This is a genomic window from Pectobacterium parmentieri (genome assembly GCF_001742145.1).
In the GTDB taxonomy this organism is placed as follows: Bacteria; Pseudomonadota; Gammaproteobacteria; order Enterobacterales; family Enterobacteriaceae; genus Pectobacterium; species Pectobacterium parmentieri.
Genome location: NZ_CP015749.1, coordinates 4149316 through 4264658, shown reverse-complemented (window position 1 = coordinate 4264658; position 115343 = coordinate 4149316). Strand labels below are relative to the sequence as shown.

The 115343-nt window shown below is 50.5% G+C and carries 96 protein-coding genes, 3 tRNA genes, 3 rRNA genes and 1 pseudogene (2 of these 103 only partly in view); 46 read left to right on the top strand and 57 right to left on the bottom strand.

The window, feature by feature from the left end; translation table 11 throughout:
- Together A8F97_RS19295 and xylF are read right to left on the bottom strand one after the other, a co-directional pair.
- Window positions 1-1148: the 5' portion of a xylose ABC transporter ATP-binding protein gene (locus A8F97_RS19295; protein WP_033072442.1), read on the bottom strand. The gene continues 394 nt to the left of window position 1, outside the view; 1148 of the gene's 1542 nt are visible here — the first part of the coding sequence; its start codon is at window positions 1146-1148; its stop codon lies off the left edge, out of view.
- A 120-nt stretch (window positions 1149-1268) separates the two neighbouring features.
- Window positions 1269-2264 carry a D-xylose ABC transporter substrate-binding protein gene (gene xylF / locus A8F97_RS19290; protein WP_025919762.1) on the bottom strand — a complete coding sequence of 332 codons (996 nt, stop codon included), beginning with the start codon at window positions 2262-2264 and terminating at the stop codon, window positions 1269-1271.
- A 352-nt stretch (window positions 2265-2616) separates the two neighbouring features.
- Here xylF and xylA point away from each other — a divergent pair, with 352 nt between their 5' ends.
- On the top strand, window positions 2617-3939 hold the full coding sequence (gene xylA, locus A8F97_RS19285; RefSeq protein WP_014702033.1) for a xylose isomerase: 1323 nt from the start codon (window positions 2617-2619) through the stop codon (window positions 3937-3939).
- A gap of 330 nt (window positions 3940-4269) precedes the next feature.
- Window positions 4270-5727 (top strand): xylulokinase, encoded by a 1458-nt coding sequence (gene xylB / locus A8F97_RS19280; protein ID WP_033072441.1) that lies wholly within the window; start codon window positions 4270-4272, stop codon window positions 5725-5727.
- Window positions 5728-5757: 30 nt separating this feature from the next.
- On the opposite strand, the gene A8F97_RS19275 is transcribed toward xylB, so the two are convergent.
- Both A8F97_RS19275 and exaC read right to left on the bottom strand, forming a co-directional pair.
- Window positions 5758-6750 carry an acyltransferase gene (locus tag A8F97_RS19275; RefSeq protein ID WP_033072440.1) on the bottom strand — a complete coding sequence of 331 codons (993 nt, stop codon included), beginning with the start codon at window positions 6748-6750 and terminating at the stop codon, window positions 5758-5760.
- A gap of 207 nt (window positions 6751-6957) precedes the next feature.
- Window positions 6958-8493, bottom strand: a complete 1536-nt coding sequence (gene exaC / locus A8F97_RS19270; RefSeq protein ID WP_014702036.1) for an acetaldehyde dehydrogenase ExaC — start codon at window positions 8491-8493, stop codon at window positions 6958-6960.
- Between the two features lie 412 nt (window positions 8494-8905).
- Here exaC and fdhD point away from each other — a divergent pair, with 412 nt between their 5' ends.
- The 3 genes from fdhD to A8F97_RS19255 all read left to right on the top strand — a co-directional run bounded on the left by fdhD (window position 8906) and on the right by A8F97_RS19255 (window position 12902).
- The gene (gene fdhD / locus A8F97_RS19265; RefSeq protein WP_033072439.1) at window positions 8906-9739 is read left to right on the top strand and encodes a formate dehydrogenase accessory sulfurtransferase FdhD; all 834 of its coding nucleotides are present in this window, start codon (window positions 8906-8908) and stop codon (window positions 9737-9739) included.
- 258 nt (window positions 9740-9997) lie between these two features.
- Complete coding sequence (gene sodA / locus A8F97_RS19260; protein ID WP_014702038.1) at window positions 9998-10624, top strand: superoxide dismutase [Mn]; 627 nt, start codon at window positions 9998-10000, stop codon at window positions 10622-10624.
- A 385-nt stretch (window positions 10625-11009) separates the two neighbouring features.
- Complete coding sequence (locus tag A8F97_RS19255; protein ID WP_025919764.1) at window positions 11010-12902, top strand: methyl-accepting chemotaxis protein; 1893 nt, start codon at window positions 11010-11012, stop codon at window positions 12900-12902.
- A 117-nt stretch (window positions 12903-13019) separates the two neighbouring features.
- Here the strand turns inward: A8F97_RS19255 and A8F97_RS19250 are convergent, their stop codons facing one another.
- From A8F97_RS19250 to A8F97_RS19215, 8 genes are all read right to left on the bottom strand, one after another.
- Window positions 13020-13382, bottom strand: coding sequence for a YibL family ribosome-associated protein (locus tag A8F97_RS19250; RefSeq protein WP_014702040.1), 363 nt, complete (start codon window positions 13380-13382; stop codon window positions 13020-13022).
- 161 nt (window positions 13383-13543) lie between these two features.
- The gene (locus tag A8F97_RS19245; protein WP_005968088.1) at window positions 13544-14107 is read right to left on the bottom strand and encodes an MltR family transcriptional regulator; all 564 of its coding nucleotides are present in this window, start codon (window positions 14105-14107) and stop codon (window positions 13544-13546) included.
- A gap of 117 nt (window positions 14108-14224) precedes the next feature.
- A complete protein-coding gene (locus tag A8F97_RS19240; protein WP_033072438.1) occupies window positions 14225-15373 on the bottom strand; it encodes a mannitol-1-phosphate 5-dehydrogenase in 1149 nt (382 codons plus the stop codon).
- A gap of 61 nt (window positions 15374-15434) precedes the next feature.
- On the bottom strand, window positions 15435-17330 hold the full coding sequence (locus A8F97_RS19235; RefSeq protein ID WP_033072437.1) for a PTS mannitol transporter subunit IICBA: 1896 nt from the start codon (window positions 17328-17330) through the stop codon (window positions 15435-15437).
- Between the two features lie 426 nt (window positions 17331-17756).
- Entirely contained in the window at window positions 17757-18461 is a 705-nt protein-coding gene (locus A8F97_RS19230) for a DUF3053 domain-containing protein (protein WP_162939046.1), read from the bottom strand.
- 325 nt (window positions 18462-18786) lie between these two features.
- A complete protein-coding gene (gene glyS, locus A8F97_RS19225; protein ID WP_033072436.1) occupies window positions 18787-20856 on the bottom strand; it encodes a glycine--tRNA ligase subunit beta in 2070 nt (689 codons plus the stop codon).
- A gap of 9 nt (window positions 20857-20865) precedes the next feature.
- Window positions 20866-21795, bottom strand: a complete 930-nt coding sequence (gene glyQ / locus A8F97_RS19220) for a glycine--tRNA ligase subunit alpha (protein ID WP_005968098.1) — start codon at window positions 21793-21795, stop codon at window positions 20866-20868.
- Between the two features lie 126 nt (window positions 21796-21921).
- The gene (locus A8F97_RS19215; RefSeq protein WP_014702045.1) at window positions 21922-22728 is read right to left on the bottom strand and encodes a sulfite exporter TauE/SafE family protein; all 807 of its coding nucleotides are present in this window, start codon (window positions 22726-22728) and stop codon (window positions 21922-21924) included.
- A gap of 259 nt (window positions 22729-22987) precedes the next feature.
- Between A8F97_RS19215 and A8F97_RS19210 the strand changes: the two genes are divergently transcribed.
- Window positions 22988-23551, top strand: coding sequence for a DNA-3-methyladenine glycosylase I (locus tag A8F97_RS19210; protein WP_014702046.1), 564 nt, complete (start codon window positions 22988-22990; stop codon window positions 23549-23551).
- Window positions 23548-23991 carry an N-acetyltransferase gene (locus tag A8F97_RS19205; RefSeq protein WP_014702047.1) on the top strand — a complete coding sequence of 148 codons (444 nt, stop codon included), beginning with the start codon at window positions 23548-23550 and terminating at the stop codon, window positions 23989-23991. Before A8F97_RS19210 ends, A8F97_RS19205 begins: the two co-directional genes overlap by 4 nt.
- A 55-nt stretch (window positions 23992-24046) precedes the next feature.
- Here A8F97_RS19205 and A8F97_RS19200 read toward each other — a convergent pair whose 3' ends face one another.
- On the bottom strand, window positions 24047-26008 hold the full coding sequence (locus A8F97_RS19200) for a methyl-accepting chemotaxis protein (protein ID WP_033072435.1): 1962 nt from the start codon (window positions 26006-26008) through the stop codon (window positions 24047-24049).
- Between the two features lie 363 nt (window positions 26009-26371).
- Between A8F97_RS19200 and ghrB the strand changes: the two genes are divergently transcribed.
- From ghrB to A8F97_RS19160, 8 genes are all read left to right on the top strand, one after another.
- A complete protein-coding gene (ghrB, locus tag A8F97_RS19195; protein WP_014702049.1) occupies window positions 26372-27334 on the top strand; it encodes a glyoxylate/hydroxypyruvate reductase GhrB in 963 nt (320 codons plus the stop codon).
- A gap of 306 nt (window positions 27335-27640) precedes the next feature.
- Window positions 27641-29278 (top strand): TIGR04028 family ABC transporter substrate-binding protein, encoded by a 1638-nt coding sequence (locus A8F97_RS19190; RefSeq protein ID WP_033072434.1) that lies wholly within the window; start codon window positions 27641-27643, stop codon window positions 29276-29278.
- A gap of 26 nt (window positions 29279-29304) precedes the next feature.
- Window positions 29305-30249: an ABC transporter permease gene (locus A8F97_RS19185; RefSeq protein WP_025919768.1), complete on the top strand. Its 945-nt coding sequence runs from the start codon at window positions 29305-29307 to the stop codon at window positions 30247-30249.
- Window positions 30246-31106, top strand: coding sequence for an ABC transporter permease (locus tag A8F97_RS19180; protein WP_033072433.1), 861 nt, complete (start codon window positions 30246-30248; stop codon window positions 31104-31106). The genes A8F97_RS19185 and A8F97_RS19180 overlap by 4 nt, the downstream gene beginning before the upstream one ends.
- On the top strand, window positions 31103-32800 hold the full coding sequence (locus A8F97_RS19175; RefSeq protein ID WP_033072432.1) for a dipeptide ABC transporter ATP-binding protein: 1698 nt from the start codon (window positions 31103-31105) through the stop codon (window positions 32798-32800). The genes A8F97_RS19180 and A8F97_RS19175 overlap by 4 nt, the downstream gene beginning before the upstream one ends.
- A 1-nt stretch (window position 32801) precedes the next feature.
- Window positions 32802-33836, top strand: a complete 1035-nt coding sequence (locus A8F97_RS19170) for a putative FMN-dependent luciferase-like monooxygenase (RefSeq protein WP_033072431.1) — start codon at window positions 32802-32804, stop codon at window positions 33834-33836.
- Window positions 33833-34966, top strand: a complete 1134-nt coding sequence (locus A8F97_RS19165) for an alkylhydroperoxidase domain protein (RefSeq protein WP_033072430.1) — start codon at window positions 33833-33835, stop codon at window positions 34964-34966. The genes A8F97_RS19170 and A8F97_RS19165 overlap by 4 nt, the downstream gene beginning before the upstream one ends.
- 405 nt (window positions 34967-35371) lie before the next feature.
- The gene (locus tag A8F97_RS19160) at window positions 35372-35809 is read left to right on the top strand and encodes an RICIN domain-containing protein (RefSeq protein WP_014702056.1); all 438 of its coding nucleotides are present in this window, start codon (window positions 35372-35374) and stop codon (window positions 35807-35809) included.
- Between the two features lie 250 nt (window positions 35810-36059).
- On the opposite strand, the gene A8F97_RS19155 is transcribed toward A8F97_RS19160, so the two are convergent.
- Window positions 36060-36569: a phenolic acid decarboxylase gene (locus tag A8F97_RS19155; RefSeq protein ID WP_014702057.1), complete on the bottom strand. Its 510-nt coding sequence runs from the start codon at window positions 36567-36569 to the stop codon at window positions 36060-36062.
- Between the two features lie 102 nt (window positions 36570-36671).
- On the opposite strand from A8F97_RS19155, the gene A8F97_RS19150 reads away from it, so the two are divergent.
- The gene (locus A8F97_RS19150; RefSeq protein ID WP_014702058.1) at window positions 36672-37544 is read left to right on the top strand and encodes a LysR family transcriptional regulator; all 873 of its coding nucleotides are present in this window, start codon (window positions 36672-36674) and stop codon (window positions 37542-37544) included.
- A gap of 44 nt (window positions 37545-37588) precedes the next feature.
- Here the strand turns inward: A8F97_RS19150 and A8F97_RS19145 are convergent, their stop codons facing one another.
- The 3 genes from A8F97_RS19145 to A8F97_RS19135 all read right to left on the bottom strand — a co-directional run bounded on the left by A8F97_RS19145 (window position 37589) and on the right by A8F97_RS19135 (window position 39817).
- Window positions 37589-38212 carry a LysE family translocator gene (locus A8F97_RS19145; RefSeq protein ID WP_033072429.1) on the bottom strand — a complete coding sequence of 208 codons (624 nt, stop codon included), beginning with the start codon at window positions 38210-38212 and terminating at the stop codon, window positions 37589-37591.
- A gap of 45 nt (window positions 38213-38257) precedes the next feature.
- On the bottom strand, window positions 38258-38797 hold the full coding sequence (locus A8F97_RS19140) for a CbrC family protein (protein WP_014702060.1): 540 nt from the start codon (window positions 38795-38797) through the stop codon (window positions 38258-38260).
- Between the two features lie 114 nt (window positions 38798-38911).
- Entirely contained in the window at window positions 38912-39817 is a 906-nt protein-coding gene (locus A8F97_RS19135) for a siderophore-interacting protein (RefSeq protein WP_033072523.1), read from the bottom strand.
- Between the two features lie 490 nt (window positions 39818-40307).
- Here A8F97_RS19135 and A8F97_RS19130 point away from each other — a divergent pair, with 490 nt between their 5' ends.
- Together A8F97_RS19130 and A8F97_RS19125 are read left to right on the top strand one after the other, a co-directional pair.
- Complete coding sequence (locus A8F97_RS19130; protein ID WP_014702062.1) at window positions 40308-40910, top strand: hypothetical protein; 603 nt, start codon at window positions 40308-40310, stop codon at window positions 40908-40910.
- 68 nt (window positions 40911-40978) lie between these two features.
- A complete protein-coding gene (locus tag A8F97_RS19125; RefSeq protein ID WP_014702063.1) occupies window positions 40979-41338 on the top strand; it encodes a hypothetical protein in 360 nt (119 codons plus the stop codon).
- A gap of 69 nt (window positions 41339-41407) precedes the next feature.
- Here A8F97_RS19125 and A8F97_RS19120 read toward each other — a convergent pair whose 3' ends face one another.
- The 3 genes from A8F97_RS19120 to A8F97_RS19110 all read right to left on the bottom strand — a co-directional run bounded on the left by A8F97_RS19120 (window position 41408) and on the right by A8F97_RS19110 (window position 44552).
- Window positions 41408-41797 carry a Mor transcription activator family protein gene (locus A8F97_RS19120; protein WP_014702064.1) on the bottom strand — a complete coding sequence of 130 codons (390 nt, stop codon included), beginning with the start codon at window positions 41795-41797 and terminating at the stop codon, window positions 41408-41410.
- A gap of 430 nt (window positions 41798-42227) precedes the next feature.
- Window positions 42228-43580: a glutathione-disulfide reductase gene (gorA, locus tag A8F97_RS19115; protein WP_014702065.1), complete on the bottom strand. Its 1353-nt coding sequence runs from the start codon at window positions 43578-43580 to the stop codon at window positions 42228-42230.
- 129 nt (window positions 43581-43709) lie between these two features.
- A complete protein-coding gene (locus A8F97_RS19110; protein WP_014702066.1) occupies window positions 43710-44552 on the bottom strand; it encodes a 23S rRNA (adenine(2030)-N(6))-methyltransferase RlmJ in 843 nt (280 codons plus the stop codon).
- Window positions 44553-44920: 368 nt separating this feature from the next.
- On the opposite strand from A8F97_RS19110, the gene A8F97_RS19105 reads away from it, so the two are divergent.
- Window positions 44921-45625: a DUF1266 domain-containing protein gene (locus tag A8F97_RS19105; RefSeq protein WP_014702067.1), complete on the top strand. Its 705-nt coding sequence runs from the start codon at window positions 44921-44923 to the stop codon at window positions 45623-45625.
- Window positions 45625-48354 (top strand): molecular chaperone DnaJ, encoded by a 2730-nt coding sequence (locus A8F97_RS19100; RefSeq protein ID WP_033072427.1) that lies wholly within the window; start codon window positions 45625-45627, stop codon window positions 48352-48354. The genes A8F97_RS19105 and A8F97_RS19100 overlap by 1 nt, the downstream gene beginning before the upstream one ends.
- A 48-nt stretch (window positions 48355-48402) precedes the next feature.
- Here A8F97_RS19100 and A8F97_RS19095 read toward each other — a convergent pair whose 3' ends face one another.
- A complete protein-coding gene (locus A8F97_RS19095; RefSeq protein ID WP_014702069.1) occupies window positions 48403-50094 on the bottom strand; it encodes a molecular chaperone HscC in 1692 nt (563 codons plus the stop codon).
- Between the two features lie 220 nt (window positions 50095-50314).
- Between A8F97_RS19095 and A8F97_RS19090 the strand changes: the two genes are divergently transcribed.
- The 6 genes from A8F97_RS19090 (at window position 50315) to A8F97_RS19065 (ending at window position 56679) form a co-directional block, all read left to right on the top strand.
- Complete coding sequence (locus A8F97_RS19090) at window positions 50315-50608, top strand: DUF2623 domain-containing protein (RefSeq protein WP_005968196.1); 294 nt, start codon at window positions 50315-50317, stop codon at window positions 50606-50608.
- A gap of 191 nt (window positions 50609-50799) precedes the next feature.
- Window positions 50800-51180 carry a hypothetical protein gene (locus A8F97_RS19085; RefSeq protein WP_033072426.1) on the top strand — a complete coding sequence of 127 codons (381 nt, stop codon included), beginning with the start codon at window positions 50800-50802 and terminating at the stop codon, window positions 51178-51180.
- Between the two features lie 15 nt (window positions 51181-51195).
- Window positions 51196-51585, top strand: coding sequence for a hypothetical protein (locus A8F97_RS19080; RefSeq protein WP_015731542.1), 390 nt, complete (start codon window positions 51196-51198; stop codon window positions 51583-51585).
- Between the two features lie 254 nt (window positions 51586-51839).
- Window positions 51840-53882, top strand: coding sequence for an oligopeptidase A (gene prlC / locus A8F97_RS19075; RefSeq protein WP_015731543.1), 2043 nt, complete (start codon window positions 51840-51842; stop codon window positions 53880-53882).
- Complete coding sequence (rsmJ, locus tag A8F97_RS19070) at window positions 53879-54625, top strand: 16S rRNA (guanine(1516)-N(2))-methyltransferase RsmJ (RefSeq protein WP_014702074.1); 747 nt, start codon at window positions 53879-53881, stop codon at window positions 54623-54625. Before prlC ends, rsmJ begins: the two co-directional genes overlap by 4 nt.
- Before the next feature lie 158 nt (window positions 54626-54783).
- The gene (locus tag A8F97_RS19065) at window positions 54784-56679 is read left to right on the top strand and encodes a bifunctional metallophosphatase/5'-nucleotidase (RefSeq protein WP_033072425.1); all 1896 of its coding nucleotides are present in this window, start codon (window positions 54784-54786) and stop codon (window positions 56677-56679) included.
- Between the two features lie 6 nt (window positions 56680-56685).
- Here the strand turns inward: A8F97_RS19065 and A8F97_RS19060 are convergent, their stop codons facing one another.
- The 3 genes from A8F97_RS19060 to uspA all read right to left on the bottom strand — a co-directional run bounded on the left by A8F97_RS19060 (window position 56686) and on the right by uspA (window position 60260).
- Window positions 56686-57999, bottom strand: a complete 1314-nt coding sequence (locus tag A8F97_RS19060) for an NAD(P)/FAD-dependent oxidoreductase (RefSeq protein WP_033072424.1) — start codon at window positions 57997-57999, stop codon at window positions 56686-56688.
- A 187-nt stretch (window positions 58000-58186) separates the two neighbouring features.
- Entirely contained in the window at window positions 58187-59530 is a 1344-nt protein-coding gene (gene gdhA, locus A8F97_RS19055; RefSeq protein ID WP_014702077.1) for an NADP-specific glutamate dehydrogenase, read from the bottom strand.
- 292 nt (window positions 59531-59822) lie between these two features.
- Entirely contained in the window at window positions 59823-60260 is a 438-nt protein-coding gene (gene uspA / locus A8F97_RS19050; RefSeq protein ID WP_005968210.1) for a universal stress protein UspA, read from the bottom strand.
- A gap of 555 nt (window positions 60261-60815) precedes the next feature.
- Between uspA and uspB the strand changes: the two genes are divergently transcribed.
- On the top strand, window positions 60816-61151 hold the full coding sequence (gene uspB, locus A8F97_RS19045) for a universal stress protein UspB (RefSeq protein ID WP_014702078.1): 336 nt from the start codon (window positions 60816-60818) through the stop codon (window positions 61149-61151).
- 91 nt (window positions 61152-61242) lie between these two features.
- Here the strand turns inward: uspB and pitA are convergent, their stop codons facing one another.
- On the bottom strand, window positions 61243-62748 hold the full coding sequence (gene pitA, locus A8F97_RS19040; protein ID WP_014702079.1) for an inorganic phosphate transporter PitA: 1506 nt from the start codon (window positions 62746-62748) through the stop codon (window positions 61243-61245).
- A gap of 268 nt (window positions 62749-63016) precedes the next feature.
- Between pitA and A8F97_RS19035 the strand changes: the two genes are divergently transcribed.
- Both A8F97_RS19035 and A8F97_RS19030 read left to right on the top strand, forming a co-directional pair.
- Window positions 63017-64216, top strand: a complete 1200-nt coding sequence (locus A8F97_RS19035; RefSeq protein ID WP_033072423.1) for a BaiN/RdsA family NAD(P)/FAD-dependent oxidoreductase — start codon at window positions 63017-63019, stop codon at window positions 64214-64216.
- Between the two features lie 92 nt (window positions 64217-64308).
- Complete coding sequence (locus A8F97_RS19030) at window positions 64309-65913, top strand: EAL domain-containing protein (RefSeq protein WP_014702081.1); 1605 nt, start codon at window positions 64309-64311, stop codon at window positions 65911-65913.
- A gap of 43 nt (window positions 65914-65956) precedes the next feature.
- On the opposite strand, the gene A8F97_RS19025 is transcribed toward A8F97_RS19030, so the two are convergent.
- The 4 genes from A8F97_RS19025 to ligB all read right to left on the bottom strand — a co-directional run bounded on the left by A8F97_RS19025 (window position 65957) and on the right by ligB (window position 70704).
- The gene (locus A8F97_RS19025; RefSeq protein WP_014702082.1) at window positions 65957-66505 is read right to left on the bottom strand and encodes an Ail/Lom family outer membrane beta-barrel protein; all 549 of its coding nucleotides are present in this window, start codon (window positions 66503-66505) and stop codon (window positions 65957-65959) included.
- 365 nt (window positions 66506-66870) lie between these two features.
- Window positions 66871-66947: transfer RNA gene (locus tag A8F97_RS19020), tRNA-Pro, on the bottom strand.
- Between the two features lie 131 nt (window positions 66948-67078).
- Window positions 67079-68758, bottom strand: a complete 1680-nt coding sequence (eptB, locus tag A8F97_RS19015) for a kdo(2)-lipid A phosphoethanolamine 7''-transferase (RefSeq protein ID WP_025919780.1) — start codon at window positions 68756-68758, stop codon at window positions 67079-67081.
- Between the two features lie 254 nt (window positions 68759-69012).
- On the bottom strand, window positions 69013-70704 hold the full coding sequence (gene ligB / locus A8F97_RS19010) for an NAD-dependent DNA ligase LigB (RefSeq protein WP_033072421.1): 1692 nt from the start codon (window positions 70702-70704) through the stop codon (window positions 69013-69015).
- 323 nt (window positions 70705-71027) lie between these two features.
- On the opposite strand from ligB, the gene gmk reads away from it, so the two are divergent.
- From gmk to A8F97_RS18975, 7 genes are all read left to right on the top strand, one after another.
- A complete protein-coding gene (gene gmk / locus A8F97_RS19005) occupies window positions 71028-71651 on the top strand; it encodes a guanylate kinase (protein ID WP_014702085.1) in 624 nt (207 codons plus the stop codon).
- Between the two features lie 53 nt (window positions 71652-71704).
- Window positions 71705-71980, top strand: a complete 276-nt coding sequence (gene rpoZ / locus A8F97_RS19000; protein WP_005968230.1) for a DNA-directed RNA polymerase subunit omega — start codon at window positions 71705-71707, stop codon at window positions 71978-71980.
- An 18-nt stretch (window positions 71981-71998) separates the two neighbouring features.
- The gene (gene spoT / locus A8F97_RS18995) at window positions 71999-74098 is read left to right on the top strand and encodes a bifunctional GTP diphosphokinase/guanosine-3',5'-bis pyrophosphate 3'-pyrophosphohydrolase (protein WP_005968232.1); all 2100 of its coding nucleotides are present in this window, start codon (window positions 71999-72001) and stop codon (window positions 74096-74098) included.
- Between the two features lie 5 nt (window positions 74099-74103).
- Window positions 74104-74796, top strand: a complete 693-nt coding sequence (gene trmH, locus A8F97_RS18990; protein ID WP_014702086.1) for a tRNA (guanosine(18)-2'-O)-methyltransferase TrmH — start codon at window positions 74104-74106, stop codon at window positions 74794-74796.
- Entirely contained in the window at window positions 74796-76877 is a 2082-nt protein-coding gene (recG, locus tag A8F97_RS18985) for an ATP-dependent DNA helicase RecG (RefSeq protein ID WP_015731550.1), read from the top strand. Before trmH ends, recG begins: the two co-directional genes overlap by 1 nt.
- 166 nt (window positions 76878-77043) lie before the next feature.
- Window positions 77044-78432, top strand: a complete 1389-nt coding sequence (locus tag A8F97_RS18980) for a nucleobase:cation symporter-2 family protein (RefSeq protein WP_033072420.1) — start codon at window positions 77044-77046, stop codon at window positions 78430-78432.
- A 157-nt stretch (window positions 78433-78589) separates the two neighbouring features.
- Entirely contained in the window at window positions 78590-80281 is a 1692-nt protein-coding gene (locus A8F97_RS18975; protein WP_033072419.1) for an AsmA family protein, read from the top strand.
- Between the two features lie 154 nt (window positions 80282-80435).
- Here the strand turns inward: A8F97_RS18975 and fabY are convergent, their stop codons facing one another.
- From fabY to typA, 4 genes are all read right to left on the bottom strand, one after another.
- Window positions 80436-81377, bottom strand: coding sequence for a fatty acid biosynthesis protein FabY (gene fabY, locus A8F97_RS18970; protein WP_014702090.1), 942 nt, complete (start codon window positions 81375-81377; stop codon window positions 80436-80438).
- 84 nt (window positions 81378-81461) lie between these two features.
- The gene (gene dtd / locus A8F97_RS18965; protein ID WP_033072418.1) at window positions 81462-81899 is read right to left on the bottom strand and encodes a D-aminoacyl-tRNA deacylase; all 438 of its coding nucleotides are present in this window, start codon (window positions 81897-81899) and stop codon (window positions 81462-81464) included.
- A 64-nt stretch (window positions 81900-81963) separates the two neighbouring features.
- Complete coding sequence (gene yihX / locus A8F97_RS18960) at window positions 81964-82575, bottom strand: glucose-1-phosphatase (protein ID WP_014702092.1); 612 nt, start codon at window positions 82573-82575, stop codon at window positions 81964-81966.
- 161 nt (window positions 82576-82736) lie between these two features.
- Entirely contained in the window at window positions 82737-84560 is a 1824-nt protein-coding gene (gene typA, locus A8F97_RS18955; RefSeq protein WP_014702093.1) for a ribosome-dependent GTPase TypA, read from the bottom strand.
- Window positions 84561-84929: 369 nt separating this feature from the next.
- Between typA and glnA the strand changes: the two genes are divergently transcribed.
- From glnA to A8F97_RS24245, 4 genes are all read left to right on the top strand, one after another.
- Complete coding sequence (glnA, locus tag A8F97_RS18950; RefSeq protein ID WP_014702094.1) at window positions 84930-86339, top strand: glutamate--ammonia ligase; 1410 nt, start codon at window positions 84930-84932, stop codon at window positions 86337-86339.
- Window positions 86340-86681: 342 nt separating this feature from the next.
- The gene (glnL, locus tag A8F97_RS18945) at window positions 86682-87731 is read left to right on the top strand and encodes a nitrogen regulation protein NR(II) (protein ID WP_005968247.1); all 1050 of its coding nucleotides are present in this window, start codon (window positions 86682-86684) and stop codon (window positions 87729-87731) included.
- Between the two features lie 8 nt (window positions 87732-87739).
- Window positions 87740-89152, top strand: a complete 1413-nt coding sequence (gene glnG, locus A8F97_RS18940) for a nitrogen regulation protein NR(I) (protein WP_005968248.1) — start codon at window positions 87740-87742, stop codon at window positions 89150-89152.
- A 143-nt stretch (window positions 89153-89295) separates the two neighbouring features.
- A complete protein-coding gene (locus tag A8F97_RS24245) occupies window positions 89296-89433 on the top strand; it encodes a YshB family small membrane protein (protein WP_014702095.1) in 138 nt (45 codons plus the stop codon).
- Between the two features lie 211 nt (window positions 89434-89644).
- Here the strand turns inward: A8F97_RS24245 and A8F97_RS18935 are convergent, their stop codons facing one another.
- The 5 genes from A8F97_RS18935 to A8F97_RS18920 are packed head-to-tail and all read right to left on the bottom strand — an operon-like array spanning window position 89645 to window position 91863.
- Window positions 89645-90277, bottom strand: a complete 633-nt coding sequence (locus A8F97_RS18935; protein WP_015731554.1) for a DsbA family protein — start codon at window positions 90275-90277, stop codon at window positions 89645-89647.
- Window positions 90270-90953 (bottom strand): hypothetical protein, encoded by a 684-nt coding sequence (locus A8F97_RS18930; RefSeq protein WP_015731555.1) that lies wholly within the window; start codon window positions 90951-90953, stop codon window positions 90270-90272. Before A8F97_RS18930 ends, A8F97_RS18935 begins: the two co-directional genes overlap by 8 nt.
- A 30-nt stretch (window positions 90954-90983) precedes the next feature.
- Window positions 90984-91277: a 2Fe-2S iron-sulfur cluster-binding protein gene (locus tag A8F97_RS23595; RefSeq protein ID WP_014702098.1), complete on the bottom strand. Its 294-nt coding sequence runs from the start codon at window positions 91275-91277 to the stop codon at window positions 90984-90986.
- Window positions 91274-91525, bottom strand: a complete 252-nt coding sequence (locus tag A8F97_RS18925; protein WP_015731556.1) for a hypothetical protein — start codon at window positions 91523-91525, stop codon at window positions 91274-91276. The genes A8F97_RS23595 and A8F97_RS18925 overlap by 4 nt, the downstream gene beginning before the upstream one ends.
- A gap of 29 nt (window positions 91526-91554) precedes the next feature.
- Window positions 91555-91863, bottom strand: coding sequence for a hypothetical protein (locus A8F97_RS18920; RefSeq protein WP_127087984.1), 309 nt, complete (start codon window positions 91861-91863; stop codon window positions 91555-91557).
- Window positions 91864-92138: 275 nt separating this feature from the next.
- Here A8F97_RS18920 and A8F97_RS25355 point away from each other — a divergent pair, with 275 nt between their 5' ends.
- Window positions 92139-92354, top strand: coding sequence for a transposase (locus tag A8F97_RS25355; protein ID WP_050512699.1), 216 nt, complete (start codon window positions 92139-92141; stop codon window positions 92352-92354).
- 22 nt (window positions 92355-92376) lie between these two features.
- A pseudogene (locus tag A8F97_RS25350) lies at window positions 92377-92577 on the top strand (integrase core domain-containing protein); the annotation flags it as partial.
- On the opposite strand, the gene hemN reads toward A8F97_RS25350, so the two are convergent.
- Window positions 92574-93947 carry an oxygen-independent coproporphyrinogen III oxidase gene (hemN, locus tag A8F97_RS18905; RefSeq protein WP_014702103.1) on the bottom strand — a complete coding sequence of 458 codons (1374 nt, stop codon included), beginning with the start codon at window positions 93945-93947 and terminating at the stop codon, window positions 92574-92576. The pseudogene A8F97_RS25350 and the gene hemN overlap by 4 nt on opposite strands.
- Before the next feature lie 313 nt (window positions 93948-94260).
- Entirely contained in the window at window positions 94261-94818 is a 558-nt protein-coding gene (yihI, locus tag A8F97_RS18900) for a Der GTPase-activating protein YihI (protein ID WP_014702104.1), read from the bottom strand.
- 203 nt (window positions 94819-95021) lie between these two features.
- Between yihI and yihA the strand changes: the two genes are divergently transcribed.
- Entirely contained in the window at window positions 95022-95657 is a 636-nt protein-coding gene (gene yihA / locus A8F97_RS18895; protein WP_082218662.1) for a ribosome biogenesis GTP-binding protein YihA/YsxC, read from the top strand.
- Window positions 95658-95861: 204 nt separating this feature from the next.
- Here yihA and spfP read toward each other — a convergent pair whose 3' ends face one another.
- From spfP to A8F97_RS18875, 5 genes are all read right to left on the bottom strand, one after another.
- Window positions 95862-95909 carry a small protein SpfP gene (spfP, locus tag A8F97_RS25345; RefSeq protein WP_071892919.1) on the bottom strand — a complete coding sequence of 16 codons (48 nt, stop codon included), beginning with the start codon at window positions 95907-95909 and terminating at the stop codon, window positions 95862-95864.
- 162 nt (window positions 95910-96071) lie between these two features.
- A complete protein-coding gene (gene polA, locus A8F97_RS18890) occupies window positions 96072-98861 on the bottom strand; it encodes a DNA polymerase I (protein WP_033072414.1) in 2790 nt (929 codons plus the stop codon).
- Window positions 98862-99237: 376 nt separating this feature from the next.
- Complete coding sequence (dsbA, locus tag A8F97_RS18885; RefSeq protein WP_014702107.1) at window positions 99238-99861, bottom strand: thiol:disulfide interchange protein DsbA; 624 nt, start codon at window positions 99859-99861, stop codon at window positions 99238-99240.
- 24 nt (window positions 99862-99885) lie between these two features.
- A complete protein-coding gene (locus tag A8F97_RS18880; RefSeq protein WP_033072413.1) occupies window positions 99886-100872 on the bottom strand; it encodes a serine/threonine protein kinase in 987 nt (328 codons plus the stop codon).
- Between the two features lie 78 nt (window positions 100873-100950).
- Window positions 100951-101220, bottom strand: a complete 270-nt coding sequence (locus tag A8F97_RS18875) for a YihD family protein (RefSeq protein ID WP_014702109.1) — start codon at window positions 101218-101220, stop codon at window positions 100951-100953.
- 213 nt (window positions 101221-101433) lie between these two features.
- On the opposite strand from A8F97_RS18875, the gene mobA reads away from it, so the two are divergent.
- Window positions 101434-102012: a molybdenum cofactor guanylyltransferase MobA gene (gene mobA / locus A8F97_RS18870; protein ID WP_033072412.1), complete on the top strand. Its 579-nt coding sequence runs from the start codon at window positions 101434-101436 to the stop codon at window positions 102010-102012.
- A complete protein-coding gene (gene mobB / locus A8F97_RS18865) occupies window positions 102002-102523 on the top strand; it encodes a molybdopterin-guanine dinucleotide biosynthesis protein MobB (RefSeq protein ID WP_014702111.1) in 522 nt (173 codons plus the stop codon). The genes mobA and mobB overlap by 11 nt, the downstream gene beginning before the upstream one ends.
- Window positions 102524-102629: 106 nt before the next feature.
- Here the strand turns inward: mobB and rrf are convergent.
- From rrf to A8F97_RS18805, 12 genes are all read right to left on the bottom strand, one after another.
- Window positions 102630-102745: ribosomal RNA gene (gene rrf / locus A8F97_RS18860) — 5S ribosomal RNA — on the bottom strand.
- 139 nt (window positions 102746-102884) lie between these two features.
- Window positions 102885-105792: ribosomal RNA gene (locus tag A8F97_RS18855) — 23S ribosomal RNA — on the bottom strand.
- A gap of 222 nt (window positions 105793-106014) precedes the next feature.
- A tRNA-Ala gene (locus A8F97_RS18850) sits at window positions 106015-106090 on the bottom strand.
- Window positions 106091-106132: 42 nt separating this feature from the next.
- Window positions 106133-106209, bottom strand: a tRNA-Ile gene (locus A8F97_RS18845).
- A 73-nt stretch (window positions 106210-106282) separates the two neighbouring features.
- Window positions 106283-107825 (bottom strand): 16S ribosomal RNA (locus tag A8F97_RS18840).
- The 16S, 23S and 5S rRNA genes sit together here with 2 tRNA genes alongside, the layout of an rRNA operon.
- Window positions 107826-108252: 427 nt before the next feature.
- Window positions 108253-109248, bottom strand: coding sequence for a ribose operon transcriptional repressor RbsR (gene rbsR / locus A8F97_RS18835; RefSeq protein WP_014702112.1), 996 nt, complete (start codon window positions 109246-109248; stop codon window positions 108253-108255).
- Window positions 109249-109251: 3 nt separating this feature from the next.
- Window positions 109252-110178, bottom strand: a complete 927-nt coding sequence (gene rbsK, locus A8F97_RS18830; protein WP_014702113.1) for a ribokinase — start codon at window positions 110176-110178, stop codon at window positions 109252-109254.
- A gap of 203 nt (window positions 110179-110381) precedes the next feature.
- The gene (gene rbsB / locus A8F97_RS18825) at window positions 110382-111269 is read right to left on the bottom strand and encodes a ribose ABC transporter substrate-binding protein RbsB (RefSeq protein WP_005976509.1); all 888 of its coding nucleotides are present in this window, start codon (window positions 111267-111269) and stop codon (window positions 110382-110384) included.
- Between the two features lie 25 nt (window positions 111270-111294).
- Window positions 111295-112263, bottom strand: a complete 969-nt coding sequence (gene rbsC / locus A8F97_RS18820) for a ribose ABC transporter permease (protein ID WP_005976511.1) — start codon at window positions 112261-112263, stop codon at window positions 111295-111297.
- A gap of 7 nt (window positions 112264-112270) precedes the next feature.
- Window positions 112271-113776, bottom strand: coding sequence for a ribose ABC transporter ATP-binding protein RbsA (gene rbsA / locus A8F97_RS18815; RefSeq protein ID WP_014702114.1), 1506 nt, complete (start codon window positions 113774-113776; stop codon window positions 112271-112273).
- A 7-nt stretch (window positions 113777-113783) separates the two neighbouring features.
- Window positions 113784-114203, bottom strand: coding sequence for a D-ribose pyranase (gene rbsD, locus A8F97_RS18810; RefSeq protein ID WP_015731562.1), 420 nt, complete (start codon window positions 114201-114203; stop codon window positions 113784-113786).
- Window positions 114204-114519: 316 nt separating this feature from the next.
- Entirely contained in the window at window positions 114520-114915 is a 396-nt protein-coding gene (locus A8F97_RS18805) for a YgiW/YdeI family stress tolerance OB fold protein (protein WP_014702116.1), read from the bottom strand.
- 244 nt (window positions 114916-115159) lie between these two features.
- Between A8F97_RS18805 and qseB the strand changes: the two genes are divergently transcribed.
- On the top strand, window positions 115160-115343 hold the 5' end (the start) of the coding sequence (gene qseB, locus A8F97_RS18800) for a quorum sensing response regulator transcription factor QseB (protein WP_014702117.1). 479 nt of this gene lie beyond the right edge of the window; 184 of the gene's 663 nt are visible here — the first part of the coding sequence; its start codon is at window positions 115160-115162; the stop codon falls past the right edge of the window.

Genomic DNA, 115343 nt, shown 5'->3' with positions numbered 1-115343 from the left:
TCCTGTTCACGGGCATCGTCCAGCATGGAAAACGGCCCTGTGAATTGATCGAGCGCTGCCAGCGTCATATTCTGCGCCACGCTCATCACCGGAACGATGCTGTCTTTCTTACGATCCTCCGGCACCATTGCAATGCCCTGTGCCATCGCCTGCTGGCAGTTGCTGATGGTCACCTGCGCGCCATCAATAAAGATGTCGCCTTGCCAGCGACCGTGATAGGCACCAAACAGGCATTGCACCGTTTCCGTACGACCTGACCCAACCAGCCCGGCAATACCGAGAATTTCACCTCGGTGCAGTGCAAATGAGACATCATCCACCCGGCGAATGTGGCGATTGATAGGGTGCCAGGCGGTAAGATGTTCTACACGTAGCACTTCTTCGCCAATGACATGCGGTTCATTGGGATAAAGCTCCGTCAGCTCTCGCCCCACCATCATGGCAATGATCTGATCCTCGCTCAGCTCAGCCGCCGGGCGCGTGCCAATAGGCTTCCCATCGCGAATGACGCAAATCACATCGGAAATGGCTTTAACTTCGTTGAGCTTGTGCGAAATATAGATACAGGCAATACCGTGATCGCGCAGATCCTGAATGATCTCCAGCAGAATGCCCGTTTCCCGTTCAGTCAATGAGGCCGTTGGCTCATCCAGCACCAACAGACGTACCTGCTTGTTCAGCGCCTTGGCAATTTCCACCAACTGCTGCTGACCTAATCCGAGCTCTCCCACTGTGGTATTTGGGTCAACGGCCAGCTTGACCTGCTCCAACATACGCTGGCAGCGTAAATACATATTGTCGTAATCCATCACGCCAAAACGCGTCCACTCGTTACCCAGAAACATGTTCTCCAGTACCGTCATCTCTTTCACCAGCGCCAGTTCCTGATGAATAATCGCGATGCCTTTTTGTTCCGTATCACGAATATGGTTGGCGCGCAGCTCATCACCAGAGAAGACGATCTGCCCGTCATAGCTACCATGTGGGTAGATGGCACACAGCACCTTCATCAAGGTGGATTTCCCTGAGCCATTCTCACCGCACAGCGACAAGACCTGACCCGCCTCCAGCGTCAGGCTGACATTATCGACGGCTTTCACCGCACCAAACACCTTGGTGATGTTTTTCATTTCCAACAGATGTGGCATCACGGCCTCCGTGATTCAGGTGTCTCAGACCTCGTCTGTGACAGTGGTGAGCCACAACCTCATGTCGTGGCCCGGTGGGCATCTTTCCTACATCCTGAAATCTAGTGGCTGCGACGTGCGTTAATACACGTCCGCTTTTTTGTGGAAGCCATCGGCAATGACGGTGGAATCAATATTGGATTTATCGACGGGAATCGGCGTGAGCAAGAAGGAAGGGATGTCTTTCAACCCATTGTTCAATTTAGCATTAGACTCAGGTGCTTTACCTGCACCCAGTGCCACGGCGATATCCGCAGCATCTTTCGCCAGCTTGCTGATCGGTTTATAGACCGTCATAGTTTGCGTGCCAGCCACAATACGTTTGATTGCCGCCAGATCGGCATCCTGACCGGAAATGGCAACTTTTCCAGCCAGTCCCTGTGCAGCCAGCGCCTGAATCGCGCCGCCCGCCGTAGCATCGTTCGACGCGACAACCGCATCAATCTTATTGCTGTTCGCCGTTAGCGCATTTTCCATAATTTTCAGCGCATTCTCCGGTAACCAGGCATCAACCCACTGATCGCCGACCACTTTGATTTTTCCGCTTTCGATCAGCGGCGTGAGCACTTTCATTTGCCCCTGACGAAACAGCTTCGCATTATTATCAACCGGTGAACCGCCCATTAAGAAGTAGTTCCCGCCGGGCACCTTATCGACAAGATATTTCGCCTGCAATTCACCAACCTTTTCATTATCAAACGAAATATAAAAATCCACATCCGCATTATTAATCATGCGATCGTAAGCAAGCACTTTTATTCCTTCACGCTTTGCTTCCGCAATAACATTGCCAAGTACTTGGCCGTTATAAGGAATAATAACCAATACATCGACACCGCGATTGATCATGTTTTCTATTTGAGAAATTTGCGTGGCTTCATTACCATTTGCCGATTGAACAAAAACATCAGCGCCCTGTTTTTTGGCTTGCTCAACAAAAAGATCGCGATCTTTTTGCCAGCGTTCAAGACGCAAATCATCAATTGCCATGCCGATTTTAACATCCTTCGCGAATCCGGGCTGACAAGCTAAAGTGAACACGGCACAAGCTGAGAGTAAAAAATGTTTAACTTTCATCATAACGTACCTTTTTTATTTAAAATGCAGGGCTGGGGACTCCAATAGCCAGATGAGTATTGTCGCTAAACATCCCCCCATCAATTACAGATTTTTATCCTCCAATTATGTTTTTTGGTTTAATTCCCGTTTTTTGATACGAGTCATATTTTATTGTTGAGTGACATGTTCATGTTGTTACTTATTGCGGAGCGTATTCAGATTAAAATACCGTCATTTTTGCGACACAGCGCACATTTAATAATTCTCTGAATTTCAGTGTGAAATAACGTAATTGAGGAAATGCTCATCCGCTCCGAAAATTAACCACATTACCGTCTCTTCCGTCTGGGTGGTTTCTAAGGAGTCAACGATGCAAGCCTATTTTGAACAGATCGAAAAAGTCCGTTATGAAGGTAGCCAAAGCGACAATCCCTTCGCCTTTCGTCACTACAATCCCGATCAGGAAATTCTCGGTAAACGTATGGCGGACCATCTGCGTTTTGCCGTCGCGTATTGGCACACATTCTGCTGGAACGGAGCGGACATGTTTGGCGTCGGCTCCTTTGCCCGTCCGTGGCAACAGTCAGGCGACGCGCTGGAGTTGGCGAAGCGCAAGGCGGACATCGCATTCGAATTCTTTCAAAAACTGAGCGTGCCTTACTACTGCTTTCATGACGTCGATGTCGCTCCAGAAGGGAACTCACTGAAAGAGTATCTACATAATTTTGCCGTGATCACCGATGTGCTGGCGGAAAAACAGCAGGCTAGCGGTGTAAAGCTGCTGTGGGGCACCGCCAACTGCTTCACCAATCCCCGTTATGGCGCAGGTGCAGCCACCAACCCTGACCCTGATGTATTTGCCTGGGCGGCCACGCAGGTGTTCACCGCGATGAACGCCACCAAAAAACTGGGCGGTGAAAACTATGTACTTTGGGGTGGGCGTGAGGGATATGAAACGCTGCTCAATACCGATCTGCGTCAGGAACGTGAACAGATCGGCCGCTTCATGCAGATGGTTGTCGAGCATAAACACAAAATTGGTTTTCAGGGCACGCTGCTCATCGAGCCAAAGCCGCAGGAACCGACCAAACACCAGTACGATTACGATGTCGCCACCGTTTATGGCTTCCTCAAACAGTTTGGGCTGGAAAAAGAGATTAAAGTTAACGTGGAAGCCAACCACGCGACGCTGGCGGGTCATTCATTCCACCATGAGATCGCCACCGCTGTCGCGCTCGGCGTTTTCGGATCGGTCGATGCTAATCGCGGCGATCCGCAGCTTGGCTGGGACACCGATCAGTTCCCTAACAGCGTGGAAGAGAACGCGCTGATCATGTATGAGATTCTTAAAGCGGGCGGCTTTACGACGGGTGGCCTGAACTTTGACGCCAAAGTTCGCCGTCAGAGCACCGATCGCTATGACCTTTTCCATGCGCATATCGGCGCGATGGATACGATGGCGCTGGCGCTCAAGGCTGCCGCCAGAATGATTGAAGATGATAAGCTCAATCAACTGGTCGCCAAGCGCTATGCGGGCTGGAATGGGGAACTGGGTCAGCAAATTCTGCAAGGTAATTCATCGCTGGAATCGCTCGCCCATTATGCGCAAAGCCATCAACTGGCACCACAGCACCAGAGTGGCCAGCAGGAATTGCTGGAAAATCTGGTTAACCGCCATCTATACCCTAAATAATTCGAGTTTCAGGACAAAACGTTAACGTTTTGAACAACGCGAAGCGTTAGCCCTTTAGGGCGATGCTCAGTTATGAGCATCGTAACGCGGCAAGAGAGGGAATCCCGATGAGCTTACTCAGGTAAGTGATTCGGGTGACAAATCTGCCGGGAGCAGATTTGAACGCTGCTTGCAGCGGCCCTTCAGGGCGAGGCCCACGACGGGCCGAGTATTTGAACGCAGCCAACGCACATGCAACTTGAAGTATGACGGGTAATTTGGCTAAAACGGTACGCTTGCCTACTGCGGCAGGTTAAAAACTGCCGTAGCACGAGGTTATCAGGAGCCACTATGTATATCGGTATTGATCTGGGTACGTCCGGTGTTAAAGCCATCCTGCTGGATGAAGCTGGAGAGGTGATTGCTAGCCATAGCGCTGCGTTGAGCATTTCGCGTCCGCACCCGCTCTGGTCGGAACAAGCGCCTGAAGACTGGTGGCAGGCAACCGACCAGGCACTACAAGCATTGGCAGCAACACACAACCTTCACGCCGTGAAAGCGCTGGGGTTAACCGGGCAAATGCACGGGGCCACCTTGCTGGACGCCCACCAGAACGTGCTGCGCCCTGCGATTCTCTGGAATGACGGACGTAGCGCAGCTCAATGCCGAACACTGGAACAATTAGTGCCTACATCACGCCAGATTACCGGCAACCTGATGATGCCAGGTTTTACTGCCCCCAAACTAAAATGGGTGCAGGAAAACGAAAGTACTATCTTTCGCCAAATCGACAAGGTCCTGCTGCCAAAAGACTATCTTCGCTGGCGTCTGACAGGGGAATTTGCCAGCGATATGTCCGATGCGGCTGGAACCCTTTGGCTGGACGTCGCCAAACGGGACTGGAGCGACGCTCTGCTGGAAGCCTGTTCGCTGACCCGTGAACACATGCCCACACTGTATGAAGGCAGCCAAATTACCGGTTATCTGCGACCTGACATCGCCAGTCGCTGGGGTATGGATCCCGTCCCCGTTATTGCTGGCGGTGGAGATAACGCAGCAGGCGCGATTGGCGTCGGGCTGTTTCAAACCGGTCAGGCAATGCTGTCTCTCGGCACCTCCGGCGTTTACTTCGCCGTCAGCGACGGCTTTCTCAGCAACCCGCAGCATGCCGTCCACAGCTTCTGCCATGCACTGCCGAATACCTGGCACCTAATGTCCGTGATGTTAAGCGCAGCGTCTTGCCTGGATTGGGTCGCCCACCTGACACACGCTGAGAGCGTGTCCGCAATGTTGCAGGAAGTCGCCTCGATGCCAGTCGATGACACAATCACGCCAGTCTGGTTCTTACCCTATTTGTCCGGTGAACGCACGCCGCACAATAATCCCGATGCCAAAGGGGCATTCTGGGGGCTCACCCATCAACACGGTCGCCCAGAACTGGCAAAAGCGGTACTGGAAGGCGTGGGATTTGCGCTTGCCGATGGAATAGATGCACTGCATATGACTGGACTCAAGCCCGATAGCATCACGCTGATTGGTGGTGGCGCTCGCAGCGCCTACTGGCGGCAAATGCTGGCAGATATCAGCGGCCAAACGTTGGAGTACCGCACAGGAGGCGATGTCGGTCCAGCGCTAGGTGCTGCCCGTCTGGCACAAATCGCTATGCATCCCCATATGCCACTGGCAGACCTTCTGCCGCCGCTACCGCTGGAGCAGCTTCATCAGCCGAATACCCAGCGCCACGCCGACTATGCCGAGCGGAGGCGCACATTTAAAGCACTCTATCAACAGCTTAGTCCGTTGATGTAACACTGTTCATCCGATGTACTGGACAGTTCCTCAACTCACCCAGCGCCGCACATCAATCTTCTGTAGCGCCATCGAAAGCAGCAGGCTGGCCACCAGCGCGACGGTGAAGACATAGAAAATATCGAGAACCGGGTAAGATGGCAACGCGACATCATGCGTACGCAGATAGTGAATGAACAACGCGTGAAAACCGTAAATCGCCAGCGAATGGCGTGAAATAGTGGCAAAACCGGGCAAAACCCGCTGGCTAAAGTAATGCTTAAACACAATCAGCAGGCTAACGGCAGCCAGAAACACCAGTGGGCCGCAGTAGATATAAAATGTCTGGGTGAACGTATCATTCAATAATGTGTGGTGCTTCGTCCCCATCGCCACTAATGCGACACACGCGATGAAAAAGGGAATAGCAGCGAGCACAACTTTCTTAGGCACGTCCAACACCCCCAATGCGCGCCCCAGCGCGGCATACAGTACGTAGTAAAACGTATCACCGTAAATATAGAGATTAACAGGCAGTAATTTAAAACCTTCAAACCCCACTCGCCCCGTATTGGGGTTGGCGACAACAGCTAATAAGATAATCAAGACCGCTAAATATTTGCCCGATACTGGCTTGATGGTAATAAGTGGAGAGAGTAGATAAATCACTACAATGGCGTAGAAAAACCATAAGTGATAAAAGATCGGTTTTTGCAGCGCATGGTGCAATGAATTCAGGCCATTAATCGGTGTAAGTGTCGCAATATAGATCAGCGCGACCGTACTATAAAAAAGCAGACATAAGCCGATGCGCAGGAAGTGTTTCTTCCCCGCACTGCGTTCACCAAAAAATAAGTAGCCCGAGATCATGAAAAACAACGGGACGCAGACACGTGAAGCAGAGTTCAAGACATTCGCCACATCCCAATGCCCATCGCCCGGCGTGCCGCCCGCAGTAATATAGTAGGTTGTGCTATGAATCAGAACGACCATCATGCAGGCCAGCGCCCGCAGGTTATCAATCCAGCCGATCTTATCCGTCATGCACAACCTCTTGAAAGCAAAGCGCTATTCAAAACAGCGTAGCCGTTGTTAAGCGCCGACACAATCTACTATCAACGATCAGCAACTAACCATCGGGAAAATCTGAGTACTCAGGACGAATTAACGCGGAAAATCCGCATCGATTTAGGCTATGCATGCGCACCCACCCGCAGTGGCAGGCGCGCAGGGTTTTAAGGAAGTATGCTGTTAGAACAGCCCCATCGGCTTATCAGAGTAGCTCACCAACAGGCATTTAGTTTGTTGATAGTGCTCCAACATCATTTTATGGTTTTCACGCCCGATACCAGACTGCTTATAGCCCCCAAACGCAGCATGTGCCGGATAGGCGTGATAACAATTGGTCCAAACTCGACCCGCCTGAATGCCACGCCCCATTCGGTAAGCGATATTACCATTGCGGCTCCACACGCCTGCGCCCAGACCGTATTCCGTGTCGTTGGCTATCTCCAGTGCATCATCCATCGTCTTGAACGTCGTTACCGCCAGCACCGGGCCAAAGATTTCCTCCTGGAAGACACGCATGCTGTTTTTACCGAATAATATCGTCGGCTCCAGATAGTAACCTTCCGCCAGCCCATCTGGCATAGCCTTACGCTGGCCACCCGTGAGCACCCGAGCGCCCTCTTTCTTACCGATATCAATATAGTTAAGGATGGTATCAAGCTGGCCTGCTGACACCTGTGCGCCCATCATGGTTTTGCTGTCCAGCGGGTTACCGATACGGATAGCCTCAACGCGCTTGATTGCCCGCTCCATAAAGCGATCATAGATCGATTCCTGCACTAGTGCGCGGCTCGGGCAGGTGCAAACTTCTCCCTGATTGAAGGCAAACAGCGTGAAACCTTCGAGCGCTTTATCAAAGAAGCTATCTTCCTTATCCATCACATCGGCAAAAAAGATGTTTGGCGATTTACCACCCAGTTCCAGCGTCACCGGCGTCACGTTTTGCGCCGCATAGCTCATGATCTGCTGGCCAACCTCGGTCGATCCGGTGAACGCAACTTTCGCAACGCGTTTCGATGTTGCCAGATACTCACCAATCTCGCTTCCCGACCCATTGACGACATTAATGACCCCCGCAGGTAATAGATCCTGAATCAGCTCCATCAAAATTAGCACCGACATCGGCGTCAACTTGGCAGGCTTCAGCACAATACAGTTACCGGCGGCCAGTGCTGGTGCCATCTTCCAACAGGCCATCAGCAGCGGGAAGTTCCAGGGAATAATCTGCGCAACAACACCGAGAGGTTCATGAAAATGATAGGCCACCGTGTCGCCGTCGATTTCGCTAATCGCCCCCTCTTGTGCCCGGATACAGGCCGCGAAATAGCGGAAGTGGTCAATCGCCAGCGGCACATCCGCCCCGCTGGTTTCACGTATTGGTTTGCCGTTATCCCAGGTTTCCACCTGCGCCAACCGTTCAAGGTTTTGTTCCATCCGGTCGGCAATACGATTAAGCACCAGCGCCCGTTCCTGCACCGACAGGCCACCCCATTCCGCTTTTGCGTTATGAGCAGCATCCAACGCATGGTCAATATCTCGCGTTGTCGAACTGGCTACTTCACACATCGGTTGACCCGTTACTGGCGTCAAATTAACAAAATACTGACCCGCATCAGGTGGAACCCAAGCTCCGCCGATAAAATTGTCATAGCGTTTTTTCAGATTAAGAAAGCCGACGTCACCAGATGCAGATCGGCCTTCGAGATTATCGTGCGCCATTTCAGTCTCCTTTTCATTTCCGGGTGAGCGGCCATGCTGCAGTGAAAAAAAGAGGCAAGCAGTAAGCCGCTACATGAAGCCTATACGGGGTATGGCGTTAGCGACAGGATTCGGTCAGAGAAGAAGGCAACTCTTCGAGTTGACGCACAGTTTCTTTCCTGTTGCAGGAAAAATACACATTGCTATGCGAGCACACTCGCTGTTCCTGGAGAAAAATTCGCATCCCTTCAGGCGCTGTGAGGTATACCCTAAATAATTCGAGTTTCAGGACAAAACGTTAACGTTTTGAACAACGCAAAGCGTTGGCCCTTTAGGGCGAGGCCCACGACGGGCCGAGTATTTAAGCGTAGCCAACGCACATACAACTTGAAGTATGACGGGTATAATACTTTTAATTTCCAGGGTTACTAACATGCAGGTATTTCAGGTGGAAGAGGTTCATTTACGAGCAGATACCGCCCTTGAAGGCGCAATGCAACATTCGGTCTATCACCCCGATTCGCTGCATCAGCCACAGTCTGACTGGCTGGCGGAAGAGGTACCTATTGCGCTGGTTTATAACGGCATCTCACATGTTGTGATGATGGCTTCACCGAAAGAGTTGGAACCGTTCGCTCTCGGGTTTTCCTTATCGGAAGGTATTATCCAATCACCAGCAGATATCTACGGTATTGATGTGCACCCCGCCTGTAACGGTATTGAAGTTCACATTGAGCTTTCCAGCCGACGCTTTGCCGGGCTAAAAGAACGACGCAGATCGATGGACGGGCGCACAGGCTGCGGCGTATGTGGCGTAGAGCAGCTTGCGGAAATCGGCAAACCGGTGGTGCCTCTGCCTTTCACCCAGACATTTTCCCTCAGCAAACTTGAAAATGCGCTGACGCGACTGCGTGATGTGCAGAAGATCGGCCAGATGACCGGTTGTACTCATGCCGCAAGCTGGATTGCACCAGACGGCACGCTGTGCGGGGGGAGTGAAGACGTCGGCCGCCATGTCGCGCTGGATAAATTGCTTGGCACTCGAGCAAAGCAAGGATGGCAGCAAGGGGCGGCACTGGTTTCCAGCCGAGCCAGCTATGAAATGGTACAAAAATCTGCCATGTGTGGCGTGGAAATCCTGTTTGCTGTCTCGGCAGCCACTTCGCTGGCCGTTGACGTTGCACGGCGCTGCAACCTGACGCTGGTGGGTTTTTGTCGACCAGGACATGCGACAATTTACACGCATCCGCAACGCCTGAGCGAGTAAGCCATTGCCGTCAGAATCACGATGGTTTTCCACAGGCACACACGCTATTTGAAGCATGACGGTATAGATTAATTTGTTTTTACATAATGCAATAACGACATAACCGTTTGTTATCATGAGGTAAAGCAATATGGTTCATCACACCAGATCGAGAATAATCATTTTCAATATCATTTAATTAACTATAATGAACGTATTGCTTACGCGGTACTAACAGAACAGTGCCGTAACATTTTTTTTACCATGGAGATGCTAAACATGAGTTATTCACTGCCATCGCTGCCTTATGCTTATGACGCACTGGAACCGCATTTCGACAAAGAAACGATGGAAATTCACCATTCCAAACACCATCAGGCTTACGTCAATAATGCTAATGCCGCGCTGGAATCCCTGCCTGAGCTGGCTAAATTATCGGTTGAAGAGCTGATTGCTCAACTGGATAAGGTCCCTGCCGAGAAAAAAGCAGCACTGCGTAACAACGCTGGCGGCCACGCTAACCACAGCCTGTTTTGGAAAGGCCTGAAATTAGGCACTACGCTGGCTGGCGATCTGAAAGCAGCAATCGAACGCGATTTCGGCAGCGTTGATGCGTTTAAAGAGAAATTTGAGCAAGCAGCAGCAACCCGCTTTGGCTCTGGCTGGGCTTGGCTGGTTCTGAAAGACGACGGCAAGCTGGCTGTGGTTTCTACCGCAAACCAAGACAGTCCGCTGATGGGTGAAGCGATTTCTGGTACCTCTGGCTACCCAATCGTCGGTCTGGACGTATGGGAACACGCTTACTACCTGAAATTCCAAAACCGTCGCCCAGATTACGCTAAAGCATTCTGGAACGTGCTGAACTGGGACGAAGCTGCGGCTCGTTTCGCTGGCGCGAAAAAATAAAACCGCTGGATGCCTGATGTGATCAGGTGGCTCCTGCGTTTGAATCAAGGCTGGAATAACAACGTGTTATTCCAGTTTTTTATTATCCTCTTCATACTTCAAGCCACATGTACCCTGATTTTCCTCGCCATTCCCCACCGCCACGCCCAACCCAATCGCCACGATATCGCACGGTTTACGCATCCCTGTTAGTGCACTGGCTTCAAGCCCGAAAAGCGGGCAACGCGTAAAGTTTCAGAGTAGAGTGCCGATATCTACTGCGGGTTTTTATCATGCTGTTTTGCAGGATTGGCTTGGCGCGTGGTAATCCGAGATGCTAACACCGCTAATCAAGTGTGCATCAGGATAATGAATTTGGCTCAATACGAGATAGTGGTGAAATGTGATGGCTATAAATTTTGATAATCTAAAAGTCGGTAAAAAATTAGGATTGGGTTTTTTCCTGATTCTGCTGATGACCATGGTAATTGCTGGTGCCGGCATTATGCATATAGGCTCGCTAAAAGACAGTATTGATAAAGTTAATTTAAGCAACAATATCAATGATGAGATCAACCAGGCTAAGTATTATCGCGCATTATACGGAGCCAATTATAATCCTGATGATATAAAAAAGAACATTGAGCATATTTCAAACATCAGTAAACTCGCCGAAAAAGCAAAAATATTTAGCTGGCCGGAAAATGATGAAAAAAAAATAGCAAGTATTCCTACATTAATTTCCAGTTATCAGGAAAAACAAAAAAATTATATTAATGCAGTGAACACCAAAGATGCCGTCAGAAAAAGCTGGAATATTTCAACGACGGAAAAACCTCTGGAACAACTCAACGACCAATTAAAGATAGACAACAATAGCGCCAATCTTCAATTATTACTTTCTGATTTGAATCAAAAGCTGATTTCCGTTCGTTACCATGTCCGCGGTTTATTACTCTCAACGGATAAAGAATCCGAAGAAAAGTTGACGGATGCTATCAACGCCGCACAAACGTCACTGACTTTCCTTTATCAGAGCCTATCTGCCGAACAGCGTGACACACTAGCGCCGGTTCTGACGATCATGAACAATTATGAAGAACAGGTTCTGGCCTATATGCCGGCCTATCAGGAAGAGATAGCACAGGCTGAGCAAATGCGAGTTGTTGCCGATCAGTTGAATGTCGTTATCAAATCCCTCGCCAGCGATCAGCTTGCCGCCTCACAGGCCGATATTTACAACGCCACGCTGCAAATGAGCATTGCGGCACTGATTACGCTACTGCTTGGCCTACTAATTTCCTGGTTTATTTCGCGTCAAATCACCACGCCACTGGGTCGCACATTGAGCATGGCTGAAAAAATCGCAACGGGCGACCTCACCATGTCCATCAACACCACCCGTAAAGATGAACTGGGCCAGTTGATGAGTGCGATGTCAAAAATGAATGACAACCTGCACAATATGATCGACGACATTCGCGTCGGCGTCAGCCAGATTTCTAACGCGTCTGGCGAGATCGTAGCGGGCAATACAGATTTATCATCACGTACCGAGCAACAGGCCGCTGCCGTTGAGCAAACTGCCGCTAGCATGGAGCAACTCACTGCGACGGTTAAGCAAAACGCAGACAACGCACACCACGCCAACAAATTGGCTATCAGCGCTTCCCAAACCGCGAAACAGGGTGGCGAGCAGGTGAATAACGTGGTGCAAACCATGACTGCGATTGAGAGCAGTTCCAAACGTATCGCGGAAATCACGTCCGTCATCAACAGCATCGCTTTCCAGACTAACATTCTGGCATTGAATGCTGCCGTAGAAGCGGCCCGCGCTGGTGAGCAAGGCCGTGGCTTTGCCGTTGTCGCCAGCGAAGTCCGCAGCTTGGCTCAGCGTAGTTCTCAGGCTGCGAAGGAAATTGAAGGCCTGATCTCTGAATCCGTTAATCAGGTATCACACGGTGCGACACTGGTCGGCAATGCTGGCAAAACGATGAACGATATCGTCACTTCCATCACGCAGGTGCATGACATCATGGGTGAAATTGCCACCGCATCGGATGAACAAAGCCGGGGCATTACCCAGGTTAGCCAGGCGATTGTTGAGATGGATAGCACCACGCAGCAGAACGCCGCGCTGGTTGAACAATCCTCTGCCGCCGCCGACTCGCTGGAAGAGCAGGCGAGACTGTTGAAGCAGGCCGTTTCCGTCTTCCGTCTGGCCAACGCACAGCATGATGATACCCCCGCCGGTATCGCGTTTAACAACCAAACGCATCGTCTGCACGCGCCAAGCTAATAGTAAAAATAGCAAAGCACCAAAAACGGCAAAGCCCCTGTTAAGCAGGGGCTTTGCCAATGAATCAGTACTATCGGGTATCCGTCGCTTATCCTCTGTCTACGCAGAGAAAAAGCGTCAGAACGATTTCGGCGCGTAGCCTGTCATCTCTTTCAAGCCCATTTCACGCCCGAGCGCAGTCATCGGGTGCACAATCACCAAGCCGCGAACACTCTTCTTCAACGTTCCCATATCAGCCTGCTCTTTTTTCGTAATCGCACGGTTGAAAGGTAGATCCGCCAGTTTCTGCGCTTCTTTGCTAAGTTTTTGTTCTCTCACGTTACGCAGGCGCTCAATCTCAGCCGTTAGCTTCTCACAAGCTTCCAGATTGAGGGCGATGGCTTCGGCATCACCTTGTGCCAGCAGCGTGGCCTGCTTATGCGTCAGCTTATCCAATTGGTCGCTAAGGCGTTTGATTTCTGCTTTTTCCTGCTCTTTCATAAAAGATAACCTATATATAACGGGAGAATAATGCGGGGCACAGCATACACTATACGCTAAATAATTCGAGTTGTTGGAAGAGTAACCAACGCACAAACAGCGTGAAGTATGCCGAGTATAAACGCCTGACGGGCGTAGTGGGGTAATGTTGCAGAATGGGGTTAAAACGCCTTTTTCAGACTGATTTGCGCAATCAATGTGGTCAAGGATAAAACCAGCGTGGAACGCACCATCTGCTGATAACGCTGCTGTTGCATACTCACCAGAAGCGGATCGGCATCTGCCCCCAATGGCAAAGCCGGTTCTGCGGGCAATGCCGCAACGCAGTGCAATTCACCAATGGGCCCCAGAATTTCATCATCGGTAAAACGATAGTGTCGATCGTCATGTGCTAGCTCTTCGCCCAGCGCCATTAACAATTCCGCATCTTCATACTCTTTACGGCTGATCATCCCCAGGCCATAAATCAGTTTCAGGCGCACGGAAAGGTCACCCAGTGGCCCCGTTCCCGTCATCAGAGGTTCAACGGCATATTTCACCGCATAATCGTCTTTACGGAACACCTGCAACATCAGGATGCTAGCCGCTTCAGCCAGCAATTCAACGGCACAGAGCATAAAATCGCGCACTGTCTTCCCTGAGTTCAGCGCTTCCAGAACCCGGTTTTCAAACGCCTGTGTTTCTTCCATCGTCACTTCTCGACCCTTTAAACCCGCACACAGCATACCCATCTCGGTAGCATGCTTACCGGCAGGTGTGGCGACATCGCATCCCCGACGTCGCCCGTATACCTTTACACCGTGTCGAAAAGACCACACCTGCCTGGTGACGAGACGCGCCGATTACTGCATGGCGTTATACACATTCACTGCTTGCGCGACAACCTTGCTGTCAGCATCCAGACCAGAAATCTGCACCAGCGCCGCCTGCGCACCCTGTGTGCGGATTAATTCAGCCAGCTCCAGCGCTTGCGGATCTTGTTCGCTGCGATAGTGCATCGCGGCAGCAATGCCGGTAATCAGGTTGTCATGCGGCAAATGGTATTCCAGCGTTCCGAGCAGCGGCTTGATCAGACGGTCACCGGCACTCAGCTTGCGCAGCGGCTGACGGCCAACGCGCTCCACATCGTCATGCAGATGGGGGTTTTCAAAGCGGCCGAGAATTTTGTTGATATAGGCGGCGTGCTTATCCGCATCAAAACCGTAGCGTTTGATAAGTACCGCACCGCTCTCTTCCATTGCGCCTTTGACCACGGATCTGACTTTCGGGTCAAGAATCGCATCGCGGATCGTTTGATGGCGCGCCTGCTGGCCAAGGTAAGCCGTAATCGCATGGCCGGTGTTGAGTGTGAACAACTTACGCTCAACGAACGCCATCAGGTTGTCGGTCAATTCCATACCGGGAATCGCAGGCAACTCACCACAGAACTGAGTTTTATCGACGATCCATTCACTGAAGGTTTCTACCGTCACCGCCAGCACATCATCACTGCCCGCTTCGGAAGGGGGAACAATGCGATCCACGGCAGAATCGACGAATCCCACATGCTCAACCACCCATTCCTGATGGCCTTCTGGCAGCAGTTTCAGCACATGTTGTTTTAGCTGGCTGGTGCCACGCACCATATTTTCACAGGCAATAATGTTCAACGGCCGGGTATTGCCGTCTTCGTGACGCTTAACCAGCCCCTGAGCAATAGTTCCGGCGATTTTTTCCAGAATCTGCGGCCCCACAGCAGTCGTCACCAGATCGGCCACGGCAATCAGCGCAACAGCATCCTGACTGCCGCTGTGAACTGCGCTAACGTTGCTGACAGTATCAACCTGCGTGTTATCACCGACAATCCGCACCGTGTAGCTTTTACGGCTGTTGAGAGCATCCAACAGCGGCTGATTGACGTCAGCGAATGTCAACTCGACGTTGGCATCGGCCAACAATTTCCCAATAAACCCGCGGCCAATATTACCCGCGCCAAAATGTAATGCTTTCATGAGATATAACCTTAAAAAGACATAAAAAGAGGCCGCCCGAAGGCGGCACTAGCCACATCAATTAGGCACTCTTTTTACCGGAGAGTAAGTCGAGCACTTCCTGAACGTCCTGAGTGTGTGCCAGACGTTCAATAACCGCATCATCATCCAGCGCGTTAGTCAGACTGGTGATGACCTGAATATGTTCGTTGTTACGGGCAGCGATACCAATAACCAGACGCGCAACCTCATCTTCTTCATCGCCAAAACGAACACCTTCAGGATATTGGCAGAAGACAACGCCCGTTTTTAGCACGCGGTCTTTCGCTTCAATCGTACCGTGTGGTACAGCAATCGATTCGCCCAGATAGGTGGAGGTCAGCTTTTCGCGTTCCAGCATCGCTTCAACATACTCAGGCTCGACGTAACCGCCTTTTACCAGTTGCTCACCGGCAAAACGGATTGCCTGCTCTTTATGTGTCGCATGTTGATTCAGGAATACATTATCCGCGCCCAGTTGAAACAGGTTCGTCTGCGTATCGGCTACAACGGGTGCAGGCGTCGCGACGGTTTCAGGCTGCGCGGCCACAAGACGAGCCGCCAGATCGCTATACAGACCGCTATCAAGGAAATTGGTCAGAGAAATGTGCTGTGCCTGCGGCGCGTGGCGCATTGCGCGCTCAGTCAGATCGCGGTGCGTAATCACCAGATCGACATCGTCCGGCAGGCTATTGATCGCGCTGTTAGTCACCGAAATATTGGTCAGCCCGGCATCCTGAACTTTCTTACGCAACACGCCAGCACCCATCGCACTGGAACCCATACCGGCGTCACACGCTACGATGATTTTACGCACAGTGCTCATATCACCGCTGACACCGGTATTAGTCGCTGCGCCTTTAGAAGAGGCTTTCATTTCCTGCACGCGGCGTGTAGCGTCGCTCAGATCTTCTTCTTTTTGCTTGGTACTTTTCAGCAGAATCGCCGACACAATGAAGGACACCGCGAAAGCCGCGGCAATCGCTGCCAGGTTAGCGAAGTAAGCGCCTTTTGGCGTCATCGCCAACACCGCCAGAATAGAACCTGGAGACGCAGGTGACACCAAACCACCACCTAATACGCTCAGCGTAAACACGCCAGTCATCCCGCCCAGAATAACCGCGATAATCAGGCGCGGATTCATCAGCACATAAGGGAAGTAGATTTCATGAATCCCACCCAGGAAGTGGATAATTGCCGCGCCTGGTGCTGATTCTTTCGCGTTACCACGACCGAAGAACATGTAAGCCATCAGCACGCCCATGCCCGGACCTGGGTTCGCTTCGATCAGGAAGAAAATAGATTTCCCGGTTTCCGTCGCCTGCTGAATGCCCAGTGGTGAGAAAATACCGTGGTTGATGGCGTTGTTCAGGAACAGGATTTTCGCAGGTTCAACGAAGATGGACGTAAACGGTAGCAGGTTGTTCTGTACCATCAGGTTAACGCCGGAAGCCAGTACCTGAGAGAAGACTTCAACCAGCGGACCAATCGCCAAAAATGACAGGATCGCCAACAACATACCGATAATACCGGCAGAGAAGTTGTTGACCAGCATTTCAAAGCCGCTTTTGATTTTACCGTCAACCATGCGGTCAAAACGTTTGATCGTCCAGCCGCCCAACGGACCGACGATCATCGCGCCGAGGAACATAGGAATATCGGTTCCGACGATCACACCCATCGTCGTAATTGCACCCACTACACCACCACGCTCACCAAATACCAAGCGTCCGCCGGTATAACCAATCAGCAATGGCAGCAAATACGTGATCATCGGGCCAACAAGCTTCGCCAACGTGTCATTGGGAATCCAGCCCGTTGGGATAAACAGCGCGGTAATGATACCCCAGGCGATAAATGCGCCAATATTGGGCATCACCATATTACTCAGGAAGCGACCAAAGTTTTGCACCTTGATCTTAATATCTGGTGAAAGCATAAAAACACACCCCTATTGAAACGCGCTGACAATAAGAGCGCGTGGTAATTATCGTGAGACGGCGTGGCTATAAAAACACCGACTGCCACAAGAATATTTCCGTCAGTATTACTGTATGCAGCGCGGACTCTAACACGCTGTTTTCATACCGCAACCTCATGGCAGCAACGTGACAAAAATCACACAACCACCCTACATCAACGATACAAATAGGTGATTTACTTCACAAAAAACCGTTAAAAATGAAAAACTAAACAGATTTGTAGACAAATACAGCGCCCTTAATGTGACTTGAATCACACTTTAAAGGCCGGCATTTGTTTTATTTATGTGATTTACATCACAATTTATTTTCCTCTCTCGCCTGCCACACTCATCTTATCCAGAATACCTCCCCCGCTCATATTGACTCGCTAAAGGAGGTTATTAGGGGTAATTCACGCCATTTACCCCTCTAAGTGCATTCATTACATTTCGCTGTTGCACAGGTAATGCCGCCACCATATTGTTATATTGCGCCGCCTGCTGTGGCGTGCGGAATTGCACCGACGCGCCGTTAAATATCGGCTGGTCGCCCTGAGCCTGGAGGAAATCCCCAACCTGAATCAGGCTTTGTGCAAACGATGTGGCATTCGGAATAACAGGTAACAACGCATTCGTCGGCTGTATTACCGTGCGTGCGTAGAGCCGCTCATAAGGGATTTGCACCTCTTCGGGCTGCTTTAGCGTACTGTGGGCATTGTCAGCCTGTGTTTTTGCCGCCTGAACATGCTGCGCTAACAGGCTCATGGTTCCAACAGATTGCCTTAGCGCATCACGCTGCGTCAGATAGTCTTTAGGGACGCGAATACGGGAAATTTGCCCCAACATCGGCGTCAAACTGACGGACACCGCCTGATTAAACTGCTGAGAAAAGGTGGTTAAAATCGCGTAGTCGTTGGTGAAATTGCCAAAACTCTTCTTTTGTTCCTCCGTCAAGGCTGGCAATCTCCCATCCTGCTGCGACTGTACACTTTGCAGGAACGCAATAAATGCCTTGCGCTGGTCTGCCTCACTGTCACCACAGGCAGCAAGCTGCAATGCCGCCAGAATAATCAGAACTGGCAGCAGCCAGCGTGAACGGTATGTCATCAGCCTTCTCATTCCCTACTCCTGTTATGCTTACTGCCCCGCCAGCCGTGCTTTATTCAGATAAAAACACGCTTTCCATGACAAGATTTTCTACGATATAAGCATAGTCGAATCGGGCTGGCTGTGTAGAAAAAGGCCGAGACTGACAACTAACGCCCATCGTTTAAGCATTGAGATACACAGGATGATCACAAGATTTTAGCCACAGCGTAGTCCATCAATGCGGGCCGTAACAGTAGGCTGGAGATGCTCTGGAATGTGGAAAAAATAACCCCCGAACAAGAGAACCTATTCGGGGGTTAAGGTGACGATAATGCTATTGTCGTTATTGCAGCACGGAAATATCCGCAACCTGCAAAAACAACTCACGCAGTTGGCTTAGCAGCGTCAAACGGTTCACTCGAACCTGCTCATCTTCCGCCATAACCATCACCTGATCGAAGAATGCATCGACCGGTTCACGTAGTGAGGCCAGCTCAACCAACGCTTCCTGATAGCGGCCTTCGGCGAACAACGGTGTCAGTTTGTCACGCAGCACGACAAGGTGCGTTGCCAGCGTAATTTCCGCCGCATCTTTCAATACGGCAGCATTAACGCTCTCATTCAGCGTATCGGTAGACTTCGCCAGAATGTTGGAAACGCGCTTATTAGCCGCTGCCAGCGCCGCTGCTGCATCCAGAGAGCGGAAGTGGCTGACCGCTTTCACGCGAGCATCGAAATCAGCCGGACGGGTTGGACGACGTGCCAAGACAGCCTGAATGGTATCCACGCTGTGACCTTCTTCCTGATACCAGGCGCGGAAACGACCGAGCATAAACTCAATCACATCATCCACAGCCTTGGTGTTAGTCAGCTTGGTGCCATACAAACGCACCGCTTCTTCGGTCAGCGTCTGCAGATCGAGCGGCAGACGTTTTTCGACGATGATGCGCAACACACCGAGGGCAGCACGACGCAGTGCAAACGGGTCTTTGTCGCCTTTTGGATGTTGGCCAATGCCAAAAATCCCAGCCAGCGAATCCATTTTGTCGGCAATCGCCAGCGCACACGCCACCGCAGAAGACGGCAATTCGTCACCCGCAAAGCGCGGCTGATACTGCTCATTCAACGCAACGGCAACATCTTCCGCTTCGCCATCATGACGTGCATAGTGCATCCCCATCACACCCTGCGTGTCGGTGAATTCGAACACCATGTTGGTCATCAGGTCACACTTGGACAGCAGACCTGCACGCATCGCGTGACTCACATCAGCACCAATCTGACCAGCAATCCAGCCAGCCAGCGCCTGAATACGGTCGGTTTTGTCACGTAATGACCCCAACTGTTGCTGGAACAGTACGGTTTCCAGACGCGGCAGGTGATCTTCCAAACGCTTCTTGCGGTCGGTATTGAAAAAGAACTCGGCGTCAGCCAAACGAGGACGCACCACTTTTTCGTTACCGGAGATAATCTGCTGTGGATCTTTGGATTCAATATTGGCAACAAAGATGAAGTTAGGCAGCAGATTGCCGCTGTTGTCGTAAACCGGGAAATACTTCTGGTCACCTTTCATGGTGTAAACCAGCGCCTCGGACGGCACAGCGAGGAATTTTTCTTCAAATTTCGCCGTCAGTACCACTGGCCATTCCACCAGCGAGGTGACTTCTTCCAGCAGGCTGTCGCTCAGATCGGCATTACCGCCAATCTTGCGCGCGGCTTCTTCCGCATCGGCTTTGATTTTGGCTTTACGCGCGTCGTAGTCAGCAACGACTTTACCGCGTTCCAGCAGAATCTGCGGATACTGGTCGGCGCTATCGATCGTAAATTCAGCTTCACCCATAAAGCGGTGACCGCGAATAGTACGAGCAGAATGGATACCCAATACCTGACCGGGGATCAGTTCCTCACCCAGCAGCATGGTCACGGTGTGCACCGGACGCACAAACTGCGTTTCTTTGTCGCTCCAGCGCATCAATTTTGGGATCGGCAACTTCGATAATGCGGTGCTTACCATGCCAGCCAGCAGTGCCTGCGCCTGTTCGCCTTTAGCAAGGGCACGGTACAACAGCCACTCACCTTTGTCGGTCGTCAAACGTTCAGCTTGCTCAACGGTAATACCACAGCCACGTGCCCAGCCTTCTGCCGCTTTGGTCGGCTTGCCTTCAGCATCAAACGCCTGGGAAATCGCCGGACCACGTTTTTCTACTTCACGATCGGGCTGAGAAGCGTTTAAGCGTGCAACCTTCAACGCCAGACGGCGCGGCGCAGCAAACCAGCTTACGTCTCCGTGCACCAGATTAGCGGCATCCAGCTCCGCCGTGAAATTAGCGGCAAAGGATTCTGCCAGATTACGGAGAGCCTTCGGCGGCAGCTCTTCCGTGCCAATTTCCACCAGAAAAGTCTTGTCAGTCATGGCTGCCTCTTAGCTCTCTTTCTTATTGCACACGTTTTTGTGACACATGGGGAAACCCAGCGCCTCACGAGAGGCATAGTAGGCTTCCGCAACCGCTTTGGTCAGGGTACGAATACGCAAAATATAGCGCTGACGCTCGGTAACCGAGATCGCTTTACGCGCATCCAGCAAGTTAAAGCTATGCGCCGCTTTCAGAATGCGTTCGTAAGCTGGCAAAGGCAGCGGTTTTTCCAGCGCCAGCAGGTGCTGCGCTTCCTTTTCATATTGTTCGAAACAACTGAACAGGAAATCGACATCAGCGTGTTCAAAGTTGTAAGTCGACTGCTCGACTTCGTTTTGATGGAACACGTCGCCGTAGGTGGTTTTACCTAACGGGCCATCGCTCCAAACCAGATCGTAAACGCTATCCACGCCCTGAATGTACATCGCCAGACGTTCCAGACCGTAGGTGATCTCACCGGTCACGGGTTTACATTCCAAGCCGCCAACCTGCTGGAAGTAGGTAAACTGCGTAACTTCCATACCGTTCAGCCAGACTTCCCAGCCCAGGCCCCATGCGCCCAGCGTTGGGTTTTCCCAGTTGTCTTCCACGAAGCGGATATCGTGAATGGTCGGGTCCATACCCAGCTCTTTCAGAGAACCGAGGTACAGCTCCTGAATATTCTCCGGCGATGGCTTAATGACGACCTGAAACTGGTAATAGTGCTGTAAGCGGTTCGGGTTCTCGCCATAGCGCCCATCAGTCGGGCGACGAGAAGGCTGCACATAGGCGGTTGCCATCGGCTCCGGCCCCAGTGCCCGCAGGCAGGTCATAGGATGTGAAGTGCCTGCGCCGACTTCCATGTCCAATGGTTGAACAATGGTGCAGCCCTGGCGAGCCCAATAATCCTGTAATGTCAGGATCAGGCCCTGGAAGGTCTTGGTATCAAACTTTTGCATGTTGGATTCGCGCACGATACAAGTGGATTTATAAGGAATGCGCCAGTATACCCTCTGACCGCAAGATATACAGCCAGAATGCGGCAACAAGTGCAAATCCCCGCCATCATCTTTCAAATTTCAGGATCAGCTTGAAAAAACGGTCTGCAACATCTTTAGGCTCAGCAATAGTAACAATGCCGCAAAGGCCTTTTTCAGCGTCGCAACCGGCAGACGGTGCGCCAGACGAGCGCCGACAGGCGCAGTGAAGAAGCTGACGGCAGAAATCAAGAAAACAGCGGGCAGAGAAACATAACCGACGCTGTAATCAGGCAGCCCGTTCGCCGACCAACCGTTGATCATGTAACCCAACGCACCGGAAAGGGCAATCGGTAGCCCGACTGCCGCCGACGTACCGATCGCCTGCTGGATACGTATATTGCACCACGTCAGGAACGGCACCGTAAGCGACCCGCCACCAATAGCCACCAGCGCCGAGATGCTGCCGATCACCAATCCGGCCAGCGATACCCCTGCCGTACCGGGCAACTGCCGCTGCGGTTTTGGCTTGATATTCAACACCATTTGCAGCGCAACGTAGGCCATAAAGCAGGAAAAAAAGATCGCCAGCGTCCGCGTCGGCAACAGCGTCGCCAGCCAGGTAGCAGTAAATGTCCCGATCAGAATGGCGGGCGTAATCTTCATAACTACAGGCCAAAGCACCGCCTGATGCTGATGGTGAGTACGCAGACTGGAAATCGCCGTGACGACAATCGCCGCCATTGACGTTCCCAATGCCAGATGTACCAGATGTGTATTATCCACGCCCTGTGCGGCAAACAGCGCCGTCAGCACTGGCACCATAATACCGCCGCCGCCAATACCTAATAATCCCGCCATAAAGCCAACCACCGCACCTAGCGCCAGATAGGCTGCTACCCACTCCACTGCCATTCCCTGTACCCCTATCTCTGTTTATGTTTTTCTTATGTTCAATGAACAGCGTTGAGCCGTTGGCAAAATATTATTCACGATTCCACGACGACTTTCTGCCCTATCCGCAAACGACGTTTCATATCTGCGAGCACGCCCGCAAAATACTGGTTGCATACACAGCATCGTGAATGCCATGCTCACACCATATTACGGCAGACTGCCTTACAATAAACGGTGCGTTCAAACACTAACGGCGCAACTGAATCAGGAGAAAGGAATGCAACGCTGCGGCTGGGTTACACAGGACACCTTATATCAGGATTACCACGATAACGAGTGGGGAAAACCCTGCACTGATAGCCAGAAACTGTTTGAACTACTGTGTCTGGAGGGCCAACAGGCGGGCCTTTCCTGGATCACTGTCCTGAAAAAACGCGAAAACTATCGCCGTTGCTTCCACCAGTTCAACCCTGAGCGGGTGGCGAAAATGACGCAGGATGACGTAGATCGGTTAGTGCAGGACAGCGGTATTATCCGCCATCGCGGGAAAATCGAGGCGATTATCACCAATGCAAAAGTGTGGGTGGCGATGGAGAGTCAAGGAGAGAGCTTCGCGGATTTCATTTGGTCTTTTGTCGAACACCAGCCGCGTCTCAATCATCCCGTTTCACTCGCAGACGTTCCCGCCAAAACGGACGTTTCAGATGCCATGTCCAAAGCGTTGAAGAAACGCGGCTTCAAATTTATCGGTTCGACTATCTGCTACGCCTTTATGCAAGCGGGTGGATTGGTCAACGACCATGTGATTGACTGTTTTTGTCATCAGGAAAGTACGTCATGATCCGCCCTTACTGCGACCGCGACCTCGATCCGCTGATGCAGCTTTGGCTAACGAGCACCATTCTGGCACATCCCTTTATTCGTGAAGATTACTGGCGAGAAAGCGCCAGTGAGGTACGTGAGATCTATATTCCCCAATCGCAAACCTGGGTTTATGAAGAGCAAGGAAGCCTTATTGGTTTTATCAGCGTACTAGAAGCACGGTTTATCGGCGCGCTGTTTGTGGAACACAACTATTATGGCAAACAGGTTGGCGCAGCGTTAATCCAGCATGTTCAGGCGCAGTTCCCCTTACTCAGTCTGGAAGTGTATCAGCAGAATACACGCGCCTGTCGGTTTTACCATAAGCAGGGATTTGTCGTTGTTGAGGAAAACGTTAATCAGGATACACAAGCTACAGCGCTGATCATGCAGTGGGTGGAACGAGTGAAGGAGCAGTAAATACCACTCCCTCCAGTTCAATCTGTCACCTCTGAGCCATCGACTTAACGAGATATCAGAACGTTGTCCAGTTATCGTTCCCATTATCCCGAGACGCGAGCGTCGGCAGGCGAGCCGTAGCCTTGTTGCCCGAATGCCCATTACCGGTGTTAGACCCTTGCAGTCTTGGCAACCTGGCAACATCCGCATCGGATATGCGGAAAACCGACATTATTTTTGCTAACTTCGAGGCCTGCTCCTGCAACGAATTCGCCGCGACGGACGATTCACTCACCATCGAGGCATTCTGCTGGATAGTGGTATCCATTTCAGCCACCGCACTGCCAATTTGTGCAATACCACGGCTCTGCTCATCCGATGCTGAGGCGATTTCCCCCATGATGTCATTCACGCGGCTTACAGAAGCCACTATGTCATCCATCGTCGTTCCCGCCTGAGAAACCAGATCCGTTCCTGTATCTACGCGAGAAACCGACTCTGAAATCAGGCTTTCGATTTCTTTTGCTGCCTGTGAACTGCGCTGAGCAAGACTGCGAACCTCGCTGGCGACCACCGCAAATCCCCGCCCTTGCTCACCGGCCCGCGCCGCTTCCACTGCCGCATTCAATGCCAAAATATTGGTCTGGAAAGCGATGCTGTTAATAACGCTCGTGATATCGGAGATCTTCTTCGAACTGCCTGAAATATCGCTCATGGTACTAATCACGCGGTTAATGATATCCCCGCCGCGATTGGCATTGGTTGACGCTTCTCCGGCAATCTGGCTGGCATGTCGGGCATTATCGGCATTGTTCTTCACGGTCGCCGTTAACTCTTCCATGCTGGCTGCCGTTTCTACAATCGCCGCAGATTGCTGATCGGTACGTGATGACAAATCATGATTGCCCGATGCAATGTCAGAGGAAGCACTCTCAACGCTGTACACGCTCTGACGAATATCAGTCATTAAATGACGTAATTTCTCCGTCATCACCATCATCGCCGTCGTTAATTGCCCCAGCTCATCATGCCGCTCCACCGTGACATTTGCAGAGAGATCGCCGCCCGCTATCCGTTCCGCCAGCTTCAGGTTGGTGATAATAGGCCGGGTAATTTGCCGCGTAACGGACCATGCGATCAATAAACCAAATACGATGGCAATCGCCCCTAGAATCAGCGTTTGCAGTACAGAGCTATTGATAATGTCATCGTTCTTAGCGCCGAGTTTTTGCAAAATACTGCCGATATCGCTCGTCATCTTGTCTCCGGTTGCCCGGAATTTGACATCTGTGGTTTTTAGCAGCCCCAGTTGCTTGTAATATTGTTCTGCTGTTTGATGATAGTTTTCAAATACTTGCCAAAAAGAATCCACGACGCGACGGCGATCGTCACTGACCGATGATGCCAGCGCATCATAAGATGCCTTTGATTCGGCGTAGACCTGTTTCTGCACATTAAACGCCGCTTCGCTGTTCTCTCTTTGTAAGATATAGGTGCTATTAACCAATTTCAGAAACTGTAGTGAAAGGGTTTCTTTCTGCGCAGCCAGCGCATTTTCATCCGTATCGACAGAGAGATGGGTCATAAATGCTGTTAACGCATCGGAGGCATTCATCTGGTTGATTTTCTTTGCCGTATCGACCACCGCGCTCGCGGCTGATTTCATCGTATTCAGATCGGCATCATAATCTACGAAATCCTGATCAAGCTTATTAAAATCAGAGTGATAGCCGTCTTCCCACGTTAGCGCTTTCGCTTTTTCTTTTTGCTGACTTGCCTGATTGATATAGGTATTAAGATTCTTGATATTGTCATCTGCAAAGGTGAATGAATATTTGACTCTCGCCATTTTTGACTGATCGAGGTAATGATTCATTTCATTCAAAATGGTCGTTTTAACATACAGATCATGGATGATAAAAAACCGTATAGCGCCAACACCGGACGCCATCATCACTAACAGCAGGACAATACCAAACCCGCCATACAGCTTATGAGATACCTTGAGATTACTCATAATCCTGGTAAAAAAATGCATTTATGCCCCCGTTAACAACACCGTGTTAAATAACCGCACCATTTCTAAAACATCCCTACCCGTAAATAGCGTTATCGGTTTTTTGCAGTAATGCTTTACAAGAAAATGAGTGATAGCAATCACAAAGGAATTATTTTAATCAAAAATCATGTAACCAACGCATAGCTCATGCCGTGGGCGTATTCTGTACGCTTGGTGCGGCTGTCATGCCATCCCTCCTTGCGCAAATCGTGCAAATCCCCCATTAATCGCGGTTAACCTTGGGCAAATGCGGGGGCGGTATCACTTGCAGTCTCTCGCCAGCTACGCGATTATTCGATGAGCGATTTCTACGTTAACTTCCTTAATCTGCTGGAGTTTGTGATGAAACCTAGCGTTATCCTGTATAAAACAATTGCTGACGACCTACGCGCTCGTTTAGACCAACACTTCACGGTCACTGAACTTGACGCCTTTCCCACCCTCGATCACCCAGCCCTGGCAACGGCAGAAGGCCTCATCGGTTCTGGCGGTAAAGTCGATAAAGATTTCCTGCAACACGCACCGCGTTTACGTGCAGCCTCCACGATTTCTGTCGGTTACGACACCTTCAACGTCGATGCAATGAATGAAAAAGGGGTCATTCTCATGCACACCCCAACCGTGCTAACGGAAACCGTGGCGGATACGGTTCTGGCACTCATGCTCGCCAGCGCACGCCGAGTTGTGGAAGTGGCTGAGCGGGTCAAAGCAGGAGAATGGAAAGGGGGGATCGGCAGCGACTGGTTTGGTACCGACGTTCACCATAAAACCATCGGTATTCTGGGGATGGGACGCATCGGTCTGGCCGTCGCACAACGCGCCCACTTTGGTTTCAGCATGCCGGTGCTGTACAACGCCCGCCGCCATCATGCTGAAGCAGAACAGCGCTTTAGTGCCCGTCACTGCGATCTCGATACGCTATTGGCCGAATCTGATTTCCTCTGTATCACGCTGCCGCTAACGGCGGAAACTCACCACCTCATTGGGCGCGAGCAGTTGGCAAAGATGAAACCCAGCGCCATTTTGATTAATATCGGCCGGGGTGCCGTCGTGGATGAAGAGGCACTGACGGAAGCATTGGTAAAAGGAACCATTCAGGGCGCGGGTCTGGACGTTTTTGTCAAAGAGCCGCTGCCCGTCGATTCTCCACTGCTGGATTTACCCAACGTGGTGGCACTGCCGCATATCGGTTCTGCTACGCATGAAACCCGTTACGGTATGGCTGCCTGTGCCGTTGACAACCTGATTGCTGCTCTGAGCGGCCAGGTCAAAGAAAACTGCGTGAATCCGCAGGTTCTGAAATAACCCTCCGTCTACCTGAGCGCTGCGACGACGTTTTCGCAGCGCTGCGACCCTACGCTTAATAAACACGCCATCACACGCGAAATACGGCTATCTCCCACAAAAAATCACTCTTTTTCCTACCTAAAAATTGGATAACCAATACCGGTATTGTTCTTTGCTGTTTCCTACCACCTATGGAAATATCGGCCTTAACGAACGGTTAGCGTTTCCTGCTTTACCCCCCCGTTTCAGGACGTAATCGATACGCCTATTCACCTGATAAACCAATAAATTTAATAAAAACTATCCAATGTAGGGACAATCATCGTGGCAACTTTTTTGCATCTTCATCAGAAACTCGCTATTTTTTCCTCATTGCTCCTTCTGGGCGGTGCATTGAATGCACAAGCCGCGAATGACGCACCAAAAATTGGCGGCACGCTGGTTTATCTGGAACAGCAGGCACACACCAATCTCTATACGCCCGCGGGCGGTTTTTATCCGAACGGCGGTATTCTCAATCAAATTACCGATAAACTAACGTACCAGAACCCGGAAACGTTGGAGATCGAACCGTGGGTTGCAGAATCCTGGACCATCAACGCGGATAACACGGAATACACGTTCAAGATCCGCCCCGGCATCAGCTTTTCTGACGGCACCCCGCTGGACGCCAACGCGGTAGCGAAAAACATTGATACCTACGGTTTAGGGAATACGGCGCTCAACCTGCCGGTTTCTGAAGTCATTAACAACTATCGACGTAGTGAAGTCATCGACCCGCTGACAGTAAAATTTTACTTTAAGAAGCCCTCACCGGGGTTTTTACAAGGCACTTCAGCCATCGGTTCCGGTTTGGTTTCTCTCAGCACGCTTGAGCGTAATTTCAATCAATTAGGTAATGCCAAAAACGTTATTGGCTCCGGTCCATTCGTGGTCAGCAGCGAGAAGCTGGGGCGCGAACTGAAACTGACCGCCCGTAAGGATTACAACTGGGCTCCGGTTAAATCGAAGCATCAGGGGCGTGCCTATCTGGACGGCATTACCTATCTGGTCACTCCAGAAGACAGCGTGCGTATTGGCGCATTGGTCTCCGGTCAGGCGGATTTCATTCGTCAGATCCAAGCCTATGATGAAAAGCGGGTACAAAGTCAGGGCTTCAATCTTTATGCCCCGCCTACGCGCGGCGTCAATAACAGCGTGGTTTTCCGTCCAGATAACCCGCTGGTAGCGGATATCCGCGTGCGTAAGGCACTGCTGCACGCCACCAACACCAAAGAGATCATTGATACGCTGTTCTCAGACAACTACCCGCAGGCCACGTCACCGCTGGCTAAAACCGCCGCGGGCTATGTCGACCTTTCCAGCAAGCTGACCTTCGATCTCGCTCAGGCCAACAAACTGCTAGATGACGCAGGGTGGAAAACCGGTCCCCAAAAATTACGCCAGAAAGACGGCAAAACGCTGGAATTGACCGCCTATGAATCTCTGCCGCAGCCGCAGAACAAAGAAACCTTACAGTTGGTTTCGCAACAGTGGGCAAAAGTCGGCGTGAAGCTGAATGTGTTAGCGGGCGACGCGGGCAGTAAAACCGTGGATAGCCTCGATCCGCTGAAAACCGGGGTGGCACCCGCGATGGTCGGCCGCGCTGACCCGGATGTGCTGAAAAGCCAGTATTACCCCACAGTGCGTAACGTCTTGCTGCAAAAAGGTGGCTCCAGCGACAAGGTGAAGGACTTTGTCGACCCGCATCTGAATACGCTGCTGGATGGTATCGCCGCTGAAACCGACCGCAGCAAGCGGCTGGCGCTGGTAGGAGAGGTGCAGAGCTACCTGATCGATCAGGCTTACGTCATTCCCATCTTTGAAGAACCACAGGTATTTGCGGGTGCCTCCACCACAAAAGGCATCGCGTTTGAAGCCGTTGGTCGCCCCAGTTTTTACAACACCTGGCTAGATAAATAACACCGAAGAAAAGGGAGGAGAGCATCATGAACCGATATCTGGCACTGCGCGTCGGCCAGGCACTGCTCGTACTGTGGGCTGCGTTCACCCTGTCTTTTATCCTACTTCAGGCGATGCCGGGTGATGCCATACTGATTAAGTTTCAAAACCCAGATCTCGGCCTCAGCGCCGAGCAGATCGCGCAGTTGCGTTTGTCCTACGGTGCGGATACCCCCGTGCTTACACAATATTTTCACGCGCTAGCGCAGATACTGCGTGGCGATCTTGGCCTATCGATTCAGGCTGGCGTACCGGTCACCGAGCTTATCACCGCGAATCTGCCACCGACGCTGTTGCTCGCGGTACTGGGCTTCATCGCCGCGGGGTTGTTGGCGTTTGCCCTCGCGTTCTTATCGACACTGACGCCGTTTCAGTGGCTACGAACCGTGCTGCAATCCCTGCCATCACTGTTTATTTCCGTGCCAACGTTCTGGCTAGGCATCGTGCTAATTCAGATTTTCTCTTTCCGCTTGGGGCTGATTCCTATTATTAACCCCGGTGAATGGGAAGGGCTGATTTTGCCCGTTCTCACACTAGCGCTACCGATCTCCGCCCCGCTGGCTCAGGTGCTGATGCGCAGCATCGATCAGGTACAAACCCAGCCGTTTGTTGCCGTTGCCCGTGCGAAAGGGGCTAGCCGCAGCGGGGTGCTCTGGCGGCATATCGCCCGTAACGCCATGCTGCCCACGCTGACTATCGCTGGTTTGCTGCTGGGTGAGTTGATTGCGGGCGCGCTGATTACCGAAACCGTCTTTGGCCGTAACGGGCTCGGCCAGTTGACGCAGGAAGCCGTGAATTATCAGGACAGCAGCGTGTTACAGGCTATCGTGCTGATTTCCGCCACCGCCTTTGTTGTCGTCAATCTGGCCGTCGACCTGCTCTATCCTCTGCTCGATCCGCGCCTGAAAAGAACGCCAGGAGCCACACAATGACTACCGTTCAACTGGAAAAAATCACCTTTCCCCTTCTGAGCAAGCGACCGCTTCTGCGTCGTTACGCCTTTCAGCCGGGGCTGCTGCTGGCCTGGCTGGTGATACTGACTGTCGCGCTTTGGGCGCTGTTTCCCGGCTGGTTTACCAGCTACAGCCCGACAGAAGGCATCGCAGGTGCCCAGCGGCTGGCTCCTGACGCAAACTACTGGCTCGGCACCGACCAGCTTGGGCGCGATCTCTACGCACGTATTGTTTATGGCGCGGTACATTCGCTGTCTGGCGCATTTATCGCTGTCGGGCTGGGTCTGGTGCTCGGTAGCCTGTTTGGTCTATTAGCCGGTGCCGTTGGCGGCTGGCTGGATAGCCTCGTCATGCGCAGCATCGATGTTTTGCTGGCAATCCCCGGCCTGCTGCTGGCGCTGAGCGTCATCATCCTGTTGGGATTTGGCACGGTCAACGCGGCGATTGCCGTGGGTGTCACTTCCGTCGCCAGCTTTACCCGACTGGTACGTTCAGAAGTGCTTCGCGTGCGCCATAGCGACTACGTCGAAGCCGCCTATGGCAGCGGTGGCACCTTTTTCAGCGTGCTGTGGCGACACATCCTACCGAATTCACTCACCACCGTTTTCGCTTTCGCCGCGCTGCAATTTGGCAGTGCGATTTTGGCTATCTCCACGCTGAGTTTCCTCGGCTACGGCGCACCACCGCCCACGCCGGAATGGGGTCTGCTGATCGCCGAAGGCCGCAACTACATCGCTACCGCCTGGTGGCTGACCACCTTCCCCGGCCTGATTGTCGTACTCGTTGTGCTATCCGCCAACCGCATCAGCCAGTCGATCAGGAGGACGGAACGATGAGCCTGTCAGCCAACTTACAAACCCGCGCAGCAGTCCCCGTATTGGCTCTGGAAAATGTCACGATTGCCTACCGCAGTGACGATCGTGAGCAAACCGTCGTGGAAGGCGTCTCTTTCCATATTCAGCCCGGCGAAGTCGTCGCACTGGTAGGGGAATCTGGTTCAGGCAAGACCACCACCGCACAGGCGGTCATCGGTTTACTGGCCGAGAACGGCAGACTCACGCGCGGTGCCATTCGGTTAAACGGCGTGGATATCAGCGGCTGGTCACAGAAGCGGTTGGACAGCGTGCGCGGCGCACAGATCAGCCTGATCCCACAAGATCCCACCAGCTCTCTTAACCCCGTACAGACTATCGGCGAACAGGTGGATGAGATTCTGCGTATTCATCAGCGGGAAGGCCGCCAGACCACCCGCCAGAAAACGCTGGCGCTGCTGGAACGCGTTGGGCTAAATCAGCCAGAGCTGCGGGCAAAGCAGTATCCGCACGAACTCTCTGGCGGCATGAAACAGCGCGTGTTGATAGCGATTGCAATTGCACTGAAACCCGCACTGATTATTGCCGATGAGCCCACCAGCGCGCTGGATGTCACAGTGCAGAAACGTATTCTCGACCTGCTCGATGAGCTGAGACGGGAAAATGGCACGGCGGTGCTGTTCGTCACCCACGATCTGGGCGTGGCGGCCGAGCGTGCCGATCGTCTGCTGGTTTTCCAGAACGGCTACATTCAGGAGCAAGGGGCGACGCTTGACGTGCTCAGCGCGCCCTCAAGCCACTATGCCCGCACGCTGCTGGCAAATGTCCCGTCACTCAACCCGATACCACGCCCACCGCGCAACCATGCCTCCGAGATTATTGTCTCTGTCGAAAATCTGGTACAAACCTTTCCCCAGTCAGGTCGCAAAGGCGAGCATTTTCGCGCTGTGGATGACATCTCTTTCAGCGTGGCACGCGGCACAACGCACGCCATTGTTGGTGAATCCGGCTCAGGTAAAACCACCACGGCACGCAGCCTGCTCGGCTTCCACCATCCCAGTGCCGGGCGCATTCTGATCGATGGCACCGATATCACTCACCTGAAAGGCGAAGCGCTGCGTCAGTTCCGGCAGAAAATTCAGTTGGTGTATCAAAACCCCTTTGGCTCGCTCGATCCGTCGCAGCGGTTGTACGACATCGTCGAGGAGCCGCTGCGTAATTTTAATCGCCATACCGCCGCGCAGCGAGAGCGAAAAATTCATGAAATGTTCGAGCGTGTCGCCCTGCCGGTAGCGCTGCTATCGCGCAAACCGCGTGAGCTGTCCGGCGGCCAGCGCCAACGCGTCGCCATCGCTCGGGCGCTGGTACTGGAACCACAGGTGCTGGTATTAGACGAAGCTGTTTCCGCACTGGATGTCACCGTGCAGGCGCAGATCCTGCGTTTGCTGACCGAGCTACAGGAATCGCTGGGGCTGACATACGTGTTCATCTCGCACGATTTGGCGGTAGTACGCCAGATCGCCGATACCGTTTCCGTGCTGTACCACGGTAAGCAGCTTGAATCAGGCCCGGTGGAACACATCTTCGCTCAGCCCGAACATCGCTATACCCGTGAACTCATCGAGGCTATCCCTGGACAGCAACACCCGGCGTTTGCCCGTTCACACCGACCACCAATTCATACTGAACCCACATTCGCACTAAACCAAGGACTGTAAAATGGCAACGAAACGCCTGGGATTTTTCACACGCTTGCTGGATGACGTTTCCGCCCAACAGCGCTACCGACTGGCAACGGAGCAAATCGTCAAAGCCGAACAACTAGGATTCGACAGTGCCTGGGTTGCACAGCACCACTTTCACGCGGATGAAGGCGGCTTACCGTCGCCGCTGGTGTTTCTGGCACTGGTCGCCGCACGTACTCAGCGCATTCAACTCGGCACTGGCGTGATTACGCTGCCGATGGAAGAACCACTGCGCGTGGCGGAAGACACCGCCGTACTCGATTTACTCAGCAATGGCAGGCTGGAAGTCGGCGTGGGTTCCGGCGGCACGCCGTCCTCATTTGCCGCGTTCGGTCACGACAGCGCACAGCGCGGACAGATCCTCGGACGCCATCTGGAGAAACTGCGCGCCGCGTGGCGAGGAGACGCATTGAGCGAAGACGGCAATCAACTCTACCCTGCCGCTCCGCATTTAGATCAGCGCGTCTGGCAGGCTACGTTTTCCCTCGAAGGTGCGGAGCGGGCAGGAAAAGCGGGCGATGGCCTGATGCTCTCTCGTACCCAGCCGCGCCCGGAGCACTTTCCAGACGCCACGCTCGCCGACTTGCAAAACCCGATGATCGACGCCTATCTGGCCGCGCTACCCGCAGGCGTCGCCCCGCGTATCCTCAGCTCACGCAGCGTTTTCGTGGCTGACGATCGTCAACTGGCGCTGAGTCTGGCAGAGAAAGGGCTTAATCGTTCTGCCGCCCGTTCCGGCACGTTCCGCGCGATCCCCCACAGCTCGATAGAAGCACTGATCGCCGCCTTCGATAGCCATGTCGGCACTGTACAGGATGTCACTGCGTCGCTTCGGGCAGACAGTTCGCTAGAACGGGCGACGGATGTAACATTCCAGGTGCATTCCATCGACCCACCACATGCGCTGATCCTTCGCTCACTTGAATTGATTGCCACTCAGGTGGCCCCCGCTTTGGGCTGGAAGCCCTCCGTCAAACAGAAAAGCCCGTTCGGGCAGGAGATTGCATGACGCACGCTAACACCTTACACACCCATGACGTATTGGATGCGCTGGCCGAAATCAGCCCGGATTCCACCCTCGTAGAAGCCAGAAAAACCCGCGAAGCGGCAACTCGCCACACCCAAGGCAGCTACGACGCGCTGTTTAACGCCGCGGCACATGACAACGCGACATTACCGTTATCACTGCGCTTCTGGTTTGCGACAAAGATCAGCGGCTGGCAGCAGGATGAGCAGCTACAGCATTTTTATGCCGAGCGACTGGCGGATTTCCCGGAACCGACGCTGACACCCGCGCTACAGTTAGCGTTGGACCATGCCGAACGCCTGACGAAAACGCCTGTGCAAGCCTCAGCGTCCCACGTCAACGCGTTGGAGCAGGCGGGCTGGTCGGTAGACGATATCGTGACGCTGTCGCAGCTCATCGCGTTTGTGAATTTTCAAAGTCGCTTGCTGCGCGGCTATCGCCTTATTGCGGGTCATCGTGTTAGCCAACCTCATTCACAGGCCGCTGTTGCAGGTCAGTGGAATATCCAGCAGCAGACGTACAGCGGCAAATCCGCACCGCAGACGTTCACTCAAGCAGAACTAAGCTGGGAACCGTGGATTGCCTCCAAACCGCTGGCAACATTCAATGCGGATGAGCAGGCTATTCTGGCGCGCTTCGGTCACACCGATTCCGACTATTTCCGTTTGTTAGGACGTAACCTCCCAGTGCTGGAGCAGCGCACGCTGACAGATAAAGGGATTTTCTATACCTCCGGCGGCCTGCCGCGCAAAGAACGCGAACTCATCGCCGCCGTCACCAGCAAGGTTAACGGCTGCATCTATTGCGCCTCAGTGCACGCACGCAAAGCCAGTCAGCTCTCCAAGCAGGACAGCGACGTGCAGCGTCTGCTGGATGTCGTTCCCGGCGGTGATTTAGGTATCGGCCAAAGCCCGCGCTGGCAGGCGATTATCGATTTTTCGGCACGCCTTTCCGCCACGCCCGCGCAGGTCAACGCAAACGACCTGAAACAACTGCAAGGGCAGGGATTGGATACGCTGGAAATTGTCGATGTGGTACAGTCAGCCGCCTTCTTCTCATGGGCCAACCGACTGATGCTCACGCTGGGCGAGCCGTTCTGGCCAGAGCATTAATACCAAGCGGTCTGCTTCATTATCTTGAACAGACCGCTCCCATTCGGAATGAGTTTTTATTCTGATGACGTTATTATTGCCTAAACAATGGAATAGACTGAGTTATTTTTAAATTAGATGTTTTTTCTCTGATAAATATAATGTAGAAATAATTACCATACACATAATTAAAAAACAGCCCTATAGAATTTAAAAAACTTAATACGTTACCAACACTAAAAATAAAACCCTTTAAAAATAAAAACCTTCATCAAATCACAAATGAAATAAATATAAAAAAACATATTTATTCGTTTTTTTCAACCTCACTGGTGGCGTAAAAAATAAAGACAACTACAGTTTAATCACTGACGAAATTTAACCAGTCAGAAACCATCTACTCACATTAATAGCAAAGGAATTATTATGATTGGTATCTTAAAATATGCAGCGAATCAAGAATTGGCATTGGGTGTCTCCGATCAACAAAAAGACGCCACTGCAATTCTTCTCCGCGCAGACTCTTCTCTCGATAAAATCCTGTGGAATTTGGATCCTAGAACAGGGGTAATTTCACTGTCGGCAAGTGACGGAGCGCTAGCTCTGGCAATTAAAAACAAAAATATTGCCAGCGGTACAGATCTCGTTTTACAGTTAACCAATCTGAATGAGCCGACTCAAAAGTGGGATTTTGCGAGCAAACCTGGATTTATTTTTAGCCAGGCAAATAAATCCTATGTCATCGACGATCAAACTCGCGGCGGTGCAGGCACGCGTGTTCAGCTATTTGAATTTAATGGATCAATAGCTCAGCAATGGAAATTCATTGCTCTTGATAGAGTCTCTGCATTAGCTAGTGAATAAATTTAACTGACATGCAAAACATACCATATCAGTTAAAAGGCCATCTTATTTTTAATAAGATGGCCTTTTGAAGTTTGATGTCCTTATCGAAAGTTGCTTCAATGGAAAATGAATTATTTAAAATTAAAACGTTGTGCTTATTCTATAACTGCGTCACACAGGTTTGATTAATTTATTCATGAAAACAATGTTCACTAAAAAACCACAATAGCGAATCAGGCGACACGACATCCATATCGCCTGTTACTCTTTATTTTTTCAGGTAAGCAGGAAAATCAGCAGGCAGCTCGCTGGCAGGACAGTTGATAACGTCGTTGTCGTTTTCACCACAGTCGCGGATGAACGTGATGGTAGCAAACTCATCGATCACTTCAGTCGGGTACGCAGGGCCTGCATCGCGGTATGCTTCCATTTCAGCAATATGCTCGTTCTGGAAACACACTGTTTTCTCTGGGTTGTTGATGACCCAACGCGGGAAGAAGATGGTGCCGTGGAAGACCTTATCGGCAATATTCGCAATCAGGCTGACGTCCGTTCCTGTCGGTTCTGTCCATGAAATCTTATAAACCTCACGAGCGACCTGCACGATATACACCTGCTGGTCCTTCACCCAACGATTACCCACAATCCCACTGTGAATGCGGTAGTCTATTGTGTTGGCATTTTTGACATACAACTCATAATTCCAGCCATTGTCGTAGGTATATACCAAGTGTTTCCCTACAAAATGACTCAGGTCGTGTTGGTTAAATACAGGCATGATAGTTCTCCTTAAGTGTGTGAATTCACTCTATAGCTTCCTTAATTCGATGAATAACGCTATTTTTCAGGGAAAACCATTCAATATTTAGATATATCAAAGATGCTAACAAAGACGACGCTGGAACAGTGGGAAATTCTTCAAGCGGTTATTGATTTGGGCGGCTATACGCAGGCGGCGAATGCGCTTCACCGCAGCCAATCTTCTGTCAGCTACCAACTTTCTCTGTTGCAAGAGCGGCTGGGTATCGAGCTACTCACGATACACGGGCGGAAAGCCGCACTGACGCCAGAAGGAGAAAGCCTGCTGGCACAGGCGCACCCCGTAATACGTGCATTTCATGCACTGGAAGCCCGCGCTCACTCACTGAAAATGGGCGAACAGACCAGCATTAACCTGGTGGTGGACAGTACGTTCCCCAAAGATCGCCTATTCCACTTGCTCAGTACCTTTCAGAAACAGCATCCGGCTACGCGTATCCACCTGACTGAGGTACTGCGTAATGAAACGTCGGAACAGTTGAAGGCACGTAACGCAGACATTTACGTCATTGCGCAACGTGAACTCGACGGCATAGCTGGGCAATGGCTGATGAACGTTGATTTTGTCGCTGTCGCACACTGTCATCACCCACTTTTCTCACTTCCGACACCATTAAGCCATGAAACACTATCTCGCTACCCTTGCGTAGAGATTGTGACGCGAACGACGCCACATTCGCAACTGACGTCCGTCGAGAACTGGACATTCACAACGTTTGAAGCGGCAACGCAGGCCGTTTTGCATCAGGTCGGTTACGGCTGGCTACCGGAAGCGCGGATTTCAGATCACATCACGCAAGGCGAATTGCAAATATTGCCATTACAGCAAGGGGAACGGCGCACCACCCCACTCTATCTGCTAGCCGAAGAGAAAGGGCAGCCGCTCAGCAAAGAGATCCTCACGCTCATCACGCTATTGTTCGGTAGACTCTGATGTGTGAGAGGCATTTATCGATAATTTCGATGCTAATGCCAACCCTACCGCCGGGAAAAAGCCAGACGTGCAGCAAACGCTAAAAAGACAACGCCCGTTGTTCGATCCATCCATTTAACCACCGAGCCACGACGTGGAAAGCGCGCCAGCGGGCGTGTCGCAGCGATCAGCGTAGACGACCACAGCGTGCCAATAAAGACATGAATCAGTACGAGCAGGTAAGTCCACAGCACCACCGAATGATCGGCAGGGATAAACTGCGGCAGGAATGAAACGTAGAACACACCGATTTTCGGATTGAGTACGTTGCCCAGCATACCGCGGAGAAACCAGTTCTGATTCTTCGGTGCGTCTTGTGACGCCGTCATCACCAGCTCGGTTCTGGGTTTCAGGAGCATTTGCAGACCCAGCCAGCAGAGATACGCCGCACCGCACCATTTCAGGATGTTATAGGCCAGCTCCGACGCAGCGATCAGCGTTCCCAGACCAAACGCCACCATCGCGCCCCAAATCAGGCAGCCAACCTGAATACCAAACGCGGCATGGAAGGCTTTCTTACTGCCTTCAACAGTAGCGGTACGTAAAATCAGCGCCGTATCCAAACCCGGCGTCAAAGTCAGGAGCGTCGCGGCAAACGTAAAAGCAATCAGCGATTCGGTCAAGATCACGGTAATTCATCACCCAACAAGGGGAAAACACCACAAAAGGCATAGTCAGGAGAAATCAATCCCGTAATGCACCTTCTGACAGTGTAAGCATTCAAAACGGTAAAGCGCCGTTTCGCCACCGGGCTGATAGGACTCAACCACGTTCTTCCACGTTTCCAACGGCCACGAAAAATCCGCAAATTGCACCGCTAACGCCTCTGCCCCCAATGCGACAAGCTCTTCACGGCTGGCATCCCCCGCAAATGCACAGGCATCGTCGCAGCATGAGAGCCAGATTTCCTGTTGCCAGGAAGAATAACCCGGTGTACGGCTGCATACCTCCTCAATGATCTCCACGGCGATACCTTCACTGAACAGTGGGTGCTCGTCAGAAAAGTGCATGTCATAGCGTGCTGCCGCGCTACCATCTGCAATACACCAAGGGCAAAATTTCTTTTCAGGCAGCTTATGCGCGGTATAGCACGAAGCCGTATAAACATAGCCACGTGCCTGATTGCAACATAGGCAGACATCATCAGCCGCTTTGATACTCCCGGTCGATAACGGATTAGGGTGATAACGGAAAGAAGGGAAAGGTGTATTCATGAGATGAGCGCTCCACGCAGCAAGTAAGCTATCCTAATTAAACTGTACGTAATATACGGCAGAGTCTGGCTATACCAAATAAATCTCTTCAGCCAGACACATAGATACTTTCTCTTAGCGATGCGACCAGTAAGCCATAAAGTTGATCGTTTCTTTATCGAGGTGGCGCTCGTCGAGCAGGTAGCGGCGCAGCCGTTTGATGGCGGAAGACTCTCCCGCCGCCCAAGCGTAAAACGGGCGATGTGCCGTTGCCCGCTCCCACAGTAGCGCGTCTTCCGGCGTTTCCTGTGCCGTTTCATCACAGTTAGTGCAGGCGCTGGCGGGGATTTTCACATCCTGTCGCACCGCAGCTAGCAGGCGTTCACCCCATATTGTGCTGCCAGTTTCCTCACGCGGCAGCCAGTGAATCTGGGCAAAAGGGAAGTCGCCCAATGTCACGCAGTCGGCCGCTTTCGGCACTTCAAGAAAAGCCTGTACCGATGGCGGGGAAGGTTGAGCAGCCAGTTGCTCAAGAATCCCCATAACTGCTGGCAGCGCCGTTTCATCCGCAATCAACAGCACCTGCTCCACACCATCGTGCGGTGTCCATTCATAGCCACCGCTGTCGCCATCGGCTTCCGCGTTGGGCGCGACGATCTGTAGCGCGTCGCCCGGCTTAGCATGACTCGCCCAGCTTGAGGCAGGCCCGGTATCACCATGCAGCACAAAATCGATCGCCGCCTGCTGTGATTCACGTGAGACAGAACGCAGCGTATAGGTGCGCAGAATCGGACGGTGCTCACGCGGTAGCGCCAGATAGTCCTGATACCATGTGTCGCTTACCGCCATCGGCACCTGTTCCCCGCTTTCGCTGGCGAACAGCAGTTTGATGCGCTGATCCGGCGCGTCCAGTTTCATCTGGCGCACTTCCGGGCCGGTGAACACACAGCGAACAAGCGAGGGCGAGAGCAGCGTCTTGCTCTCTAAACATACATTGAACAACCGATAGGCTGAAGACGTCGTGCGATTAGCTAAAGACATAGTGAGAAAGCCGATATGTTTTGTAAGGGAAAAATCAGTCAGCGGGATAAAACCCATTCACCGCAACTTATCACAAACAAAACACTAACGATAATCATTATCACTCTGTCATCTCAAAATACTGCGACACATACACATTATAGAAAAATAGGAAACCCAAGGCAGGCAAAGCGTTGCTCCCAGTCATGCTAATCTAACCTCACCTTATAAATTCTGTTTTCCCCTCGATGTACTATCCCCAAGAGGGCTAGAAAATTAACAGCAGGCTGAATTATTCCCAATAAATATCTGTGCTATAAACTCGTTAATTATTCATTTTCTCCCGCTGGCATTACTGAACCATCTAACTATATCAATAAAAAGATTACTGACAGACTCAAAAAATCATAACAATAATTAACAGGACTTACTTCCCTATTATTTTGAATATAGTCCTGTGGATAATAGTGATTGAGCCTAATATTGGGTTCATAATAAAGAGGAATACACTATGTCTAATCAATACAGCGTTGAGTTTATCAACAAATCAAGTAATTCAGGCAATGTAGCAATCTTTCAAAAGGCACCGGACCAGAAGGCGCGGAATATTTTCTCACTGGCATGGTTCAGCAAGTTCGTGAATCCGAACGTGCACGAAACCTTCCGCTGGAACATTGATTACTCTTTCGTCTGGTCAGATACCGGGGAAGTCAAACCTGGTGTTATTTTTGAAGGGGGCGAAGAAATTCCTGCCAACCTTCAGTCAGCGAATACCATCACATTAGACTACAATGGAGGGTATCTCTTTGGCCCGACATCATTCACTGGCCAAGCGGGTTCACTCTATATTGATGAAAGCGGCAACGTTCCACTCAAGCAGGCTGCTGTCGGTATTGGAATGAGCAATGCAGGAACCTTCGTGCAGGCGGCACAGCCAAATTTACATATTGAGTTTATCCCACATCCTTCTTACTGGATTGTATTTGGTAACTATGAAGAAGGTGAAATTCTGGATATTGAGCAAATCAGCGATGCCGTTGAATTAGTGTTTGAGCCAAACATTTACAGCGTTGTCGCTACACTGCAACAAAACAATACCTGGACGGTTTCCTGATCCAGCAATCGGAAGGCAGGAGAGTTCCTGCCTTCCCCATCCCCTGTATTTTCTTTTGGAGAAATAATATGTCTGATATTTATATCATTGATCAAGGTGTACAAAGCGGTCCTTTCAACCAAATGCAGGCAGAAAAGGAGTTAGCAGAATACCTTGAGAAAAATCGCTACGCCAACATGAAACAAGCCATGAATGATGTGACATTTGGAAGAGGGAAAGCGACAGGCAGCTACACCTATGATGGTCAGCCCGTGCTACATGCTTCTTCTGGCAATAGTCAAAAAAGCGTGAGTATCTTTTTCTACCATACCGAAACACATGATTACCTGATCGCAATGGGAGAACATAGAACGCCAACAACCTACCTATTAACCGACTTTGGGCAAAAATCTGGAGATTTCAAAATCGGTAAAACTATTTCACTTTAAAAAATCAACAAATAAAAAGCATCCACGCTGTCTTGGATGCTTTTTATTTATCAATGCTATTCATACGCTTTATTTATACACAGTCTTCTTGATATTAGCCACTTGCCTTACTCCGAGGTTATATATTTTAGCAACTTCCGTCCGCGATTTCCCCCTATCTAATAAATTGATTATTTCACGATTACGTAACTGCCTGTCAATATTTTTAGCGTGGGGAACATCGATACTTAAACCACCAAATTCCTGACATAATCGCGCTACAGAATCTCCATTGATATCTAAGCAAAAACACTTCGGTGATTTGGGAATATATTTGCATTGCCCACCAAATAATTTTGAAAAAATATAGGCATCCTCTAACCCCATGATATCAATTAACTCCTGAAATTGATCAGGTAATTTCTTTATATCAAGCCCATAGAAAAAATCATTATGTGCCGCACTTTCTTTATAGCTCATAGAACCATTCCTTGTGTTGTTTCTGTGATTTTGATGACATCACATTTACAACGCTCAAACGATAGGGAAACAATTCATGCTATAGATTATTTTCAGATTTAAGACAAGCTACCTAACCATAGACTCCATTAGTAAAAAAACGATAAGGTATCCTATTTCCGTAGAGGAAAAGGAATACAATAAGCATTGTAATATAGATACATTAATTAGCAATAAATTAAATTATTCAATAAATAATTATATTGGTATCTATTTGTTGGCAAAAAATCGAAGATTGGATCGGCTCACAGCACCAACGGAGCACGTACCATTTGAAAAAATCAGTTAGACCAGGTTATACCTTCATAAAACATACTGGCCAAATAGTTCACTATTCAACCAGCATATTTTCGTCTTCCAGAAAAGCAGTAAGACCCGCTTCCCTAGACTATTACCGCATCGTCACAAACTCTTCCGACGCAGTCGGATGGATAGCGACGGTGTTGTCGAAATCTTTCTTGGTTGCGCCCATTTTGACGGCAACCGCGAAGCCTTGCAGCATCTCATCCATACCAAAGCCGATGCCGTGGATACCGACGATTTTTTCTTCTTTGCCCACGCAGACCAGCTTCATGCGGCACGGCTGGCGGTGCTGCGTGACAGCGGTGTACATCGCGGTGAAGGCGGACTTATACACTTTCACTTGTTCGTCGCCGTACTGCTCACGCGCCTGTGGTTCGGTTAACCCAACGGTGCCAATCGGCGGGTGGCTGAAGACGACGGTCGGGATATTACTGTAATCCAGATGCTCGTCCGGTTTGTTGTTAAACAGACGCTCGGACAAACGACGCCCCGCCGCGACAGCAACCGGCGTTAGCTCGACGGCACCGGTGTTATCGCCGACAGCGTAAATGCCAGAAACGTTGGTGTTCTGGAATTTATCGACATTGATGTAGCCTTTGTCGTTCAGCCCCACACCGGTAACGCTCAGGTTCAGGTTATCCGTCGCGGGTTCACGACCAATCGCCCAAATCAGGCAATCAACGGTTTGTGACTGCCCGTTTTCCAGTTCCAGCGTCAGGCTACCATCGGCATTCTTCACAATTGCCTTCGGGATCGACTCGGTATGCAGCGTCGGCCCTTCGGTGTTCATCACTTCCACCAGCGTATCGACGATCAGCGGATCAAAGCTGCGCAGCGGGGCATGTTTACGCACAAACAGGTGAGTTTCAGAGCCCAACCCGTTCAGCACGCCAGCAATCTCCACTGCGATATAGCCTGCACCGACGATAGCGGTACGCTTCGGCAGCGCATCCAGTTCAAAGAAACCGTCGGAATCAATACCGTATTCTGCACCTGGGATATCAGGGTGAACCGGGCGTCCGCCCGTCGCAATCAGAATATGGTCAGCCGTAATTTTTTCGCCGTTCACTTCCACCGTGTGCGCATCAACAAAACGGGCAAAACCGTGGATGACATCAACCTTGTTCTTGCCCAACACATTATCGTAGGACTGGTGAATACGATCGATGTAGGCGCTACGGTTCTTGACCAGCGTGCCCCAGTTAAACTGATTCACCGTGGTATCGAACCCATAATCCGGGCCGTACTGATGGATCGCTTCGGCAATCTGCGCCGCATGCCACATCACTTTCTTCGGCACACAGCCGACGTTGACGCAGGTACCGCCCAGATATTTCGCTTCGATCAACGCACATTTTTGTCCATGCATCGCCGCGCGGTTGATAGACGCGATACCGCCGCTGCCGCCGCCAATAGCAAGATAGTCATAGTGTTTGGTCATCAGTGTATCCATGCTTAAGTGAATAAAATTTGCCTAGAGTGTAACGCCAGAGCCACGTGACCAATAAAGGTTATGCCTATGGTTACAATAGGAAAAACCGACCGCGTCGCCCACAACAGTCGCCGCGTATTATTCTGGGACGATTTGCTCCACTAGCGTATGCCCGGTGCCTTCTGGTACCAGCACGCTATGCAGCCACGGCAACACGCTCTTCATCTGCGCCGCCAGCTTCCACGGCGGGTTAATCACAATCATGCCCGACGCCGTCATACCGTAGCGGTCGCTGTCCGGCAGCACCGCCAGCTCAATTTGCAGAATGTTGCGAATGCCCGTGGCTTCCAGTTCTTTCAGCATGCGCTTGATATGCTGACGTAGCACCACTGGATACCACAGTGCAAATACGCCCGTGCCAAAGCGTTTATGCCCTTCCTTAATGCCTTTAACCACGGCCTGATAGTCCGTCTTCAACTCATAAGGCGGGTCGATCAGCACAAATCCGCGACGAGAAAGCGGTGGCAACTGTGATTTCAACTGCTGATAGCCATCGTCACGCGACACTTTGGTACGCACATCTTTCTGAAATTCATTGCGCAGCAGTGGGAAATCGCTGGGGTGCAGTTCGGTCAGGTGGAGTTTGTCGTACTCGCGCAGTAGCTGACGCGCAATCAACGGAGAACCGGGGTAATAGCGCAGTTGTCCGTTGTGGTTATAGGTGTGCACCGCCTGCATGTAAGGTTCGAGTTCAGCCGGAATATCGTCACGCTGCCAGATCTTCGCGATGCCATCCAGATACTCGCCTGTACGCTCGGCGTGTGGGCCGCTAAGCTGATAACGTCCGGCACCCGCGTGGGTATCCAGATACAGGAAAGGTTTTTCTTTCTCTTTCAGGGCCGTGATGATCAGGCTCTGAACGGTGTGTTTCAGCACATCGGCGTGATTGCCGGCATGGAAACTGTGGCGGTAACTTAGCATGCTTGCTTCCGGTGAAGTTTTTATAAATAACGTCGATTAGCTGACAGTATATACTCTAAATAATTCAAGTTTCAGGCAGCCGTTGCAGTGGCCCCAACGGGCGAGGTCCACGTAAGTGGGCCGAGTAGCGCAGCCAACGTACATGTAACTTGAAGTATGACGAGTATAACCGTCTGCGGCAGAAAATATCCCCTCAATACCAAAACAACGCTTCACCCTGCGAATCGCCGCGCAAAGCAGCAATTTTTATCGTCTTAAATCAGTAAATTGTGAAACATAGCCGTTTTTCATCCGATTGAAAGCTACCGCTATTCAGATACATAAAGTACGATCGCGCGCTAACCATGATGGAATTGGACGTTCTTCTGATGGAACCTGAATATCAGCGCTGGCTGATGGCACTTTCCGCCCCGATGGTGGCACTTAATATCAAGTACGGTGCCCGCTTCAGCGACCCAACCTTTTATGAACCCGGTGAAACCATCAGCCTGAGCAATAGTTGGGGCATAACGTCCCGCGAAGGGCTGATCTCAATGATTAACGATATGACAGACGGCGGCCATGCCGAACGCCTGGCGTATGACTATCAGCTTTGGCACCACCTGACGGCATCCGAATGGCAGCGACATTGCACCAGTCAATCTGAAGATGCGCAGGGTACACTCGCGCTGATAGCCGAAACGGCCGCACTATGCGGTGCCGGTGGGATCCGGGCCTGGGATCTGGGCCGCATGAGTTTCCTGAGCCGCATCGGATTACTCAACGGCTGGATTAGCGAAAAAGAGAACCTGTGGATCCACACCCGACTTGCTGGCAGAGCACGTTATTATTACCGCAGTTGGGAAAATTATTACGCTGCATTCTTGATCGGCCGCACTTACTGGCTCGCCTCAGATGAAGGCGATCCAGAGTGCCAGCGCTACATTTTCAGCAACTGTAGCCAGATTCCTGACTACATCGACCAAATCGGCACGCTCTACACCCATCCAGATTGCCCGATTCATGACCTCGACTGGGATGTTGATCCAATAGAAATGGATAAGCCCGAGTCCTTACCAGAAGCGGAAATATAATGGACACACTGTGCTGGCAGCGACTCGGCATTGCACCGACTCAAGATCTGGATGTTATCCGTCAGGCTTATCGTCAGAAAGTGCCACAGTTTCACCCAGAAACCGATCCCGATGGCTTTAAACAGTTGCGCGAGGCATACGATGCTGCCTGCAAGCTGGCGAAAAACCCGGTGCTGTTGGGTGATGAAGAACACGCTAATACTGGATCGCGCGACGCGGCTTCGTCAACCGAGAATGCCGCTACTGATAACGCCGATCCCCAGGCTGAAGCGCTGGTTAGCGCGTTTGATCGGCTGTTAAGCAACCCAGCCGAACGCGTGGTTCCGCTGTATTGGGAACGTTACATCCAGTTGCTGAATCAGCAGGCTTTCGATGTGATCGATCGTATTCGCTGGCCGCTACTCCAGCGCCTCATGCGCGAGTCTTGTATCTCAATCCACTGTGTCCGCGTACTGGCCGAACGCCTACGCTGGCAGCAGCGACAGGGAGAACTATCTGGCGATGGCGTGGAAGAAATCCATCACTTCCTCGACTCGCTCGGTTATGAGGATCTGTTCGATTTTTCCTTGCTGTCACACCTGAGCTTGCCCGCACAGCTCGAAACCATCTTCTATTTTCATCAGGCTAATAGCACGTACTGGAACCGCCCGGCATTTATGCTGAGCATGCTGCTGCGTAATCCGACGGCCATTTATTGGCCTGACATCCCAGCGCTGATGCAAAAGCTCGCACGCTGGCACAACCACGCGGGTGTTCCCAGCGCCATACTACGTGATTACTGCCTGCAACAGTTGGACGCCGCGCCGAACGACGCCGAATGGCTCGCACTCAGCGCCAATCTCTGTTCACTTACCGGAGAGGACGAGCAAGCCTTCACGCTGTGGTTGACGCTTTATCAGCAAACCCACCACGCACAGGCTGAACAATGGCTGATCGGCTGGTGTCAACAACATCAGCCGGACGCCCTTCCCTTACTGATTCAGTCGCTCAATGATACTCCAGCACCCGATCTGACAGGGCTAGCGCTGGACGATCCACGCCAGCGTTTCTTCATTTCACAGCACAATACCCACATGCTGATTCGCTGGGGAGAAGCGCTGAAATTGCCGCTGTCGCCCATGGCGAAAAGCTACACGCTCTGGAAGCTGGGAAAACAGGATCTGCGAGGCATCTATCAGCACTTGCTGCTACATAGCGGGGACACGATTCAGGATCGCCTGTACTGGCACGCCTGTATGTTAACCGTGGGTAATGAGCACTTGTTACAGGATATTCTGGCGCAGCCGTTGCCCGATGAACCGCTGTATGCGTTGATCTTACAAGGGTTGCAGTTTCAGGCGAGGCAGCGCTTATCCTGGCTGAAAACCTCCGGGGCGATTCACACCTTCACGGAGTGGCTGTATTCAGAGTCAGAAGAAGAATTGCCGAGCGCGTGTACCGACCAGAAATCGTCCGCCTGGCTGCAAGTGCAAGCCTGGTTGCGGCAATGGCGCCCGCTGTCGCTGAACCAGCTTAACAAGCTGTATAGCAGCAGCATCCACACGGAGGAAATCGACCCAATCAACGATTGTCTGGTCGAACTGTCCGCACGTTACGCGTGTGATGTCTCTCTGGCACCGCAAGGGGGAAATACGCCGCAGGATCTCAGCGCCAGAGAGGAACTGAGGCAGGCTATCTTCATTGCATTAATGATGACCGATCCAATATCTTGTCTGGGTTTACCGCGCCAGTCGGTGCTACCCGAACTGGCTTTAACCCACCCAGCACACTCACTTTCTCGACTCTTCCGCAAGGCGGAATGCCGCGATGGCGATGCGGCCACGCCGCTGAAAAAGCAGCTAGTGCTCACTGACCCGCTGCACTATCACTGTTGGATGAATTTCCCTGTCTCTATCGAGGAATATCTCACCAGCGGGGAAATTTATGGCGAGTCCGCCGCCAGCCATTTTTATCTTACCGATGATCGCTGGCAAGCAGAGCTAGCGAAATCCCCCCTCATCTATCAGATCTTTTTCCACGCGTTTTACGCCTTGATGGGGGACGAAGAACAAGCAGGGCAACACCGTGAGCGGCTGGCAGATCTACCCGTTGAAACACAGCAGGAAGATGATATTCGTACCGCCTTTATCGAAGAATCGGATGAGCTGGAAAAACCATTAAAACAGCTCTCTGACGACAAACGCATCACGCTCGTCGGCCAGTTGATTCAAAGCTACGCGAAGAATCACGAATACTTATTTGATAATAGCGATCAACGCTTTTTAACCGAACATCTGTTCTATCCGCATGAAGACATCACGCTGAAATTGATCGCAAAAGTGCTGCTGCAATGCACCGATCGGCGAGAACGTCAGTTCAGCCTACTGCAGGCCAGAAAAAGCGACTGGTGGCAATTTTGGCGCACCAACACACGCATTGGTCGTATCGGTTTCCTGATACAAGGTGGATTGGGGAGTTATTGTCTTTACCGAGCAAGCGACTGGCTAGGGTCGCCACCGCCGTATATTGAAGGGCTACTGATGGTGCTAATGGTCTGCAATTTACTGAGTGCCGTGCGTCGCCGCTATAACGATGTCGGCGTTCGTGCGCCATGGGGTATGAGTTTCTTCAGCCTACTCATACCGGTATGTTTGCTGATCCCACTGCTGGCGCCAAGCCTTAACCGCTGGAATAAATTCGGTCCACCGCCGCGCGGCAAGAAAGCCGACACCGATACCACGTTTGCCTGATGAAAATGATTCGGGCGGTACAGCACGTACCGCCCAATTAGACGCACGTTAGCAGGACACCTCATCCAGATACTGCTCAATACGCTGCCGTGTTTCATCAATTGCCGGGGCGTATTGCTCCACCAGCACCTGTTCAAAGTCACGCAGCCAGAAGCCGATCTGTTCCCGTTCTTCCAGACGCGTCTGCGCCCAGGCTTTTTCCAGTCGCGCCAGCAGATTACGATTCATCAGATTGTCTCTGGGGTGGATCTTCAACGTTTGCAGTTTCTGATGGCTTTTCTGCTGTTGCTCGGCACTGAGCCCCGTCGGGCTACGGTCGATCACTTTCGTGAAATTATCACCGCTGTCCGGCAGGTTAACATCCACTTCCAGCAACCCATTGATGTCATAGCTGAAACGCACCTCAATAGATTGCTTATAGGATTTCGCTTTTATCGGCATGGTGAATTCATCGATAAACACGTTGTTATCGACATAAGGGCTTTCCCCCTGATAGATCGCGATGCAGATGCTGTCCTGCCCGGGTGAACCCGTGGAAAATGTTTCTACCCGCGAGGTCGGCACCACCGTATTGCGCTCCAGTATCGGGGAGAACAGGCCGTTTTGCCGATCGTTGGCAGTTTTAATACCGAGGGTGTACGGACAAACGTCTGTCAGGATCACCTCTTCAATGTCCTGCTCACGTAACCGGCAGGCGGCCTGTACCGCCGCGCCTTTGGCAACAACGGTATCCGCATCCAGATGCTGATAAGGCAATTTGCCAAACAGCCTGACCACCAGCTTCTGGATAATCGACATCTTCGATGCCCCACCAACCAACACCACGTGGTCTAGCTGCTCTGGTTTCAGGCGAGCATCGTGCAATGCCTGCTCTATCGGCGCACGAATACGGTTCATCAACGGCAGCCATGCGGCTTCGATCGCGTCATTATCCAGCACGATGCGCCAGTCTTCTTCGCGCCAGTGCCATACCAGTTCATTTGATTGAGACGGAAAACCGGGCTGACATTTCAGCGCTTCAGCATGGCTGTAAAGGCGCGCCAGATCGGTCGCGGGAATCACCGAATCCTCAAGTTTCCACGCATTCAGGCAGGTTTTCACCACAGCCTGTGTGAAATCTTCGCCACCCAGATAATTGTCGCCCGCCGAGCTATGCACTTCGATCAACGGAAAGGCGTATTCCAACACGCTGACGTCGAAAGTCCCCCCGCCTAGGTCGAAGACCAGCGTGCGTCCCAGTTCCTGCGTGTGTAAGCCGTAGGCCATAGAAGCGGCGGTGGGTTCATTGATTAAGCGAACCGCATTCAACTCTGCCAGTTCCGCCGCAAAACGCGTCTGCTTACGCTGTTCATCGCTGAAATAGGCGGGCACAGAGATCACCACATCCTTGATGGGATGCCCAAGGTAACTTTCTGCATCAGCTTTGAGCGATTTCAGCACCATGGCCGACAACTCAGCAGGAGAGAATGTTTTATCCCCAAGTCTGAAGGTTTTCTTGCTCCCCATGTAGCGCTTAAACAGCGACGCCGACACCTGTGGGTGCGTCGTCAAGCGGGAAATCGCAGGTTTACCCACCAGGATACTACCGTCTTCATCAATGCTGATAGCCGAGGGGGTGAAGTTATCATTCAGCGCATTCGGTATCAGGCGGGCCTCACCATTTTGCCAAACGCTAATCAGGCTGTTTGTCGTGCCCAGATCGATACCAATAGCCAGAGAAGCGGCTTGCGGGTGCGTCATGCTGTTATTCCTTAATTAACTATTCCGTACACTGCATATTCCCAGAGTGCCTATCAGGCGCCAACAATTAGCCCGTTCAGCAAGCAGGACAATAGTATATACACCTTGGTCAGGAAAAGACCGCGCACAACGGATTCAGGAATATTTTTCAACAGATCTGGTGAGTGATAAATAAGCGTTATATCATTAAGTATATAACGATCATTCACGGAGCATTATCATGGGAAACCATTTTGAGCGAGGCGTCCTCGCGGGGCTGAGATCCGCTAACCCAAAATCCACCAACGACATTAATCCTTATTGCTACGATTATCGGCGTGGCTATATCTGTGGCTATGCTCACAATCTGGCGGAAACCAAAGGCGACCGCCAGCAGGCCGCCTTCGAGGCCGGGTTGTTATCACGCCGCTACGGTCTGGAGAGGGAGAGAGTCGCAGAGTTCTTTACCGAACAAGGCAACCCCTACGCGATTCGGTTTTTTTATGCCGGCTACGATGCGCACACGCCGCGCTAGTTGATGCAAGTTAGCGGTGTTTCGCGTAAGTCGAAGTTAATGGGGATCGTGATGGCGAGCTGCGCGTTATCCCCACGAGCTCCGCTATACTACAGTCGATAATCCAGAGTTAATCAGAGATAGAGTTACCTATATCCGTCATACTGTTAGCCACTTGAAGTATGACGAGTATAAACTTGGAATAACCGATTATGACCGATGCGAAATATACCCGCAATTTTGAAGAAATTATCACTTATGGCTTTGAAGCCATTGATCCAGATGAAAAAATTGAGGTAAACCTGAAAGACCTGCTGTATGTCTACGGCGTATTACAGGAGTACATGCGTTTTTTTCATCAGCCGGAACACTATCAAACATTGGATGATGTGATTGCGTTTTTAGGGTCGAATAAAGACAATGCTGGCTTTCAGATACTCAGTACAGCCATATATAAAAAAATGAGCGGTATGTTTCCGTTACATATTGATGAAAAATTTGATAACGGGGATTTTGATCCACCGCAGTTGCCTTTTTACTATGATGAAAAACGACATAAGACTCCTAATAAAACGCGTAATGACAATGAGTAAAAGGCATCTGATTTCATGATCCGCAAAGAATGGAACGAACATCTGCAAATCGCAGAATGGCAGCCTGAACATTTACAATATCGCAGTAAATGGGCCTGTTTTTACTGCCGTACCGCTTTTGTCCGTTTCCAAAGTCAGCAGCAGGCTGTGCGCTGCCCGACATGTGAAGCAATAACGTCAGACATGGGATATCTGTTTCAGCCCCCGCCCAAGCATAATAAAAAAGCCTGGGCCATTGTCCAATTATTGGCCAAACACCACATTGCTTATCACCGGGTAGGCGCGGTTGCATTTATCAATGCTTTTATTACTGAATACGGGAAATCACCGTTGAAAGCGGTACAGAAAAATATCGATCTTTATCTGGCAGATAAAAAGCAGGATGTGGCAACGCATAGAGTATAGGATAAGAAACCGACATATCCGTTACACCTATTACTAATACCTTCTGGGGGAAAATTGCGTCAATCCCCTACACTTGCCCACGCATTAACCACTGGCATCCCCTTTCGCTATGAGTACGTAATCCACCATTGATTTTCACGGCACTTGACCTCATCTTAGTGATTAATCCGCAGTAGATATCCGCCTTGCTGGTCTCTCTTCAACAGATTCCACTTACTGGCAACGAGATCACCCACAATTATCAGGACGGCACCATGACGAATCCATTACTGACCTCATTTACCCTGCCCCCGTTCTCCAGCATTAAAACGGAAGATATTGTCCCGGCAGTAAAATCCGCGTTGGATGAATGCCGCGAAACGGTAGAACGTGTGGTCGCGCAAGCGGGGCCGTTTACGTGGGATAATCTGTGTCAGACGCTGGCAGACAGCGACGATCGCCTTAGCCGCATTTTTTCCCCCATCGGTCATCTGAATGCGGTGAAGAACAGCCCGGAGCTGCGCGGTGTTTATGAACAATGTCTGCCGTTGTTATCCGAGCACAGTACCTGGGTTGGCCAACATGCCGGGCTGTATCAGGCCTATCGCAGCCTACGTGACGGCGAACATTACGCCACACTGAGTTTGGCACAGAAGAAATCCGTTGATAACGCGCTGCGCGATTTTGAATTGTCCGGTATCGGCCTGTCGCCGGAAAAACAGAAACGCTATGGCGAAATTTCCGCTCGACTGTCTGAACTCGGCTCGCAGTACAGCAACAACGTGCTGGATGCTACGATGGGCTGGAGCAAGTTGATTACCGACGTCGCCGAGCTGGATGGTATGCCGGAAAGCGCGTTGGCCGCCGCCAAAGCGCAGGCGGAAGCCAAGGAGCAGGATGGCTGGTTGCTGACGCTGGATATCCCGAGTTACCTGCCGGTGCTAACCTACTGCACCAATCAGGCACTACGTGAAGAGATGTACCGCGCGTTCGGCACCCGCGCATCCGACCAAGGGCCGAACGCGGGCAAGTGGGACAACAGCGAAATTATGGCGGAAGAGCTAGCGCTGCGTCACGAACTGGCACAACTGCTGGGCTTCGACAGCTATGCACACAAGTCGCTGGCAACCAAAATGGCGGAAAACCCGCAGCAGGTACTCGATTTCCTGACCGATCTGGCGAAACGAGCCCGTCCACAGGCTGAAGAAGAACTCGCACAGTTGCGCGCCTTTGCCAAAGAACACTACGGCGTAGAGGAATTGCAGGCCTGGGATATCACCTACTACAGCGAACAACAGAAGCAACACCTGTATTCCATCAGCGATGAGCAACTGCGGCCGTACTTCCCGGAAAACCGCGCGGTGAATGGCCTGTTTGAAGTGGTTAAACGCATCTACGGCATCACAGCCAAAGAGCGTAACGATGTGGACGTGTGGCACCCGGATGTTCGCTTCTTCGATCTGTTCGATGAACGCGGTGAACTGCGCGGCAGCTTCTACCTCGATCTGTATGCCCGTGAACACAAGCGTGGCGGGGCGTGGATGGATGACTGCGCAGGTAAACTGCGTAAAGGTAACGGCGAGCTGCAAAAACCGGTCGCCTATCTGGTTTGTAACTTCAACCGCCCGGTCAACGGCAAACCCGCTCTGTTCACCCACGACGAAGTCACAACCCTCTTCCACGAGTTCGGTCACGGCTTGCACCATATGCTGACCCAGATCGATACCGCCGGCGTGGCGGGCATCAACGGTGTACCGTGGGATGCGGTCGAACTACCGAGTCAGTTCATGGAAAACTGGTGCTGGGAACCCGAAGCGCTGGCCTTTATTTCCGGCCACCACGAAACCGGCGAACCGCTGCCGCAGGAACTGCTGGATAAAATGCTGGCGGCGAAAAACTATCAGGCTGCGCTGTTCATTCTGCGTCAGTTGGAATTCGGCCTGTTCGATTTCCGTCTGCATGCCGAGTTTAACCCTGCAAAAGGCGCGCAGATCCTGCCAACGCTGGCGGAAGTCAAAGCGCAGGTAGCCGTAGTGCCAAGCCCAAGCTGGGGTCGTTCCCCACACGCATTCAGCCACATCTTCGCGGGCGGTTATGCCGCAGGCTACTACAGCTACCTGTGGGCCGACGTACTGGCAGCCGATGCCTACTCTCGCTTTGAGGAAGAAGGGATCTTCAACCGCGAAACCGGTCAGTCATTCCTGGATAACATCCTGACCCGCGGCGGTTCTGAAGAGCCAATGGAGCTGTTCAAACGCTTCCGTGGTCGTGAACCTCAGCTTGATGCCATGCTCGCGCATTACGGCATCAAAGGATGAGCATCTGCTTAATCGCAGAAGAAGGCGCCGATAGTGGCGCCTTATCTTCTTTAGCCGAGCGCTGGGGGTTAGTTTCCGATCCTGATGCGGTAATGGCGCTGGTGCTAACGGCGGAACGTCTGGAACTACGCAAGCAGGATGAGCCGAAACTCGGCGCTATCTTTGTCGATTTCGCTGCCGGGACAATGGCACACCGCCGTCGCTTTGGCGGCGGACGCGGTGAAGCCGTTGCCAAAGCCGTGGGTATCAAAAAAGATTATCTGCCGGATGTCGTAGATGCGACCGCCGGACTGGGCCGTGATGCCTTCGTGCTGGCAGCGTTAGGCTGTCGGGTACGCATGGTAGAACGTAATCCGGTCGTTGCAGCACTGCTGGATGACGGGTTACAGCGTGGCTATCAGGACGCGGAAATTGGCCCATGGCTGCGGGAACGGCTCACGCTACTACACGCATCGAGTATGACCGCGCTGCGTGACATCACGCCGCCGCCGGATGTGGTTTATCTCGATCCGATGTTTCCGCACAAACAAAAGAGTGCGCTGGTGAAGAAAGAGATGCGGGTGTTTCAGTCGCTGGTGGGTGCGGATAACGACGCCGATGCGCTGCTGGAACCCGCACGCGCGTTGGCGAAGAAACGCGTCGTGGTGAAGCGACCGGACTACGCACCGCCGCTGGCTGGCGTACCAGCACAGTCCATGCTGGAAACCAAAAGCCACCGCTTTGACTTTTACCTCCCCGCCTGACACAGACACACCTCGCCGCTACGCCGCTAAACGCGTCAGCGGCTAAAAACTTAGCCTGCTTCGCATTTCCTATGCTGCCTTTGCAAAGCTTGTGGCACAACTGAGAAGCAAATCGCATAATTTCACGCTATCACTTCTTATTACACTAAGATGACATAATGAAAAAAACGCTTCTGTCACTTCTGCTTTGTTTGAGTACTTCTGCTATGGCCGCTCAAGAGCCGATAAATATTACGATTCTGGGGACATCCGATCTGCACGGCACCTTTGTTCCCTGGGATTACGCTACCGATACCGCCAACATGGCTGGCAGTCTGAGTCAGATCGCGACGCAGGTGCATAGAGTTCGTGCGCAGCAGCCTAATGTGATTCTGGTTGATGCGGGCGATACTATTCAGGGCAACTTTGTCGAAACCTTCAAAAATGACAACACCAGCCCGATGATGCTCGGTTTCAACGCCATGGACTATGACGTCTGGGTGATGGGCAATCACGAGTTCGATTTCGGACTGAACGTGCTTTCTACCTCGCTTGATCAGTTTAAAGGCACCGCACTGGCAGGCAACATTTTTTGGGAGAGCGGTAAACCTTATTTACCCGCCTATAAAATTGTTGAACGCCAGGGCGTGAAGATTGGCATCATCGGTATGGATACGCCGATGACCGCTGAATTCGCCAAAGGTACTGATCGTGTGAAAGGGCTGAACTTTACCGATCCCGTCGGGGCGGTAAAAACCGTCATCCAGCAAATCCACGGCAAAGTGGATGCCATCGTGCTGGTCGCCCATATGGGAATCGATAACGAGAACCAGCGACCGGGTACTGGCGTGGGTGATATTGCTCGCGCTAACCCAGAATTAGCCGCCATCGTCGCGGGTCATATGCACGTAAAAGTGGATAAAGAGGTGATTAATGGCGTGATCGTCACCGAACCGGACAGATATGGCCGCGCGTTGTCGCGTATCGATTTGCAGTTTGAGCAACAGAACGGCAAATACGTACTGATCAACAAAGACAGCTACACCTATTCGATTAAAGACGTGGATTCTGACCGGAAGATGGAAGACATCTACGAACCCTATCACAATACCCTGCGCGCCAACGCCAACCGTCCGATTGCCCAACTTCTTGGACACGATCTGGTGCCGCAAGATGCCGTGAAAGGGATCCCTCAAGTACACGTACAGGACACCGGTATCAGCGCCCTGTTCCAGGAAGCCAGTCGTCATTACGCCCCCAAAGCGCAGGTTATCGCACTGCAAATTGATAACGATCGACCTAAGTTGAACGTCGGCACCATTTCCGCAAAAGACATCGCCTTTAACTATCAATACGCTGGCGGTGAAATCACGGTTTATCAGCTAACCGGAAAAGAACTGAAGAAATACATGGAATGGTCAGCGGGTTACTTCAACCAGTTGCAGGACGGAGATGTGACTTACAGTTTCAATCCGCAGCGTCGCGCCTCCAAGTATTCCACCAATGATTTCTTCGACGGCGTAACCTACACCATCGATCTGACGAAACCCACCGGGCAGCGTATAACCGATCTGAAAATGAATAACGGCACGCCGGTTACCGACGACATGCCGATTCGTTTGGGGATGAACAGCTACCGTATGGGCCACCTGACGCAGAAAGGCGGCGTGCTGGAAGGCATGGCGTTCCCGGTGCTATCGGATACCAAAGTAGAATATGGCGAAGAGGCAGGCACGATTCGTAACCTGACCATCCGTTATTTAACCGAGGTGAAAAAGGGCCAATACGAGGGTACGGAACCGCAGCGCTGGAAACTGGCGGGATTGTTGGGCTATGAGCGTGAACGCAAAATTGTTGAATCACTGCTCAACAGCGGAAAAATCGGCGTGCCGACCTCAGACGATGGCCGCTACAGCAACGTGCAATCCATCAACGTGAAGTCGTTACTGCTGCCGGATGCCGCCCAGAGGGAGAAACGCGTAGCGGAACTGACTCAGCAACGCGACAGCACCACCAATACGTTGACCAAGCAGCGGCTGAACGATCAACTGACAATTATCGCGGCCATTAACTGACAGGCGTTATCTCTCGCGGCGGGCTTTCCAGCGTTCGCTCGTCAGGTAGCCGTTCACGCCGACATCCAGAAAAGGGCGTGGCGGCAGGTAGTTTGCCTGCCCGAGCGATTGCATATCGCTAATCAGCGGGTTGTCTTCACCTAACGCCAGATCCGCCAGAATATGTCCGGCGGCGGTTTGCTTCGACAGCCCCGCCCCGTTACAGCCAGCGGAAGCGTATACATTGTCGCTTAGCTGTCCCCAAATTGGCGCACCGTTGCGCGTTACGCTAATCAGCCCTGACCATGTGTGCGCCATTTTAACGTCGCTCAACTGCGGAAACATGCGGGCAAAAATAGCAGCATGTCGACGCGCGTGGCGTCCGGTTTCTACCGCGCTATTAACTAACTCAGGAGCAAACTTCACATGCTCTCGAATCAGGAAGCGATGGTCGCGCGTGTAGCGCAACGTCGCACTGGCTAGCGCATTGACTGGCGTCAGCCCCCAATCTGGCATATCGCCCATCCGTGCAATCTGTTCCGCATTCAGCGGCTCAGTCAGCGTCGCGAAGGTCGCTACGGCAAACACCCGACCATTGAACAACGGCAGGCCGCGTGCCGCGCCGTTAATCGCCATCATCAGCTTATCTGCCTGAATCTCACCATAGGGCGTTTCCACGCGAATGCGCGATCCGGTTTCGATATTCAGCGCAGGAGAATGGGCGTAAACCGTCACGTTCTTAGGCAGATTCGCCACCAGCCCGATCACCAGCGCCGCCGGGTTTAGTAGAATACAGTTGGGGGTATACACAGCGCGTTGATAGAAAGAGGTTCCAAGGCGATGAGCAAGTTCGTCTTTTTCCACCACCTGATAGGGTTCGCCAAGGTCGTTCAATTCACGGACATAGGTGTCGATCAGCCCATTGAATGTCGAACTAACAGCACAGTGATATTTCCCCGCCACGCTCCAGTCACACGCGATAGCATGGCGATCCACCTTCTCTTTCAGGTGTGCCACGCCGGACTGCAACAGGCGGCGATAAGCAGCAGCCTTTTCTAACTCCGCCGTCGAACTGCCGATGTTATGCGGCAAATCGATGACAAAACCGGAGTTACGCCCGGAGGCATTGTCGCCAATCTCGCCAGCGTCCAGCAGGATAATGTGTTTATCCGGGCGCTGTTCAGCCAAACGCTGGGCAAAAGCGATGCCCGCATAGCCCGCACCGATCACCAGCCAATCCGCCGTTGTTTGCCCCCGCTGCTGCGGGTAACTCGGTTTATCAGCGAGATCTGCCGACCAGCCATTACGATTCTGATCGAAAGGAAGATATTTGATTTTCACGATGCTGTAAGCCTTGAAGAGAACAGGTTGTACCGGAAGGCAGGAACACAATACCGACGATACACAATGCGGATTAAGATAAAGAAAGGCAGGAAGCGGTGTCCAGCAAGAAATGTCGCTAAAACTTAGATAAATAAGTGAAAAGTCAAAGCGCCTGCGAATACAGGCGCCCAGAGGGAATCATTCGTTACACAACGCCCTGCGCCAGCATCGCGTCGGCCACTTTGACAAAGCCCGCCACGTTGGCACCGCGCACATAGTTCGTCTGGCTATCTTCGCCACCGTACTGTACACACGCAGTGTGAATATCCAGCATGATGTGATGCAAACGCGCATCCACCTTCTCTGCTTTCCAGCCCAAACGTGCCGCGTTCTGTGCCATTTCCAGACCGGATGTCGCCACACCGCCTGCGTTAGCCGCTTTGCCTGGTGCAAACAGCACGCCTGCATCAAGGAACGCATCAGTCGCCGGGATGGTGGTTGGCATATTGGCACCTTCCGCCACGGCTTTCACACCGTTAGCAATCAGCGTCTGCGCCGCCGGCAGATCCAGCTCATTCTGCGTCGCACACGGCAGCGCGATATCTACCGGAACGTCCCACGGCGTCTTGCCTGCCAGGTAGGTCAGCTTCGCCTCACGCGCGTAATCCTCCACGCGGCCATAGCGTTTGTTCTTAATCTCTTCCAGCAGCGCTAGCTTCTCTGGGGTAAACCCATTCTCATCCACCACAGTGCCGTTGGAATCGGATACCGTGACCACGCGAGCCCCCAACTCCATCGCTTTTTCAATCGCGTACTGCGCCACATTACCGGAACCAGATACCGCAACGCGCATACCTTCGAAGCCCAGACCGTGGCGTTTCAGCATCGCTTCCGTGAAGTAAACCAAGCCGTAGCCCGTCGCTTCAGGGCGGATCAGACTGCCGCCGAAAGACAGCCCTTTGCCAGTAAAGACGCAGGCGGTGTTGTTGGTCAGCTTCTTCATCATGCCGGTCATGAAACCAACTTCGCGACCACCCACGCCGATGTCACCCGCTGGCACATCCGTATCCGCGCCCAAATGACGGTACAGCTCAGTCATCAGCGCCTGACAGAAACGCATGACTTCACCCTGACTTTTCCCTTTCGGGTTAAAGTCCGATCCCCCTTTGCCGCCGCCCATTGGCAGCGTCGTCAGCGCATTCTTGAACGTTTGCTCGAATCCAAGGAATTTTAGAATCGACAGGTTAACGGATGGGTGGAAGCGCATGCCGCCTTTGTACGGGCCGATCGCCGAGCTGAACTGGACGCGCCAGGCTCGGTTTACCTGTACCTGACCTTTGTCATCCGTCCACGCCACGCGAAACTGAATCACACGTTCCGGTTCAACCAATCGTTCCAGCAGGCTGTAATCCGCATAGTGAGGGTTCTGCTCCAGAAAAGGCCACAGCGTGGAAAGCACTTCATTAACGGCCTGTAGAAATTCAGGCTGATGCGGATCGCGTTGTTGAACAGTATCAAGAAAACTTGCCAGAGATACGATTTGTGCCATGAACAGCTCCTGATTGAACGAATAAGTTCCCTTCTGCTTCTTTAATTTTTAGACACGCAGAAGCTTGTGGGATCGGTGAAAATGATGTTGTGTCCTCTGGACTATAACACTGGCGATGGATATTTAAGCAAGCGTTTTCTTTTCAGATAAACGTTACAATCCAATGAGATAGGAAGGGTTTTTCGGATGTTTTGGGAAGGAAATTAGACATAAGTTTTTGTTATATAACAAAAGGCACAGCTAAGAAGCCGTGCCTTTCGCCATTGAAAAAAAATGCAAAAAAAGCTAATTTTTATTCGTCTTCCTCATCACGCAACGGCACGATGAGCATGTCGACATGGACGGTATTAATCAGTTGACGTGCAGAAGACATCAGTTTGCTCCAGAAGTCCTGATGGTGCCCGCACAGCACGAGATCGGCATCATATTTCTTGATCGCATCCACCAGAACCTGCCCTAAATCTCCGCTGCCGCTCAGCGTTTCACTGATAGGATAGCCCGCATTTTGGGACAGTTCAGTCAACGCATTCTGGGTTTCTTCGGAGATACGCTGTTGCATGTCACCCAAATTGACGTCAATAAGCCCCGTGTAAAGATCGGAGTAATTCACATCGACGTGGATTAACGAGACTTTTGCATTGTACGGTCTTGCCATTGATACCGCTTTTTCCACTAACACTTTGCTTTCTGGAGAAAGGTCAACAGCAATAAGGATGTGTTTGTAAGCCATAATGAGACTCCTTCCGTAAAGACTAATTAAGGGTTAGCAGCTATTTCTCCTGCCAATCTGATACTTAACGGCGGATTACAGAATAACATTCGTCGGCGCCATCGGACTGTTCAGTCGATCACAACCCGTTTTCAAATCTGTTAATTCTATTGATAAGTGTAGTAGAAACCGCTCCTTTTCACAGTTAAATCGCGTAGCTTCTCCTTTCAGAAAACGCATTCTCTCGTCAAAAATCATCCTTCATGCCGATTGTGCCTGCCTCTCTGGCACAAACGAACATTCTTCTTCTACACTACAAGTAGGAGGTAGTGAGACTATCCACTGCGCTCTGGGATGGAGATTGAGAAGGGGGCTAGCCGTGATGCTGTTGGCTAACCCAAATGACAATAAAATCGTGCGCAAGCGCGTGGCATAACTATTCGTCGTAGAAAAACATCATAGAAAAACGTCGTAGATAAGCCTCACGGATAAATAGCTACGCTTGTCATCGACCACAGGTGGAAACGGGAAGGTATCGCCACCACCTCTGACGAATAGAACGACCGGGAGGGAAGCATGATTAGTACATTTGCGCTTTTCTGGGCTTTATGTATCGTCTGCATCATCAATATGGCGAGGTATTACTCTTCATTACGCGTGTTACTGCTGATTTTGCGTGACTGTGATCCACTGCTTTACCAATACGTTGACGGAGGAGGTTTTTTCACATCGCACGGGCAGCCAAGCAAGCAAATTCGGCTGGTAGGATACATCTACGCACAACGTTATCTTGATCATCACGACCCTGAATTTATTCGCCGCTGTGAGCGGGTACGAGGGCAATTTCTGCTCACGACCGCTTTGTGTGGCCTCATCGTCACTAGCCTGATTGCCATGATGATGTGGTATTAATACGCGGGTACTTACGCAATGAACGTCGATAAAAAGTAAAAAGGCGATTCCCCACAGAATCGCCTTTTTTATGATTAGCCGGTCACCAAAATCAAATCAGCTTCAGAGCCAACCAGTACAATGCCCCAGACATCAGCATTGAGACAGGCAGCGTCAATACCCAGGCCAGCAGAATGCTTCTTATTGTTTTTCCCTGTACGCCCCCACCGTCCGCAATCATCGTCCCGGCAACCGCCGAGGATAATACGTGCGTGGTGGAAACCGGCATACCGGTGTAGCTGGCAACGCCAATCGACAAGGCCGCCGTCACCTGCGCCGAAACGCCCTGTGCGTAGGTCATGCCTTTCTTGCCAATCTTCTCACCGATGGTGACAGCAACGCGTTTCCAACCCACCATGGTGCCCAAGGACAGCGCCAGTGCGACAGCAACGATGATCCAAAGAGGCGCATATTCAACCGTCTGCAGCATGTCTTTACGCAGGTTGCTCAGGTAGCGTTTATCTTCGCCCGACGTTTCTGGCAGCTTGACCACCCGATCCATCGTGTCCGAGATGCACATCAGCAAGCGACGCACTCTGCTACGATCGTCAGGGTTCAACTGGTCGTAACTTTTCAGGTTATTCAGCAAGCCCTGTGTGCGCTCAATCGCAATCATCACGCGTGAACTGTCACAGTGGAACTCTTTCTGACCGTTGCCGGGAATCGTGTTTTCTGGCGTAGGGATCACTGGCGGAGACAGGTCGATGACATGCGTCAACGCGTCGCCGTGCTGCTTGTAGTATTCCTGTAAATTCACAACAGCATCACGGGTCCGGCTGATGTCATAGCCAGACGCGTTCATGTTGACAATAAACCCGGCCGGCGCAACACCAATCAGCACCAGCATAATCAAGCCGATACCTTTCTGGCCGTCGTTTGCACCGTGAGAGAAGCTCACCCCAATCGCCGATAGAATCAGCGCGGTACGCGTCCAAAACGGCGGCTTACGTTTACCGTCCTGCTTTTCGCGATCGACGGGCGTCAGATGCACGCGTTTGCGTTTTTTACTGTTGTTCCAGAACCGACGCAATACCAGCAGCAGCAGGCCCGCAAGCACCATCCCCACAATCGGCGATAACAGCAGCGACAAGAAAATGCTGATCATTTTCGGCACATTCAACGCATCCACGACGGAGCTATTCGTCAGCAGCGCGTTGGTCAAACCAATACCAATAATGGAGCCAATCAGCGTGTGGGAGCTGGAGGCAGGAATACCAAAATACCAGGTACCCAGGTTCCAGATAATAGCGGCCAGCAGCATCGAAAAGACCATCGCCAGACCATGCGCCGAACTCACGTTCAGCAATAAATCCGTGGGGAGAAGGTGAACAATCGCATAGGCCACGCTCAGGCCGCCCAGCAGTACACCGAAGAAATTAAAGACGCCGGCCATAACAACGGCAAACTCTGCACGCATGGCTCGGGTATAAATAACAGTGGCAACGGCATTCGCAGTATCGTGAAAACCGTTAATGGCTTCGTACATCAGTACAAACAACAAAGCCAATATCAACATCAGGCCGGTGTAGTAATCGAGCCCGGCAAATAAATGTAGCATAAACGTTAGGCCATTTAGTGGTCATGAACGCGGCGCATTATCGGCGACAAGCAGGGGTGGGGAAAAGGAAAATATGACATTTTTTTGACTTAAAATGTGACGGGTATCGACAAGAAAACCACTTAATCAATATAAATCAATTAATTATATATTTTTACCAAAACATGCAAATTGTTACGCTGGTATCGAACAAAAACCAACACTACAATTTGCCGCCCCAATGGCTCATTTGCCTGCGGCAATCAATCACTCATCGGAGAAATGCATTGTGGAACAGTTTGACGTTGTCATCATCGGTGCCGGTGCAGCAGGCATGTTTTGTGCCGCACAGGCAGGACAGCGCGGGCTGCGTGTTCTACTGCTCGATAACGGTAAGAAGGCGGGGCGGAAAATACTGATGTCCGGCGGCGGACGCTGCAACTTTACCAATATGTATGCAGAACCGGCCGCGTATCTGTCCCACAATCCTCACTTTTGTAAATCGGCACTGGCTCGCTATACCCAATGGGATTTCATTAGCCTAGTCAACAGCCACCGCATCGCTTACCACGAAAAAACGCTCGGCCAGCTATTCTGCGATGATTCCGCACAGCAAATCGTGGATATGCTGGTAACAGAGTGCGAGCAGGCTAACGTCACTCTCCGTCTGCGCAGTGAAGTCACCTCGGTGGAGAAATCAGACGATCGGTTCACCATCCACCTGAGCACAGGTACATCATTCCAAAGCGCATCGCTGGTCGTTGCCTGCGGCGGCCTGTCGATGCCCGGCTTGGGCGCAACGCCGTTCGGCTACCAGCTCGCCGCACAGTTCGGTATTAACGTGCTCCCAACGCGCGCTGCGCTGGTGCCTTTTACGCTGCACAAGCCGCTTCTTGAACAATTGCAAACGCTTTCCGGCGTTTCCGTACCTACCATCATCACCGCAGAAAATGGCGTGACGTTCCGTGAAAACATCCTGTTCACGCACCGCGGGCTCTCTGGCCCCGCTATTTTGCAGATCTCCAGCTACTGGCAGGCCGGTGAATTTGTCACCATTAATCTGCTGCCCGATCGCGATCTCACCCAGCTTATCGATGATGAACGCAACGTTCACCCAAACCAAAGTCTGAAAAACACGCTGGCACAGTGGCTGCCTAAACGGCTGATCGAATGCTTGCAAGCGTTAGGGCAACTGCCGGACATCACATTGAAACAGCTCAACAGCGCACAGCAGCAACAAATTGAACAAAGCCTGCAACAGTGGCGCGTACAGCCAAACGGTACAGAAGGTTATCGCACAGCCGAAGTGACCATCGGCGGCGTTGACACCCGCGCGCTGTCTTCCAAAACCATGGGGGCTAATTCGGTGCCAGGGCTGTATTTCATCGGTGAAGTGGTCGATGTAACCGGCTGGCTCGGCGGCTATAATTTCCAATGGGCATGGAGTTCAGCATGGGCCTGTGCGCAAGCGCTACCTTTCAGCAAATAGGCACTATAATAACCTCTATTCAGCGCTCTCCTTTAGCTAATGGAGAAAAGGACGTCTCTACATAGGCCTCTGCTGCCAGAAAGGAGATGCGAATGAGCCCCAGACTTAGTGACCGTAAAATCAATATGTTGCAGTTACTGGTTGCAGGCATGCTGCCACTGCTGCTGGGATTACTGTTCACGTTTGTAGAGTCTAGGTTAATGGTAAAACGCGATTTGGAAGCCACTGCGCAAATCGCAATGAATCATGCTGAGAACATTTCTATACAGGCATGGAAGATGGTGGATCGCCTTCAGTACTTTCATGGTCAACCCTGTGACACCATAAGCAATGAACTGCAACGCCTCGGCTCCATTTTTCCTTACTTTCGTGCGATCGGTGTTATCCATAATACCCGCGTCTACTGCTCTTCAACGTTTGGCAACGCATTGACACCAATAAGCCGCGTCATTCAGCAGCCATTACCGGACACCTATTCTGAACGTTGGAGCCTGTCAGTTGCAGGCTCAGGCAGCGTAAGAGCACGCCCAGCGATAATCTTCGTCCAGATGCCCCTCACGGGTTACGGCGCTTATACTATGGTTGATGCGCAATACCTGATTGATCTTATGATTGCGATTAGTCAAACCCGCGGCTATCAACTCGCCCTGAAGGCGGGCAACGGTCACCCCATTCAAATTGGCCCGACAATTACGCGCCGCTCTGGCTTATTTTCTACCTCAACGCTTGAAATAAAATCGAGCGATTTCCCGATAACCCTCACAGTTACGGCACCAACCTCTCAATCTATAGCAAACTGGAAGCAGGCATTCTTCACATTCTTGCCGCTGGCAATGATTCTCTCCCTGCTCTTCCTTGCGACGGTATGGTACTGGCAAAAACGTAAATTATTATTCCGCGACGAGCTCCGTAAAGGCATTGCTAACGGCGAGTTTTCCGTATACTACCAGCCCATTTATGATGCAGAATCACAATCTTGCACCGGCGTTGAAACCTTACTGCGCTGGCGACGCAGCAATGGACAGTGGATCAGGCCTGATATATTTATCTCTGCCGCCGAAGCAGAAAGTATGATTATTCCCATCACCCGGCATTTATTTGATCTGGTCGCAGTCGATATCGCCAGTTGGCAGGTAAAAAACGGATTTCATCTGAGCCTCAACGTTGCAGCCGAGCATCTGCATCATCCAAGTTTCGTTTCAGACGTACACCGCTTCGCAGAAAAAGTCGCCTCCCATTCATTAAATATTACGCTGGAGCTGACAGAACGTAACCTCATCAGCAACGGTCCTGAAATCATACAGCGCCTGCACCAGCTACGTGAAGATGGCTTTCTGATCGCCATCGATGACTTCGGTACTGGCCATTGTTCACTCTCTTATTTGCAAAATTTCCCACTGGACTGCCTGAAAATCGATCAGGGATTCGTCAGTGCGATTTCATCACCGGATGAAGAAGCCCCCATTCTTGATGCCATTATTAATTTGAGTCATCGCATCAAACTTCAATCGATAGCAGAAGGCGTGGAAACCACGCAACAACTCATGTATTTACAACAGCACGGCGTCAAATATATACAGGGATTTCTTTATGCGAAGCCGATGAACAATGAATCGTTACTAGTATGGCTGCACTATCATAGTAATAAATCGATAGAGAGCTTTATGAACAAAAAAGAAGAAAGGGAAAAGCAGTAATAACCGGCAGAAGTTTGTCCACCGGTTTTCTATATCAGACAAATCAGAAACGATAGCCGACGCCAATATTAAAGCCGTTTACACGAGCTTCATAGATTTTCGTGCCTTCGTAGCCAATATCAATCGCCCAGTTTGCTGCTGGCGTAATTTGAATACCGGCACCGTAAGCAAATTTGGTTTTACTCTCACTATAACTTTCGCTTCCTGACACACTAGAGGATGTATAGTGACGCGAATTGTCCACCTTAGCATGACCTAAACCAGCAAGACCATAAACACTAACAATATCGTTAAGTTGATAGGAAGGCCCTGCCATTAGAGAGTAATATTTAACATCGTCGCTCTCGTGTGAGCTGAATCCAATAGCTCGCTGATTATAATCTTTTTTACCGCTTAAATAGGTAAAAGAACCAATAATACCCAGTGCGGAATCACCCTGATAATGGTATTTGGCCGTAACTCCTTTCAGATCTTTAAAATCCTCAACTTTCGCCTGAGCGTAACCCAATGACACCGTTTGTGTCGCCTGAGCAGCAGACATTCCCATGGCACAAGCAATCAGAGTGGAAAGCAGCAGTGTTGTTTTTTTCATGATCGAAACATCTTCCGTGTTTGAATAAAAAGACAGTTTCAACAAAGCGAATATATAACTCTCGCGGAATGTTGACCGCACATAAACTTACATTTAAATACGGCGAGGTAAAGTCTGTGTTATTTTTAAACACGTAGAATAAATTTCATTTTAATCATTAATAAACAAAAAGATAGAGATTATTCAGGAGGATTAACGCACACTTCCCTGCTTTATTTTTGGGAATATTCTGAACTAAAAAAGGGGGGATAAAGCAATATTCGACGCCAAATAAAATTCGCAAAAAACGCTTTAAAAAAACAAGGTGAAATTAAGAAGTACTGGAATACGCGAAAAACAGAAGAGTGTTCTAAGAGGAAATAAAGTGGTCGGCGAGAGAGGATTCGAACCTCCGACCCACTGGTCCCAAACCAGTTGCGCTACCAAGCTGCGCTACTCGCCGAATGCGGGCGCATATTACTGCTACCTCATTGAAGCGTCAATCCCTTTTTCACAAAAGGATTCCGGCTGCCGTTAAAGTATCCATCCCTTGTCTTTACAGCCTGAAACCGACGTCCTTGTCCGTGATTCATGTCAATCAACAGGTCTCTGACACCAGTTGTTTTTAGGGTTAATGCCGCCGTCAGGCGATGTGTATCCCAAACATCCAAGGATCGTGTCAAACAACTCTTCATGGCGATGTACTTTGCCAACGAGTTGCTGAGCTTTCAACTGCTCAAACGCATGTAAATTATCAGCATCAGCCAGAAATTTATCTGATGTCCACACCATCATCGGCGAGCGGAACTGTTCAGGCGGAGCCATCTGACGCGGCGTGCCGTGCAAATGGTAGTTATCATCGATGGACTCACCATGATCGGAGGCATAAAACACGATCGCTTTCTTGTCCCGAACCTGATCGATCACGCTATCAATAAAGCTATCGGTATAGAGCACGCTGTTATCAAAAGCATTAATCAATTGCTCACGCGAACAGGAGGCATCAACGCCCATACACTCCGGCTGATAACGCGCATAACTGCGGGGATATCGCATGGAATACAGGTAGTGAGAGCCTTTAGTATGCAGCACAATCAGATGCTTACCTTGAGGATAGCGTTCAAGCGATTCCTTGACCTCATCAACCAGCAACATATCCTGCACTGATTTGCCGTCATTGTGCTTCTCTGACGCAATCATCTCGCGGAAAGAATAGTTGTTCGCCTCAATGCTATTGTAAAACCACACCTCACTTTGCATCGCAAACAGTTCGGAGGTAAAGCCCAGCCCTTTCATTACAGCAAAGACATTCTGTTCTTTCAGGGTTCTCTGCGGGTTGTCTTCCGTACCACCTTCTCGCACAAACATACAGCGCATGGAAAGTTTGGTTGAGGTATCACACGATTGGCCACGGAATGCGACCAGATTTTTTTCTTTTGATAACTTCGGCGTCGTGTCTCGCTCGTAACCTAACAGCCCCATATGATCCCAACGGGTTGTTTCACCAATAATGAAGACCACGTAGGTATCATCAATGCCTTTCGGCGGAACATAGGTAAAATGATGAGCGGGATCGAAAAGGTTAGAGGAATCCTGGCTCTCGTCATACTTGGTGTACGCAAATAACCCTAATGCGGATAACCAGTTAGAAGGCAGATACGAGTGAGCCACAACACCGCCATAGCTGGGTAAATCTACATTGGATTCTCGTTCAGATATCGACTGAACCTTGTCCATATAGCGAAGCGGCATCCAAACGAGCGCAACGACAGCGGCAAGAACCAAAAGAGGCATCAAACGCTTCCCAGGCGATTTAAGCTGTTCGATCAATGTATGACGTAGCGAGTTTTTCCAGATCAAAAATAATGGCAGCGCACTCACCACTAACATCCACAGGAAAAAACGAAAACCAATAACTTCTTTAGAAAGATCAATATCGGTGGTCATGACCGCAGCAATAATGCCATAGCCAATCACGACATTAAAAAACGTCATGTAATAACTAGCAGAAACGGAAATCAACACCAAAAGAGAAGCGACAATCCGATAAAAACGGCGTCCCCCAAGTGAAATAATTCTCATCAGGAAAAAGGTGAATAAGATACTTGCGGTCAATTCAACAAGAGCGGGAATAAACGTTGGAATTTGGCTACCAGCAGAGAGTGAAAAATAATCAAAACGACGATAATACACTGATATATTGAGAAAAAGACCAATATAAACTGCCAGGACAAACGATAACTTGGGTTGCGAAAAAGATGCTACAAACTTCATTATGACAAGTGCTCCAACAAACCTTTCTTATTATCTGAAGCTATACGACAACATCCCTATGTCTGAGTTCAACAGAAATAATCAGACGCTCAATTTTTTATATCGCAAAACAGCAAATAGACTTAGACCGTTAATTAGTAAATTTTACTTATAATTAAGTGAAGGAAACAGGAAAAGATTGTCCTTTTATGTGAATAAGTCCATGCAAAAAATAAAAAGTGCAGTTCCAACGTTTTCTGAGAAATCACCATCGTTTATCGATGTATCCCCTCGCGCTCTAATCGGGCAATAAACTCCACGACGATGGGATGGTTCAGGAACGCCATAATTTCTTCTGCACGCCGCTCTCCAATGCCCGAAAACTGTCGCCACTGCTGCGCCGTCCGTTGCTGTAATGCCAGCCAATCCGCATGATCCAATGCGCTACGCGCTGAGCGGGGAACAGGAATACCTAATGCAAGTAACCAACGAGATAGTGGCACCTGCCGTGTCGACTGCAAGCTCGTATAGATATCTCGCGCCCGTTTATCACCCATGCCATTAACGGCGTTAAGCTGTGCCTCCGTCAGAGATAGCCATGCCAGTACATCTCCCAGTAAATCATGTTGCATCAAACGCAACCACATCCCGTCACGCATCCCCGCCAGATTTAAACCATGCTCCCCACTCAACCAGACTAAGCGCGCCAGAAATTGCTGCTGGCACACCGCGCTATAGCGAAAACAGCTAAAAGCATGGAAATCATGTTCATTGGGTGGAACGAGAGCAGGCCGTTCAGCCCCACGCCACGCTACACTATCCAGGCGTGGAATCCCTTGTCCCGCCAGACTGACACTCACGCGATCGCCGGGCAGCACGTCCCATTGCTTCCAACGAGACAGCGAACCCACATTCACCCGACTGACCAATTTATCATCCAATTTCATAGGATTAAGCTTTAACACCACGGCGATCTTACCCGTCCGTCCGACAGAGAATGCCACATCGGTGACTTCCGCAACCTGATGAACGGGCGGATATTTCCACGCAATCGCCCAGTCAGCCGATGTGTTACGCCAATAGCGCCCCTGCGGTTCTTTAGTCTGGCGAATGACCACGCCATCCGTCACGAAGGGCAGCGGGCTGTGATGCCAGTAGTGACGCCATTTCTCGGCGTCGGCGAATGACTCAATCGCATGGGTATAGCCCGCGGTCATGGCAAACCCCATTTCCTTCAATTTTTCCAAACGCTCGGGCATCGCCTTTGGGCCATCCGGCCATTCCCAGACAAACAAACTAATCTGTGACAACACAGGGGATGGCTGATGGCGACGCATTTCACCAGCCACGACCGAGCGTGCATTAACACCGCCCTGTGTATACTGTCGATGATCGGTCATCTTCAGGAAAAGCTCCCCTTGTAATACTAATGAGGAAGGTGCACCGGTTAATAGATGAGGAATTCCCGGAATCAGACGAACTTTTTCCGTCCAATCTTCGCCTTGCAGACCGTTTCCTCTACTCACCGCAGACACGAGCTTGCCGTGCTGATAAACCAGCGTGATGGCTACACCATCAACTTTTGGCTGAATCCATAAATCCTCACGCTGTGCGATCCATTGCACCAACTGCCCGCGATCGGACACTTTTTTCAATCCCGTATGGGCAACAGGATGACGTTGCTTGCCATTATCGGGTAACCGGACAGGAATTGCGTTTTGGGGCTGAAAACAGCCCAGCCACTGGTTTAACTGTTCTCGCAGTTGATCATAAACATCATCCTCTACCGGGCTTTTACCTTCGGTGTAATACACGTCATCCCACCGTTCTAGCTGCTGACGTAATGCAGTAATTTCTTTGTTCGAACGCGCGTTCCCCCAGTCGGGACACACCGCTGCCACCACAGGGAAACTGCTGATATTTCCGACAAAGATGATAATCAAAAACGCGCTGATCCTGAGCCACATAAGAACCTCCAGCCATCCAGTAGCGAACGACCGCAGTACATAGCAATCAAGGGGAAAATACGAGGCGAAAAAAGGGGAAATGCCAAGCGCACCGCAAGATAATTTATCGTTTACAGCACCAGTAAAAAAGACAGGAACGCGCTTCGCAATCTAAAAAAGAAACATTGGCAAAAGATTTTCCTGATGGCATAACGAAAAAACAGTCAGTGGATAATTTATCGCAACGCGACTGATAACATATTGCCGTGTATAATGCGGGGATATGCGCATTTTCGTGCTGCATATCTACTATTCAACATCGTAACCATGAATAAAACTTCATTATGGCTCAAGGCACGTTATATATCGTTTCTGCTCCCAGTGGAGCCGGGAAATCCAGCCTGATTCAGGCGTTATTAAAAACTCAACCGCTTTACGACACGCAGGTATCGATTTCGCATACCACGCGGGCAAAACGACCGGGAGAAAACCACGGCGAGCACTACTTCTTCGTCGAAGTCGATGAATTTAAGCGTATGATTCAGGATAACGAGTTTCTGGAACACGCTGAAGTCTTCGGTAATTACTACGGTACATCCCGACCGGCAATTGAGCAGGTATTAGCAACAGGCGTTGATGTATTTCTGGATATCGACTGGCAAGGTGCCAAGCAAATCCGCGCCCAAATGCCGCTCGCGCGCAGTATTTTTATTCTGCCGCCGTCTAAAGAAGAACTCGCTCGCCGCCTACGTGGCCGTGGACAAGACAGCGATGAAGTCATTGCTCGTCGTATGTCGCAAGCTGTGGCTGAAATGACGCACTACGGCGAGTATGATTACCTGATTGTGAATGATGATTTCGATCTGGCGCTGCTCGATCTGAAAACCATTATTCGCGCCGAACGTCTGCGTTTGAGCAGACAACAGGTTCGGCATGATGCATTAATCACCAAACTATTGGCAGACTGACGCCTCTTTCAGTATGATGCCCAGTCATTTTATTTCCTGTGGAGTAGCACATTATGGCACGCGTAACTGTTCAAGACGCTGTAGAGAAAATTGGTAACCGTTTTGACTTGGTGTTGGTCGCTGCTCGTCGCGCCCGTCAAATCCAGACTGGCGGCAAAGATCCGTTGGTTCCTGAAGAAAACGATAAGTACACCGTGATCGCACTGCGTGAGATCGAAGAAGGTCTGATCAACAACCAGATTCTGGATGTTCGTGACCGCCAGGAACAGCAAGAGCAGGAAGCCGCTGAGATTCAAGCGGTTACCGCAATTGCTGAAGGCCGCCGTTAATCACACCACGAGTCGCCCTTGTACATTTTTGAAAGCCTTAATCTGCTGATTCAACGTTATCTGCCCGAAGATCAGATCAAACGTTTACAGCAGGCTTATCTGGTTGCACGTGATGCTCACGAGGGGCAGACTCGCTCCAGCGGTGAACCCTATATCACACACCCTGTTGCCGTCGCCTGTATTCTGGCGGAGATGCGTCTCGATTACGAAACGCTGATGGCAGCACTGCTGCATGATGTTATAGAGGACACCCCCGCCACCTATCAGGACATGGAACAGCTTTTTGGTAAAAGCGTTGCTGAACTGGTAGAGGGCGTTTCCAAGCTGGACAAACTGAAGTTCCGCGATAAGAAAGAAGCGCAAGCTGAGAACTTTCGCAAAATGATCATGGCGATGGTGCAAGATATTCGCGTCATCCTGATCAAGCTTGCAGACCGCACCCATAACATGCGCACGTTGGGCTCATTACGCCCGGACAAACGCCGCCGCATTGCCCGCGAAACGCTGGAAATATACAGCCCGCTGGCACATCGGTTGGGTATTCATCATCTTAAAACCGAGTTGGAAGAACTGGGTTTTGAGGCGTTGTATCCGAACCGTTATCGCGTAATTAAAGAGGTCGTTAAGGCCGCACGCGGTAACCGTAAGGAAATGATTCAGAAAATCCTGTCGGAAATCGAAGGGCGGTTGACTGAAGCCGGGATTGCCTGCCGCGTCAGCGGTCGCGAAAAGCATCTGTACTCCATCTACTGCAAAATGCACCTGAAAGAGCAGCGTTTTCACTCCATCATGGATATCTACGCGTTTCGGGTCATCGTCAAAGAGTTGGACACGTGCTATCGCGTACTCGGTCAGGTTCACAGCCTGTATAAACCACGCCCTGGCCGGGTGAAAGATTATATCGCTATTCCCAAAGCTAACGGCTATCAATCACTGCATACGTCTCTGATTGGCCCGCATGGCGTGCCAGTCGAAGTGCAAATTCGCACCGATGACATGGATCAAATGGCGGAAATGGGCGTCGCCGCGCATTGGGCCTATAAAGAAGGCGAGAGCAGCACGACGGCGCAGGTACGTGCCCAACGCTGGATGCAAAGTCTACTGGAACTCCAGCAAAGCGCCGGTAGCTCATTCGAATTTATCGAAAGCGTTAAATCCGACCTCTTCCCTGACGAGATGTACGTCTTTACGCCGGAAGGCCGCATTGTGGAACTCCCCGCAGGCGCGACGCCCGTCGATTTCGCCTACGCGGTACACACCGATATCGGCCATGCCTGCGTCGGTGCACGCGTTGACCGTCAGCCTTATCCGCTGTCACAGTCACTCTCCAGCGGCCAAACCGTTGAAATTATTACCGCGCCGGGTGCCAGGCCGAATGCCGCGTGGCTTAACTTTGTAGTTAGCTCCAGAGCACGTTCCAAAATCCGTCAGATGCTGAAAAACCTCAAACGTGATGATTCTGTGAGCCTCGGCCGCCGTTTACTGAATCACGCATTGGGCAATGGCCGCAAACTCTCCGATATCCCTGAAAAGTCGATTCAGTTGGAGCTTGAGCGCATGAAGCTCGCTACGCTGGACGATCTGATGGCAGAAGTTGGTATGGGTAATGCCATGAGCGTTGTTGTGGCGAGAAATCTGCTGAACGAGCAATCTGAACTGGGAACCACCGGGCTGCGCAAGTTGCCGATCAAAGGCGCAGACGGCGTGATGCTCTCCTTTGCCAAATGCTGCCGCCCCATCCCCGGCGATCCTATCATTGCCCACGTCAGCCCTGGCAAAGGGCTGGTGATCCACCATGAATCCTGTCGCAACATTCGCGGTTATCAGAAAGAACCGGAAAAATTCATGGCGGTAGAATGGGATAAGGTGACAGAACAAGAGTTCATCGCCGAAATTAAAGTAGATATGTTCAACCATCAGGGCGCACTGGCGAATCTGACGGCAGCGATCAACGCCGCGAATTCCAATATTCAGAGCATCAACACGGAAGAGAGAGACGGCCGCGTATACAGTGCCTTTATCCGCCTCACAACCCTTGATCGCGTTCATCTGGCTAATATTATGCGTAAAATTCGCGTAATGCCGGATGTCATCAAAGTTAACCGTAACCGAAATTAATCGTCATGACTCCTCAACGTTATGCACGCATAAAAGAAATGCTGAACTGCCGTCAGCCCGACCTGACGATTTGCATGGAGCAGGTGCATAAACCCCATAACGTTTCTGCCGTGATCCGCACGGCGGATGCCGTCGGCGTGCATCAGGTTCATGCGATTTGGCCCACCAGTCGGATGAAAACGCTGGTTTCCTCCGCTGCTGGCAGTAATAGCTGGGTGCAGGTTAAAACCCATCGCACCATCCGTGATGCGGTCGGTCACCTGAAAGCCGAAGGTATGCAGGTTCTGGCAACCAATTTGTCTGAACACGCGGTCGATTTTCGGGAAATTGATTACACTCGCCCGACCTGTATTCTGCTCGGACAAGAAAAAACCGGTATTACTGATGAAGCACTCAAACTGGCCGATCGGGATATCATCATTCCGATGACCGGCATGGTGCAGTCACTGAATGTCTCCGTGGCCTCGGCATTGATCTTGTATGAAGCACAGCGCCAACGCCAGATCGCTGGCATGTATCGGCGCGAAGACAGCCCGCTGGATGAAGAAGAGCAGCAGCGCCTGCTGTTTGAAGGCGGCTATCCGGTACTCGCGCGAGTTGCAAAACGCAAAGGGCTACCTCGTCCTTATATTGACCATCAGGGTCAGATTGTAGCGGATACCCCATGGTGGGCCGCGATGCAATCGTCGGAGTGCTGATGAAAGGCCGCCTGCTAAACACCCAACCGCTGAGCACTCTCGCTGGCGTGGGTGCCAGTCAGGCAGCTAAGCTCGCACGACTCGGGCTGGAAACCGTGCAGGATCTCCTGTTGCACCTCCCCCTGCGCTACGAAGACCGCACACACCTTTACCCGATTGGCGATCTCCTGCCCGGTATGTATGCCACCGTGGAAGGTGAAATCCTACGCAACGACATCACCTTTGGCAGCCGTCGTATGTTGACCTGCCAAATCAGCGACGGCAGCGGCATGCTGACCATGCGCTTCTTCAATTTCAGCGCAGCGATGAAAAACAGCCTCGCGCCGGGACAGCGTGTCACCGCTTATGGCGAAATCAAGCGCGGCAAAATCGGCGCGGAAATCATCCATCCTGAATACCGTGTTCAAGGGGATAGTACGCAGGTTGAGCTACAGGAATCCCTCACACCGGTTTATCCCTCCACAGAGGGCATTCGCCAAGCAACCCTGCGCAAGCTCACCGATCAAGCGCTGGATCTGCTCGCTGCAAATCACATCGATGAATTACTACCTGAATCCCTGAGCCGATCGCTCATTAGCCTGCCGGATGCGCTACGCACGTTACATCGTCCCCCACCGGATATGCAGCTTACCGAGCTTGAACATGGGAAACACCCAGCGCAGCAGCGGCTGATTATGGAAGAACTGCTGGCGCACAACCTAAGTATGCTCGCCGTGCGGGCAGGGGAACAGCGACATAAAGCGTCACCCCTACCGACGAAGGACAGTCTGAAACAGCAACTGCTCGCAGCCCTACCGTTCACACCTACGCAGGCGCAAGATCGTGTCGTAGCTGAGATTGAAACGGATATGGCGAAAGATTTTCCGATGATGCGTCTGGTACAAGGCGATGTGGGGTCAGGGAAAACGCTGGTCGCCGCATTGGCCGCATTACGTGCCATTGCCAGCGGCAAACAGGTCGCGCTGATGGCACCAACAGAGCTATTGGCCGAGCAGCATGCCCATAATTTCCGTCAGTGGTTCGAACCATTAGGGCTTGAAGTCGGCTGGCTGGCTGGCAAACAAAAAGGAAAAGCGCGTCAGGCACAGCAGGATGCCATCGCCAACGGTCAGGTTTCCATGGTTGTCGGGACACACGCTATTTTTCAGCAACAGGTGAAATTTAACGGGCTGGCATTAGTGATCATTGACGAACAGCATCGCTTTGGCGTTCATCAACGCCTGGCGCTGTGGGAAAAAGGCGAAGAGCAGGGTTTTCATCCCCATCAATTGATTATGACCGCCACACCGATCCCCCGCACGCTGGCGATGACGGCCTATGCCGATCTGGATACCTCTGTTATTGATGAGCTGCCACCAGGCAGAACCCCTGTCACCACCGTCGCTATACCGGACTCACGCCGTAGCGACATCATCGAACGGGTGAATAGCGCCTGTCAGCAGGAAGGTCGGCAGGCTTACTGGGTCTGTACGCTGATTGAGGAATCTGACCTCTTGGAAGCGCAGGCAGCAGAGGCTACCAGTGAAGAGCTAAAGGCTGCTTTGCCAAATCTTAAGGTTGGATTGGTTCATGGCCGCATGAAAGCACAAGAAAAACAGGCAGTAATGCAGGCTTTCAAACAGGGTGAACTGCAACTGCTGGTGGCGACAACCGTTATCGAGGTGGGTGTCGATGTACCCAATGCCAGCCTGATGATCATTGAGAACCCGGAGCGTCTGGGTCTGGCGCAACTGCACCAATTGCGCGGGCGCGTCGGGCGTGGAGCGGTGGCCTCTCACTGCGTACTACTCTATAAAACACCGATGAGCAAAACCGCACAAAAACGGCTCCAGGTACTCCGCGACAGCAATGACGGCTTTGTCATTGCTCAGCGCGATCTGGAAATTCGCGGGCCGGGCGAATTATTAGGTACGCGGCAAACGGGTAATGCCGAGTTCAAAGTAGCCGATCTCCTGCGCGATCGGGATTTGATTCCGCAGGTACACCGCGTTGCTCGCCATCTGCATGAGCACTATCCTGATCATGCCATCGCGCTAATCGAACGCTGGCTACCCGAGCGAGCGCGCTACACCAACGCCTAATCGCAGCAGCGCATTCTTCATTTCCGTCAACAGTATCCTCTTAAATAATAAGGTCTTGCTCATAAGACAAAATTCATATCGAAAAGATGAGTTAGCAAACGTTTGCTTTCAACCAAGAGATCATTAAAATGCGCTCTTTGTCGTTTCAGGAACGCCAACTTACATCATGACTACCACCACGGAAACGTCCCAAACAGAAGCCGCTGCCGCCCCTCAGCGCAGTGAACTCATCTACCGTCTTGAAGACAGGCCGCCGCTGCCGCAAACGCTGTTTGCCGCCAGCCAGCATCTGCTTGCCATGTTTGTTGCGGTGATTACTCCCGCACTATTGATCTGTCAGGCGTTAGGTTTACCCGCTGATGATACGCAGCGCATCATCAGCATGTCGCTTTTCGCTTCCGGCCTGGCTTCTATTCTACAAATTAAAACTTGGGGCGCTGTCGGTTCTGGTCTGCTGTCTATTCAGGGCACCAGCTTTAACTTCGTGACGCCGCTGATTATGGGTGGGCTGGCGCTAAAGAACGGTGGCGCGGATGTTCCAACGATGATGGCGGCACTGTTCGGTACGTTGATGGTTGCTTCCTTCACCGAAATCATTCTTTCACGCTTCCTGCATTTAACCCGCCGTATCATTACCCCGCTGGTTTCCGGCATTGTGGTGATGATCATTGGTCTGTCGCTGATTCAGGTCGGCCTAACCTCCATCGGTGGCGGCTATGCCGCAATGGGTAATAACACCTTCGGCGCGCCCAAGAACTTGTTATTAGCAGGTGTGGTATTGCTAGTTATCATCCTGCTTAACCGCCAGCGTAACCCTTACCTGCGCGTTGCATCGCTGGTGATTGCCATGGCGGTAGGTTATCTGGGTGCCTGGTTGATGGGAATGCTGCCGGAAAGCGCGCCTGCGCCACACGATACGGTCATCATGGTGCCCACGCCGCTACATTATGGTTTAGGCTTTGACTGGAATCTGTTAATCCCGCTGATGCTGGTCTTCATGGTGACATCGTTAGAAACCATCGGTGACATCACCGCGACTTCCGACGTTTCAGAGCAGCCGGTCAGAGGCCCGCTGTACATGAAACGCCTGAAAGGCGGCGTGCTGGCAAACGGCCTGAATTCGTGCCTTTCTGCCGTATTCAATACCTTCCCTAACTCGTGCTTCGGTCAGAATAACGGCGTCATCCAGCTTACCGGCGTTGCCAGCCGCTATGTGGGCTTCGTGGTTTCGCTGATGTTGATCGCGCTAGGACTGTTCCCTGCCGTCAGCGGATTTGTGCAGCATATTCCAGAGCCCGTTCTGGGCGGCGCCACTATCGTGATGTTTGGTACGATCGCCGCCTCTGGTGTGCGCATTGTATCCCGTGAGCCGCTGAACCGCCGCGCGATCATGATTATTGCACTGTCACTGGCTGTCGGTCTTGGCGTATCACAACAGCCATTGATTCTGCAATTCGCACCGGATTGGATTAAGACATTGCTGTCTTCCGGTATTGCCGCTGGCGGTATTACCGCAATCGTGCTGAATATGGTCTTCCCACACGAAGAAAAATAGCGCCAGCACGCAATAATTTCTGTTCAGTTCATGTAAAAGCGAGCGGTGATGCAACACCGCTCGCTTTTTACTGTCTGTAACAGCATTACCTATTGAGCCTTCAGGGAAATTGCGGCATAAGAACAGTTCTCCCTGACGATTGGCATGGACTGACACGATGAAATTTATCGGGAAATTATTGCTGACCCTACTGCTGATAGCCTTTTTAGCGCTGGTGGTCGTATATGTATTGCTGCAAACCAGTTGGGCGGCAGGCTGGGTGAGTAATTGGGTAAACCAGAATACCGACTACCAGTTGTCACTGGGAAAAATTAATCATGACTGGTCAACCGTCGATCATATTCAACTCACCGACGTCAGTTTTGGTCAGAAAAATCAGCCACCAACCCTCACTGCGAAGCAGGTTTCCGCAGGATTTAGCGTGCGTCAAATTACCGAACCACGCCATTTTGCCAGTTTGGAATTGCAAGGCGGTACGCTTAACCTTTCCTCACAGGCCGCCACACTCCCTATCGAAGCGGATGTGCTACAACTGCGTACAATGGCACTACAGGCAAAGGACGGCGATTGGCGTCTGAATGGTCAACAGATCAACGGCGGAATGATGCCGTGGCAGCCCGAAGCAGGTTATCTACTGGGCAAACAAGGGCAGTTTCAGCTCAGTGCCCGTTCGCTCGAACTCAACGATATTCCTGCCAGTCAGGTATTGGTTCAGGGCGAAATCAACCACCACCAGTTGATTTTGAACAATTTCGGTGCTGATGTCGCTCAAGGGCAGCTAACGGGCAATGCCAGCCGCGCGGCAGACGGCAGTTGGCAGATCGATAACCTGCGACTCAGTAATGTCCGTTTGCAAACCCAGAGAACGCCAGAAGCCTTCTGGCAGCCTGTCACCGAACTGCCTTCTGTTACGGTTAACCGCTTTGACCTAATTGATGCCCGGATTGAAGGGCCAGGATGGGCGTTTATCGACCTTGATGTCGCCCTGCAAAATGTCACATTTAAGCAGAATGACTGGCAGAGTGAGGGAGGAACGCTGTCGTTCAATGCGACAGACATTGTGAACGGCAACATGCACCTTATTGACCCGATTGTGAACCTGGATTTGTCACCAGCGGGCGTTAACATCAAGCAATTCTCTACCCGCTGGGAAGGCGGTTTATTGCGAACCAACGGTAATTGGCAGCGGAGCAATCACCGTTTACAGCTCAATGAATTTGTTGTTGCAGGGATGGAGTACACGCTCCCCAGCGACTGGCGTCAACGCTGGCAAACAACGCTGCCATCATGGCTGGCAGAAGTGAATGTGAGAAAATTTACGGCCAATCGTAACCTGCTGATCGATATCAACCCAGATTTCCCCTTCCAGCTAACCGCATTGGATGGCTATGGCAGTGATTTACTACTGGCTCGTAACCACCAGTGGGGAATGTGGGCAGGATCGTTAAATCTTAATGCCAGTGACGCAACGTTCAATAAAGTCGATGTTCGCCGCCCTTCTCTGGCGTTAGCCGCTGACGATAACCAGCTCGCTATTAACGAACTCAGCGCATTTACGCAAAATGGCATGCTGGATGCTAAAGCAACCATCAATCAGCAACCCGCACGGAACTTTTCCCTGTCGCTGACAGGACGCGCCGTACCGCTGGACATTCTGACGCATTGGGGATGGCCAGAAGCTGCAACGGCACCGGCAGGCAACACCAATCTGCAATTGCAGTTGAATGGGCGGCTTGGCGCTGATACACCGTTGAAACCGACACTAAGCGGTACGCTGCAAGGCGTGGATAGCAATGACCACCCAATCAGACAACAAATGCATCAGGGAACCGTGATGGAAACGCCGTAGCGATCAGGTTTTCAAAATATGGGCTTTCAGAATATCCGCGTGTCGAAATAGCATCGTAGGATCCAATCCCCGTGAAAATCACGGGGCTATTGTCACGGGCTAGAGTGACGGATGATATTCTGGTGGGAAGAACGTCCTAATACTCATCTGCGGGTTAATCAACTTCCGATCCGCCCTCTTCCAATGGCGCATCCGGCTGAGCTGGCAGCACGATATACACCCCCTCAAATAATGCCCCTTTATTGTCATCACCGAAGAGTTCAACATTTAGTTGCACGCGTGCTTTGCGCCCACGCGCGAGACGATCCAGATCGCCACTCAGTGACCCTAAATCGGCAATGGCGCTCGGTCGGCCACTCACTGGCGTACTGTAACGAATATGCGCATCAGCCAGAATAATGGTTCCGCCAAGGTGCCGCTCTCGCAGCAATAGCCAGATCAGCCCCCAGCCTGTGAGTGTTGCGAGAGAAAACATACTGCCGGCAAAAAGCGTGTGATGCGGATTCTGATTACCCGCTTCAGGCATGGTGGTGATAAATTTTTTCCCAGTGTACTGGCTTATCCGTACCCCCATTTTTTCACTCAGAGGGATGTGATCATACCAAGCCTGTTGCAACTGCCCGCACCAGTCAGGACGGTGCAAAATATCATCCAGCGTCGCCACCGGTTTAATCATCAGGAAGTGCCGAACTGGCGTCGTTTGTGGCGCAGTAATCTCCCCCTGATTAGCAAAGTCTAACTTGGAGAAGAAACCCATTGCGTCTTCACGGGCGCTACACACAACACGCTTGACGCCTTCCTGACGCGCAACAGACTCCAGAGTAATCGCAAGCAATGTTCCTAGCCCTTTCCCCCGTAGATCGGGATGAACGGCTAGAAAACGGATTGCAGCCTCATTATCCGCATTGATAGAAAGACGCCCGATCGCAACTAGCTTCCCCTGTTCATCAACCACCGTTTGGTGATGTGCCAGCGCATCATAGGCATCGCGCTCGGAGCCTAGCGGCTGGTGTAGGGGTTTACGCAACATTTCCCAGCGGAATTGATAGTACGCATCCAGTTCTTCCGCGCTTTCAGGTACTCTCAGATGATACATAACCCTTCCTCTATGCCGCTGATGCTTTATTGCACCAGGGTTCATACTCAAACTGCTAACAAACTGATACACGGAACGACAGCGTTATGTCTGTAGCCTGAACGTCACCGGGCCATCATTCACCAATGCCACTTTCATATCCGCCGCAAACTGCCCCGTTTCAGTATGAACGCCTTGCTCACGACACTGCCCGACAAAATATTGATAGAGACGATCGGCCTCTGAGGGATGCGCCCCGCGAGAAAATCCAGGCCGCATACCACGCTGCGTATCGGCCACCAGCGTAAATTGGGAAACCACCAGCACATTTCCACCAGCCTGACGCACATTGAGGTTCATTTTCCCGTCATCGTCACCGAATATCCGGTAGCCCAACACGCGCTCGCAAAGTCGCGTAGCTTTTTGTTCGTCATCACCCTGTTCAACGCCCAGCAAGATCAGTAAACCCTTATCGATTTCCCCAATGATATTGCCTTCTACCGTAACGCTGGCGCTGGAAACCCGCTGAATTAGCGCAATCATAAAACCTGACTACTCCTGATGTTATCATTCCCGATAGGGGCAACGTCCGCCCCTGCGATATCAATCATGCTTTAGCTGTCGTCGCCTGCATAGCGAAAAAATCTGGCACCACGTGACGATCGGTCACCAGAATGCTGTGAATTCCCAAGCTTTGTGCAGCATCGACGTTCGCGGCATTATCGTCAAAAAACACGGCCTGCGCTGGCGTAACGCCTTCCTGTGTCAGGACATATTGATAAATCGCCAATTCAGGCTTACGTAGCCCAATGTCTTGCGACAAATAGAGTCTGTCGGCAGCCGTTCCCACTTCTGGAAATAACGCAGGCCAGTGTGAACAATGGAGGCGATTGGTATTCGACAGGATCACCACGCGGTGGCCTTCCTGATGCAGGCGCTGCATGATGTCGATAACCTCAGGACGCAGCGCGACAAAAATAGCCTGCCAGCCAGCGCTGAATTGCTCGAAACTCAATGCAATACCCATTTCCTGGCACAGTCTGGTGGCAAATTCCTCGTCGCTAATTTCGCCCCGCTCATGCTGTTCAAACGCCTCACCCATCACAAAACGCTCTTGCAACGTTGCGAGCGGCGCGCTGCTCAGATTACTCCAGACGCCCAATACTCTTTTGAAATCAATATCAATGACAACATTACCCAAATCAAAGATATACAGCATGGTAGCCACCTCCTGACGTAATCGTAGGATTTTCACTGTAGCGGGAAATAACGAAACTGAACAGGGAGGAAATATAAGGAAAGGTTAAAGTGGAAGAAAGCGCATAAAATTCAGGGCACCCGAAGGTGCCCTGTTGCGTGACAATACAAATCGGTCTGAAATTAGACGTCTTTGCTGCCGCGGCTCGCGCGCTTACGATCGTTTTCGGTCAGGTGACGCTTACGAATACGAACAGACTGCGGCGTAACTTCAACCAATTCGTCATCATCAATGAACTCCAGCGCTTGCTCCAGAGACATTTTGATAGCCGGAACCAGCGTGGTGGCTTCATCAGTACCTGATGCACGCATGTTGGTCAGTTTCTTACCAGTCAGACAGTTTACGGTCAGATCGTTAGAACGTGAGTGAATACCGATGATCTGGCCTTCATACACTTCGGCACCGTGTCCGAGGAACAGCTTACCGCGATCTTGCAGGCTGAACAGTGCAAACGCGACGGCTTTACCCTGACCGTTAGAGACCAGTACACCGTTTTGACGTTGGCCAATTTCACCCTGACGCACATCATCGTAGTGGCTGAAAGTGGAGTACAGCAGACCTGTACCAGACGTCATGGTCATGAATTCGGTACGGAAACCGATCAGACCACGAGCAGGGATCAGGTAATCCAGACGGATACGACCCTTGCCATCTGGGATCATGTCTTTCACATCACCTTTACGCTCACCCATGGCTTGCATGACTGAACCTTGGTGCTGTTCTTCGATATCCAGCGTCACGTTTTCAAACGGCTCTTGGTTACGACCGTCGATAACGCGATTGATAACTTTCGGACGTGATACGGCCAGTTCAAAACCTTCACGGCGCATGTTTTCGATCAGAACTGACAAGTGCAATTCACCACGGCCAGAAACGCGGAACGCATCAGCGTCTTCGGTTTCGTCAACGCGCAGGGCAACGTTGTGCACCAGTTCTTTGTTCAGACGCTCCAGAATCTGGCGCGACGTCACATACTTACCTTCTTTACCGCAGAATGGTGAAGTATTGACGTTGAAGAACATGGTAACGGTAGGTTCATCGACGCTCAGTGCTGGCAGTGCTTCGACATTCTGCGGATCGCAGATAGTGTCAGAAATGTTCAGTTCGCCCAGACCGGTAATCGCGATGATATCGCCCGCTTCCGCTTCAGTTGCGTCGATACGCTCCAGACCCAGATGAGTCAGAACTTTACCCACTTTACCGTTACGGGTTTTGCCTTCGCTATCAACAATAGTAATTTGTTGGTTAGGCTTAACTTTACCGCGTTTGATACGGCCGATACCGATAACACCAACATAGTTGTTGTAGTCCAGTTGAGAAATCTGCATCTGGAACGGCGCATCCATCTCAACCTGAGGCGGAGAAACGTGATCGACAATCGCCTGATACAGCGGAGTCATATCTTCCGCCATGTCGGTATGGTCGAGGCCCGCGATACCATTCAGCGCAGAAGCATAAATGATCGGGAAATCCAGTTGCTCATCGGTTGCATCCAGGTTCACGAACAGGTCGAATACCTGATCGACAACCCAGTCAGGACGCGCACCAGGACGGTCGACTTTGTTGATAACCACAATAGGCTTCAGACCGTTGGCAAATGCTTTTTTGGTCACGAAACGCGTTTGCGGCATCGGACCATCCATCGCATCAACAACCAGCAGTACCGAGTCAACCATCGACATAACACGCTCAACCTCGCCGCCGAAGTCGGCGTGTCCCGGGGTGTCTACGATGTTAATACGGTAGTCTTTCCAATTAATGGCGGTATTTTTTGCGAGGATGGTAATTCCACGCTCTTTCTCCAAATCGTTGGAGTCCATTACACGCTCAGTTGCTTCGACACGTTCACCGAACGTTCCGGATTGTTGCAACAGTTTGTCAACCAGGGTGGTTTTCCCATGGTCAACGTGCGCAATAATGGCGATGTTACGCAAATTTTCGATCACAGCTTTGCCTCAGGCATTTAGAAATAGCGCGCTATTGTACACGTATTAATCGAGGGACTAAACAAGATCACAAGCATCTATGATAAACAACCTAGAGCTGCCTGCTTTGTGATCCCTTTCACGGTGCAAAAGCGCTACAAGCGAACATGAATGCACCAAATTAGTGCAATAATTCACATACAGAGCACCATTTTGGTGCTTTAGACTATAATGGTGCAGTGGGTTTACGTAAGAAAGCCCCAAGGGGCAACACATTGCACGAATTTAAAAAGTTGGCACACTTTTAGCTTTAGTCTACTCACGGCAACAACATCAATCCACAACGATATTCGTTCCACGACGATAAATGACCAATCGGGAGAACCAAGTATGTCCGCAGAACATGTTTTGACGATGCTGAATGAGCACGAAGTGAAGTTTGTTGATTTACGCTTCACGGATACTAAAGGTAAAGAGCAGCACGTCACCATTCCGGCTCATCAAGTCAATGCCGACTTCTTCGAAGAAGGTAAAATGTTTGATGGTTCCTCGATTGGCGGCTGGAAAGGTATCAACGAGTCAGACATGGTTCTGATGCCTGATGCCAGCACCGCAATGATCGATCCGTTCTTCGAAGATTCCACACTGATCATTCGCTGTGACATCCTTGAGCCAGGCACTATGCAAGGCTATGACCGCGATCCACGTTCTATCGCGAAACGTGCGGAAGATTTCCTGCGTTCTTCAGGTATTGCCGACACCGTACTGTTCGGGCCAGAGCCAGAGTTCTTCCTGTTTGATGACATTCGTTTCGGCAGCAGCACTTCCGGCTCCCACGTTGCTATCGACGACATCGAAGCTTACTGGAACTCCGGTAAAGCCTACGAAGGCGGTAACAAAGGTCACCGTCCAGGTCTGAAAGGCGGCTATTTCCCGGTTCCACCCGTCGATTCATCACAGGACATCCGTTCTGCCATGTGTTTGACCATGGAGCAGATGGGTCTGGTTGTTGAAGCTCACCACCACGAAGTGGCTACCGCTGGTCAAAACGAAGTGGCTACCCGCTTCAACACCATGACTAAAAAAGCTGACGAAATTCAGATCTACAAATATGTCGTGCACAACGTGGCTCACGCCTACGGTAAAACCGCGACCTTCATGCCAAAACCAATGTTCGGTGATAACGGTTCTGGTATGCACTGCCACATGTCCCTGTCTAAAGACGGCACTAACCTGTTCGCTGGCGACAAATACGGCGGCCTGTCTGAAATGGCGTTGTTCTACATCGGCGGTGTTATCAAGCACGCTAAAGCCATCAACGCCCTGGCGAACCCAACCACCAACTCATACAAGCGTCTGGTCCCAGGCTATGAAGCCCCTGTTATGCTGGCTTATTCTGCCCGTAACCGTTCTGCTTCAATCCGTATCCCAGTGGTTGCTAGCCCGAAAGCACGCCGTATCGAAGCGCGCTTCCCTGACCCAGCAGCTAACCCGTACCTATGCTTCGCTGCACTGCTGATGGCTGGCCTCGACGGCATCATCAACAAAATTCATCCTGGCGATGCGATGGACAAAAACCTGTACGACCTGCCGCCGGAAGAAGAAGCAGAGATTCCAAAAGTTGCAGGTTCTCTGGACGAGGCCCTGGCTGCGCTGAACGAAGACCGCGAGTTCCTGACCCGTGGTGGCGTGTTCACCGACGACGCTATCGAAGCGTATATCGAACTGCGTAAACCTGAGCTTGACCGCGTTCGTATGACGCCGCACCCAGTTGAGTTTGAACTGTACTACAGCGTTTAATAACTACAGCGTCTGATATTTATACCCTAAATAATTCGAGTTGCGTGAAGGCGGCAACCGCACGAGTCCCCAGGAGCTTACATAAGTAAGTGACTGGGGTGAGTAAGGGCAGCCAACGCACAAGCAGCTTGAAGTATGACGGGTATATCTCGGCGTGGTTGGGTGTGCTGATACCCGACCATGACCGATAACCAACAGAATACTAAGAAGTTTGTTCTTGTTGCCGTGGAAACGCTTCAGCCCATCTTCGGATGGGCTTTTTTCACCATCGGCATTGGCCGTTGCGACGTAACATCCATCATCCACACTACAATGCACCATGCTGGTGCGGGAGTCTGCATTATGGCAACAGGCACGCTGCCCGATGCTGGGCAGATCCTAAATTCCCTGATAAACAGCATTTTATTGCTGGATAACGATCTGGCGATTCACTATTCCAACCCGGCAGCACAGCAATTACTGGCACAAAGCTCGCGTAAATTATCTGGCACACCGCTGCCCGATTTGCTGGGATATTTTTCTCTGAATATCGATTTACTGCGTGAAAGTCTGGATTCAGGGCAAGGTTTTACGGATAACGAAGTCACTCTCGTCGTGGATGGCAAAGCACACATCATGTCGCTCACCGCTCAGCGGGTACAAAACGATTTTATCTTACTGGAAATGGCGCCGATGGATAATCAGCGCCGCCTCAGTCAGGAACAGCTTCAACATGCACAACAGCAGGCCGCTCGTGATTTGGTTCGAGGCCTGGCACATGAGATAAAAAATCCGCTTGGCGGATTGCGCGGAGCCGCACAACTGCTTGCCAAGGCACTGCCCGATCCCGCATTGACGGAATACACCAAGGTCATTATTGAACAGGCGGATCGCTTGCGTAATCTGGTTGATCGCCTGCTTGGGCCACAGCAACCCGGCCTGCACGTCACCCAAAGCATCCATCAGGTCGCCGAACGCGTTTGCCAGCTTGTTTCGCTGGAAAAGCCAGACAACGTGACGCTGGTAAAAGATTATGATCCCAGCCTGCCAGAGTTAACGCACGACCCCGACCAGATTGAACAGGTACTGCTGAATATTACCCGCAATGCGCTACAGGCACTGGGGGAGGAAGGCGGAACCATTACGATACGCACCCGCACAGCTTTTCAGCTTACTTTGCACGGTGTGCGCTATCGTCTCGCCGCACGTATTGACGTGGAAGATGACGGCCCCGGCGTACCTGCTCAACTACAGGACACCCTGTTTTACCCGATGGTGAGCGGGCGTGAGGGTGGAACCGGTTTAGGGCTTTCCATCGCCCGCAGTCTCATCGATCAGCACTCCGGTAAAATTGAATTTAACAGTTGGCCGGGACACACCGAATTCTCGGTTTACCTGCCCATTCGCCAGTGAGGTTCACAATGCAACGAGGGATAGTCTGGATTGTTGATGACGATAGCTCCATCCGTTGGGTGCTTGAGCGCGCGCTTGCTGGTGCGGGCTTAACCTGCGCAACCTTTGAGAACGGAAATCAGGTACTGCATGCGCTGGCGACACAAACGCCCGACGTTCTGCTGTCCGACATCCGCATGCCAGGGATGGATGGATTAGCGCTCTTACAGCAAATCAAACAGCGTCACCCGATGCTCCCGGTCATCATTATGACGGCACATTCCGATCTGGATGCTGCCGTTAGCGCTTATCAACAGGGTGCGTTCGACTATTTGCCGAAACCGTTTGATATTGATGAGGCCGTTGCGCTGGTTGAACGTGCAATCAGCCATTATCTGGAGCAGCAACAGCCGGTACGCAACCAACCGATCAATGGTCCGACAACGGACATTATCGGCGAAGCTCCTGCGATGCAGGATGTCTTTCGCATCATCGGTCGTCTGTCTCGCTCATCGATCAGCGTGCTGATTAACGGTGAATCGGGAACAGGTAAAGAGCTAGTGGCACACGCCCTGCATCGCCATAGCCCGCGCACCAAAGCCCCTTTCATCGCCCTGAATATGGCCGCTATTCCTAAAGATCTGATCGAATCAGAACTGTTCGGCCATGAAAAAGGCGCGTTTACAGGCGCGAACCAGATCCGTCAGGGCCGCTTTGAGCAGGCCGATGGCGGTACGCTCTTTCTGGATGAAATCGGCGATATGCCGCTAGACGTACAAACACGTCTATTGCGTGTATTGGCAGACGGGCAATTTTATCGCGTTGGCGGCTATGCAGCAGTGAAAGTGGATGTCCGTATTATTGCGGCAACGCACCAAAATCTTGAACAGCGCGTGCAGGAAGGCAAATTCCGTGATGACCTGTTTCACCGCCTGAATGTGATCCGCGTTCATCTGCCGCCGCTGCGTGAGCGTCGGGAAGATATCCCCCGTCTGGCGCGTTATTTCTTGCAGGCCACAGCCAAAGAGCTGGGCGTCGAGCCGAAGAATTTGCATCAGGAAGCGGAAACGGCGCTAACTCGTTTACCGTGGCCCGGCAACGTTCGCCAATTGGAGAATACCTGCCGCTGGTTGACAGTCATGGCCGCGGGTCAGGAAGTGCTGATTCAAGATCTGCCGCCTGAGCTGTTCGAGACCACTGCGCCCGATTCCACCGTGCATATTCTGCCAGACAGTTGGGCCACGCTATTGGCACAATGGGCCGACCGCGCGCTGCGTTCCGGTCATCAGAATCTGCTGGCGGAGGCCCAACCCGAAATGGAAAGAACGCTACTGACAACGGCACTGCGGCATACCCAGGGGCATAAACAGGAAGCAGCAAGATTGCTGGGATGGGGCAGAAATACCCTGACGCGTAAATTAAAAGAGCTGGGAATGGAGTAGCGAGATTGCTTTTTTATTACTCAATTGTTAACAAACAATCTGGTGATAAAAAATACAATCTGGCGCACGAAATTGTCACTAATTTGTCCTTTACTTGCCTTGAGTCAGCAGTATGATCGTGTCGCTGATTCGGGAGGAATACCATGCTGGACTCATTGATTTCTGCGGCGACACTTTCCGTTGCAACACACGGCGCTGAAATTGGTTCTGTGGCAAGCCATTCACCGCAGACGGCTATTGCCGCCGTTTTGTGTGCCGCACTGATTAACTTCTTTAGTTAATCCTATATACCCTAAATAATTCGAGTTTCAGAACAAAACGCTAGCGTTTTGAACAACGCAAAGCGTTGGCCCGCTAGGGCGAGATCCACGAAAGTGGGCCGAGTAGCGCAGCCAACACACCTGCAACTTGAAATATGACGGGTATGAACGTTTGAGAGCAGCCAGTCGGTGTTAACATCGACTGGCTGTTTTTTAGAAATTATAACTGCTTCTATTGTTTAAACTTAACTAACGCTGTTTTGATGGAAGAAATAAACACAGCCTCCCTCCCAACTTCTTTAGGAAGACCTTGTGTTAACCATTTATTATAAACAATCGCCGCAGGGGTACCGACTACACTTAGTGATTTTGAAAACTCGTTATTTTTAGATAAAACTTTCTCTGCATCAGAGAGATAAGTAGACATTTTTTCAATTGGCATGCCTAAATCTATATAAAAATTCGTCATTCCTTCTAGTGTTGATAGCTTCCTGTATTTTTCATATTCCCATGGTAAAGGGGAATGAATGATTTGAAATATTTTCAAGGCCAAATAATAGGGATCATTACCTTGCGATTCTGCCATAATGAATAAAATAGCTGCGTTTTTTGATATTTCCGAATCGGACTTATCAACAGGTTTTATCTTTATATTGTCTAATTCATATTTGTTTAAGACAAATTCCTGGTGAACTCTATAACATTTTCCACATGCGAAATTATAAAAAAGATAACTTTCATTTTTATATTCTATGTTTTTAACTTCTTGAAAAACCCCACCAGAAATAACTAAACCACTTCCCGAAGATGAAAAAGAAAACAAACTAAGATAAAACACCATAAAAAAACCGGCTAACTTATTCATTATCATCAACCATAAATTCTATAACAGCTTGAGATAAACCATCCAGCTTATGAATTTGAATATCTTCAATAGGCTTATCTATGGGCTGTCCATAGGTATCTAATATTTTATCCGTTAAAGAATAGGCGTACAAGCTATACTCATTCTGAGGATCGATTTTACTCGGAAAATCGTCATTAATATTAACTCTCGAAATGGAGATTTTTTCATCTTTGATTATTAAGAAATCTATTGGGTTCATTATTTTATTTGATTTAACAACTAAACTGGGTTTTCTTAGAAAGAAACTGAAAAAATTCTCATCCTGAACAGTAAACCATAGAATATTAGTATTGTCAGCGGACCCTATTTTACCATTACTCGATTTGAAAGCGTCTGAATTACACACCCCTACTCGAGCACCTAAAAGTGCCGCCCCCTTTTTTTTATTGTTCAAAACTTTAATATGAAATTTTATATAGTTATCTTTATTTACAGGTTCTACGTATTCGTATATCTCTCTTTGAAAAAAGAATTTATTGATTTTTCTTATCGTTTTATTTTTATCTGGCCTTAATATTCCTTTTATTTTTATAGATGATTCAACCAAAGAGGCTAAAGCAGTAAAACTGCTTCCCAAAAGGCTCAACATCAATCCAGAGAGAAAACCTGATAACAAAAACTGTCTTCTTTTCATGATATCCTTTAATTTTTATATTGATTTACATTAATATAAATTCTTTTCCAAATGAGTATACATGGTTACATCAGAGGTTGGATATGCAGTACATGCCAAAAGGTATCCTTTACTAATTTGCTCATCATCTAAAAAAGACTGATCAGAGTTATCATAAGTTCCCGAGATCGCAAGACACACGCAAGTAGAGCATGCTCCAGCCCTACAACTATACGGAAGTTCAACACCTGCTTTTTCTGCAGCATCGATGATATATTCATCATCGGAGCACTCTATATCTGTTTGTTCCATACAATTAATCAGTGAAATTTTATAGACAGTCATTTTTCAACCTTTTTATTTTTAATACAGTCATTTATATCACATAAAATTATATCTTCATGCTCTTCTGAAATACGGTTAATAACATTATCAAATATATCTACGATGATATTCCCTATAGCCTTCCTTAGCTCCTTATGCTCTTCGCCTGGAATTTTACCTTGCAAATTATTCACATCATCGTACATATCATTAGTTATGCTCATATATCTTTCAACTAAATTTTTTGCAATATCTTTATCAGTTATCATTTTACTAAAAATCCAAATTTATAAGAAAATCAACATACGTCTAAATTAAACCCCATACAATCATTGACGCAGTTATTAAATTCAAAGGCATCACCCCGTCTTGAAGGCAAGGTAAAACTCCAGCAATCCTCTATGCACTCATCTTTCCTTGAGGAAAGATTAATAATATCCTTTTTATTTTTTAGAAAAAAAATTTTCTCAAACGAATAATAATCCGTTTTTTTGAAATTTATTTTTTGATCATTTTTAATATTAACGATTTCTGGCACAGAATCGATAGCGTATGACGAGAGAGGAAAAGTAAAAATTGAAATAAATAAAAAAGCACGAATCATCACATAAACTCCTTTTATGCTAAAAACGAAAATCTTAATCATCATATAGTAAAAAAATGTAAAATCAACCAACATAAAGCAGAATAAAAAACCAAATAAAAAAATATTATATTTAGATAATCCTGTGATTTGCAAAATAGCAATTCAACGATTAATCTTAAATTATTTTAAAACATCAAGAAATGAGATCTCTTCTACTGATATCTTTCCTTTATTCAGTACCCGCGTAAAGTAGCGTTTTCGGCTCGTCTTCTCCATAAAAAAAGAAGTCATCCGGCATGAAAAAGACACGTTATACCGAAGAAAAAATTACATTTTTCCTAAAGAAGGCCGAAACTGACACACGGCTAGAGACAGTCTGCAGAAAGATGAGGATTTCAGAAGCCACCTTTTACAATTGGAAAAAGAAGTTCGGTTGCATGGGAGTGACGGACACCGACGTGCGCGTCCGGCAGTCAGTGCAACAGACCAGTGCAGGAGCATGGGTTGCGTGAGGATGATGTGGTCGCGGTGATGAAGTGTCTGAACATTCACGGGTTCCTGTCACTGGAAGATGCGCAGGAAAAGGTCGAACGCTGGCGACAGGAATATAACCAGCAAAGACCACATTCCTCATTAAATAACCAGACTCCGACGGAATTTGCTCGAAGTCTGAAAAACGCCCCGGATCTCTTATTTAGCCTGGCACCGATAGTGAGAGGAGATCAAAAAAACTAAATCACGCGGGAAAATTGCTGCGTTCTGAGCTTGCTACGTAAATAGACGTCAAAGCACATGCAGATATTGCGGATCAGCAAACGTCCCTTCGGTGTCACCACCAGCCCGCCTTCCTGACTATCGACCAGCCCATCGGCCACCAGCGGTGCCAATAACGCTAAATCCTGCTCAAAGTAGGTTTTAAAATCGATAGCGTATTCCGTTTCAATCGGCGCATAACTGAGTTGGAAATTACAGATCAGCGTCTTAATCACATCGCGGCGGAGACAATCATCACGCGTCAGTTGTAATCCACGCCACAGACCATTTCCTTTGTCTTTGACCTGCGCATAATACTGCTTTAACTCTTTCTGGTTCTGGGCATAACTATCACCGATCATACTAATCGCCGAAACGCCCATACCAAGCAGATCGCTATCACCCTGCGTCGTATAACCCTGGAAATTACGATGCAACTTCCCTTCTCGCTGCGCCACCGCCAGCTCATCGTCCGGGCGAGCAAAGTGATCCATACCGATAAACTGGTAACCCGATTGCGTCAGCGATCCTATCGTCTGTTGCAGAATATCCAGTTTTTGTTCTGCACTCGGTAAATCAGCGTCTTTAATCTTACGCTGTGCTGCAAACAGGCTAGGCAAATGCGCATAGTTAAAAACGCTAAGCCGATGCGGGCTTAATTCAGCAACGCGCTGTAGCGTAAAGGCGAAGCTCTCCGGCGTTTGTTTCGGCAGGCCGTAAATCAAATCAATATTGGTTGAGGTGAAACCCAGCGCCTTTGCCCGTTCAATAAGGGCAAAAATAAAGTCTTCATCCTGCTCACGGTTGACCAGCTTCTGAACGTCTTTATTAAAATCCTGCACCCCCATGCTAAGGCGGTTAAACCCTTCGGCACGCAGATGGTCGAGAACGTCCAATTCAATTTCCCGCGGGTCAACTTCAAGCGACAACTCCGCCTGCTCGGAAAAAGAGAACAGCTCGCGTAGTAACGACATCAGTCGGCTGATTTGTACTTTATTCAGGTAGGTCGGCGTACCGCCGCCCCAATGCAATTGCGTCACCGTGCGTCCGACAAATAGCGGCGCACGCTGGCGAATTTCCAGTTCCAGCACATCAAGGTATTCATCCGCTTTATGCTGCTGACGCGTAACCAGCTTATTACAGCCGCAGAAATAGCACAGCCGGTGGCAAAAAGGGATGTGGATATACAGCGACAGAGGCCGCTGCGGATAACGGGCAATGGCATGCTGAAACGCAGGCTCACCATAAGCTTCGCTGAATTCTAACGCTGTGGGATAAGACGTATAACGCGGCCCAGAATAGTTATATTTTTGAATCAGGGCCAGATCCCAGTCAACGGACGGTATCGACATATTCGCTCACTCCTTCCAGTTTTTACTCGGTGGGTTATCCTTCCCCTCCTTCAGATCACCAAAAAACGGCGTTCAAAAGCGCTCCCGGCATTTCGCTACTTGCTCATCCCTGATGACTCGCAGCACTACAGGGCGGCGTTCAAAAACGTTTCCTATGTTCTTGTCTTGGGCGCCGCACCTGATTCACGCGCCCGTTAAACAGGGCGCGATGCAGCCGGTGCTTACGCTTCGACAATAGCCATAGTTTACTGAACAGACAGAGCAGATAAAACGCAACCAGCAATATCAGGAACAGAAACAGCCATTTCATTGATTAGAACGCGTCTTTCGGGTTATTACGTTTTAAAAGCTGCAACATGTCTTCCTGTTGCTCTTCTTCGTCATCATCATCACCCAGCTCGATTCCAAGCTCTTCCATCAGGATATCGATACGATCCAGCGTTTCGTCAACCCATGACTGATCTTTGGCACTCAGCGTTTCGCCGCTATCCAAGCGATCCAACAAAGCATCCAAACGCGGATCGTTTTCTAACATTGCCAGCTCTTCTTCTGGAGACATTGTCGGCTTGGCAGCAACGACCTTCTCCACAGGCTCAGAAGGCTTCGACTTAGGCTTCGGTTTAGCGATAGCGCTATCCAACACGCCAAGCTGTACAGGCTTTTTACTACCAATACGCGGATCGGCGACTTTACGTTGGCCAGAATTCTGATCGGTAGACGATTTTTCCTGAGTTCGGCTGCCCGCTGCATGGCCACGACGTTTTTTATCTCTTTTCCGCTCACGAGCTTCGCGCTCCAGTTCTTCGCGGGTTTTTCTTTTTACTTTAGGTTTTCCTGCCTTATCGGCAGCCCCTTTGACAGGTCGGTTCATAATGTTGTTCTCAGGTACACAGATATAAGGGAAGTGCGGCGGAATCTAGCAGAAAGCTGGGTAAGAAAAAAGCGCTCACATCAGGCGGATGAGCTTTTCTTTTCATATCAGTCTGCTGCACTTTAAGGCAGATAAAACCGCCTTTATTGTCAGTTACAGGTATAATCCCCAACCAGACAGAGATCCAGACAGAGATAACGATCGTGACCCAGCAATATAACTATCACATGACGCGTTTTATCATCAGCGCCCCGGATATTCGCCACCTGGCAACAGATAGCGGTATTGAAGTGGCCTTTGCTGGGCGTTCTAACGCCGGAAAATCCAGCGCGCTGAATACGCTGACCAACCAGAAGAGCCTGGCACGAACCAGTAAAACGCCGGGTCGTACCCAGTTGATCAACCTGTTTCAGGTAGCTGACGGCGTGCGTTTAGTCGACCTTCCCGGCTACGGCTATGCCGAAGTACCGGAGCAAATGAAGATCAAATGGCAACGTGCGCTCGGTGAATACCTGCAAAAGCGTAACAGCCTGAAGGGTCTGGTTGTGCTGATGGATATTCGTCATCCGCTGAAAGATCTCGATCAGCAAATGATTCAGTGGGCAGTCGATGTCAAACTTCCGGTCTTAGTACTGCTGACCAAAGCCGATAAGCTGGCTTCAGGCGCACGTAAGACACAGTTGCATATGGTTCGCGAAGCTGTCGCGCCATTTATGGGTGATATTCAGGTCGAGGCATTTTCGTCACTGAAAAAAATCGGCGTCGATAAACTACGGCAGAAATTAGATAACTGGTTCAATACCTTGCAACACATTGTAGAAGAACAAGACGCTGAATAATCCTTTCGCGTGGTGCAGAGTGCCATCACTCGCATCACGCCATCACTTTCCCTCGACGATACCCCACCAGACTCGTTCTTTTCACACCTGAAAGCATGCGAACACATCGCAGTATGTCACACAGTTGCCAGCGTTTTGAGGGTAAAACGCTGAATAAAGCCCATAAAAAACGCCCCGCTCAAAACTGAGCGGGGCGGCTAATATTCAGCCAAATCCGATTACGTGAAGTAAAAGGTCTGAAAGATAGAACATCTTACCTCTGTACCCTACGTCTTTAACTCTACCCTATTTTTTCGCGGGAACAAAGGCTTTTTTGTTGTTTACTTTCATAGAAAATGGTTATCGATTACACAAAGTTAAACCAGGTCACACAATACTGTTATTTAATTACAAAAATAGCGCAAGAATCGGCCATTAATGGGCTTGATCCCAGTTCATACCTGTACCGATGTCTACCTGCAACGGAACATTCAATTGCATACAACCTTCCATTAATACTTTGATTTTACTAATAGATTCTTCAACAATCGAATCATCAATCTCGAAAACCAACTCATCGTGAACCTGCATGATCATCTTCACCTTTGGCGCGTCTTTCTGTAGCCAATCGTCAATCGCGATCATCGCTTTCTTAATAATATCGGCAGCGGTGCCCTGCATCGGGGCATTAATCGCCGCACGTTCCGCGCCTTTACGCGCCATAGCATTACGCGAGTGGATATCTGGTAAATAGAGACGGCGACCATCCAATGTAGACACATAGCCATGCTCCGCGGCCTGTTGGCGCGTCCGCTCCATGTAATCCTGCACACCAGGATAACGCTCAAAATACAGGTTCATGTATTTCTGCGATTCGCTACGGGGGATGTTCAACTGACGCGACAAACCAAACGCGCTCATGCCGTAGATCAGACCGAAGTTGATCGCTTTCGCACTACGACGCTGTTCTGATGTCACCTTATCCAACGCGATGCCAAACACTTCTGACGCCGTTGCCCGGTGGATATCCAGCCCGTTTGCGAACGCATTCAACAACCCTTCATCACCCGATAGATGCGCCATAATACGCAGTTCGATTTGCGAGTAGTCAGCCGCAACAATGCTATAACCTTTAGGCGCAATGAATGCCTGACGAATACGGCGTCCCTCATCGTTACGCACCGGGATGTTTTGCAGGTTAGGATCGCTGGAAGACAAACGTCCAGTTGCAGTAACAGCCTGATGATAAGAGGTATGCACGCGCTTCGTCGCCGGATTGATCATCAGCGGCAACTTATCGGTGTAAGTCGATTTCAGCTTGGCCAACCCTCGGTATTCAAGGATTAGCTTCGGCAGAGGGTAATCCAGCGCCAGTTCAGCCAGCACTTCCTCATTGGTTGACGGTGCACCTTTTGGCGTTTTCTTCAGAATCGGCAGCTTTTGTTTTTCATACAGAATTCCCTGTAGCTGCTTGGTCGATGAGAGATTGAACTCTTCGCCCGCCAACTCATAGGCTTGTATTTCCAATTCCGCCAGACGGGTTGTTAGCTCTTTTGAGTGTTCCGCCAGAATTGCAGGATCGATCAGCACGCCAGTACGCTCGATGCGGGATAAAACAGGAACCAGCGGCATATCGATGGTTTGGAAGACCTGACACAGATCGGCATGCGGCTGGAGTTTCCCCCACAGTGTCTGATGCAGATGCAGCGTAACGTCCGCATCCTCGGCCGCATACGGCCCAGCCTGTTCCAATGCAATCTGATTGAACGTCAGTTGATTTTTTCCTTTACCCGCGATCTCTTCAAAGGTAATGGTTTTGTGTTTCAGATAGCGCTCGGCCAAGCTGTCCATATCGTGACGACCCGCCACGCTGTCGAGCACGTAAGATTCCAGCATGGTATCAAACGCGATGCCGCGTAAATCGATGTCATACCGCTGCATCACGCCTTTATCAAATTTGAGATTCTGACCAATCTTAAGCAGCTTCTCATCTTCCAGCAGCGGTTTTAACAAGGCCAATACCGTGGCACGATCCAATTGATCCGGCGCATCCAGATAATCATGTGCCAACGGTAAATAAGCCGCTTCGCCTGGCTTAATCGCAAATGACAAACCAATCAGATTAGCAGTGAGCGTATCCAGCCCATCAGTTTCCGTATCAAAAGCGAAAACATCAGCCAGTTTTAAACGCTCACCCCAATCCAACAGCGTTTTTTCATCAAGGATCGTGACATAACCATCGGCAGACAGCGTAGGTGCGTTATCTTCTTCAACCGCCTGCTCAACCACCGCATTATTCACAGTCTGAACAGGCTGGCTGCTCTTTTTACCCTGCATCCAGGTGCCTGATTCAATATCTGATAACCAGCGTTTAAATTCATAACGGGAAAAGAGACGATGCAGCTCATCCACATCCAGCTCGTTAACAGTGAGCTGATCGCAACTGAGTTCAAGCTCAACATCCGTTTTAATAGTGGCAAGCTGATAAGAGAGGTAGGCCACTTCTTTATGTTGTTCCAGCTTCGGCGCCATGGTTTTCGCACCACGGAAGGAAAGCCCAGCAATTTTATCGAGATTTGCATACAGCGAATCCAGCCCGCCGAGCCCTTGCAGTAGCGCCTGGGCGGTTTTCTCCCCAACGCCAGGCACACCAGGAATGTTATCCGATGCATCCCCCATCAGCGCAAGGAAATCGATAATCAGCTCTGGAGGAATACCGTATTTATCACACACTTCCTGTGGGCCAAGAATGGTGTTGTTCATGGTATTAATGAGCGTTACGCTCGGCGTCACCAGTTGTGCCATATCTTTATCGCCAGTGCTAATCAGCACCGACTTCCCGGCTTTTTCCGCCTGCACTGCGAGTGTACCAATCACATCGTCCGCTTCTACGCCAGAAACCGCCAGAAGTGGTAACCCCATCGCTTTCACCATATTATGCAGAGGCTCGATCTGTTCGCGTAAATCCTCCGGCATAGGTGGGCGGTGAGCTTTATAGTTTTCAAACAACTCGTCGCGAAACGTTTTCCCTTTTGCATCAAAAACAACGGCAACATGGCTGGGGCTATATTGCTGCAACAAACTGCGTAGCATATTCAATACGCCATACATTGCACCGGTGGCTTCCCCCGCGCTGTTTGTTAACGGTGGAAAAGCGTGATAGGCACGATACAAATAAGATGAACCGTCTACCAGTATTAAGGGATTTTCTGCAATCTGAGCCATAACCTGCCGTGATCGTTGTTAGTCTGTCATAGCACTAAGCATGCCATAGGTCGGAGGAAGAGACGATCCTTAACGTAAGATATTGGTTGATTTTTCATGGATCCTCGCAAGATCTTCCTGTGGATAAGTTTGTGAGTAGTTTTATTCACGTAATTATTAATTTCTCCTTTTATCTAATGGATTTATTTTATATTGATTAATTTCATTGGGTTATAATATAAATCATTTATTTTTACGGCATGATAATCCGTCATCCAGTTTGTGGATATAAACGAAAAGATAAATAGAGATTGTAGACGGTGAGATATAAAAGATAAGAAAGTAAACGGCTTGAAGGTATAAAGCCATGCGGTTAACCCGCATGGCTCATAAGTGATTACTTTTTAGTAATAAGGAATTTCACCACATCAGCATACTGTTTTACGTAAGCGTCCATTGAGCTAGTATCAAGACCATCGCTCTTGATCATATATTTACCATTAACGAACATCGCTGGAACACCACGTAATTGCAAATCTGCAGCAGCTTTTTCCTGTTGAGCAACCAGAGACTTCACAACAAAGCTATTCAGAGCACTATCAAACTCTTCCGCAGTTACACCAGCTTCCACAAAGACTGCGCGAATATCTTCCGGTTTTTGTACGGTCTGTGTTTTCTGAACCGCATCAAACATCAGCGGGGTAATTTTATCTTCTACGCCCAGCGCCATAGCAACAGCCCAAGCCTGAGTCAGATTTTTACCCAATGTGCCCAAAAAATTCACATGATAGCGTGTCATCTTTGTCCCTTCTGGCAGCGCCTTTTTTACTGCATCCGGGACATGATAAACCTGCTCAAACTGATAGCAGTGCGGGCAATAGAATGAAAAAAACTCAAGAACCTGAGGCTCTTGGGCTGCAGGTTTATCTAATTCTACATATTGCTTACCGTCAGAAAATTCTGCAGCAGAAGCACTAAATGCCAGAACGACGCCAATCAGCGCAAGCCATAATTTTTTCATAAACTTAACTCTCTCCATTTAATTTCAGTACATTGGCATTAGCTGTAGAGGAGGTTCCTGCAACAACTGAGTTTGCCCAATAAATATTGCCGTTTGCTTCAACCAGAAATCGGCATCCGTCATCCAAGGGAAATTTTTCGGAAAAGCAGGGTCTTCCCAGCGACGCGCAACCCAGGCCAGATAATAAACCTGCCGCATCGCACGAAGGGGTTCAATCAACGCCAGTTCTTTCTCCTGAAAATCCGCAAATTCGCTATAGGCTTCTAACAAGATATCCAGTTGAATACGCTGTTCACGACGATCGCCATGCAACAGCATCCATAAATCCTGTATTGCCGGGCCATTGCGGGCATCATCCAAATCCACAAATAGCGGGCCATCACGCCACAAAATATTTCCTGGGTGACAATCACCATGCAGACGCAATGGACGCCAGTCGCTGTGCCAATAAGTCTCAACTGTATCAATCAGTTGATGGGTTGCCTGTAAAAAATCATGTCGATGTATTTTCGGTATTAGCGGGCATGTCTCCAGCAGACGATAAGGTTCATGCAAATATTCATTTACCCCAATCGTCGGGCGCTCGGAGAATAACGATTTCTGCCCCGTCTGGTGAATTCGTCCAAGAAAACGTCCGACCCACTCTAGCTGGTCTTCATTATCCATTTCATACTGCCGCCCACCCACGCTAGGGAATACGGCAAAGTGAAACCCTTCATAGACGTTCAGAGTCTGCCCATTAAGAAAAATGGGTGCGACAATAGGGACTTCATCTTCCGCTAATTGCTGGGCAAAAATATGCTCTTCCTGAATTTGCGCTGCGCTCCACCGTTCAGGGCGATAAAATTTCACCACGAATCGTTTACGATCTTCATCCGCAAACTGATACACGCGATTTTCATAGCTGTTTAACGCCGTCAGGCCAGAATCAACACGCAACCCAACGCCCAGCAAGGCATCCATGATCAGATCTGGGAATAGCGTCTGAAAATTAAAGACTGAACTACTCATCGCAGCCACAAATCATTAGAGATGGAATACGATAACTACACACGATAGCTGACATAATGAACGTGTTATTCCTTTGCACTAGTCTTTAATAACCCCACGGGCACGCAGCAAAGCTGTTTTAAAATCTTCCTCGTAGTCCTTCTTCAGACCGGGAATGACTTGTTCTTTATCTGCATTACGCATTTTCAGATGGTAAATAAGGATATCATCAGTCAGTTCATTTAACTGCCCCTCGAACCCCGCCTCCTGTGCAAGGTTTTGTAAAAATTGCACCAGGTTTAAATCGGGCTCTTTTTGCCAGGCTGGATGCAGCAACTCGATCAGCTCATTAACACGATGACATTTCATTTTTTTCTCCTTAAAAACGATTTGTACTCAATAAATTTCAAGAAGTAGAAAACAGCTTGAACAATGTTGAGCATATAGCGATAAAAATAACAGCCTTGCGCACATGAGGAAAGAACTTGGTCTTCTGTGAAAGTTTTCAGAGAATAATGTATGGTTTCTCCCTTACGAGCTTTCGATACAGAGAAAAGTGGGCATAGATAATTGGCAATTGAAATGATTACAGGCGTTATTCTCGCGGGTGGACGTGCAACGCGCATGGGTGGGCATGATAAAGGTCTGATAGCGCTAAACGGTGTGCCGCTATATTTACACGCGCTGTCTCGGCTTAAAGCACAGGTCGATGAGATCATCATCAGCGCTAACCGCAATCAGGATGTGTATGCACAAAGCGGGTACCGAGTTATTGGTGACTCTGATGCAACCTTTCCAGGCCCGCTGGCAGGTATCCTGAGTGGATTACATGCATCCACGTCCGAATGGGTCATATTCGTTCCTTGCGATGTCCCTGCCTTTCCTCTCGACCTGGTACACCGTTTATGGCAAGCGCGGGGGGAAGCAAATGCCGCTTATGCCACCGATGGGGAACGTCCACATCCCACATTACTCTTAATCAATAAAAACCTTATTGAGTCGTTGGAAGCTTATCTACATCTCGGAAATCGTAAGTTAATGCTATTTATGGAACAGGTCGGAGCAAAAACCGTTTTATTTAACGATCAACCGGAAGCCTTTCACAATTTGAATTCACCTGAGGATTTATCCAACTGGGAGGATCAACACAGTGAACTCTAATCGTTTGCCCTTACTCGCTATTGTCGCCTACAGCGGTACAGGTAAAACAACGTTACTTAAGCACGTCATCCCTCTGCTGGCTAATCGGGGCATTCGAGTCGGATTAATTAAACATACGCATCATAGGATGGATATTGATACACCGGGCAAAGATAGTTATGAACTGCGTAAGGCGGGAGCGGCACAAACCATTGTTGCCAGCAGCGAAAGGTGGGCATTGATGACGGAAACACCTGACCAGGAAGAACCCGATATTTATGATCTGGCAGGGAAAATGGATGCATCAACTCTCGATTTGGTTCTGGTTGAGGGTTTTAAGCACGAAAAAATCGCTAAAATAGCCCTATTTCGTCAATCGTTGGACAGAGAGTTGCATGATTTGATCGATGAATATGTCATCGCGATTGCGGCAGACTCCGAGACAGATACCATACTGCCAGTGCTTGATATCAATAAGCCAGAGCAAGTGGCTAATTTTATCCACCAATGGCTTCAAACTAGCCGTCTATAAGTGCAGGGAAGGCTGTTATTTATACTAACCTCATGGTCTTCCGGGCAAAAAATTCTCCATAGCAAAAAGCCCCTGTCTTTCGACAGAGGCTTTCCACTTATTTGATGCCTGGCAGTTCCCTACTCTCACATGGGGAAACCCCACACTACCATCGGCGCTACGGCGTTTCACTTCTGAGTTCGGCATGGGGTCAGGTGGGACCACCGCGCTATCGCCGCCAGGCAAATTCTGTTTCATTCCAACCGTCATACCCAAGTCGCTTTCGCTTCTCATCAGTACAACCATCAGAACCAATCTTTGAACAAGCTGAACATCAAAATCTATGAGTCTTTCATCACCCACAAAACACCTTCGGTGTTGTAAGGTTAAGCCTCTCGGGTCATTAGTACTGGTTAGCTCAACGTATCGCTACGCTTACACACCCAGCCTATCTACGTCGTCGTCTTCAACGGCCCTTCAGGGACATCAAGTGTCCAGGGAAGACTCATCTCGAGGCAAGTTTCCCGCTTAGATGCTTTCAGCGGTTATCTCTTCCGCACTTAGCTACCGGGCAATGCAATTGGCATCACAACCCGTACACCAGTGGTGCGTTCACTCCGGTCCTCTCGTACTAGGAGCAACCCCTCTCAATCTTCCAACGCCCACGGCAGATAGGGACCGAACTGTCTCACGACGTTCTAAACCCAGCTCGCGTACCACTTTAAATGGCGAACAGCCATACCCTTGGGACCTACTTCAGCCCCAGGATGTGATGAGCCGACATCGAGGTGCCAAACACCGCCGTCGATATGAACTCTTGGGCGGTATCAGCCTGTTATCCCCGGAGTACCTTTTATCCGTTGAGCGATGGCCCTTCCATTCAGAACCACCGGATCACTAAGACCTGCTTTCGCACCTGCTCGAGCTGTCACTCTCGCAGTCAAGCTAGCTTATGCCTTTGCACTAACCTCCTGATGTCCGACCAGGATTAGCTAACCTTCGTGCTCCTCCGTTACGCTTTGGGAGGAGACCGCCCCAGTCAAACTACCCACCAGACACTGTCCGCAACCCGGATCACGGGCCTACGTTAGAACATCAAACATTAAAGGGTGGTATTTCAAGGTTGGCTCCATGCAGACTGGCGTCCACACTTCAAAGCCTCCCACCTATCCTACACATCAAGGCTCAAGGTTCAGTGTCAAGCTATAGTAAAGGTTCACGGGGTCTTTCCGTCTTGCCGCGGGTACACTGCATCTTCACAGCGAGTTCAATTTCACTGAGTCTCGGGTGGAGACAGCCTGGCCATCATTACGCCATTCGTGCAGGTCGGAACTTACCCGACAAGGAATTTCGCTACCTTAGGACCGTTATAGTTACGGCCGCCGTTTACCGGGGCTTCGATCAAGAGCTTCGCCTTGCGGCTGACCCCATCAATTAACCTTCCGGCACCGGGCAGGCGTCACACCGTATACGTCCACTTTCGTGTTTGCACAGTGCTGTGTTTTTATTAAACAGTTGCAGCCAGCTGGTATCTGCGACTGGCTTCAGCTCCATCCGCAAGGGACTTCACCTACGCGCCAGCGTGCCTTCTCCCGAAGTTACGGCACCATTTTGCCTAGTTCCTTCACCCGAGTTCTCTCAAGCGCCTGAGTATTCTCTACCTGACCACCTGTGTCGGTTTGGGGTACGATTTGATGTTACCTGGAGCTTAGAGGCTTTTCCTGGAAGCGTAGCATTGGTTACTTCATCACCGTAGTGACTCGTCATCACGCCTCAGTGTTAACGATGACCCGGATTTACCTAAGTCACCCACCTTCACGCTTAAACCGGGACAACCGTCGCCCGGATAACCTAGCTTTCTCCGTCCCCCCTTCGCAGTAACACCGAGTACAGGAATATTAACCTGTTTCCCATCGACTACGCTTTTCAGCCTCGCCTTAGGGGTCGACTCACCCTGCCCCGATTAACGTTGGACAGGAACCCTTGGTCTTCCGGCGTGCGGGTTTTTCACCCGCATTATCGTTACTTATGTCAGCATTCGCACTTCTGATACCTCCAGCAACCCTCACAGGCCACCTTCAACGGCTTACAGAACGCTCCCCTACCCAACAACACCTAAGTGTCGCTGCCGCAGCTTCGGTGCATGGTTTAGCCCCGTTACATCTTCCGCGCAGGCCGACTCGACCAGTGAGCTATTACGCTTTCTTTAAATGATGGCTGCTTCTAAGCCAACATCCTGGCTGTCTGTGCCTTCCCACATCGTTTCCCACTTAACCATGACTTTGGGACCTTAGCTGGCGGTCTGGGTTGTTTCCCTCTTCACGACGAACGTTAGCACCCGCCGTGTGTCTCCCGTGATAACATTCTTCGGTATTCGTAGTTTGCATCGGGTTGGTAAGTCGGGATGACCCCCTAGCCGAAACAGTGCTCTACCCCCGAAGATGAGTTCACGAGGCGCTACCTAAATAGCTTTCGGGGAGAACCAGCTATCTCCCGGTTTGATTGGCCTTTCACCCCCAGCCACAAGTCATCCGCTAATTTTTCAACATTAGTCGGTTCGGTCCTCCAGTTAGTGTTACCCAACCTTCAACCTGCCCATGGCTAGATCACCGGGTTTCGGGTCTATACCCTGCAACTTAACGCCCAGTTAAGACTCGGTTTCCCTGCGGCTCCCCTATTCGGTTAACCTTGCTACAGAATATAAGTCGCTGACCCATTATACAAAAGGTACGCAGTCACCTAACAAGTAGGCTCCCACTGCTTGTACGTACACGGTTTCAGGTTCTATTTCACTCCCCTCGCCGGGGTTCTTTTCGCCTTTCCCTCACGGTACTGGTTCACTATCGGTCAGTCAGGAGTATTTAGCCTTGGAGGATGGTCCCCCCATATTCAGACAGGATGTCACGTGTCCCGCCCTACTCATCGAACTCACAACTTGTGCATTTTTGTGTACGGGACTATCACCCTTTACTGTGCGACTTTCCAGACGCTTCCACTAACACACAAACTGATTCAGGTTCTGGGCTCCTCCCCGTTCGCTCGCCGCTACTAGGGGAATCTCGGTTGATTTCTTTTCCTCGGGGTACTGAGATGTTTCAGTTCCCCCGGTTCGCCTCATTACGCTATGTATTCACATAATGATAGTGTGTCGAAACACACTGGGTTTCCCCATTCGGGTATCGTCGGGTATAACGCTTCATATCAGCTTACCGACGCTTATCGCAGATTAGCACGCCCTTCATCGCCTCTGACTGCCTAGGCATCCACCGTGTACGCTTAGTCGCTTAACCTCACAACCCGAAGGTGTCTTGAATAAATCAAGGTCACGTTCGCGCTGCGATTATTTGAGAGACTCATTGACAGACTGATGCATCACGATGCACCCGAAGGTCATCGTGTTTTGTCAGCCGTCATGTTTCAATTTTCAGCTTGTTCCAGATTGTTAAAGAGCAAAACATCGCAGTGCACCCAAACAGGTACACTCTGATGTTTTTTATCATAGCGAGTAGTGATGGTGGAGCTATGCGGGATCGAACCGCAGACCTCCTGCGTGCAAGGCAGGCGCTCTCCCAGCTGAGCTATAACCCCGTCTCTACTTACAGTTACCTTAGATACCACTCATGGAAGAGTTGGTAGGCCTGAGTGGACTTGAACCACCGACCTCACCCTTATCAGGGGTGCGCTCTAACCACCTGAGCTACAAGCCTATTAAGGTATTTCTGCTCGTTATTTTCATCAGACAATCTGTGTGAGCACTTCACTTAACACACATCTTTTTGGTAAGGAGGTGATCCAACCGCAGGTTCCCCTACGGTTACCTTGTTACGACTTCACCCCAGTCATGAATCACAAAGTGGTAAGCGCCCTCCCGAAGGTTAAGCTACCTACTTCTTTTGCAACCCACTCCCATGGTGTGACGGGCGGTGTGTACAAGGCCCGGGAACGTATTCACCGTAGCATTCTGATCTACGATTACTAGCGATTCCGACTTCATGGAGTCGAGTTGCAGACTCCAATCCGGACTACGACGTACTTTATGAGGTCCGCTTGCTCTCGCGAGGTCGCTTCTCTTTGTATACGCCATTGTAGCACGTGTGTAGCCCTACTCGTAAGGGCCATGATGACTTGACGTCATCCCCACCTTCCTCCGGTTTATCACCGGCAGTCTCCTTTGAGTTCCCACCATTACGTGCTGGCAACAAAGGATAAGGGTTGCGCTCGTTGCGGGACTTAACCCAACATTTCACAACACGAGCTGACGACAGCCATGCAGCACCTGTCTCACAGTTCCCGAAGGCACTAAGGTATCTCTACCGAATTCTGTGGATGTCAAGAGTAGGTAAGGTTCTTCGCGTTGCATCGAATTAAACCACATGCTCCACCGCTTGTGCGGGCCCCCGTCAATTCATTTGAGTTTTAACCTTGCGGCCGTACTCCCCAGGCGGTCGACTTAACGCGTTAGCTCCGGAAGCCACGCCTCAAGGGCACAACCTCCAAGTCGACATCGTTTACAGCGTGGACTACCAGGGTATCTAATCCTGTTTGCTCCCCACGCTTTCGCACCTGAGCGTCAGTCTTTGTCCAGGGGGCCGCCTTCGCCACCGGTATTCCTCCAGATCTCTACGCATTTCACCGCTACACCTGGAATTCTACCCCCCTCTACAAGACTCTAGCCTGTCAGTTTTGAATGCAGTTCCCAGGTTAAGCCCGGGGATTTCACATCCAACTTAACAGACCGCCTGCGTGCGCTTTACGCCCAGTCATTCCGATTAACGCTTGCACCCTCCGTATTACCGCGGCTGCTGGCACGGAGTTAGCCGGTGCTTCTTCTGCGGGTAACGTCAATCGACAAGGTTATTAACCTTATCGCCTTCCTCCCCGCTGAAAGTGCTTTACAACCCGAAGGCCTTCTTCACACACGCGGCATGGCTGCATCAGGCTTGCGCCCATTGTGCAATATTCCCCACTGCTGCCTCCCGTAGGAGTCTGGACCGTGTCTCAGTTCCAGTGTGGCTGGTCATCCTCTCAGACCAGCTAGGGATCGTCGCCTAGGTGAGCCATTACCTCACCTACTAGCTAATCCCATCTGGGCACATCCGATGGCAAGAGGCCCGAAGGTCCCCCTCTTTGGTCCGAAGACGTTATGCGGTATTAGCTACCGTTTCCAGTAGTTATCCCCCTCCATCAGGCAGTTTCCCAGACATTACTCACCCGTCCGCCGCTCGTCACCCGAAGAGCAAGCTCTTCTGTGCTACCGCTCGACTTGCATGTGTTAGGCCTGCCGCCAGCGTTCAATCTGAGCCATGATCAAACTCTTCAATTTAAGATTTGTTTGATTTGCTGAACTCGTCAGCGATGCTCAAAGAATTAAAACTGTTTATTCGTAATGAATTTACTGTTGTTCACTCTTCAAGACTTTTTATATCGTTAAGATACGGTCTTGTGAGTGCCCACACAGATTGTCTGATTATATTGTTAAAGAGCAGTGCCACTTCTTCGGTGGCGCGGGCTGCATATACTATGCTAATCCGCTTTAAAGTCAAGTCATTACTGACCGCCTTTAGTAAATCTTTTTTCTGTCACCGCAACGGTGTGTCGCTGTTGCCGTGTCAGTGGAGGCGCATTATAGGGACTTCTCGGCGGCTGACAAGCGCTAAATGCAAAATAATTTCCGAGTGAGGTTTTTTTCAGCAAGGCGCATTAAAAGACGCCGTTATGCCGGATTTTTCAGCGTTTCCTTAGCCCAAATGTTACCGAACGGACTGACGCACCATTAATTCCGGGGTCAGCACCAACACATTAGGTTCAGTATTTGGATGTTCCAGACGATACAGCAGCGTATCGACCGCCAATTCGCCGAGCTCATCCTTTGGTTGATGAACCGTAGTGAGAGGCGGAGACATATAGCGGGCCAGTTCAATATCATCGTAACCAATAACTGCCATGTCTTGAGGAATTGAAAGCCCAGCCTGATAAAGCGCGTGGTAAACACCAACAGCCATTGCATCGTTACTGGTGAATACCGCTTCGGGTTTATCTTCCAGCGCTAATAACTGTTGCATCGCGCGATAGCCCGTTTCAAATTCAAAATCACCAAAAATTTCATAATCAGTGGGAATGGATAGCCCAGCGAGTTGCATCGCCTGTCGATAGCCCTCCAGTCGGTTATAGGCTGTCGTCTTATCTTTCGGACCCGCAATGCAGGCTATCTTTTTATACCCGCGAGAAATGAGGTGATTGGTGGCAATCTCTCCGCCAAGCAAAGAGTTATCTTTAATAACATCGATAACACCTTCAAAAGGTGCCCAATCCATCATGACCATAGGAACAGAAGGATAGCGGCTCATCATTTCAGGCAGGGGGCGATGGCTTTCAGTGCACATCAGCAATACACCGTCGACCCGCTTTTGCAGCAGCGTTTCAAGGCTATGACTCATTCTGTCGCGATCGCCTTCGGTGTTGCACAGAATCAGGCTATAGCCCCGCTCATAACAACAGCGTTCAACGCCACGCACGACTTCAGCATAAAACGGGTTACTACTGGCCGTGAGCAACATGCCGATGGTGCGGGTCTGGTTTATTTTCAGACTTCTGGCTAGCGCAGACGGCGCATAGTTGAGATCCTCAACGGCCTTCGTCACCTTTTCGCGAATGGTATCGCTGACAAACCGATTGTTATTAATGACGTGAGATACAGTAGAAGTAGAAACGCCCGCCAGACGGGCGACATCTTTCATGGTAGCCAAAGATCACTCCTGAGCTTGCAAAAATGCGTCGATCTCTTCGCGCCATGGGACAGAGGGTTGAGCGCCTCGGCGAGTTACCGCAATCGCTGCCGCCGCATGAGCGAACTTCACCGCTGAAGACATTGGCCGATTTTCCAACAACGCGGTAACCAACGCACCATTAAAGGTGTCTCCGGCAGCAATAGTATCCACGGCTTTTACACGATACCCCGGAATACGCTGCCCTTGACCACGTTCACTCAACCATACGCCACGGCTACCCAATGTAATCAGAACCGTTTCAATGCCTTTGTCATGAAGAATCTGTGCTGCGCGAGCGGCATCCTCTTCCGTCTCAACGGTAATTCCCGTCAAGAACTGCGCTTCGGTTTCATTCGGCGTGATCATATCGACCAGTGATAACAGTTCATCAGGCAGTTCACGAGCAGGGGCAGGGTTAAGAATCACCTTTGTTTGGTGTTCATGCGCCAATTTGGCTGCGGCGATAACCGTTTCCAACGGCGACTCAAGCTGCATCAGCAACGCAGAAGCATCAATGATGTGTTGCTGATGACGGTGAAGATAATCTGGTGTCACAGCAGCATTCGCGCCTGCGTTAATGGCAATCATGTTCTCAGCGTCAGCGTTAACAAAAATCAGCGCAACGCCCGTTGTTTCCCCAGAGATAGCCTCAACGGCGGAAACATCAATGTTATCCTTGGATAGCTGCTGACAAATGCGAGCACCAATATCATCGTTTCCAACGCTGGCAATAAAAGCAATATCCGCACCGCTTCGGCCAGCGGCAACCGCTTGGTTAGCCCCTTTTCCGCCGAAAGCGACACTATATTGTTCACCGATCACCGTTTCGCCCGGGCGGGGAAATTGCTCAAGATTGAGAATATGGTCAGCATTAATACTGCCCAGCACCACCAGCTTACCCGTTTTCATTATGTCGAATCCCGCTACGTTAATAATGCGCCACCACAAACGGGTGGCGCGAGCCCTGCTTTATACCCGTCATACTTCAAGTTGCTTGTGCGTTGGTAATACTCGGCTCAGTTTTGAGCCTCACCCTTCGGGCCAGCGCTAGCGCTGTTCAAAACGCTTAACGTTTTGTCATGCAACTCGAATTATTTAGGGTATCTTTTTAATTATTTTGCTACCAACTTCAGGTCAACCGGAATGATGGCCTGCGTTTTTTCGCCTTTCAGCACTTTCGCAGCCGTTTCGATACCGATTACGCCGATCTGGTCTGGACGCTGAGCCACCGTAGCAGCCAGCTTGCCTGACTCAACGGCTTTCACGCCGTCTTGAGTACCGTCAAAGCCCACAACCAGCACATCGGTTTTGCCTGCGGTTTGTAGTGCACGCAGTGCGCCTAACGCCATTTCATCATTCTGTGCAAATACCGCCTGAACGTCAGGGTGTGCGGTCAGCAGGTTCTGCATCACGTTCAGCCCTTTAGTACGATCGAAGTCAGCCGGTTGGCTTGCCAGCATAGCGAATTTATTTTTCTCAGCAGATTTCATGAAACCCGCCCCTCGCTCACGCGCAGCAGAGGTTCCTGCAATCCCTTCCAACTGAATCACTTTGGCACCTTCGCCCAATTTTTTGGCAATGAAATCACCGGCAACTTTACCGCCGAAAGCGTTATCAGAAGCAACGTGACTGACGACTTCACCGCTGCTAGCGACACGGTCCAGCGTAATAACCGGGATCTTGGCCTGATTGGCCATTTTGATTGCATTGCCTACCGCATCAGAGTCAGTCGGGTTGATCAGCAAAACTTTGGTGCCACGAACCGTTAAATCCTGAACGTTAGCCAATTCTTTCGCAGGGTTATTCTGGGAATCCAGCACAATCAACTCATAACCCAGTTTATCGGCTTCTTTCTGTGCCCCCTCTTTCATGGAAACAAAGAACGGGTTATTCAGCGTAGAAACCACCAGAGCAACCGTATCTTTGGCCAAGGCATTAGCACTGACAGTCGCGCTCAGCGCAACAGCGGAAACCAGAGTAGCCAGCTTTTTCATATTCATAACTCAATTCCTGTGTGAATGAAGGTTATTTACTGCTTTTGTTATCTACCAGAACCGCCAGCAAAATGACGACGGCTTTGACGATCATTTGGTAGTAAGAAGAAACACCTAATAAATTCAGTCCGTTGTTGAGGAAACCAAGGATAAGTGCGCCGATCAACGTGCCAACAATACGCCCCTTGCCTCCTGCCAGACTGGTGCCGCCCAATACCACCGCCGCGATGGCATCCAGTTCATACCCTGTACCCGCGGTAGGCTGTGCAGAGGACAAACGTGCAACTTCGATAATTCCCGCCAGGGCAGACAACAGCCCACACAGGGAATAGACAATAATCTTGATTTTATCAACGCTGATACCGGATAAGCGGGTTGCGGATTCATTACCGCCAAGCGCATAGATATAGCGCCCCAGACGCGTATGGTGCAGCATGTACCACGTCGCAGCGAAGACGATAGCCATGATCCAGATTGGCGTCGGAATACCCAACGGGCGACCGATACCAAACCAGCCAAAAGCATCTGCCACATCGGAAAAACCGGTATTCACCGGGCTACCGTTGGTATAAACCATCGTTACACCGCGCAGTAACAGCATCATGACCAGCGTAGCGATAAATGCCTGCACTTTGCCTTTGGAAACAATGACACCCGTGCCTGCACCAATCAGCGCACCCAATGCTAGTGCGCCAAATACGGCCACCAGCGCATTCACTTCAAGCCCAACGATGGAAGCCGCTACAGCACCCGTCAGCGCCAGCAGTGAACCTACCGACAAATCGATTCCCGAGGTCAGGATCACCAGCGTCATACCGACGGCCATAATGGCGTTCACCGATGTCTGCTGGAGAATATTGAACAGGTTATTCAGGGTGAAAAAGTTAGGGCTCATGGCGGAAACAACCGCAATCAGGATCAGGAGCGCGATCAGCGATTTCTGCTCCAGTAACCACTCTTTGCTAAACCAGCGTTTTGCCGCGATAGATTGAGAACTCATGTCTGACTTACTCCTGCTTTGCGCCGTATTGCTTACCAACGGCCGCAGCCATCAGTGCTTCCTGGGTTGCTTGCTCAATCGGGAAATCACCGCTTAAGCGCCCTTCATGCATCACAATGATGCGATCGCTCATTCCCAAGACTTCGGGCATTTCGGATGACACCAATATGATGCTCAACCCTTCTTCTTTGAATTGATTAATTAACTGATAAATTTCTTTCTTCGCTCCCACGTCAACGCCACGCGTCGGCTCATCAAGGATCAAGACATTCGGGCGCGTCATCAGGCCACGGGCAATCGCCACTTTTTGCTGATTACCGCCGGAAAGCAGGCCGATAGGCTGCGCCATAGAAGGCGTTTTAACGTTGAACAGGCGAATAAAGTCGGCGACCGCCAACTGTTCTTCGGCGTGTTTGAGACGACCGCCAGCATGGCTGAAATAGCGCAGCGCAGTTAACGACATGTTTTCTTTTACCGACATGCCCAGCACCAGACCATCTCGCTTGCGATCTTCAGAAATGTAAACGATGCCGTTCGCCAAACCATCCTGCGGTTTACGCGTTACCACGTCGCGGCCATCAAGCGTCACATTGCCGCTAGTGCGCGGCAATGCACCGTAGAGAATCTTCATCAGTTCAGTACGGCCCGCGCCCATCAGCCCTGCGACCCCCAGTATTTCACCTTTTCGCACCGTAAAGTTGACGCTGTCGACACCAGGCCCAGACAGGTTCTGCACCTTAAGGCGAACGTCTCCCGGCGCTTTATTCGAGCGTGGGTACTGATCTTCCAGCTTGCGTCCCACCATCATTTCAATCAGCGTGTCTTCCTGTAAGTCGCTTACCGGACGCTCGCCGATAAACTGACCATCACGGAAAACGGTAATGTCATTGCAGATTTCGAAGATTTCTTTCAAACGGTGGGAAATATAGACGATGCCACATCCCTGAGATTGCAGCTCTTTGATCACACTGAATAACGACGCGGTTTCAGTATCCGTCAGGGCATCGGTGGGTTCGTCCATGATGATGACTTTCGATTCAAAGCTCAGCACTTTGGCAATTTCCACCATTTGCTGATCGCCAATCGATAAATCCCCCACCATACGGCGACTGTCGTAGCGCAAATTAAGGCGCTTCAGCAGTTTATCCGCTTCCGCATACATCTTGTTCCAGTCGATACGACCGAAACGGTTGGTAAATTCACGACCGAGGAAGATATTCTCGGCAATCGTCAGTTGGGGGATCAGGTTAAGTTCCTGATGGATAATACCGATACCTGCTTCCTGAGACGCTTTCGGCCCGTTGAAATCCACCTCTTGCCCCAGAAAATGGATGCTGCCGGCATCTTTACGGTAGATCCCGGTCAGGACTTTCATCATGGTGGACTTGCCCGCACCGTTCTCGCCCACCAGCGCCATCACTTTTCCCGGGTAGACATTGAGTGCCGCACCGGAAAGCGCTTTAACGCCCGGAAACGATTTCGTGATGCCTTGCAGTTGCAGTAAAGGTTGCATTGATACCTCAGAACGTTACGCCAGCACAAAGGATGACATTGGCATACGGAGAGCACTCTCCGCTGCGAATGATGGCCCGGCTTTTACCGCTTTGGGTTTTAAATTCTTCATGGCTGACATAGTGCAATGCAATTGAGTTTCCCTGATGTTGTTCAAGTTGCTTCAATTGATCGAGTAATGCGTCATGGACCGCGGGGTTCTTTTCAATCATCTCTTCCGCCAGAATAGCGGCCTCGACCTGCATTTCACTGGTGACAACATTAACCACCTGCAAAAACGTTGGCACATTGTGCGTCAACGCCAGATCGATACGGGTCGTCGTTTCTGGAATCGGTAAACCAGCATCACCAATAACAAGACTATCGGTGTGCCCCAGTCGAGCAATCACGGAAGAAATATCTGAATTCAATAGTGCTGCTTTTTTCATCTTCTCACCCCACCAGCGAAACGTTTCGCTGATAATATTCTAGAAAAAGAAGAGAGAAAGGCAACGAAGAAATAAAAAAAATGTGATCACCATCGAAACGTTTCGCTAACAAAAAATAAAGACAACAGAATGTGGTTATCTAACCTAGATAACTCAGGTTTCAGGAAGATGGCAAAGAAAGGTGTCTTGGTGAGCTTAATCACGTCGATTACCTGGGTGAATCAATGTAGCCAACGTGAAAAATGACGGAGATAGTGGTTGGTAAATAGAGAAAGGGCAGGCAATCGCCCGCCACTTGATAATTGAGAATAACGCCTTAGAGTTTACGAATCTGCTTCACATCCAGCTCGACGGAATTGAAATCTTTATCCAACTCACCCTGAATTTCCACTTTATCCGTGGGTGAAACCATCTGGCCATTCCAACGCTTATGGTCGATTTCAACTTCTATTGTTCCCGTCGAGTCGCGGAACAGATAGTTCTCATCACCAATCCGTTTTTCAATATTGCCACTCAGCGTAACCCAACTGTCATCACGCAGATCTTTAGCCTTAGCTACCGTCGTGAGGGAATTCTGTGGATCGAGGAATCCCCCTTTATGTGTGCCAACCGCAGGCGTTTCCGGGTTGACGAAACCACCGCCGCTTTGTGCAGCAAATACGGGGGCAGAAACCAGAGCGGTAATGGCGAATAACGCCGCTGCTTTTTTCATCGTATTCCTTCCTTATTTTGCCTGTCGTTTCGCAGTTAGCCTGCGGGAGTAATCGGTTTTCGAGAAGGATTAAAACAAACCGTTCTTAACAGAATCTTAAGGAGTCATCCTTTGCATTTTTATTTTTTTATATTGCTGAAATCGCCCGATTTCAGCGATTTTTCCTGTACACGCCGCCCAACGATTTCGTATAAAACCGGGAACGGCGTAAATGCGACAGCGACACATTCCCTGCGAGGCGGCCATGAGAATATTGTTAATCGAAGACGATCGCCTGATCGGTGATGGCCTAAAAGCTGGGTTGACCAAACTGGGCTTTACTATTGACTGGTTTACGGAAGGTAAAGCGGGTGCCGCCGCATTGAAGGCCGCACCTTATGATGCAGTGGTGCTCGATCTCAGCCTGCCGGGTATGGATGGGATGGATA

Coding starts and splice junctions, on each gene's coding strand:
- xylF (WP_025919762.1), bottom strand. CDS start 2,264: ATGAAAGTTAAACATTTTTTACTCTCAGCTTGTGCCGTGTTCACTTTA.
- xylA (WP_014702033.1), top strand. CDS start 2,617: ATGCAAGCCTATTTTGAACAGATCGAAAAAGTCCGTTATGAAGGTAGC.
- xylB (WP_033072441.1), top strand. CDS start 4,270: ATGTATATCGGTATTGATCTGGGTACGTCCGGTGTTAAAGCCATCCTG.
- A8F97_RS19275 (WP_033072440.1), bottom strand. CDS start 6,750: ATGACGGATAAGATCGGCTGGATTGATAACCTGCGGGCGCTGGCCTGC.
- exaC (WP_014702036.1), bottom strand. CDS start 8,493: ATGGCGCACGATAATCTCGAAGGCCGATCTGCATCTGGTGACGTCGGC.
- fdhD (WP_033072439.1), top strand. CDS start 8,906: ATGCAGGTATTTCAGGTGGAAGAGGTTCATTTACGAGCAGATACCGCC.
- sodA (WP_014702038.1), top strand. CDS start 9,998: ATGAGTTATTCACTGCCATCGCTGCCTTATGCTTATGACGCACTGGAA.
- A8F97_RS19255 (WP_025919764.1), top strand. CDS start 11,010: ATGGCTATAAATTTTGATAATCTAAAAGTCGGTAAAAAATTAGGATTG.
- A8F97_RS19250 (WP_014702040.1), bottom strand. CDS start 13,382: ATGAAAGAGCAGGAAAAAGCAGAAATCAAACGCCTTAGCGACCAATTG.
- A8F97_RS19245 (WP_005968088.1), bottom strand. CDS start 14,107: ATGCTGTGTGCGGGTTTAAAGGGTCGAGAAGTGACGATGGAAGAAACA.
- A8F97_RS19240 (WP_033072438.1), bottom strand. CDS start 15,373: ATGAAAGCATTACATTTTGGCGCGGGTAATATTGGCCGCGGGTTTATT.
- A8F97_RS19235 (WP_033072437.1), bottom strand. CDS start 17,330: ATGCTTTCACCAGATATTAAGATCAAGGTGCAAAACTTTGGTCGCTTC.
- A8F97_RS19230 (WP_162939046.1), bottom strand. CDS start 18,461: ATGACATACCGTTCACGCTGGCTGCTGCCAGTTCTGATTATTCTGGCG.
- glyS (WP_033072436.1), bottom strand. CDS start 20,856: ATGACTGACAAGACTTTTCTGGTGGAAATTGGCACGGAAGAGCTGCCG.
- glyQ (WP_005968098.1), bottom strand. CDS start 21,795: ATGCAAAAGTTTGATACCAAGACCTTCCAGGGCCTGATCCTGACATTA.
- A8F97_RS19215 (WP_014702045.1), bottom strand. CDS start 22,728: ATGGCAGTGGAGTGGGTAGCAGCCTATCTGGCGCTAGGTGCGGTGGTT.
- A8F97_RS19210 (WP_014702046.1), top strand. CDS start 22,988: ATGCAACGCTGCGGCTGGGTTACACAGGACACCTTATATCAGGATTAC.
- A8F97_RS19205 (WP_014702047.1), top strand. CDS start 23,548: ATGATCCGCCCTTACTGCGACCGCGACCTCGATCCGCTGATGCAGCTT.
- A8F97_RS19200 (WP_033072435.1), bottom strand. CDS start 26,008: ATGCATTTTTTTACCAGGATTATGAGTAATCTCAAGGTATCTCATAAG.
- ghrB (WP_014702049.1), top strand. CDS start 26,372: ATGAAACCTAGCGTTATCCTGTATAAAACAATTGCTGACGACCTACGC.
- A8F97_RS19185 (WP_025919768.1), top strand. CDS start 29,305: ATGAACCGATATCTGGCACTGCGCGTCGGCCAGGCACTGCTCGTACTG.
- A8F97_RS19180 (WP_033072433.1), top strand. CDS start 30,246: ATGACTACCGTTCAACTGGAAAAAATCACCTTTCCCCTTCTGAGCAAG.
- A8F97_RS19175 (WP_033072432.1), top strand. CDS start 31,103: ATGAGCCTGTCAGCCAACTTACAAACCCGCGCAGCAGTCCCCGTATTG.
- A8F97_RS19170 (WP_033072431.1), top strand. CDS start 32,802: ATGGCAACGAAACGCCTGGGATTTTTCACACGCTTGCTGGATGACGTT.
- A8F97_RS19165 (WP_033072430.1), top strand. CDS start 33,833: ATGACGCACGCTAACACCTTACACACCCATGACGTATTGGATGCGCTG.
- A8F97_RS19160 (WP_014702056.1), top strand. CDS start 35,372: ATGATTGGTATCTTAAAATATGCAGCGAATCAAGAATTGGCATTGGGT.
- A8F97_RS19155 (WP_014702057.1), bottom strand. CDS start 36,569: ATGCCTGTATTTAACCAACACGACCTGAGTCATTTTGTAGGGAAACAC.
- A8F97_RS19150 (WP_014702058.1), top strand. CDS start 36,672: ATGCTAACAAAGACGACGCTGGAACAGTGGGAAATTCTTCAAGCGGTT.
- A8F97_RS19140 (WP_014702060.1), bottom strand. CDS start 38,797: ATGAATACACCTTTCCCTTCTTTCCGTTATCACCCTAATCCGTTATCG.
- A8F97_RS19135 (WP_033072523.1), bottom strand. CDS start 39,817: ATGTCTTTAGCTAATCGCACGACGTCTTCAGCCTATCGGTTGTTCAAT.
- A8F97_RS19130 (WP_014702062.1), top strand. CDS start 40,308: ATGTCTAATCAATACAGCGTTGAGTTTATCAACAAATCAAGTAATTCA.
- A8F97_RS19125 (WP_014702063.1), top strand. CDS start 40,979: ATGTCTGATATTTATATCATTGATCAAGGTGTACAAAGCGGTCCTTTC.
- A8F97_RS19120 (WP_014702064.1), bottom strand. CDS start 41,797: ATGAGCTATAAAGAAAGTGCGGCACATAATGATTTTTTCTATGGGCTT.
- gorA (WP_014702065.1), bottom strand. CDS start 43,580: ATGACCAAACACTATGACTATCTTGCTATTGGCGGCGGCAGCGGCGGT.
- A8F97_RS19110 (WP_014702066.1), bottom strand. CDS start 44,552: ATGCTAAGTTACCGCCACAGTTTCCATGCCGGCAATCACGCCGATGTG.
- A8F97_RS19105 (WP_014702067.1), top strand. CDS start 44,921: ATGGAACCTGAATATCAGCGCTGGCTGATGGCACTTTCCGCCCCGATG.
- A8F97_RS19100 (WP_033072427.1), top strand. CDS start 45,625: ATGGACACACTGTGCTGGCAGCGACTCGGCATTGCACCGACTCAAGAT.
- A8F97_RS19095 (WP_014702069.1), bottom strand. CDS start 50,094: ATGACGCACCCGCAAGCCGCTTCTCTGGCTATTGGTATCGATCTGGGC.
- A8F97_RS19090 (WP_005968196.1), top strand. CDS start 50,315: ATGGGAAACCATTTTGAGCGAGGCGTCCTCGCGGGGCTGAGATCCGCT.
- A8F97_RS19085 (WP_033072426.1), top strand. CDS start 50,800: ATGACCGATGCGAAATATACCCGCAATTTTGAAGAAATTATCACTTAT.
- A8F97_RS19080 (WP_015731542.1), top strand. CDS start 51,196: ATGATCCGCAAAGAATGGAACGAACATCTGCAAATCGCAGAATGGCAG.
- prlC (WP_015731543.1), top strand. CDS start 51,840: ATGACGAATCCATTACTGACCTCATTTACCCTGCCCCCGTTCTCCAGC.
- rsmJ (WP_014702074.1), top strand. CDS start 53,879: ATGAGCATCTGCTTAATCGCAGAAGAAGGCGCCGATAGTGGCGCCTTA.
- A8F97_RS19065 (WP_033072425.1), top strand. CDS start 54,784: ATGAAAAAAACGCTTCTGTCACTTCTGCTTTGTTTGAGTACTTCTGCT.
- gdhA (WP_014702077.1), bottom strand. CDS start 59,530: ATGGCACAAATCGTATCTCTGGCAAGTTTTCTTGATACTGTTCAACAA.
- uspA (WP_005968210.1), bottom strand. CDS start 60,260: ATGGCTTACAAACACATCCTTATTGCTGTTGACCTTTCTCCAGAAAGC.
- uspB (WP_014702078.1), top strand. CDS start 60,816: ATGATTAGTACATTTGCGCTTTTCTGGGCTTTATGTATCGTCTGCATC.
- pitA (WP_014702079.1), bottom strand. CDS start 62,748: ATGCTACATTTATTTGCCGGGCTCGATTACTACACCGGCCTGATGTTG.
- A8F97_RS19030 (WP_014702081.1), top strand. CDS start 64,309: ATGAGCCCCAGACTTAGTGACCGTAAAATCAATATGTTGCAGTTACTG.
- A8F97_RS19025 (WP_014702082.1), bottom strand. CDS start 66,505: ATGAAAAAAACAACACTGCTGCTTTCCACTCTGATTGCTTGTGCCATG.
- eptB (WP_025919780.1), bottom strand. CDS start 68,758: ATGAAGTTTGTAGCATCTTTTTCGCAACCCAAGTTATCGTTTGTCCTG.
- ligB (WP_033072421.1), bottom strand. CDS start 70,704: ATGTGGCTCAGGATCAGCGCGTTTTTGATTATCATCTTTGTCGGAAAT.
- gmk (WP_014702085.1), top strand. CDS start 71,028: ATGGCTCAAGGCACGTTATATATCGTTTCTGCTCCCAGTGGAGCCGGG.
- rpoZ (WP_005968230.1), top strand. CDS start 71,705: ATGGCACGCGTAACTGTTCAAGACGCTGTAGAGAAAATTGGTAACCGT.
- trmH (WP_014702086.1), top strand. CDS start 74,104: ATGACTCCTCAACGTTATGCACGCATAAAAGAAATGCTGAACTGCCGT.
- recG (WP_015731550.1), top strand. CDS start 74,796: ATGAAAGGCCGCCTGCTAAACACCCAACCGCTGAGCACTCTCGCTGGC.
- A8F97_RS18980 (WP_033072420.1), top strand. CDS start 77,044: ATGACTACCACCACGGAAACGTCCCAAACAGAAGCCGCTGCCGCCCCT.
- A8F97_RS18975 (WP_033072419.1), top strand. CDS start 78,590: ATGAAATTTATCGGGAAATTATTGCTGACCCTACTGCTGATAGCCTTT.
- fabY (WP_014702090.1), bottom strand. CDS start 81,377: ATGTATCATCTGAGAGTACCTGAAAGCGCGGAAGAACTGGATGCGTAC.
- dtd (WP_033072418.1), bottom strand. CDS start 81,899: ATGATTGCGCTAATTCAGCGGGTTTCCAGCGCCAGCGTTACGGTAGAA.
- yihX (WP_014702092.1), bottom strand. CDS start 82,575: ATGCTGTATATCTTTGATTTGGGTAATGTTGTCATTGATATTGATTTC.
- glnA (WP_014702094.1), top strand. CDS start 84,930: ATGTCCGCAGAACATGTTTTGACGATGCTGAATGAGCACGAAGTGAAG.
- glnL (WP_005968247.1), top strand. CDS start 86,682: ATGGCAACAGGCACGCTGCCCGATGCTGGGCAGATCCTAAATTCCCTG.
- glnG (WP_005968248.1), top strand. CDS start 87,740: ATGCAACGAGGGATAGTCTGGATTGTTGATGACGATAGCTCCATCCGT.
- A8F97_RS24245 (WP_014702095.1), top strand. CDS start 89,296: ATGCTGGACTCATTGATTTCTGCGGCGACACTTTCCGTTGCAACACAC.
- A8F97_RS18935 (WP_015731554.1), bottom strand. CDS start 90,277: ATGAATAAGTTAGCCGGTTTTTTTATGGTGTTTTATCTTAGTTTGTTT.
- A8F97_RS18930 (WP_015731555.1), bottom strand. CDS start 90,953: ATGAAAAGAAGACAGTTTTTGTTATCAGGTTTTCTCTCTGGATTGATG.
- A8F97_RS23595 (WP_014702098.1), bottom strand. CDS start 91,277: ATGACTGTCTATAAAATTTCACTGATTAATTGTATGGAACAAACAGAT.
- A8F97_RS18925 (WP_015731556.1), bottom strand. CDS start 91,525: ATGATAACTGATAAAGATATTGCAAAAAATTTAGTTGAAAGATATATG.
- A8F97_RS25355 (WP_050512699.1), top strand. CDS start 92,139: ATGAAAAAGACACGTTATACCGAAGAAAAAATTACATTTTTCCTAAAG.
- hemN (WP_014702103.1), bottom strand. CDS start 93,947: ATGTCGATACCGTCCGTTGACTGGGATCTGGCCCTGATTCAAAAATAT.
- yihI (WP_014702104.1), bottom strand. CDS start 94,818: ATGAACCGACCTGTCAAAGGGGCTGCCGATAAGGCAGGAAAACCTAAA.
- polA (WP_033072414.1), bottom strand. CDS start 98,861: ATGGCTCAGATTGCAGAAAATCCCTTAATACTGGTAGACGGTTCATCT.
- dsbA (WP_014702107.1), bottom strand. CDS start 99,861: ATGAAAAAATTATGGCTTGCGCTGATTGGCGTCGTTCTGGCATTTAGT.
- A8F97_RS18880 (WP_033072413.1), bottom strand. CDS start 100,872: ATGAGTAGTTCAGTCTTTAATTTTCAGACGCTATTCCCAGATCTGATC.
- A8F97_RS18875 (WP_014702109.1), bottom strand. CDS start 101,220: ATGAAATGTCATCGTGTTAATGAGCTGATCGAGTTGCTGCATCCAGCC.
- mobA (WP_033072412.1), top strand. CDS start 101,434: ATGATTACAGGCGTTATTCTCGCGGGTGGACGTGCAACGCGCATGGGT.
- rbsK (WP_014702113.1), bottom strand. CDS start 110,178: ATGAAAACGGGTAAGCTGGTGGTGCTGGGCAGTATTAATGCTGACCAT.
- rbsB (WP_005976509.1), bottom strand. CDS start 111,269: ATGAATATGAAAAAGCTGGCTACTCTGGTTTCCGCTGTTGCGCTGAGC.
- rbsC (WP_005976511.1), bottom strand. CDS start 112,263: ATGAGTTCTCAATCTATCGCGGCAAAACGCTGGTTTAGCAAAGAGTGG.
- rbsA (WP_014702114.1), bottom strand. CDS start 113,776: ATGCAACCTTTACTGCAACTGCAAGGCATCACGAAATCGTTTCCGGGC.
- rbsD (WP_015731562.1), bottom strand. CDS start 114,203: ATGAAAAAAGCAGCACTATTGAATTCAGATATTTCTTCCGTGATTGCT.
- A8F97_RS18805 (WP_014702116.1), bottom strand. CDS start 114,915: ATGAAAAAAGCAGCGGCGTTATTCGCCATTACCGCTCTGGTTTCTGCC.